Here is a 96,066-nt window from a genome sequence, read left to right as displayed (position 1 = left end):
ATTTTAAATTGCAGGCTATGCCGCCGGTATGGTCCTCTAACTGACATGGTGTCGCTCCTCTTGTGAAGGCTCGACAAGCGTATCACTTCATCTTGCTACCTTGGTCCAGCCCGAGGGGTTCAGTCCAAAAGTGGGTCAGTTTTCAGTGCAAATCAACAACCGTACCGATCAGGACGCCCTACTGATCACAAAAATCTGCTTATCGACCGCCGCCAGGTGGGATGAGGCAGAGTCGCTGCAGATCACGCAATTACACAGTGGTATGGTGCATTACACCAAGACGAAGACGGATAGGAACCGCTCTGTTCCAATCGACGAAAAACTTGCCGATGAAATTCGAACATTCTACGAATCAAAGGAAAGCAACCTCGCCGGCCGAATTTTCAAAGGCTCAGTAGGCGCATTCAGGATGGCAGTAAAAGAATCCGGAATTGAACTCATGCCCGGCCAGCTCACACACGTTTTGCGGCACACCTTTGCCAGCCACTTTGTAATGAGTGGTGGGAACATCCTGACGTTACAGAAAGTGTTGGGGCATCGTGATTTGAAGACCACAATGATCTATGCCCACCTCAGTCCAGAGCATTTGCAAGAAACAAAAGTGTTGAACCCTCTTTCGCGGTTGACACTTGGTTGACAGTTTCGGAAATAAAAAAGGGCTCACATTTCTGTGAGCCCTTAGTCCTACTGGTGCCGGCTGCCGGAATCGAACTGGCCACCTGATGATTACAAGTCAACTGCTCTACCAAATGAGCTAAGCCGGCGAAACTTTTGAAATCGTTTGATTTCTCAATCAATCTCGAAGAACAACATTATAGGCTACTTTATTATTTTTAGCGAGGGTTTCGCAGATTTTTTTTGTGGTTCCGGCGCATCAGTTTCTGCCTGTCTTGCTTCGCCGCTGCTGTCGTTCTGTACAGCCGCCAGGCCCAGCACCGGCTTGACCGGCTGGACTACCTGAATTTCTTCATCGTTCTCGGCGCCCTCTTCCACCGGGTTGACATCGAAGGCCATGCCCTGACCGTTTTCACTGGCATAGACTGCCTGCACGTTTTCTATCGGCACATAGATGTCACGCGAGACGCCGCCGAACCTGGCCTTGAAGACCACGGCTTCATTATCCATTTTCAGGCCGCTGGTGGCGCCGAAGCTGATGTTCAGCACGATCTCGCCGTTGCGGACGAATTCCGTGGGCACGCGCACTGCGCCGCCATGGACTTTCACTGCCAGATAAGGCGTGTAGCCGTTGTCGGTGCACCATTCGTAAATGGCGCGCATGAAATAAGGTTTGGTAGAGATCTCTGACATATGCGGTACTTGGCGTGGTGCAACAGCAGTTGCTGCGCCAGCGTCCCTAAAATGGATTGTAGAAGAATAGACCCTGCTCTAAAAAACAACAAGGCTGACGTCAAACTTCTTTGTCAGCCTTGTGCTTTATCAGCCTATTGAGCGCATGCAGCAATTAACGGCGCATGACTTTCTCAGACGGGGTCAGCGCTTCGATGTAGGCCGGGCGCGAGAAGATGCGTTCGGCGTATTTCATCAATGGCGCAGCTGTCTTGGACAGTTCAATGCCGTAGTGATCCAGGCGCCATAGCAAAGGAGCAACGGCAACGTCCAGCATAGAGAATTCATCACCCAGCATGTACTTGTTCTTGACGAACAAAGGCGCCAGCGTGGTCAGGCGGTCGCGAATTTCTGCGCGGGCCTTGTCCTGCACCTTGGCGGATGCCGTGGATTTGTCGTTTTCCAGCGTATGCACGTGAACAAACAGTTCTTTTTCGAAATTGAACAGCATCAGGCGGGCACGTGCACGCATCAGCGGGTCTGCCGGCATCAGTTGCGGATGCGGGAAGCGTTCATCGATGTATTCGTTGATGATGTTGGATTCGTACAGGATCAGATCACGCTCAACCAGGATAGGCACTTGCCCATACGGGTTCATCGTGGAAATATCTTCCGGTTTATTGAACAGATCTACATCGCGAATTTCAAAATCCATGCCTTTCTCGAACAGAACGAGGCGGCAACGTTGTGAAAAGGGGCAGGTAGTGCCCGAGTAGAGAACCATCATTTTTATAGTTCCTTAGAAACAATTAGGGCGAGGCGCCCATTCTTATGCGCCTCACCCTGGGATAAAACATCCGCCTACGACGATAAGAAGCGGATGACTTGAGAATGGCGTTGACTGACTGAATATTAGGTTTTTTTCGTCAAAATCAATGCCGTTCGGCTTACGCCGATTACTTTACTTCTTTCCAGTACGATGCGTTCAGGCGCCATGCCAGTACGCTCAGGCAGGACAGGAACAGCAACACGAAGACGCCCAGGCGCTTGCGGTTGTTCTGTGCAGGCTCGCCCATCCATTGCAAATACGCTACCAGATCGGTTACTTCGCTATCGTATTCCGCTTCTGTCAGCTTGCCTTTGGTGACTGTTTCAAAACCGGCAAATTTACGCTCGGTCTTGCCGTGCTCATGCGGATCTTCCTCTTCGACGAACTTGGCGCTGCGTACACCTTGCAGCTCCCACAGCACGTGCGGCATGCCGACGTTAGGGAATACCAGGTTGTTCCAGCCGGTTGGGCGGCTGTCGTCCTTGTAGTAGGTGCGCAGGTAGGTGTAGATCCAGTCAGGGCCCGAACCGGCTTCGGATGCCTTGGAGCGGGCGATCACGGACAGGTCCGGAGGAACCGCGCCGAACCATGCTTTCGCATCTTTGGCCGCCATCGTGTTTTTCATCAGATCGCCGACTTTTTCGCCGGTGAACAGCAGGTTGGCCTTGATCTGGTCATCCGTCAGGCCGATGTCGCGCATGCGGTTGTAGCGCATGGCAGACGCCGAGTGGCAGTTCAGGCAATAGTTGACGAACAGCTTGGCGCCATTCTGCAGCGCTGCCAGATCGGTAGTGCGGTTTTCTGCGTGATCCAGCGGGTAGCCGCCTTCGCTGGCCAGTGCAAACACTGGAACAAAGGCAAGCACCGCGATCATTTTTTTAATTAATTTCATGCTTATCATTCCTTTTGGCGCTTAGTGTGCAGAAAATGTCACGCGTTTCGGCACAGGCTTGAACGTGCCCATTGTGCTCCACCATGGCATCAACAGGAAGAAACCAAAGTAGAAAACCGTGCACACCTGGGAAATGCGTTCAAACAGTGGGGACGGCGGTTGAATGCCGAGGTAGCCCAGAGAAACGAAGGCAATGCCAAACAGGATGTACATGTACTTGTGCCAGTCAGGACGATAGCGGATGGACTTGGCAGGAGACTGATCCAGCCAAGGCAAGGCGCCCAGGATGACAACGGAAGAACCGAACAGCACCACGCCCCAGAATTTTGCTTCCAGGCCGAAAGGCAGCATGCCGATGATCATCAACAGGCCCAGGGCCGCAATACCGGCCTTGACGATGCCGGGCAGCTTGGATTTCAGGTACACCAGACTGACGTAGCCAACGATACCGGCCATGACCACATACAGGAACTCGGAAGTGGTGGCACGCAGGATCGAGTAGAAAGGCGTGAAGTACCAGGTAGGAGCGATGTGCGGAGGCGTTTTCAGTGAATCGGCTGGGATGAAGTTGTTGTACTCCAGGAAGTAGCCGCCCATTTCAGGCGCGAAGAATACAACTGCGCTGAAAATCACCAGGAACACGGTCACACCGAACACGTCATGCACGGAGTAGTAAGGATGCGATGGAATCGAATCCACAGGATGGCCGTCCGGGCCGATGTTGTCTTTGACTTCGATGCCGTCAGGATTATTGGAGCCGACTTCATGCAGCGCGATCAGGTGGGCAGCCACCAGGCCGAGCAGGATCAGCGGGATCGCAATCACGTGGAAAGAGAAGAAACGGTTCAGCGTTGCATCGGAAACCACATAGTCGCCGCGTATCCACAGCGACAGGTCAGGCCCGATCAGCGGAATGGCGCCGAACAGATTGACGATTACCTGCGCGCCCCAGTAGGACATCTGGCCCCATGGCAGCAGGTAGCCCATGAAGGCTTCGCCCATCAGACACAGGAAGATCGCAAAACCGAACAGCCAGATCAGTTCGCGCGGCTTGCGGTAAGAACCGTACAGCAGCGCACGGGTCATGTGCAGGTAGACGATGATGAAGAAGGCCGAAGCGCCGGTGGAGTGCATGTAGCGCACCAGCCAGCCCCATGGCACATCGCGCATGATGTATTCAACGGAAGCAAACGCCAGCGTGGCATCCGGCTTGTAGTGCATGACCAAGAAAATACCGGTCACGATCTGGATTACCAGCACCAGCATCGCCAGCGAGCCGAAGATGTACCAGAAGTTGAAGTTTTTGGGCGCGTAGTAAGCACCCCACTGGTCATTCCACAGCTTGGTCAGCGGGAAGCGGGAATCGACCCAGTTCAGGGCCTTGGCGGCGACGGGCGCGTCTGCCGGCAATTTCTTTTCAACAAAAGCCATGATTAAGCCTCGCCTTTCTCATCTTTACCGATGATGACTTTGGTATCCGACAGGAACATATAGCGCGGAACGTCCAGGTTTTGAGGAGCTGGCTTGTTTTTGTATACGCGGCCGGCCAGGTCAAACGTGGAACCGTGGCATGGGCACAGGAAGCCGCCTGCCCAGTCGTCCGGCAGGGAAGGCTGCGGGCCTTCCTGGAATTTGGAGCTTGGCGAGCAGCCGAGGTGGGAGCAGATACCGACAGTCACCAGCAGGTCGCTATGTTCCTTGCGGGAGCGTGCCTGGTTTTTGCAGTACTCTGGCATTTCCATCGTGAACGGCTTTTCCGATTTCGGATCGGCGACCTTGTCTTCGGTCTTGTTCAGGCTGGCCATCATTTCAGGCGTACGCTTCAGGATCCAGACGGGCTTGCCGCGCCATTCGAAAACCTTCATCTCACCCGGTTTCAAATCGGATATATCTGCTTCCACAGGCGCACCGGCGGCTTTTGCTCGCTCAGATGGCTGGAAAGTGCTGACCAGCGCCCCTGCGGTTGCCAAACCAGCCACACCACCCGCCGCACACGTGGCGACGAGCAAGCCGCGACGGCCGGAATCGACCTGCTTTTCGATACTCATACCAACCCCAATCTGTCAAAATTCAAAACTTATACGAAGCTTAAACGGAACTTCTAGCAACCCTAAATTATAAAGGAGCGCAGTATGGTTTTAAAGAAAAACATTTCTCAAATTGGCAACTGAAGCAATTTTTCTACAAATCTGCGCTTATTTACAGGCCCATTAATAATGATTCCCATTTAGCATCTGGTTTTATTGCCAGGAAACTAAATTTAACATGCGGGTGCGTTCTTTTTCGCAAATGGCCGTTAGAATATTGTTACTTTGCTATACGAAGCCGGTTGGCAGGCCGTTGGCATCGCGCCCACATTGCCGTCATCCAGCTTCGGGCGGCTTTCATTTTCCGGAGGATACACAATGAGTATGATGCAAGAGTTCAAGGCATTCGCCAGCAAGGGTAACGTCGTCGATCTGGCGGTGGGTGTCATCATTGGCGCCGCCTTCGGCAAGATTGTCGATTCCCTGGTGGCGGACATTGTGATGCCGGTCGTCGGCCGCATCTTCGGCGGCCTGGATTTTTCCAATTATTACCTTCCGCTGAACGGCCAGGCCACCACGCTGACGCTGGTGGAAGCAAAAAAAGCCGGCGCGGTGCTGGCTTACGGCAATTTCATCACGATCGCGTTAAATTTCCTGATCCTGGCCTTCATCATCTTCCAGATGGTGCGCCTGTTTAACAAAATGAAACGGGAAGAACCCGCTGCCCCGGCGCCAGCTGCCGTGACACCGGAAGATGTACTGCTGCTGCGCGAAATCCGCGACGCACTAAGGAAATAAGCTCGCCGGCTTCCCATGGCACCATGGGAAGCCGCCTGCCTCACCTACACCGCTATCTCGCTATACCGGATTATCGATATCGATAAAATGATGGGCGATCCCGAAATGGCGGGCAATATGGCTGCCCAACGCCTGCACCCCGTAGCGCTCGGTCGCATGGTGGCCGCAGGCCAAGTACGCCACGCCGGATTCCCTTGCCAGGTGCACGGTAGGTTCCGAAATTTCCCCACTTAAATAGACCTTCGCTCCGGCGTCAATAGCGGTGCCCAGCATGTTTTGCGCAGCGCCCGTGCACCAGCCTATCTTTGCAGACTTGTCCAGCGCCTGCCCTGGATCGCCTATCAGCAAGGGTTTGCGGCCCAGCCGCAGTTCCACGCGAGCCGCCAGATCGCCGACGGTATGCAAACCCGCATCGCCGGCGGCGCCCAGCCAGCCCAGGTCATCTTCGCCGAACCTGCCGTCGGGCACCAGCCCCAGCACGTTCGCCAGTTGCGCGTTATTGCCCAGCTGCGGGTGCATGTCCAGCGGCAGATGGTAGGCGAAGAGCGAAATGTCGTTTTGCAGCAGCAGCTTCAGCCTGCGCTGTTTCTGGCCGATGACGCGCATATCTTCGCCGCGCCAGAAGTAGCCGTGGTGCACCAGCACCGCATCCGCCCGCATGTCCACGGCAGCCTGCAGCAGCGCCAGGCTGGCTGTCACGCCGCTGACCAGTACTTTAATGTCGCTGCGCCCTTCCACCTGCACACCATTTGGGCAATAATCACGGAACCGCGATATTTGTAGCTCGGTGGCTAGAAATTCCGACAACTGATCCCTATCTACTGTCTGGTTAGCCTGTTCAATGCGCTGCCCATGCTGCTTGTGCTGTGCGTTTGCTCCGCTTGCGAAGTCCTTACTCATTTTTCACCTGGTATCTGATCTTATGCGACGTCTATGGCTGTTGTTCGCACAAACCGTCACTGTCGGTTTGGCCCTATGGTTCATTGTAACCACCTTGAAACCCGATTGGGCGAATTCCGCCCTCGGCAGCCGGGGCATCCATGTCGCATCCACCGTTTCCATGCAGGAAGCGCCGCTGAGCAAGGTGCCGGCGCAGGGCTCCTACCGCGATGCCGCCAAAAAGGCGATGCCGGCTGTCGTCAACATCTATACCGCCAAGGAAATCAGGCAGCCGAATAACCCGTTGCTCAACGACCCGCTGTTCCGCCGCTTTTTCGGCGACCAGCTGGGCCGCCAGCAACCGGAGCGCCAGTCCAGCCTGGGCTCGGGCGTCATCGTCAGCCCGCAAGGCTACATCCTGACCAACAACCATGTGGTGGAAGCAGCGGACGAGATCGACGTAGTGCTGCCGGACGGCCGCAAGGCCGCTGCCAAGGTCGTGGGTACCGATCCGGAAACAGATCTGGCTGTCATCAAGATCGACCTGGATAAACTGCCCGCAGTGACGCTGGGGCACTCTGACCAGGCCAGCGTCGGCGACGTGGTGCTGGCGATAGGCAATCCTTTCGGTGTGGGCCAGACCGTGACGATGGGCATCATCTCGGCGCTGGGCCGCAACCACCTGGACATCAATACCTTTGAAAACTTCATCCAGACCGATGCGGCCATCAACCCGGGCAACTCCGGCGGCGCACTGATCGACGTCAACGGCAACCTGCTGGGCATCAATACCGCGATCTACTCGCGCAGCGGCGGTTCGCTGGGCATAGGATTTGCGATCCCGGTCACCACCATCAAGACAGTGATGGATTCCATCATCACTACCGGCCAGGTCACGCGCGGCTGGATAGGTGTGGAACCGCAGGACATAACACCGGAACTGGCCGACAGCTTCGGCATTCCGCAAAAATCCGGCGCCATCATTGCCGGCGTCATCCGCGGCGGGCCAGCAGACAAGGCTGGCATCAAGCCCGGCGATATCCTGGTGTCGATAGAAGGCCAGGAAGTGGCCGATACGACCGCCATGCTGAACCTGATCGCGCAATTGCAACCTAACCAGAAAGCCAGGATTACGGTCATGCGCAACGGCCAGGAAACCCAGCTAAGCGTACTGATAGGCAAACGCCAGCGTTCGCGCCGCGAGGAATGAATTCCCCTTGCTGAGCCACCGCTACCAAGACAACCCAAGAAAACACCATGCACATCCGCGACCTGAACCGTTTTTTATTTGAACTGTCCGAAAACAATAACCGCGCCTGGTTCGTGATGAACAAGCCGCGCTACGACATCCTGCGCGCCGAGTTCTTGCAGCTGGTGACCGGCCTGATCGCCGAGATCAGCAAGTTCGACCCGGCCATCCTGGGTTGCGAACCGAAAAAAGCGCTGTTCCGCATCAACCGCGATATGCGTTTTTCCGCTGACAAGTCTCCGTACAAAACCTATTTCTCGGCGTCCATCCTGCCCAGCGGGCGCAAGAAGCCGAGCGATGGCGGCGGCCCTGCCTATTATTTCCAGATCAACCAGGAAGGCGACCTGCTGTTTGCGATAGGCGAATACATGCCGCCTTCAGACCGCCTGAAAAACATCCGCAACCAGATCGTGGCCGACCCGGAAGGCTTCAGCAAGATGATCAAAAACAAGACGATGAAAAGCGTCTTTGGCGGCTTGCAGGAAGAAGGGAAACTGACGCGGCCGCCGAAAGGCTTCAGCGAGGATTTGCCGCATATCGAATACATCAAGCACAAGGGTTTCATGGTCTGGACTGAAATGCCGACCAAAGATATGGATCCCGATACGCTGCAAAGCACGCTGGTGAAGGGATTCAAGGCGGGCTACCCGCTGGCGACCTGGCTGAGGACTGCTTCGTTCTCCTGATACCGCCACCTGGCGGCATCAGACGGCAGCCAGCGAAGCAAAAATCACGCTATAGGTAGCCCGGATGGAGCAAAGCGCAATCCGGGAGCAATCCACGAATCTTACGGAATTCAATCTCCGAATGGCGCAATTTGAATGCCAGCGTTGCGGACATCCCCGGATTGCGCTGCGCTCCATCCAGGCTACCAATCGGATTTTTTAAAATCGGATTTTTTAAAGCAGGAAAATCAGGAAGCCTGGTCTTCTTCAGGCGGCGCCTGCGTAGCTCGGACGAAGGCCGGCGCCACCAGCAAACCCAGCTCAAACAGCAGCCACATCGGAATCGCCAGCGAGAACTGGCTGACCACGTCCGGCGGCGTCACCACGGCGGCCACCACGAAGGCGCCGACGATCACATAAGGCCGTATCGCCTTCAGCTGCTGCAACGTGACCAGACCCATGCGGATCAGCACGACAACGACGATAGGCACCTCGAAAGTGACGCCGAAGGCCAGGCACATCGTCATGATGAAATCGAGATAATTTTCTATATCCGGCGCCACCGTGATCGATGTCGGCGCAAAATCGTTGATGAACCTGAATACACGGCCGAACACAAAGAAATAGCAGAACGCCACGCCGGCCAGGAATAGCAGCGATGAAGAAATCACCAGCGGCGCCACCAGTTTCTTTTCATGCGTATACAGGCCGGGTGCAATGAATGCCCATGCCTGGTACAGCACCCACGGCAAGGCCACCATGAAAGCCAGCAGCAGCGTCACCTTCATCGGCACCAGAAAAGGGGAAATGACGCCAGTGGCGATCATCTTCGCGCCCACCGGCAGCGACGCGATCATGGGCTGTGCAAGGAAATCGTAAATTGCGGAAGGGCCGGGCCACGCAAACAGCGCCGCACAAACGATGGCAATGCCTATCGAGGCCTTTACCAGCCGGTCACGCAGTTCAACAAGGTGGGAAATAAACGTGTCTTGCATACCCGGCGTTTCTTGATCGCTCATGCAAGGTCCATTACAAGGTGAAAATACGGAAACATTGAAGCCTGCTTAAAAGAAGCTGGTGGGAGTGGCGCGCTTGGCCCTGTGCCTGGCCATCCGGGCAGCGCCGGACATCACATGCGCGCGGCGGCCGGTCTGGTTTTTATACCAGCCCGGTACGGCGGAAGTGCGCGCCAGCTTTTTACGGCGGAAGTTCTTGGCTTTCAGCGCCAGGTCCTCGGCGGTGGGCGGCTCGGTCAGCCCGCCGGCGCCGCGCTCGTCGTTCCAGGCGGAATGGATATCGTTTTCCACCTCCGACATGCCTTGTGAAATGGATTGCCCGACTTCCTGCGCGGTATCTTGCACTTCCTTCTGCATCTTGCGCAATTCTTCGAGCTCGATCTCGCGGCTGACCTCGGATTTCACTTCGTTGATATAGCGCTGCGCGCGGCCGAACAGCGAACCCGCCATGCGGGCTACGCGCGGCAGCTTTTCAGGGCCGATCACGACCAGCGCGACAACGCCTATCAATGCCAGTTTGGTTAAACCAAGATCGATCATAGCGTGTGCCCGGAGAGCAGTTCAGCCGACAAGTTAAGCGTCATCAATGCTTCGCTTTTTCCTTGGCTTCCACGTCTATTGTGCTTTTGTCGGCAACCTGACTTGGCGCTGCCTGCGGCTTGTCTTCGTCTTCCGCACCCTTGACACCGTCCTTGAAGCCTTTGACGGCCTTGCCCAGGTCGGAACCGATGTTGCCCAGTTTCTTGGTGCCGAATATCAGCATCACGATTACCAATACCACCAGCCAATGCCAAATACTGAATGAACCCATGTTTGTTTCTCCTAATGAGAGCAATGCTCTCCTGTGAATGAGGTAAAAAGCAGGTAAAGCAGGCAGCAAGCGGATAACAAACCGCTACAGCCCTGCCGGCGCGATCAGCGCTGTCCGCGCCAGGGTTTAGGCCCGCCTATGACATGTACATGCAGATGATACACCTCTTGCCCGCCGTCCGGCCCGGTATTGATCAGCGTCTTGTAGCCGCCGCTGACCTGGCCATCGCTGCCTGTCTGTACGTCGCATCGCTGCTCTTTGGCGATTTTTGGCGCCAAGGCCAGCATTTTACCTAGCAAAACGCCGTCTTGCGCATCGGCATCGCTCAAGGTCGCAATATGTTTCTTTGGAATAATCAGCACATGCACCGGCGCAGCCGGATTGATGTCCTTGAATGCCAGCAGCTCCTCATCTTCATAGACTATGGAAGAAGGGATTTGTTTCGCTGCAATTTTGCAAAAAATACAGTTATCCACGTTCAGGCCTGTCGGTAATATTGTTTTTATCGTATTAGTCGGGTGGCATTGGCGGTCTGTTCTTGCTTCGCAAGCTCAGTTGCCGCTTTTGTTTGATTCCTGCTGATCGCGCAATTCATCCTTGCGGGCAGCTTTTTCTTCTATGCCGGAAATGCCTTCGCGCCGGGCCAGCTCATCCAGCACGTCCTGCGGAGTCAGATTATAGTGCGCCAACATGACCATGCTGTGAAACCACAGATCCGCGCATTCATACAACAGCTTGGAACTGTCGCCCGAGATGCGCGCATCCTTGGCCGCCATCACGGTTTCGGTCGCTTCTTCGCCTATCTTTTTCAGGATGGCATCGTCGCCCTTCGCAAACAGGCGCGATACATAGGACTTTTCCGGGTCGCCGCCATTAGCCAGCTTACGCGACTCAATCACACCGGCCAGGCGTTGAAGGGTAATACTCATTTATATACGCTTTCTGGATCTTTCAATACCGGATCCACCGTCTGCCACTCGCCTTCTGCGGCATCGCCTTCAAATTTCTGGAAAAAGCAGGAATGCCGCCCTGTGTGACAGGCTATGCCATCCACCTGTTCCACTTTCAGCAAGACCACGTCTTCATCGCAGTCCAGCCGGATTTCGACGACCTTTTGCGTATGGCCGGATTCCTCGCCCTTATGCCACAGTTTCTTGCGCGAGCGGCTCCAGTAGACAGCCTCGCCCAGCTCCACCGTGCGGGCCAGCGCATCGCGGTTCATCCATGCAAACATCAGCACATCGTTGCTTTTTGCTTCCTGTGCGATCACCGGCACCAGGCCGTGCTCGTCCCATTTAACCTTATTGAGCCATTTTGCGTGTATGCCCGACATCATGCCAACCTCATGGGGATATGTTGTGCAGCCATGAACTGCTTGGCCTCTTGCACCGTATGTTGTCCATAATGAAAAATGCTGGCAGCCAGCACGGCGTCTGCGCCGCCTATCTTGATGCCGTCCGCCAGATCCTGCAGCCCGCCGACGCCACCGGACGCAATCACAGGGATGCTGACCGCATCCGATACTGCACGCGTCAGGCCCAGGTCAAAACCGACCTTGGTGCCGTCCCTGTCCATGCTGGTCAGCAGTATTTCGCCGGCGCCCAGCCTGGCCATGTTCCTGGCCCATTCCACTGCATCCAGCCCGGTGGCGTTGCGGCCCCCATGCGTGAACACTTCCCATTTGCCGGGAGAAACCTGTTTCGCGTCGATAGCGACGACGATGCATTGCGAACCGTATTTTTGCGCGGCATCCGCCACCAGTTGCGGGTTCGTAATGGCCGACGTGTTGATGCTGACCTTGTCCGCGCCGGCATTCAGCAGGCGCCGCACATCGGCGACCACGCGCACGCCGCCGCCTACCGTCAGCGGGATGAATACCTGAGAGGCCACTGCCTCGATAATCGGCAATATCAGGTCGCGCCCATCGGATGATGCCGTGATGTCCAGGAAAGTGATCTCATCGGCGCCCTGCTGGTCGTAGCGGCGGGCGATTTCCACCGGGTCGCCGGCATCGCGCAGCTCCTGGAAATTGATGCCTTTCACTACCCTGCCCGCGGTTACGTCCAGGCAGGGGATGATGCGTTTGGCCAGCGTCATGGTGCTTTACTCTTCATCTGTATCGCCGCTCAGTTCATCGGCCCTGTCCTGCGCCGAAGACAGGTCCAGCGTGCCTTCGTAAATGGAGCGGCCGCAAATGACCGCTTCTATGCCTTCGCCCTGCACCGCGCACAATGCTTCCACATCCTTGATATCGTGCACGCCGCCGGAAGCAATGACCGGGATCTTCACCGATTGCGCCAGCTTGACGGTCGCCTCAATGTTGACGCCGCCCATCATGCCGTCGCGGCCGATGTCGGTATAGACTATGGATTCGACGCCATAGCCTTCAAACTTGACGGCGAGGTCGATCACCTCATGGCCGGACAGCTTGCTCCAGCCGTCGGTGGCGACCTTGCCGTCCTTGGCGTCCAGGCCGACGATAATCTGTCCCGGGAAGGCGCTGCATGCGTCCGCCAGGAAGCCAGGGTTCTTGACTGCCGCCGTGCCGATGATGATGTAGCTCAGGCCGTCATCCAGGTAGCGCTCTATCGTGTCCAGATCGCGGATGCCGCCACCCAGCTGCACCGGGATTTCCTCGGTATCGGTTTCTTCAGCGTAATCACGCACCGCCTGGATGATGGCCTTGACTGCTGCTTCATTGCGCGGCTTGCCGGCAAACGCGCCGTTCAGGTCCACCAGATGCAGGCGACGGGCGCCCTGCCTTAACCAGTGTCGCGCCATTTCGGCAGGATCTTCGGAAAATACAGTGGCTTGGTCCATATCGCCTTGTTTCAGGCGAACACAGTGACCGTCTTTCAGGTCGATGGCAGGAATGAGCAGCATGGCTGGATGAAATACGTAGGTAGTTAATGAGTTTGACTATGACAAAACTTGAATCGTTACATCTATTGCCAGGGTACCCTAGGGATTCCAGTGTACAAAGTTTTTATAAAGTTGCAATCCTGCGGCGGCGCTCTTTTCCGGATGGAACTGCGTCGCAAAAATATTATTCCTGGCTACCGCGCATGCAAATGGCGAGCCGTAATCGGTAATCCCCACAGTATCGCCGGATTCCGCCGGGCTCGCATAATAGCTGTGCACAAAATAGAAGTAACTTTCATCGGCGATATCTTTCCACAGCGGATGAATTTTGCCTTCATGCACCGACTGCCGCACGCGGTTCCAGCCCATCTGCGGCACCTTGAAACGCGAGCCGTCTTCCTGCAGCTGTCCATCCAGCTGGAAACGCATTACCTTGCCGGGCAACAAGCCCAGGCCCGGCGTATTGCCCTCTTCGCTCAGATCGAACAGCATCTGCTCGCCGACGCAGACGCCGAACAGCGGTTTGCTGGCCGCAGCTTCCAGCACCGCGTCCTGTACACCAGATTCGCGCAGGCTGCGCATGCAGTCATGCATGGCGCCCTGCCCCGGCAACACGATGCGGTCGGCATCCCGTATATCCGCGGCTTCGCCGGAAACACGCACGTCGGCCTCCGGGGCCACGGCGCGCAGGGCTTGCGCCACTGAGCGCAAGTTGCCCACACCGTAATCGACTACAACAATTTTTTTCATTTTAGATAGTAAGCACTGGCTAAGCGTAAGTACCGCTATGCGTTGATCGCAATTTTATATCGCAACTACAGACTGCCTTTAGTGGAAGGTATCGTTCCCGCTGAACGCGGATCGAGTTCAGCCGCCATGCGCAGGGCGCGGCCAAAGGCCTTGAATACGGTTTCGCATTGATGATGCGCATTTTCACCGCGCAGGTTGTCGATATGCAGCGACACCAGCGCATGGTTGACGAAGCCCTGGAAGAATTCATGCGTCAGGTCAACATCGAAGGAACCTATCATCGAGCGCTTGAAAGGAACGTGGAATTCCAGGCCTGGACGACCGGAAAAATCGATGACAACCCGGGACAGCGCCTCATCCAGCGGCACATAAGAATGGCCGTAGCGGCGTATGCCTTTTTTGTCGCCGATGGCAATTGCAAATGCCTGGCCCAGCGTAATGCCGACGTCTTCCACGGTGTGGTGGGCATCGATATGCAAGTCGCCGTCGGCTTCAATTTCCAGATCGATCAGGCCGTGCCTGGCAATCTGGTCCAGCATGTGGTCCAGGAAAGGCACGCCCGTATTGAGCTTTTGTTTTCCGGTGCCATCCAGATTGATTGCCACACGAATCTTGGTTTCGTTGGTGTTACGGCTTACTTCAGCGGTGCGTTGGGCTTGCATGATAGGTAGAAGACTAGGTTTTTAAAACGAGTTTAACACCAATGTCACGCCGCGCCATCGTCTTGACGATGGCTGGACGCTCATCAGAGGGATGCGGCCAGCGCATCCAGCAGGGCGGCATTTTCTTCCGGAGTGCTGACCGTCACGCGCAGGCAGTTCTCCAGCAGACTATGCATTTTACCCACATTTTTGACTAAAATTTTATGTTCCAACAATTTAGCGAATACTTGTTCGGCATTTTCGACACGAATCAGCAGAAAATTTGCTGCGGATGGAAATACCTTCACCTTTGGCAAGGCTGCCAGCGCTGTCGCCAGCTTGCCTCTTTGCTCACGTAATTGCGCGGCCTGCGCATCCAGCACGTCTACATGCTGCAATACAAATTCTGCCGCTGCCTGCGTCAGGACATTGATATTGTACGGCGGGCGGACTTTTTCAAACTCTGCCATCAGTGCCGCGCTGCCGGACATATATCCCAGCCGTATGCCAGCCAGGCCCAGTTTTGATACCGTGCGCATGACCAGCAGGTTATCAAACTGCGGCAACAAGGGCATGAAACTATCCTGTGCAAACGGCTGATAAGCCTCGTCCACCACGACCATGCCGGTATCGCCGACGGCGGCAATTATTTCCAGCATCGCCCCCTTGTCGAACAGGTTGCCGGTAGGATTGTTCGGATAAGCCAGGTAGACGATAGCCGGCCTGTGCTCTGCAATTGCGGCCAGCATTGCCTCCTTGTCCAGGCTGAGATCGGCGGCCAGCGGCACGCCGACAAATTCCAGTCCGGCAAACCGGGCCGACATCGCATACATGACGAAACCCGGCAGTGGCGCCAATACCTTGGCGCCAGGCTTGGCGCAGGCGACCGAAATCATCGCGATCAACTCATCCGAACCATTGCCAAGCACCACTTCATAGCCGGCAGGCACACCCAGCTTGCCGCAGATTGCCTGTTTCAGCGCTGTATAAGAGGGCACGGGATAGCGGTTCATTGCCACTTCGGACAGGCGCTGCGCCAGCTGCTGCTTCAGATCCTCGGACAGCGTATACGGATTTTCCATCGCATCCAGTTTCACGAAGCCGGCCGAATCGGGAACGTGGTAGGCAGACAGGCTGCGGATTTCAGGACGGATGATGTTTTCTATCAGGGACACAAATATGCTCCATACGGCAAATGCTTGCCGGCATTAAATAATGGGGAAGCGGCCACTGCCGTTTCCGAAAAAATGGTGAGGAGCCTGATATGCCCCTGTCTTACGTGGCCGGGTTCCGGTAAGATCCCTTCGCATTGCGATCCGCAGCATAACGCCGCGGACGCTGGATACCTGGTTTTGCCGCTCAAGCCGCCCCTAGTGCGCCTTCCTGTTCGGCGCCGCCGTCATCCAGCAGGCGCTGCTCTATCATCGCGCAATATTCGGGATTCAGTTCAAACCCCACATAGTCGCGGCCGCAATGCCGGGCCGCTACTGCCGTCGTACCGCTGCCCATGAAAGGGTCCAGCACTACGCCGCCCGGGGGGCAGGACGCCTTGATGATGCGCTCGATGATTTCCAGTGGTTTTTGCGTCGGATGCTCCTCGCGTTCTGGGTGCTCCCTGTGCAGGCGCGACACGCTCCACACGTCCTTGGGATTGAAACCCATCTCCAGCCACTTGGCGCCTTCGAATATCTTGCGCGACCTTGCCTTCTTGGTTTCCGCATCGTAGGGGATGCGGATAGCATCCAGGTCAAAGTGATAATCCTTGGCCTTGGCGAAAAAACCTATCGTGTCATGCACCGACGAAAATTTGCGCGTGCTGCCGCCCATCGAAGGTACGCGCCGATCCCAGATGATTTCATTGACCATGATCATGCGCTGTTTCAGCAGCACGAACACTTCCGGCGAATAGCGCCAGGTCAGGAAGGTATACAGGCTGCCGTTGGCCTTCAGCTTGGGCAGCGCCAGGTCTATCCACTGCTGCATCCACGCCAGGTATTCCGCCGACTCCATCTTGTCGGAATCATTGCCGTAATCTTTGCCCAAACCATACGGAGGGTCGGCCACCAGCAGATCGACGCTGCCGTCGGGAATCCGCGCCATACCCTGCAGCGCGTCTTCGCAAAAAATACGGTTGCGCCAGCCGGCGTCCATTTTTGTCATTTCAGCCTGTACTCGGCGCTGCGGGCATGCGCCTGCAAACCCTCGCCATAGGCCAGCTCAGCCGCCACGCGACCCAGCGTCTGCGCGCCCTGCTCGCTGACGTGGATGATGCTGGAGCGCTTCTGGAAATCGTAGACGCCCAGCGGCGAAGAAAAACGCGCGGTGCGGGAAGTCGGCAATACGTGGTTGGGGCCGGCGCAATAGTCGCCCAGCGCCTCGGAAGAAAAACGGCCGAGGAACATCGCGCCTGCATGGCGCACCAGGTCGGCCCACTGTTGCGGATTTTCTGCCGAAATTTCCAGATGCTCCGCGGCGATGCTGTTGGCGATTTCGCAGGCTTCCTGCATATCCTTTACCTTGATCAGCGCGCCGCGGTTGGCGAGCGAAGTGCGGATTACGTCCTTGCGCGGCATGCCGTCCAGCAGTTTGACGATGCTGGCCTGCACGGCCTCGATATAGGCTGCGTCCGGACACAGCAGGATGGATTGCGCCAGTTCGTCATGCTCGGCCTGCGAAAACAGGTCCATCGCCACCCAGTCCGGGTCGGTCGTGCCGTCGCAGATTACCAGTATTTCGGAAGGCCCGGCGATCATGTCGATGCCGACAGTGCCGAATACGCGGCGCTTGGCGGCTGCTACATAAGCATTGCCGGGGCCGACGATCTTGTCCACCTGCGGTATGGTCGCGGTGCCGTAAGCCAGCGCGCCGACTGCCTGCGCACCGCCTATCGTGAATACGCGGTCCACACCGGCAATCGCAGCAGCCGCCAGCACCAGCGGATTCTTGACGCCATCCGGCGTCGGCACGACCATGATGATTTCTCGCACGCCGGCCACCTTGGCCGGGATTGCATTCATCAGCACGGAAGACGGATAGGCGGCCTTGCCGCCGGGGACATAGATACCGACGCGGTCCAGCGGCGTTACCTTCTGGCCCAGCACGGTGCCGTCCGCCTCGGTATAGCTAAATCCAGCGGAACCGCATTCATCCTTCTGCCGCTCATGGTAGGCACGCACACGGGCGGCGGCAGTTTCCAGCGCGACGCGACGCTCCGGCGCCAGCGATGCCAGCGCCTGTTGCATTTCCTGCTGCGACAATTCCAAAGCCTGCACGGCGCTTGCACCCAGCCTGTCGAAACGGTTGGTCGCGTCCAGCACCGCGGCATCACCGCGTGCTTTGACGTCCGCCAGTATCTGCGCTGCTGCGTGGTCTATCGCTTCATCTTCGCCGGCTTCGAAAGCCAGCAAGGCGGAGAGCCTGGCGGCGAAATCCGCCTGCGTGGAATCCAGTCTGGATATGGGTAAAGACATAATATTCTCGGTCGGATGCGGGTGTGTCGCGGCAGCTTGCGCTGCCCATTTTCTGCCGTGCTGCCTAGGTATCACTACATTACTGTGTTGCCTGCTTTTCGTTGCTGTTCTTCGTTGCTGCTTTTCGTCGCTGCTTGCTTACTTGTTCCTGGACGCATTTTCGAACGCTTCCAATATCGGCTGCAGGCGTTCGCGCTTCAATTTCAGCGCTGCCTGGTTGACGACCAGCCGCGAAGAAATTTCCATGATGTGCTCGACTTCCACCAGGTTGTTTGCGCGCAGTGTGCTGCCGGTGCTGACCAGATCGACAATCGCATCGGACAGGCCGACCAGCGGCGCCAGCTCCATCGAGCCGTACAGCTTGATCAGGTCCACATGCACGCCCTTGCTGGCGAAATGTTCGCGCGCGGTTTCCAGGTATTTGGTGGCGACGCGCAAACGCGCGCCCTGGCGTACTGCGGTCTGGTAATCAAAGCCAGCGGACACCGCCACCGACATGCGGCACTTGGCGATCTGCAGGTCGATAGGCTGGTACAGTCCCTCGCCCCCATGTTCATGCAGCACGTCCTTGCCGGCCACACCGAAATCCGCGGCGCCGTATTGCACATAAGTGGGCACGTCGGATGCGCGTACGATGATGACCCGAACCTGCGGATCATTAGTCTGCAGGATCAGCTTGCGCGAGGTTTCCGGATCTTCCGTCACCTTGATGCCTGCCGCTTCCAGCAGCGGCAGGGTTTCTTCAAAAATACGCCCTTTGGACAAGGCCAGGGTAAGTTGCTGGGACATGAGGACTCTTTCTGTTCGCTTCTCGTTTGCTTCTTGTGTGCCTATATGCGCGTATGCATGCGTATAGCCGCTATTACTTGATGCGCCGGATATCGGCGCCTATGCCGGACAGCTTCACTTCCATCCTGTCATAGCCGCGGTCCAGGTGGTAAATGCGGTCCACCAGGGTTTCCCCTTCTGCCGCCAGGCCCGCGATCACCAGCGACGCCGATGCGCGCAAATCGGTCGCCATGACGGGCGCGCCTACCAGTTTTTCCACGCCGGTTACCGTTGCCGTATGGCCGTCGATCTCTATCTTCGCACCCAGGCGATTCATTTCCTGCACATGCATGAAACGGTTTTCGAAAATGGTTTCAGTCACGCGGCTGTTACCGGATGCGATGCAGTTTACCGCCATGAACTGCGCCTGCATATCGGTAGGGAATCCGGGATATTCCGTCGTGCGGAAGCTGACTGCTTTCGGCCGCCCGCCCATCTGCGCGCGTATCCAGTCCGAACCGCTGGTGAGGACCACGCCGGCTTCGCGCAGCTTGTCCAGTGCAACGTCCAGAATGTCGCTGCGCACATTGCGCAAGGTGACGTCGCCGCCTGCCGCGGCCACCGCGCACAGGAAGGTCGCGGTTTCTATGCGGTCCGCTATCACGGTATGAGTAGCGCCATGCAGGCTGGCTACGCCTTGTATGACCAGCCTGTCGCTGCCTATGCCTTCGATCTTCGCGCCCATCGCCACCAGCAGGTTGGCAAGGTCGGTGACTTCCGGTTCGCGCGCCGCATTCTCCAGCACCGTTTCGCCTTCGGCCAGCGTGGCGGCCATCAACAGGTTTTCGGTGCCGGTCACGGTAATCATGTCGGTAACGACACGGGTGCCTTTCAGTTTCTTGGCCCGGGCGTGGATGTAGCCCGCTTCGATGGTGATTTCCGCTCCCATCGCCTGCAAGCCCTTGATATGCTGGTCCACGGGACGCGAGCCTATCGCGCAACCGCCCGGCAGCGATACCCTAGCTTCGCCGAAGCGCGCCACCAGCGGGCCCAGCACGAGAATGGATGCACGCATGGTCTTGACCAGGTCGTAAGGTGCCTCCAGCTGCGTGATGGCGCTGCCGTTGAGCGTGACGACGCCATCCTGCTGCGTCACCTGCAGGCCCATCTGGCGCAGCAGTTTCAGCATTGTCGACACGTCCTGCAAGGACGGCACATTGTGCAGCACGATATCGTCGGCCGTCAGCAGGCCTGCACACAGGATAGGCAGCGCGGCGTTCTTGGCGCCGGAGATGCTGACATCGCCCGCCAGGCGCTTGCCGCCGGTGATCAGTAATTTATCCATTATTTCGCAAATTCGTCCGGCGTCAGGGTCTTCATCGACAGTGCGTGGATTTCTTCGCGCATGCGGTCGCCCAGCACTGCATACACTAGCTGGTGGCGCTGGATCAGGCGTTTGCCGGCAAAGGCGTCGGACACGATGACTGCGGTGAAATGCTGGCCGTCGCCCTCCACTTCCAGGTGTGAGCATTCCAGGCCGGTGGCGATATAGGTTTTGATTTGTTCAGGTGTAGGAAACACGATTCATTCTTTCAATTAGTCAGCACAGCGCATGGGCACTCTGTCCCATGCGGGTTCGGCCCGCTCAATGCCTGAGCTTGTAGCCACGCTTCAGCATCTGCACCGCCAGCGTTGCCAGCAATGCAAAAAATATCGATACTACCGACAGACTCAGCAGCGGATTCACATCCGACTGGCCGAAGAAACCGTAGCGGAACCCGTCTATGATGTAGAAGAAGGGGTTGAAATGCGATACGGTCTGCCATACGCCCGGCAACGACTGCATGGAATAAAATACGCCCGACAGGAAGGTGGCCGGCATGATCAGGAAATTCTGGAAAGCCGCCAGCTGGTCGAATTTCTCGGCCCAGATACCGGCAATCAGCCCCATGGTACCCAGCATCGCCGCACCTAGCAATGCAAAAATGACTATCCACAGAGGTGCAACGAAAGATAAATTTGCCAGCCACGCCGTGACGATGAATACACCCGCACCGACGGCCAGGCCGCGCACGATGGCCGCCAGCACGTAGGCGGCGAAGAGCTCCCAGTGAGACAGCGGCGGCAGCAGCACGAACACCAGGTTGCCGGTGATCTTGGACTGGATCAGCGACGAAGAGGAATTGGCAAAGGAATTCTGCAATACACTCATCATCACCAGGCCAGGAATAAGGAAGGCGGTGTACTTGACGCCGGGATACACCGGCACGTGCTCATCCAGCGCATGGCCGAAAATCAGCAGGTACAGCAGCGCCGTCATGATGGGGGCGGTAATGGTCTGCGTTGCCACTTTCCAGAAACGCAGGATTTCCTTGTAAAACAGGGTTTGAAAACCGATCATTTGTGTCCACCATCCATAATTTGCAGGAACACATCTTCCAGGTCCGCCTGCTTTAACTGCATATCCTCGACCACGCAGCCGGCGGTGCGCAATGCGCCCAGTACCGGCTCTACTTCCGCATAGTCGTTGACGCGCAATACGTATTCATCCTTGCTGTCGTGATGCATCAGCAGCCCTTTGAGGCTGTCCGGCAGCGTGCCTTGCGACAGGCGCACAATCAGCTGCGAGCCGGAGATGCGCTTGATCAGCGCCGACGTCGAGTCCAGCGCCACCACCTTGCCGGATTTCAGCATTGCGATGCGGTTGCACAGCGCCTGCGCCTCTTCCAGGTAATGCGTGGTCAACACCACGGTATGGCCTTCCTTGTTCAGGCTGGCGACGAATTTCCACAGCGTCTGGCGCAGCTCCACGTCGACGCCGGCGGTCGGCTCATCAAGCACGATGACCGGCGGCTTGTGCACCAGCGCCTGTGCCACCAGCACACGCCGCTTCATGCCGCCGGACAGCGCGCGCATGTTGGTATCGGCCTTGTTGGTCAGGTCGAGGTGCTCCATGACCTCGTCTATCCACTTGTCGTTGTTCTTCAAGCCATAGTAGCCGGACTGCATGCGCAAGGTCTCGCGCACGGTGAAGAAGGGATCGAACACCAGCTCCTGCGGCACGACGCCGAGGTTCCTGCGCGCGGCACGATAGTCGGTGATGACATCGTGGCCCTGGATGGTGACTTGCCCGGCATCGGGCTTGTTGAGGCCTGCGATAATGGAAATCAGTGTGGTCTTGCCGGCGCCATTGGGGCCGAGCAAACCGAAAAATTCGCCTTCCTCTATCGAAAGCGATACGCCGCCCAGCGCCTGCAGCGACTGGTAGCGTTTTTCTACATTGGTGATCTGGATGGCGGCCATGGTGGCTGGAGCACTTTACTAAAGTATGACTGAATTTAACGCGACATTTTCGCCCTTTGATGGACGAAAACCTTTGATTATAGGGGATTTCCGGGATTAAGACTGGAACCTGTTCAGGCCGCTTGACGGCCTGCAGGGTCCTTGGCCCGGGCCAGACTGGCCCGGAAAGGCAGGATCAATGTCGTTCTTTGCCGTCCAGCGCGAGCAGGTCGGCCACGCCGTAAAGCGTGATCAGGCTGCGCAGATTGTCCTGCACGCCATGGAATACAGCAGTTTTACCCAGCGCCGCGGCAGCACGCTGCCAGGCGATCATAACAGTAACGGCAACCGAATCAACCACCGTATAACCCGACATGTCGAATTCCGTGGAACCCGCCGCAACGGCCGCCAGCCCCGACTGCAGGATGGCGGTGGCGCTGCTTGCATTCAGCGCATTGCTTGCATGAAGGTCGTTGGCCGCTGCTTGCATGGAATCTGTCTTATTTAGGTGCTTTGGCAGGCGCGGAGGCCAGCTTCTTGTTCTTTTCAGACAAGGTCTTGATCAGGCCGTCGATGCCGGATTTGCTGATTTCGGAGGCAAAACTGCCTTTATAGGTTTCGACCAGCCACGCGCCAAGCACGTTGATGTCGAAAATCTTCCAGCCGCCAGGCGCTTTTTCCAGGCGATAGTTCAACTGGATAGGTTCGCCGCGCTTCTGGATTACTTGCGTGCGCACTTCCACTTCCGTATCTTCCGGCGCTGCACGGAAAGGCTTGTACTCTACCTGTTGGTCCCTGATCTGCGCAATTGCGCCGGAATAGGTGTACACCAGCAAAGTGCGAAATTCCGCTGTCAGCTGTTTTTGCTGTTCAGGCGTGGCTTCGCGCCAGCTTTTGCCCACTGCCAGCGACGTCATGCGCTGGAAGTTCACATACGGAAGGATCTTGGTTTCCACCAGGTCATTGATGCGCTTCTGGTTGCCGGACTGGATGTCCTTGTCGTTTTTTGCCGTGTCGATGACTTCGGTGCTGATGCGTTTTACCAATTGGTCCGCAGCTTCGTCTGCAGCCACGCTCGGGCCGGCGAATGCCAGCGAAACGAATGCCAATACCAGGAATTTATTAATCAGTTTCTTCATTTTTTAACTTTCTATGTGCGCTCGTGCGCATTTCTCGCTGCAAGTATTTAACTGGCACCACCCCACAGGGGTTGACCGACGTCATACTTGCTTACAAATTTGTCTACCAATTAAGCATGTCGGCGCTGACGCTGGATACGGTAAAAAAACACGAACCCGTATTCGGCATGCTCAACATCAATCATCGTTACTGTTGATCTGGCTGGCACGTCTTTGCAAATAGGCATCTCGGAAAAATACATATTTATCCAGTGAAGCCTCTTCGATCAGGTTGCCTGCATCCAGTACCGACGCACGCTTGTCGACCAGACGCACTGCCGTGCCGGTGTTGCGCACGTTAACCGGATACACATAACCCCATGGATCACCATAAACGTCGACCGGCGTCGCCAGTGCATCACGCAACGTGGACGGGCCGAACACCGGCAGCACCACGTAAGGGCCGGATTTTACACCCCAGGTTCCCAGTGTCTGGCCAAAATCTTCCTGATGCTTTGGCATGCCCGCTTCGGTAGCAATATCCAGTACCCCGCCGAGGCCGAACACGGTATTCACACCCACGCGGAAGATATCGCTCATGCCGTCGGTACCCTTGCCTTGCAGCAGGTTATTGACAGCATTCCAGACGTCGCCGATATTGCCGAAGAAGTTGCCTATGCCGGTCTGCACAAACGAAGGCAGCACAGTCTGGTACGCCTTCGCGGCCGGTTTCAGCGCCACGCGGTCCAGCGTGTCGTTGAAGCTGAACATTGCGCGGTTGAAGCCTTCAAACGGATCGCGTGCATTGCGGGTGGAGGTCGCGCCCCGTTCCGCCGTGCTGTTAGCCGTTGTTGTGCCTGTGCCTGCTGCGTCGGTTCCCGAGCCTGCTACCGGACCTGTGCTGGCACAGGCGCTCAATAACAGGGAAGCAGCGATTATCAGCGCTGCATTTGTTTTTTGTAATTTCATTTTTGGTCGTCCTTACCCTCGGCTGCCTTGCTGAACAAGAACTGACTGATCAGATTCTCCAGCACGACAGCGGATTGTGTCATTGTGATCTTGTCGCCGGCTTTCAGGTTATTGATATCCCCGCCCGCTTCCAGCCCTATGTATTGCTCGCCCAGCAGTCCCGATGTCAGGATTTTTGCCGAACTGTCCTTCGGAAACTTGTAACGGTCTTCCAGCTGCAAGGTGACGGACGCCTGAAATTTCTTGTCGTCAAACTTGATATCGGCCACACGGCCTACTACAACACCTGCGCTCTTGACGGGCGCGCGCGGTTTCAGGCCGCCGATATTGTCGAAGCTGGTTGTTACGTCATAAGTTTTCTGGGTTGAAAGCGAACTCATGTTCCCGGCTTTCAGCGCCAGGAACAGTAGCGCAGCCGCGCCTATCAGCACAAACAGGCCAACCCAGAAATCCAGCGATTTTTTTTGCATATCCACCTCCTGATGCATCTCTAAAGGCCTTCCCGTACGTTCGGGAAATGCCTGCATATTGTTATTACAGCCGGCTTACTGGAACATCCAGGCTGTCAGCAGGAAATCCAGCCACAGCACCAGCAGCGACGAAATCACCACGGTGCGCGTAGTCGCCCGCGACACGCCTTCCGGCGTAGGGCTGGCTTCGTAGCCCTGGAACAGCGCGATGAAGGTCACCGCAAACCCGAACACGATGCTCTTGATGACGCCATTGCCTATGTCCAGCCACACATCCACGCCGCCCTGCATCTGCGACCAGAACGCCCCCTCATCCACGCCGATCAGTTGCACGCCGACCAGATAACCGCCGATGACGCCCATCGCGTTGAATATGGCGGTCAGTATCGGCATTGCAATAATGCCGGCCAAAAATCTCGGCGCGATGACACGCTGCAGCGGATTGACCGCCATCATCTCCATCGCCGCCAGCTGCTCGCCAGCCTTCATCAGGCCGATTTCCGCCGTCAGCGACGTGCCGGCGCGTCCGGCAAACAACAAGGCCGTGACTACCGGCCCTAACTCACGCACCAGCGACAAGGCCACCAGCAAGCCCAGCGCCTGCTCCGAGCCGTATTTGTTCAGCGTGTAATAACCCTGATATCCCAGTACGAAGCCGACAAACAGGCCCGAGATCGCAATGATCACCAGCGAATAGTTGCCGATGAAGTGGATCTGGTCCGTCACCAGGCGCGGACGGCGCCACAAACCGGTACAGCTCAGTAAAATCGAAAAAAAACTACGCGCGGCATAACCCAGATTCGTTCCCAGCTCGCGCACCCACTGCCCCAGGCGGCTGATCATCGTTGCGCCCCCTTGCCCATGCCGGCACCCACACCGAGGTCATCTGCCAGGGATTTGCCCGGATAATGGAAAGGCACAGGGCCATCCGCTTCTGCATGCACGAACTGCTTGACATAAGGGTCTTCCGATGCCCGCATCTGGTCCGGCGTCCCCTGCGCGACGACTTTGCCCTGCGACAGGAAATACACATAGTCGGCAATCGTAAACGACTCATTGACGTCATGCGACACCAGGATGGAAGTCGAACCCAGTGCGTCGTTGAGGTTGCGTATCAGGTTTGCGGTGACACCCATCGATATAGGATCCAGTCCGGCAAAGGGTTCGTCATACATAATCAGTTGCGGATCCAGCGCTACCGCCCTGGCCAGCGCCACGCGCCTGGCCATGCCGCCCGAAATTTCGGACGGTTTCAGCGCGGCCGCGTTGCGCAGGCCGACCGCATTCAGCTTCAGCAGCACCAGATCCCGTATCATGCTCTCCGGCAGGTCCGTATGCTCACGCAAAGGAAAAGCCACATTCTCAAAGACGCTCAAATCGGTAAACAACGCGCCGTGCTGGAACAGCATGCCCATCTTGCGGCGCAATTCGTACAGGTCGCCGGTTGACAGCTCGTGCACCACCTTGCCGTCGACGGCAACCTGGCCCTGCTGCGGTTGCAGCTGGCCGCCGATCAGGCGCAGGATAGTTGTCTTGCCGGAGCCGGAACCGCCCATCACAGCGACGACTTTCCCACGCGGGAAGTCCATCTGGAGACCAGATAAAATCGTGCGGTCGCCATAGCCAAACTGTAGATTACGAATTTCGACGAGATTTGGCACGTTGAGATCAAAAGGGAGAAAAGTGAGATTGTAATGCAGAACCAGTTTATAAGTTGGTATTGAGCGTGATGTTACATAAAAAACAATCCCGTCATTCTTTGGGAAAAGATTGACGGGACTGAATATTCAACTGCAAAAATGCTTATATTGCCTGATATTATTTAAAATTTAGTCGGTTCGCAAACTATTAATTAATGAACTTGGAGTCAGCAAGCTTTTTATGAGGCTAAATTACATCATGCAAAATTATGTAAAGCCACAGTCTTGTTAACTTGCGGCAACACAATAAGCAGCTAACGCGGTAAAACCGAATCGCCCATCAGCGCGGTATCTACTTCGCGCGCGCATTGGCGCCCCTCTCGTATCGCCCACACCACCAGTGACTGGCCGCGCCGCATATCGCCGGCCGCATAGACTTTATCCACATTGGTTTTGTAGCAGCCGGCGCCGTCGGTTGTCGCCTTGGCGTTGCCGCGCGCATCCTTGTCCACGCCGAACGCGTCCAGCACCTGCTGTACCGGCGATACAAAGCCCATGGCCAGCAAGACCAGGTCGGCCTTCATTTCGAATTCCGAATTTTCCACTTCCTGCATCTTGCCGTCTTTCCACTCGATGCGCACGGCGATCAGCTTGTCCACCTTGCCGTTCTTGCCTTCCAGCCGCTTGGTCGCAACCGACCAGTCACGTTCGCAACCCTCTTCATGCGAAGAGGAGGTGCGCAGCTTGGTTGGCCAGTAAGGCCAGACCAGCGGCTTGTTTTCTTGTTCCGGCGGTTGCGGCAGCAGTTCGAACTGCGTGACCGATTTGGCGCCGTGGCGGTTGGAAGTGCCGACGCAATCGGAACCGGTATCGCCGCCGCCGATGACGACCACATGCTTGCCGCTGGCCATCAGTTGATCCTTGACCTTGTCGCCTGCATTCACCTTGTTTTGCAGCGGCAGGAAATCCATCGCGAAATGCACGCCCTTCAGTTCTCGGCCCGGCACCGGCAGATCGCGCGGCTGTTCCGCGCCGCCGGCAATGATCACCGCATCAAAGTCTTTTTGCAGCTGTTCAGGAGAAATCGTTTCTTTCGACCAGTTGGTGACATTCTCAGGGAAATCCTTACCGACCAGTACACCGGTGCGGAAGATCACGCCTTCAGCCTTCATCTGGTCAATGCGGCGGTCGATATGCGACTTTTCCATCTTGAAGTCAGGAATGCCGTAGCGCAGCAAGCCACCCGCGCGGTCGTTCTTTTCGAACACCGTTACCTCATGGCCGACACGCGCCAGCTGCTGCGCTGCGGCCATGCCTGCAGGACCGGAACCCACGACCGCCACTTTCTTTCCGGTCTTGATCAGCGCGGGCTGCGGCACGACCCAGCCGTTTTCCCAGCCTTTGTCGATGATGAAATGCTCGATCGACTTGATGCCGACCGGATCGTCATTGATGCCCAGCGTGCAAGCTGTCTCACAAGGCGCGGGGCAGATACGGCCCGTGAACTCCGGAAAATTGTTGGTCGAATGCAGGGTTTCCAGCGCCTGCTGGTAGTTGCCGGTGTAGACCAGGTCATTCCAGTCGGGAATGATGTTGTTGACCGGGCAGCCATTATTGCAAAACGGGATGCCGCAATCCATGCAGCGCGCGCCCTGTATCTTGGCCTGGCTGTCATCCAGGTGGACCAGGAATTCCTTGTAATGTTTTTTACGCAGCTGCGGCGCTTCCGCCGCTTCCTGCAAACGCTGAAATTCCATGAAGCCGGTTACTTTACCCATGTTTCCCTCTGTCTAATCTATGTCACCGGGCCGGGCCCGGTGCTGCAATGTCGTTTGATCCTGATGCGCTCACCCTATCGCGCACTCACACATGCGGGCGCCGGCCCTGCCGGCGCCCGCAATGCTCCGATTCTGTTATGCGGCGACCTTTTCCTTGGCAACCAGCGCCTGTTTGGCGGCATACATTTCCGCCAGCGCGCGTTTGTATTCAGTCGGGAAGACCTTGACAAACTTGGCCCTGCCGCGTGCCCAGTCGTCCAGCAGATTACGGGCGCGGGTGCTGCCTGTGTGCTTGAAGTGGCGCTCGATCAGGCTGCGCAGGATCGCTTCGTCGGTTTCGCCATCGCCACCGCGCAGGCGGCTATGCCACAGCGATTTGTCCATCGTCGCGGTCTGCACGTCGCCGGCCAGCACCTGTTCCAGGCTGACCATCGACAGATTACATTTCTCTTCAAACTCGCCGTCCGGGTCGTAGACATAGGCAATCCCGCCCGACATGCCGGCGGCAAAGTTACGGCCGGTTTCACCCAGCACGACTACGGTGCCGCCGGTCATGTATTCGCAGCCATGGTCGCCGGTGCCTTCCACGACCGTCACGGCGCCGGAATTGCGCACCGCAAAACGCTCGCCGGCCACGCCGTTGATGAAAGCCTCTCCGGAGATCGCACCATACAGCACGGTATTGCCGCAGATGATGTTGTCCACCGCCCAGCCGCGGAACTCGGTATTGGGGCGAATGATGATGCGGCCGCCAGACAAACCCTTGCCGACATAGTCATTGCCCTCGCCCACCAGGTCCAGCGTCACGCCATGCGCGAGGAAAGCGCCTGCCGACTGGCCGGCAGTACCTTGCAGCTGGATATGGATGGTATCGTCCGGCAAGCCGGCATGGCCGTATTTCTTGGCGACCTCACCGGACAGCATCGTGCCTACAGTGCGGTTCAGGTTCTTGATTGGGGAAATGAAAGAGACTTTTTCGCCTGTCGTCAGCGCGATTTTCGCCTGTGCGATCAGCTTGTTGTCCAGCGCTTTTTCCAGGCCATGCTCTTGCGACTCGACATGCCTGATAGGCGCGTCGGCAGCCACTTCCGGCTGATGGAAAATGCGGCTGAAATCCAGGCCCTTGGCTTTCCAGTGCGTGATCGCCTTGGACTTGTCCAGCAGGTCCACGCGGCCTATCAGCTCATCGTACGTGCGTATGCCCAGCTGGGCCATGATCTGGCGCAGCTCTTCTGCAACGAAGAAAAAGTAGTTGACGACGTATTCAGGCTTGCCGGAAAACTTGGCGCGCAAAACTGGATCTTGTGTGGCGACGCCGACCGGGCAAGTATTCAGGTGGCATTTGCGCATCATGATGCAGCCTTCCACCACCAGCGGCGCGGTAGCGAAGCCGATTTCGTCTGCGCCCAGGATGGCGGCAATCGCAACGTCGCGGCCGGTTTTCATCTGGCCGTCTGCCTGTACCCGCACGCGGCCACGCAGGCCGTTCAGCACCAGCGTCTGCTGGGTTTCAGAAAGGCCAAGCTCCCAAGGCGTGCCCGCATGCTTGACGGAAGACAAGGGCGAAGCACCGGTGCCGCCGTCGTGGCCGGCGATAACGATATGGTCGGACTTGGCCTTGGAAACGCCGGCGGCAATCGTGCCTACGCCGACCTCGGAGACCAGCTTGACCGAAATCGAGGCTTGCGGATTGGCGTTCTTCAAATCATGGATCAATTGCGCCAGGTCCTCAATCGAATAGATGTCATGGTGCGGTGGCGGTGAAATCAGCCCGACGCCGGGCACCGAGAAACGCAGCTTGGCAATGTACTCGGACACTTTATGTCCCGGCAACTGGCCACCCTCGCCCGGTTTGGCGCCCTGTGCCATCTTGATCTGGATCTGGTCGGCGGAGGTCAGGTATTCGGTCGTGACGCCAAAACGGCCGGACGCCACCTGCTTGATGCGGGACCGCAGCGAATCGCCGTCCAGCAAAGGCATGTCGACTTCAATGTTTTCCTTGCCGATGACCGATGCCAGCGTCTGGCCCTGCTTGATGGGAATGCCTTTCAGCTCTTGCTGGTAACGCGCCGGATCTTCGCCGCCTTCGCCGGTGTTCGATTTGCCGCCGATGCGGTTCATCGCAATCGCCAGCGTTGCATGGGCTTCGGTGCTGATGGAGCCCAGCGACATCGCACCCGTGGCAAAGCGCTTGACGATGTCTTTCGCCGGCTCCACCTGGTCCAGCGGTATGGCCTTGGCAGGATCGATCTTGAATTCGAACAGGCCGCGCAAGGTCATGTGGCGGCGCGACTGGTCGTTGATGATCTGCGCGTATTCCTTGTACGAATTGAAGTTGTTGGCCTTGGTCGAATGCTGCAGCTTGGCGATCGCATCCGGTGTCCACATGTGGTCTTCGCCACGGATACGGAAGGCGTATTCGCCGCCGGCATCCAGCGCGTTTGCCAGCACGGGGTCAGCACCGAACGCCAGCTTGTGCAGTCGCAGCGCTTCTTCCGCGACTTCAAACACACCGATGCCTTCGACATTGGACGCAGTACCCTTGAAGTATTTGTCGACCAGCGATTTGTTCAGGCCGACGGCTTCGAAAATCTGTGCGCCGCAGTAGGACATATAGGTGGAAATGCCCATCTTGGACATGACCTTCATCAAGCCCTTGCCGATGGCCTTGGTATAGTTGTACATCGCCTTTTCTGCCGACAGGTCGCCGGGCAGGTCCTTGGCGATATCCTGCAGCGTCTGCATCGCCAGGTAAGGATGCACGGCTTCGGCGCCATAGCCGCCCAGCAGTGCAAAATGATGGGTCTCGCGAGCCGAGCCGGTTTCCACCACCAGGCCGGCAGAAGTACGCATGCCTTTGGTAACCAGATGCTGGTGCACGGTTGACGTCGCCAGCAGCGCAGGGATGGCGACATTATTGGCGTCCAGCTTACGGTCGGAAATGATGATGATGTTGTGGCCGGACTTGACTGCATCCACGACTTCGGCACAGATCGACGCCAGGCGCGCCTCAATGCCGTCCTTGCCCCATACTACCGGATAACAGATATCCAGTTCGTAGGATTTGAACTTGCCGCCGGTGTTGGCGCTGATGTTGCGCAGCTTGGCGATATCGTCAAATCCCAGCACCGGCTGCGACACTTCCAGGCGCATCGGCGGGTTGATGTTATTGGTATCCAGCAGGTTGGGCTTGGGGCCGATGAAGGACACCAGCGACATGACCAGCGCTTCGCGGATCGGGTCGATAGGCGGGTTTGTTACCTGCGCAAACAGCTGCTTGAAGTAGTTATACAGCGGCTTTAGCTTGTTGGACATCACGGCCAATGTGGAATCATTGCCCATCGAACCTATAGCCTCTTCGCCACCGCTTGCCATCGGCGCCATCAGGAATTTCAGGTCTTCCTGCGTATAGCCGAAAGCCTGCTGGCGGTCCAGCAGCGATACGTCGCTGCCGGCAACTTCCTGGCCGGCCTTCAGCTCATTGAGCTTGATGCGCACCGACTTGATCCACTGCTTGTAGGGTTTGGCATTGGCGTAAGTGTCCTTGATTTCCTTGTCGTCGATGATGCGGCCGGCATCCAGGTCGATCAGGAACATCTTGCCCGGCTGCAGGCGCCATTTCTTGATGATCTTCGATTCGGGAATCGGCAATACGCCGGATTCGGACGCCATCACCACCAGGTCGTCGTCGGTGATGATGTAGCGCGCCGGACGCAGGCCATTGCGGTCCAGCGTGCCGCCGATCTGGCGGCCGTCGGTGAAGGCCATCGCCGCCGGGCCATCCCACGGCTCCATCATCGCCGCGTGGTATTCATAGAAGGCGCGACGGTTCTCGTCCATCATCGTGTGATTTTCCCAGGCTTCCGGAATCATCATCATCATCGCCTGCGCAATCGGGTAGCCAGCCATCACCAGCAGTTCCAGCGCATTGTCGAAGCTGGCCGTATCGGACTGGCCCTCAAAAATCAGCGGGTACAGCTTTTGCAAGTCTTCACCGAGCACGGCGGATTTCATCACGCCTTCGCGCGCGCGCATCCAGTTGAAGTTACCCTTGACGGTATTGATCTCGCCGTTATGCGCAATCATGCGGTACGGGTGGGCCAGCGGCCATTCCGGGAAGGTATTGGTGGAGAACCGCTGATGCACCAGCGCCAGCGCCGAGATGCAGCGCGGATCCTGCAGGTCCTTGTAATACACGCCCACCTGGTCGGCCAGCAGCAAGCCCTTGTACACAATGGTGCGCGCCGACATCGACGGCACGAAGTATTCTTTGCCGTGGATCAGTTTCAGGGCCTCAATCGCATGCACGGCGGATTTGCGGATCACATACAGTTTGCGCTCCAGCGCATCCGTGACCATGATGTCGGCGCCACGGCCAATGAAAATCTGGCGGATGACAGGTTCCTTGCCGCGCACGGTAGGCGACATCGGCATGTCGCAATCCACCGGCACATCGCGCCAGCCCAGCACAACCTGGCCTTCTGCGCGGACGGCACGTTCGATTTCCTGTTCACAGGCAAGGCGGGAAGCGTGCTCTTTCGGCAAGAAGATCATGCCGACGCCGTATTCGCCCGGAGGCGGCAGCTCGACGCCCTGTTTGCTCATTTCTTCGCGGTAGTACTGGTCAGGAATCTGGATCAGCACGCCGGCGCCATCGCCCATCAGCTTATCGGCGCCGACAGCGCCCCGGTGATCCAGGTTTTTCAGGATCAGCAAGCCTTGTTCGATGATGGCGTGGGATTTTTTACCTTTGATGTGTGCCACAAAGCCGACACCGCAGGCGTCGTGTTCATTGGCTGGGTCGTACAAGCCTTGCGCATGCATACAAATTCTCCACTCAGAAATAAGGTTATTCCGAAGAATAGTGCAGCGCAAAATTTTATTCAACAGGAATAATAAGGGTCGGAGTAAAATTAAATAAACAGGATTATCAATTAATTTTAAATGGGGACATAGTAACTAATCCTAATTAATTTCCAACAAGCACTGATTACTCAAAATAAAAGTTTGCGTAGTCGCTGAGTCAGCAACTTATGTGCCAAAGCCTGTTTTTATAACAAGGAGGCGTCACAGTACGCGAGCCATGGGTATCGGAAGACACCTGTGACTTCAGCCATAGAAAGGATCAGCAACAAACATGCGCTATTACGCCGGCTCCTGCGGCTGCGGTTTTTTGACGAGATGTGGCCGCCCCCGCTTGCCGGGACTCACGCGGCGTTCGGTCTGCTTTTCCATTTCCGCCTTAAAGGCGGCAGAACCCAGCAGCCAGCCTTTTTCCGTCGCGCTGAGCAAGGCGTCGCCATCTTTTTGGGAAACGCCTTGTTCCACCAGTTCCTTATAGGCAGCTTCGCGCTGGAAAGGCGTATTCCCCATGCCCCAATACAGGGAATGCTCGGTAATCAATGCATCGTGCCGGGCGCCAGTGTGATGCAGGTAGCTGCTCCACGGATAATCTGCCGGTTCCCTGCCTAGCCCGCTCCGCACCGGGCTCAGTTCTATATAAGCGCTGCATTTCAAAAAATATTGACCCGGCTCCATCACCGTCGCTTTATAGCGCCCCTGCCACAGCGTGCCGGTGCGTTTATACTTGCGATTGAAATAAGGGACATAGTGGCGACCCAGCCACTGCATCATACGGCTCAGGCCTTCGGCGTCACTGGGCGTAGCCAGCAGATGCAGATGGTCCGGCAATAGCGCATATGCATGGACAGCAACCTTGAATTGCCGTGCCGCCTCCGCCATCCATGACAAGAAATAAGTGTAATCATCGGCATCCCTGAAGATATTCTGGCGATTATTACCCCATTGCATGATGTGATGCTGCTGGTGTGCGATAACCAACCGTGACAGGCGCGCCATAAAGAGAACCGAAAGAAGGTGGAGGAAAATGCCGATGCCGTATTTTAAATCACAGGCACTTGCTCTGGCCCTATTTTATTTGCGGGTGGTAAAAGAAATTCTCCGTCATGCTCGCTGCACCGGACACTGTGGCTATTCAGCTGCTGCCAGGGACGATTCACTGAAATCTTTCAGCCGGCAATATAAAAGGCCATATACTTTCCCTTAGATCAATAAATATAACATCACGCTGCCTGATGCACATCGTCAGAGCAGCGGACGACGGGAGATGAAGAGTGAATTTACGGGCCAAAATTGCGGTGTGCATGAGTATCGTCTGCGTGTTTTTCACGATAGCGATACTGGGGGCGCTGGCGGGCATGCAAAGCGCCAGGAACCAGTTTGAAAACTTCCTGGACCAGGACCAGGCGCTATTGCAAGCGACGACAGATATGTATGCGCAGGGGCTCCAGATGGGCCAGGCGCTGCGCAACGTGGTATTGAATCCCGCCAATCTGCAAGGCAAGAAAAACATGGACGCGGGCGCCGGCGACTTCGACGCAGCTCACAAGAAAGCCATGCAGCTGGCGCAATCGCAGCCCGATGTCCTGCGCAAATTGCAGGACATCGCAAAAATGCGCGAAAAGCAGGATGCCGCTCAAGCGTCCATTATCAGCCTGGCAAAAACCGATCAGGCTGCCGCCATCGAGATGCTGAATCTGGATGAAACACCGGTCTGGAGAGACATGCGCACCATCCTGCTCGATATGTCCAAGGCAAAAAATGCCGAAGTCGCGACGATCAAGACCGACCTCATTGCTTTTACCAAAAAGATGCTGATCGTCAGCATCCTGCTCGGAGGCGTATCGGTTGCCGCAGCAGCCGCAATTGCCTTCTGGCTGTCCCGCAACGTGATGGGACAGCTCGGCGGCGAGCCTGGCTACGCAGCGGAGATTGCACAAAGCATTTCTTCCGGCGATTTCACCAATGACATCCGGCTGCAAGCCGGGGACGGCAGCAGCCTGCTGGCCAATATGCACATGATGCAAAACAAGCTGTCCGCGATCGTCGGCCAGGTGCGCCATGGCACAGAAACCATCAGCGTAGCCTCGCAGGAAATCGCCTCCGGCAATGCCGATCTGTCTTCCCGTACCGAATCGCAGGCCAGTTCGCTGGAAGAGACTGCTTCCTCCATGGAAGAGCTGACCAGCACGGTCAGGCAGAATGCCGACAATGCGCGCCAGGCCAACCAGCTGGTGGTATCGGCCAGCAGCGTGGCCGTCAAGGGCGGCGCCGTGGTGGGACAGGTCGTTACTACCATGGGCTCGATCAAGGACAGCTCGCGCAAGATCGTGGACATCATCGGCGTCATCGACGGCATCGCCTTCCAGACCAATATCCTGGCGCTGAATGCGGCGGTGGAAGCAGCGCGTGCCGGCGAGCAGGGTCGCGGCTTTGCAGTGGTCGCGTCCGAAGTGCGCAACCTGGCGCAGCGCAGCGCCGGTGCGGCGAAAGAAATCAAGACGCTGATCAGCGATTCCGTTGACAAGGTGGACCAGGGCAGCAAGCTCGTGGATGAGGCCGGTAAGACCATGCATGAAATCGTCACCAGCGTACAGCATGTGGCCGACATCATGAGCGAGATCACGGCCGCCAGCCAGGAGCAGAGTTCCGGCATTGAACAGGTCAACCTGGCGATCACGCAGATGGATGAAATGACGCAGCAGAATGCCGCGCTGGTAGAGCAAGCGGCGGCAGCGGCAGAAAGCATGCGTGACCAGTCCGGACAACTGTCCGATGTCGTCAGCCAGTTCAAAATCAATACCGCTGAAGTGATACTTCCTGAGCGGGTACCGACCCATGCCGCTGCAAGGCCGGCAAGGACAGCCATGCAGCGCAGGCTGGCCTAGTTGTGCTCAATTATCAGTTATCGGCAAGGCTGACGGCGGGCGGGGCTTCACTATCCGCTGCCTCAAGCTGTCTAGCGGCGACGGCACGCACTGGCAGTGCGACGGTGAAGCAGCTGCCCTTGCCTTCTTCACTGGCAAGTTCTATGCTGCCTCCATGCTTTTGCACGATGCCGTAGCTGATGGCCAATCCCAAGCCGGTACCCTGGCCTACCGGCTTGGTCGTAAAAAAAGGATCGAAAATACGGCCTGCGCTATCCGGAGAAATACCGCTGCCGTTGTCGCTGATGGCGATCGTCACCACATCACCCTGAGACCGGGTAAGGATGCTGATCACGCCGCGCGTTTCCATTGCCTGCGCGGCATTCACCAGCAGGTTCATGAAAACCTGGCTGATTTCTCCGATCACGCATTCGACCAGCGGCAGTTCGCCATACTCCTTCACCACGTCGGCCTTGTAGCGGATTTCGTTGCTGGCCATGCTCAGCGTGCTGTCGAGCGCCTGGTGCAGGTCGGCGGGCACACACTGCGCCTGCTGCTCCATGCGTGAAAAATCCTTCAGCGACTGCACGATCTTGCTGACCCGGCCTATGCCCTCCCTGGCGTCGGCCATTACCTCGATCAGGTCGGCACGTACGTAATTGACGTCGATTCCCGCCTTGACTGCCTGCAGTCGCTTACTGGCTGTCAGATTAGGATCAAGCTGCATTTCTACGCCGCGATATGCGTCCAGCAGCTGCAATAGCTTGTTGGAGTGGCGTGACAGCACGGTAAGATTGGAATTGACGTAGCCGAGCGGATTGTTGATTTCATGCGCAATGCCGGCCGCGAGTTGTCCTATCGACGCCAGTTTTTCGGCTTGGGCCAGGCGGCTTCGCGCGGCCTGCAATTCTGCTTCTGCCTGCATTTTTCCTGCAATGTCCTTGGCGATTGCAAACACACCGACGATCTCTCCATCAACCACGATGGGCAGATTGGTAACGTTCACATGGAACAGGCTGCCGTCCGGCTTATGGCCTGCCATGTCGTAGTTTTGCGGCTTTCCCTGCATCGCCATCCTGATCATTACGCTGACCCGCTCACGGTCCTTGCCAGTGACAATCGGCAGCAGATACTCGCCGGAGGCGGTCTGGACGGAGTAGCCGGTAATACGTTCCACCGCTGCATTGCCGGACAAGAAGCGACCGTCCAGATCATAGGAATACACGGCATCGGGATGGAAATCGAACAGCGAGCGGTAACGCTGCTCGCTCTCCTGCAACTGCTGCTGCGCGAGCTTCAACTCGGTGATGTCGCGGCCTACTCCTATCATCAGCCCATCCGCAGCGGACCAGTGCGCGGACCAGCTGATGCCTACCGGCTGGCCGTTTTTGTGCATATAGCGGTTTTCAAAACCGTGCAGCTCAGCGCCCTCCATGATGGATTGCGCGGCGCGTATCGTTTCTTCCTTGTCGTCATCGCACAGGAAATCCAGAAAGCGGCGACCCAGCAATTCGTCGCGACTATAGCCCAACACCCTTTGCCACGCATCATTGACCTCCACCAGCACTCCTTCGGCGTCAATGGCACAGATCAGATCGCGCGCATTGGATGTCAGCAGCAAGGTCGATTCCAACTTTTCTTTGGCAGCTGCCAGCGCAAACTCTTTCCGGTCAAGCTGGCTACGCAGGCTGAACACAATCCAGGCAACCAGCACCAGCGTCACGCAGATGACCAGGAACCTGGCTTCCATTTCCGCCGTGTAGGTGAGCAAATGGCCGGGAACCGAAAAGTAGACCGCCATGTAGACCAGAGAAACCAGAGTGCTGACCAGGCTGCCCCAGCGGCCGCCGACAAACGACGAATAAATCACTGCCAGGATCATGACCGGTGAAGGATTCGGTATGCGGAACGGCGTGTCCTGCAGCCATTGCATGGCCGCTATCGACGCCACCGTCAGCAAGGGGCCGCTGGCGACCATCAATAGCTGCACATATCTTCTGGTATTCATGTTTCACCCCTCCGACATGGCAGCGTCGTCCCCATGCCCAGGCGCAGGCGGCGGTTTTCCACCAGCAGCTCGTGATGACGGAAAGCTTCCCTGACGGACGCGATCAGCATCTCGTCGTCCCAGGGTTTGACCATGAATTTATAGATGGCGCCGCGATTGATCGCTTCCGCAATGGAATCAAAATCGGCGTGGCCGCTCAGCACCATGCGCACGCTTTCTGGGTGAATGTCTTTTGCAAGCCGCAGGAATTCAGTGCCGCTCATTTCAGGCATGCGCTGGTCTGTCAATATGACCGCTACCTCGTTTTCTGCCAGGATTTCCAGCGCCCTGGACGCCGTGCGGGCCAGCAGTATGCAGTAGCCGTCCGGCTTCAGCAGCCTGGCCAGGATACGCAGGATGTTCTCTTCATCATCCACCAGCAGCAAGGTTCTGGAACTTTCTTCAGGGGCAGCAGGCATATTCAGCAGGCGCGGGCGCAATGTCAGGCGTTCCGTAATTTGCTCCGCAGGTTCCGGGCGGCACAGCAGATAGCCCTGCAGCTCGTCGCACTGGTGGCGCCGCAGGTAGTTCGCCTGCGCTTCAGTCTCGACACCTTCCGCCACGACATGCAGTTTCAGATTGTGCGCCATATTGATGATGGTACGGCAGATTGCAGCATCGTCAGGATCAACGGTGATATCCCGCACGAAGGACCGGTCTATCTTTAATGCATCAATGGGGAAACGCTTGATGTAGCTGAGACTGGAGTAGCCGGTGCCGAAGTCGTCGATGGAAATCCGCACGCCGATGTCCTTGATGCGTTTTAGCGCAGTAATGAACATTTCCGGGCTTTCCGTAGCCAGCGATTCGGTGATTTCCAGTTCCAGCATCGCTGCCGGCAAGCCGCTTTCCAGCAGCGCGCTTTCCACCATTTCACAAAATCCCTGATGCCGGAACTGCACCATCGACGCATTGACCGAAATAGGGAAATTCGACAGGCCCTGGCTATGCCAGGCCTGGTTCTGCCTGCAGGCTTCGCGTGTTACCCACTCGCCTATGGGGATGATCAGGTTGGACTCTTCCGCCACATGGATAAACTCCAGCGGCGGCACCATGCCGCGCTCTGGATGCTGCCAGCGCACCAAGGCCTCCATGCCGCAGATATCGCCAGTGCGGGTGCTGACTTTGGGCTGGTAGTGCAGCCGGAATTCATTGCGTTCCAGCGCTTGGCGCAGTTCGGTTTCCGTATCGCGCCGTTGCGATACCTTGACACCCATTTCGGAGACATAGAACTGGTAGTTGCCGCGGCCGCTGGCCTTGGCCTTGTACATGGCCATATCCGCCGATTTCAGCAGGTCGTTCACCGTCTCGCCATCATGGGGATAGATGGCAACGCCGATGCTGGCGTCGACGCTGATCTCCTGCCCATCGATCAGCAAGGGCGCGCGCAGGTTGCAGAACATCCTGCTGATCACCTCCTGCATCTCGCCAACAACGTGGATATCCGGGCAGATGACGACAAATTCATCACCGCCGAAACGCGATACCGTATCGCCGGCGCGCAGGCTGCAGACGAAGCGTTCGGCGACTGCCTTCAGCAAGCGGTCGCCGATGTTATGGCCCATCGTATCGTTGATGCTCTTGAAATGATCGACATCGACAAAGGCCAGCCCGATCAGGCGCTTATCTCTTTTGGCGAAGCTGATCGCCTGCGCCATCCGGTCTTCCAGCAGATTGCGGTTAGGCAGGCCGGTCAGGCTGTCGTGGCTGGCCTGGAAGGCCAGTTCATGTTCATAGTTGACGCGCTCGGAGATATCGGTCAGCGTGCCGACGAAATGGGTCACCGCGCCGTCGGTATCGCGCACCGGCGATATCTTCAGGCTGTTCCAGAACGGTGTTCCGTCCTTGCGGTAATTGCGCAATATCGCCCGCCCTTCCGCCTTGCCGCGCAGCGCGGCGCGCAGCTCTACCAAGCCTATCTGTTCGGTATCCCGGCCCTGCAGGAAGCGGCAGTTTCTGCCGACCACTTCATGCGACATGTAGCCTGTGACTTTTTCAAAAGCCTGGTTGACCGAGATGATGGGCATATCGGGAGCCACCGCGTCGCAGATCAGCACGCCGTCGCTGGTGGACTCCAGCGCGCGTTTGTTGAGGATCAGCGCCTGTTCCGCAGTCTTGCGCCCGGTAATATCCTGCAGCACGCCGGTGTACCTGAGCGGCGCCCCCTCCGCGTCCCTGTGCATGATGCTGCGCTCCTCGACATAGCGCAGGCTGCCGTCCTTGCGCAGCAGCTTATAGTCGATGATGCTTTCCACCTGGTCGTCGTCAAACAATACGCGGCGCGCAGCCGCAACCCGGCCCTTGTCCGCTGGATGCACCAGCTTCATGAACTCATCCACACCCAGGCTGACAACAGGCGGGTCTATACCCAGCATTTCGCATACGGCAGCCGAGGTTTTCATCAGGCGGCTGGTGCAGTCTATGCTCCAGTCGCCCAGCCCGGCCAGTTTCTGCGCTTCCAGCAACTGGTTCTGTATCTCCACCATTTTGCGGTAGTTGCGGTCGCGCTCTATCGCCACCGCCGCCACGCCGTTCAGGTTGGCGGTGGTGCTGACCTCAGCTTCGGTAGGGGGCCTGCTGTCCTTGTAGTAGTTAGCAATGGTACCGACCAGTGCGCCATCCGATACAAAAATCGGCATGGACCAGCAGGCCTTGAAACCGTAGCCCAGCGCCAGCTTCTTGTAGTCACGCCATAAAACGTCGGATGCGATATCGGTCACAACCACCGTCTCGCGCCGGAATGCCGCAGTACCGCAGGAACCGGCCGCAGGCCCTATCTTCTGCCCGTTCACTGCGTGGCGGAATCCTTCCGGCATGCCCGCGCCGGCAGCGTAATACAGACGCTGCCCGTCTTCGGCCAGCAGCATGACGGTCGCAGCCATATTCTCCGATTGCCGCTCCATCAGATAGGTCAGCTGCTGCAATACCTCTTCCAGCGGTTCGCCTCGGGTGGCGCTTTCCAGTATGCGCGCCTGGCCCAGAATCAGCTCCTCGCTCTTTCTTTGCAACGTGACGTCGCGCACCACGCACATCTCCGCGGTAGCGCCCTGATAGTCGAAAGGAGACGAAGACACTTCCATGTCGAAGTAACGGCCATTCATGCGCCGCCCGCGGACTACCACTGCCGGATTACGCAAACCCTGTTCTGCCCTGGCAGTGCGCCTTTGCATCAGCGGCCAGTCTTCCGGATGGAATAGCTGCTGGTAAGGGTAGCTTTGCATGGTGTCCGTATCGGCGGTGCCGAACAGCCTGCGGCCTGCCCTGTTGATGAAGCGTAAAAAACCGCTCTGGTAGATATAGATGCTGTCGGGAGACAGGTCAACCAGCGTGCGGTAGCGCGATTCAGTCTCGCGGATTGCCGTCTCTGCCGCCAGCTTGGCCTGCTCCTGCACCTCCTTGTCGACAAAGAAGGAGATCGCGCTTGCCATCTCAGCCAGCAGTTCTGTATTTTCTGTATCGAAATAGCCGGCGTGCGCATCTCCGATAGCAAATACCCCGGCAACCTGTCCTTGGCAGTACAAAGGGAAAGCACCGGCGGATTTGATGTTGGCCAGGCGCATCGAGGCTATCCAGCCGGCGTCGCTGGCATAATCGGCATAGGCATTGGTTAAACAGGGAGCACCGTCCAGCACGGCCCTGATCGCGACGCTGTGCTGTTGCAGGATGGGATCGTCCAGGTCATACCTGATTGAACGGACCCGTTGCAGCGACATGCCTGCACTTGCCACAGGCATCACTTCCCGCTGTTTCAGCATGCCTATCCAGGCGACGTCGCACATTTTCAAGGTCACTGCCGTGTCGCAGATACTCTGGAACAATTCAGCGGTATCACGGGAGTGGATGATCGCGTAGTTAATCTTCGCAAACACTTCATAGAAATGCTGGATACGCAGCAAGCGCGCTTCGCCTTCATTTTTTAAGCGGAGCCCGCTCAGGACGGAACGCCACAGCGAATCGTCTTTGTGCAAACCAGCCTGCAGCCAAACTTCCACCGGATACGTGCGGCCGTCGCTGCGTATGTGTGCCGTACCGAGTACATGGTAGCCGCCTACGCCGGCACCACCGATAAAGCCCGGACGCTGAAAGAGCTGGCTGTTGTAATCTGCACTGACATCAAGGGTGTCCATCCCCTGCAAGCCGCCGCTTCCGTAGCCCAGCGCAGTGCAGGCGCCATCATTGGCATATACGATGCGGCACGTATCGGCATTGACCAGGAAAATTTCGCTGAAGCTGCTGTCGATGATTGCCGCCATCTGGGCTGCGCCGTCATCCGCGCAATAGGCGCGCAGCATGGCTACCAGCAGATCGCACAGGCGGCGTAATGCTGTCTTTTGCGCATCGCTCAGCTTCCCTGGCCGGATATCGGCCAGGCACAGGAAACCGGACCGCCCTGATCCTGCATAAAACGGCAGACAAGCATAGAAACGCAGCCGGGGTTCTATGACAGCCCAGGGGTCGGAGTCGAACAAGGGATCACGCGCCAGATCGGACACCTCCATCGCGCCTCGCGGTAAAGCGTGTTCGCAAAAGGCAAGGCAACGTTGCCTATCCAGCCCATCGTCCCATCCGGACGCGGACGCCAATGCCTGCCAGCCGCTCTCCGCCGGCAGGAACAGCATTGCAGGCATGTCGCAGTAGCAGGCCGCCAATTCGGCAATTTCAGCGTAGACGGTGTGTTGCCGGAGATCAGATTGCGGCAAAACGCCGGCTGGCGCACCGTTCTGTTGCGTATCTGAAAGCGTGCCGGTTCCAGCCATCTGCTTCTCCTGTCACACTTGCTGTTTGAAAGGATACGAGAGGATACAGGGCCAGCAAAGATTGAATTTTTGCCGCACAAAAATACTATGGCAAATACAGTGCTGATCCACTTTCTGTAGTTTATAAAAAAAATAACATTTAGAACAGGAAATTATGCGCTCCCCATCCCAGCTGCCAGTTTAGGATTTCACTGCGGCAATATATGCATACATGCAAACGCCATCTGGCCGCCGGCTACAAGCTCGGGCACGGTATGATAGAGACTGTTGATAGACTATTTAATAAAGTTTGGTCGGCCAACCGGACCCTTTCCAGCAAATCGAGGAGTATCTCCATGCGAGTAGAAAGAAGTGAATTTTTCGGTGCGGACGGACAAAAGCTGTCTGCCCGGCTGGACGCGCCGGATGGCGACATCCGTGCCTATGCACTGTTTGCGCATTGCTTCACCTGTGGCAAGGACGTTTTCGCCGCCAGCAGAATCGCTCAGGCACTGACCGCCCACGACATTGCCGTGCTGCGCTTTGACTTTACCGGCCTGGGCGCCAGCGAAGGCGAATTTGCAAATACCAATTTTTCGTCGAACCTGGCCGACCTGGTTGCTGCAGCCAATTACCTGCGCGACCAACACCAGGCGCCACGGCTGCTGATCGGCCACAGCCTTGGAGGCGCGGCGGTACTGGCGGCGGCATCGGAAATGCCGGAAGTGCAGGCGGTGGTGACGGTTGCGGCGCCCAGCGACCCCAGCCATGTAACCGGCCTGTTCAGGGATCACATCGACCAGATCAATGCCGATGGGGAGGCCGAGGTGCAACTGGCGGGCCGGCCGTTCCGGATCAAGCGCCAGTTCCTGGTGGATGCTGCCGAGCACAGTCTGAGCGCAAAAATCGCCCGGCTAAAACGGGCCCTGCTGGTCATGCATGCGCCGCGCGATGCCACGGTGGATATTTCCAACGCAATGCAAATTTTTACGGCCGCCCGGCATCCGAAAAGTTTTATATCACTGGATGATGCCGACCACCTGCTGAGCCGCAAGGAAGACGCAATTTATGTGGCGAACATGATTGCATCCTGGAGCGAACGCTATCTCAATGTGAAACCTGCGAGCTGACGTCAACTCGCAGGCAAGCAGGCGGGCGAAAGAGATGGGGACTGAAGCAGGCTTTAGGAGGCTGCATTGAAGCGGCCCATGTGAAAAAAGCCTCTCCGCTTTGAAGCGGAGAGGCCATACAAATTGCTGCAATGCAGCGTACTACCGGTATCGGATTGGCGATCAGGCGGCTTCGGCCAGTTCCAGTGGACGGGTTTTCAGCTGGAATACTTTCAATGCCTTGTTTGCATCCGGCACTGCCATTACTTCCGGCACGCCGTTGATCAGTTCAGCGATGCGGTTTTCCAGTGCCTTGGCTTGCGTGGCCAGCACGAAATGGGCAGCCCTTTGAGTTTGCATGATGCTCCAGCGAACCACCAGCGCCAGGCCGGTACGGCTCAGCAGCGACCTCTCCTGCAACCATTGTTCGAAGGATCGGGTAGGCAGATCGCTTTCTATCCATATCAGCTGGTCTGATGTGTTCTTGTTCTGAGACTGGTTACGGATTTGAATTTCGTAGATCATTTTCAAGACTCCAAAAAGGGGAATCACCACTCGCGCGTCACAATCGGCTTGCAAGGATTCGTTAGTTACGTCAGAGAACGTACGAATTCTCGGTTCAGTTGACAAAGGATTGAATTTTATTTGGTACAAAACTTTACAAAATGTGAGATTTCATGACTAAAAATACTATTTAGACAATTTAAATCGCAATTTCCTGACATTTACGTCCGGCCAGCTGCGGCTTTTTCAAGTAAAACGCCTGCCGATAAATAGTAAAAAAGTATGACAGCGGCCTCCGTACAGCAGCCGTAAGTCCCTCAAAAAGCCGCTCTTACGGAGCCGTGATACAGTATCTTCCTTGCAAGCATGCACAGCTTTTTTGAGCATACTTGCGGCAGGATATTTGCCTTCCTGCCAATGTTTATCCTTATTCCGCTGGAGACACTATGTACATGACCTATTTCAATGAACGCTGGAGCGAGGGCAATACGCCGCTTTTCGGCGCAATGGACCACAGCGTATGGCTGGGTTCCTCCATATTCGACGGCGCGCGCTCCGTGCGCGGCCATGTCCCCGACCTGCGCCTGCATTTGCAGCGCGCAATCCACTCCGCCGAAAGGGTGGGGTTGCGCTGCCCGTACACCGTGGATGAAATGGAAGCGCTGTGCAAGGAAGGCATCAAACAATTCCCGGCGGATGCCGAGCTGTATATCCGCCCGCTGGTATTTGCTACCGACGGCCTGCTGATCCCCGAAGTGGATAAGTCAGGCTTCGCGCTAACGCTGTTCGACGCACCGATGCCGCCGTTCTCCGGCTTCTCTGCATGCCTGTCCGCACTGCGCCGCCCCGATCCGCTGATGGCGCCGACCGACGCCAAGGCATCCTGCCTGTACGCCAACACGACCAGGGCCTTACGCGATGCCAAGCAGCGCGGCTTCGACAATGCGGTGGTCTGCGATATTCACGGCAATGTCGCGGAATTCGCCAGCGCCAATATTTTCCTGGTCACGGCCAATGGAGAAGCCGTCACCCCCGTGCCTAACGGCAGCTTCCTGTCCGGCATCACGCGCGCACGCGTCATCGCGCTGCTGGCCAAGGCCGGCATTGCCGTTGCCGAACGCACGGTCACACCGGAAGAATTGACCACTGCGAGGGAAATTTTCAACACCGGAAATTTCGGCAAGGTCATGCCGTGCACGCGCTATGAATCCCGCGAACTGCCTATAGGTCCCGTCGCCAGTAAAGCGCGCGAGCTGTATATGGCGTTTATGGAAGAGAATTAAGACTCAGGAAAATGGCGGGATGGAGCCTGTTATGTGCATGCTCCATCTTCCTCAAAAAATTCCGCCTGCACGCGATTCTGCCTGTGCGGCGCCCTTGAATGCCGCTACGGATACGTGCACCGCTAACGCGCCGACCACAGCATCGCCACTCCCGACACCAGCATCAAGCCATCCATCAGCAAACGGAAGAAATCCGGCTCCAGCTTCAATACAAAACGCTTGGAAAAATAAGAACCTGTCATCAGTGAAGAACCGATGATGAGACCCTTGAGAATGGCCCCGCCCGGCAATGCGCCAAAATAGCGGAAGGTCAGCGCCTTGCTCAGGTATACACCGAGCGAACCCGCTGCCTCGGTCGCCAGGAAAGCACCTTTGACGAGGCCGTAGGCCAGGAAGATAGGCGCATTGATTGGCCCGGTAGACACCACGATGCCGGTCAGGAAACCAATGAAGGCACCCACTACCGCCAGGTGCCACAGCTTCAGGTTCAGCTGGCGCGATGCCAGCCAGCGGCGCGCCGGTATCATCAGGATGAAGAAAGCTCCAAGCGTGGCTTCTATGATATGCGGCGGCACCACCAGCAGCGTGCGTGCGCCTAAAGCGGCTGCGGGGATGCCGGTGATTGAATACACGCCGCATGCACGCCAGTCTATGTCGCGCCACCACACCATGATGCGCGACAAGTTCGCCATCAGCGCAGCAACCGCCATGATGGGGACCGCCTCGCGCGGCCCATATTCGATCACCAAAACCGGCATCAGCATGATGGAAGAACCGAAGCCGACAATACCGCTGATGGTGCCCGCGACCAGCCCGACCGCGAGGATGAAAAACCAGTCCATGCCCTCTTCCCTGTCTTATTCTCTACGAGTTTTTATATGCCCGACAAGCAAAGGGACGCCGATCAAGCGATCACGCGTCCCTCCGCTTTTTTCATCACGCCTTGCCGGCGCTCATCAAGGTTGGATCTACTTGCCTATCTGCCTAGGGAAAGCCGGCGCCGTCTTGTGCTGGATTTCCTTGTAGCTCTGCAGCTTTTGCAGCACGTTGGCAATTGCCGCATCCAGCTGCGTATCATTACCCTTGTTGACTTCGGCCGGATCGAGATCGACGTCGATATCCGGCGCCACGCCTTCGTTTTCCACATGCCATTCGCCGTCCGGCGTGAAGAAGCGGAACAACGGGACGACCAGGCTGCCGCCGTCTATCAGGTCAGGATTGGCGGAAATACCGATCAGCCCGCCCCAGGTACGTTTGCCGATCAGCGCACCCAGCTTCAAGCGCTTGAAGGCGTACGGCAGGAAGTCCCCACCTGAACCGGCATCCTGGTCGATCAGCATGGCCTTGGGCCCGTAGATCGCACCGCCCGGCGTATCGTAGATCAGGCCATCCCTGTCCTTCCAGCTGGACAGGTAAGGACGGCTCAGTACGTCGGTGATGTAGTTGGCTGCCTGGCCGCCGCTGTTGCGGCGTTCGTCGATGATCACCGCCTGTTTGTCCACCTGCGCGAAGAACATGCGGTTGAAATACTGGAAGCCGTCATCCGCCGTATTGGGCAAATAGACATAAGCTACCTTGCCATTGCTCTTCTTCTGCACATACTCGCGGTTCTTCTCCACCCACTGCCACTGGCGCAAGCCGCTTTCATTGGCGATAGGCTGCACGACCACGTTGCGGCCCTTGCCGGCCGCATCGCTGCTGACCGTCAGCGTCACCTGCTTGCCGACTGTATTTTCCAGCAGCGCGTAGATATTCTTGCTGGCATCCAGCGGTTTGCCGTTGACGGCCATGATGTAGTCGCCTTCCTTGATGCCCAGGCCCGGAGCTGCCAGCGGCGCAGTCAGGAAAGGATTCCAGCGGTCGCCGGTGTACAGCGTCTTGATGCGGTAACGGTCTTTATCCAGACTGAAATCAGCACCCAGCAGGCCGACGCTGGCAGGACGTTCGCTATACACATCACCGCCGCCGACGCGGTTATGGCCAACCTGTAGTTCGCCTATCATTTCCACCAGCAGGTCGTTCAGGTCTTCGCGCCGCTGCACGCTCTTCACCAGCGGATGGTAGCGCGCATAGATGGCATCCCAGTTCAGGCCGTGCAGATTGGGGTCATAGAAAAATTCCTTTTCCATCCACCAGGTTTCATTAAATATCTGCTCCCATTCTTCGCGTGGATTGACCAGCATGCGCACCTGCGACAAGTCCACCGGCTTGGCATCCAGCTTTTCCTTGGCATCCGATACTTCCAACGACCCCTTGCCATATTGCAGCATCAGTTTTTTACCGTCCGCGCTGATGTCATAGCCGGAGATGCCTTTTTTCAGCGATGTGGCCTTGCGGTCTTCAAAACTGAAACGGTACAGCTCCGCGTCATTCTTGGCGTCCACATCCGGCGGTTCTATACTGCTGCCGGGCTGCCTGCGCTCCAGGTAAAACAGCGCGCCGTCGGAAGCTACGGCCAAACTGTCGTAACTACGCTCCGCGACGGGCAAGGCAACAATACGCTGCTGCAAACCCTGCAAGTCGATGCGAACAGGCTTGACCGGTTTGTCCTTCTTGTCGGCATCCTTGCCGTCCTTCGCTTCGTCCTTGCCGTCGGCTTTTTTGGCCGCGTCTTTCTTGTCGCCGTCGGCATTGGCGCTGTCCTTGCCGTCCTTGCCATCCTTCTTGTCGTCGTCCTTTTTACCTTCGTCGGCTTCTTTCGGCAACAAAGGCGATTTGCCGTCTGCCGCCAGCACGGCAACAAACAGGCCACTGCGCACAGGGCGCTCTTGCGTGGACATGTCCAGGCCGACCTGCGACGGGCCGGAGTTGACGGATGCCGTGAAGTACAGGTAATCCTTGGCCGCAAAGACAGGGTTGTCCGCATGGCTCAGGCCGTCTGTCAGCATGGCGTTCTTGCCGGTCGTAAAATCATGCAGACGGATCTGGCTGAAGTGATTTTCGCCGGCCACCGTGTAAGCCAGCCAGCGGCTGTCCGCCGAGAAGGAAATGCTGAAACTCTGGCGCCGCAGGCTGCTGTCAATTGCCGTTACCGTGCCCTTGTCCAGCGCGATCGCATACAGGTTCAGGTGGTAATCCTGGTAGACGATGGTCTTGCTGTCAGGCGACCAGCCCAACAGCTTGTAATAAGCTTTTTTGCCCAGGCTGTGGCTCTGCGGTTTTTCCAGCGCAGCCTGGTCCCTGACTACCAGTGAATGCTGCAAGCCGCCGGTATTCGCACCAGCATCGGATATATAGGCAATATGCTTGCCGTCCGGGCTCCACAGCGCATCTTTTTCACGCACGCCGGAAGTCTCGGTGAGGTTGCGGGTGGAACCGTCTTTCACAGGCACGGTAAAGACGTCGCCGCGCGCGGTCAGCACTATCCGTTTTCCCGTGGGTGACAATTGTGCCGACGTGATGGTCCGGCTGGCATCCTTCCATTGCGGACGGGCCTGCTGCGCCTGCGCCGTGATGCTGACCTGGATGTCCCTGATCTTGCCGCTCGCAGTATCAAGCTCTTTCAGTGCGCCGCCGGCTTCATACACAATCGTCTGGCCGTAGGCACTGGCATTGCGCACGTCCCATAGCTTTTCGCTGGTGACCTGGCGTACTGTCTTGGTTTTGCGGTTGTAGGCAAACAGGTTGGCAGTATCGTCATTGCGGTCGGAAATGAAATAGACGTCGTCCTGCACCCAGATAGGATTGGTGTCGGTGGCATTTTCATGCGGCACCTTTTCTACCGCGTTGCTGGCTGGATCGATGATCAGAATCGCCGGCGTGGCGCCGCCGCGGTACTGGCGCCACCCTGCATTGGCGACATAAGCCTGGCGGTACGGGCGGTAGGCGAGGTGCTTGCCGTCACCGGACCAGCTGCCTTCATAAGCGACCGCTTCCATGACTTTTTTCTCAAAGCCGCCATCGACCGATATCTCATACAGCTGGTTACTACGGTTGTTGGCCACCTCGCGCGAAGATGAAAACAGAATGCGCTTGCCGTCCGCGCTCCAGCCGCGCACGATGTCCTGGCCCGGGTGCCATGTCAGGCGGCGTGGCTGGCCGCCATCCACCGACACCACATATACGTCGGTGTTATTGTCGTAGCTGGCGGAAAAAGCCAGCCATTTGCCGTCCGGCGAAAATTGCGGGGAAAACTCGGATGCCGGATGCGTCGTCAGCTGCACCGGATGCTGGCCGGCGCGATCCGTCAGCCAGATGTCGCCTGCGTACACAAAAGCCAGGTGGTCGCGCGATACCGCGGGCTGCCGCAGCAGCAGGTTCTGTGCAGCTTCCGCTGCGTAGATCGATGGCGCAGACAAACCTGCGCTTATCAGTGCCGCGGCAAGCGCCGGGCCGCTCAACAACTTCAATAACATAGCTTTCCCCATCATCTGAATCGGTTATATATTTTTTTGCGGAACTGGTGTGTTTGCAGCGGCAGCCGCTTCTGCCTTGCTGATGGACCGGCAGGTAAAGCCAAAGTTCCTCGCCTGACTTTACAAAAAAGGGATGCCCGGCAACGGACATCCCTTTTTTAGTATCGCCGTCTACAGTGCCGGCCTTATTCTACGTTCAGTTCTTTAAGCAGATTGTCGGCATGGTCGACGTGCTTCATTTCCCACAGCATGTAACGCAAGTCCAGCTGGATGGAGCGGGTATTCTCATCATTGAAATCCCAGTCGGAAATGATGGAGTCCAGCGTGCCGTCAAAAGCCAGGCCCACCAGCTCGCCGTTGGCATTCAATGCGGCGGAACCTGAATTGCCGCCGGTAATATCCAGCGTTGCCAGGAAATTGACCGGTACCGATTTCAGGCTGGGCTCATAGTACTTGCCGAAATCCTTGGCCTTGATCGCATCCAGCTGGGCTTTCGGCGCATTGAATTCGCCGGTGCCGGTCGCCTTGGCAACAATGCCGTTCAGCGTGGTGAATGCTTTCCAGCTGGTGCCGTCGGCACCGGCGGCGCGTCCTGCCACCTTGCCGAAAGTGACGCGCAGCGTGCTGTTCGCGTCCGGATACACTGCCTCGCCTTTGCTGTTCATGTAGGCGATATGCGCTTTCATGTAATTGGCATAGGCTTGCTGGGTTTTCCCGCCCAGTTCTTCATCACGTGCTTCGCGTTTCAGGCTTTCGTCATACATGGCCACGGCGGCCTTGATGAAACTGTCGCCACTGGCCTTGAAGTCTGCCGGCTTGCGTTCCAGCCAGGCTGCGCGCTCATCCTTGTCGCCCAGTTTGCTGCCTGCATACAGTTTTTCCAGCAGAGGCTTGATGTCGGCCTCTTTCATGCCGGCCTTCAGGCCCAGTGCCGCATCGAAATTGGCATTGTGTTCAGCGGCAGGCTGTGCCGCATATTCGCTCAGGAAGTTCAGCGTCAGCGCCTTGTCCACGCCTTCGTCGTAGCTGCGCTCTACTGCAGCCACGCTGGATTTGAAGCGCGGCAAGTCGCGTACCTGGTAGCCTGATTTGCGCTCCGCATCCGGTTTGGTGGACTCATTCGCCAGGCGATACAGGGTGCGTGCGGTATTCAGCAAGCGCGGCGACGAATAAGCCAGCAGGAAATCGCGGCGGTTCTGCGCATCGCGTTCGGCGATCAGTTTCTCCACCTGGTCGATGTCGGAGGCATAGGCTTTCTTGCGCGCGGCATCCGCATTCACCCAGGCTTTCAGGTCGGCGTGCTCTTTTTGCTTGCGCGCCAGGAAATCGCTGCCGGCATAGCTGTCCAGCATGCCCTGGCGGTTCTTGTAGTAATTGTTGATGCCGGCAACCTGGTTCGCATATTTCAGCTTCTTGTCTTCGCTGTCCTTGGTTTCACGCGCGATGATGGCCAGCTGCTCGCCGGAAGCCTTCACATACGCAGGATAGTTCCAGTCGAAGGTATACGATACTTCAGACGGCAGGCGGTGACGGTTGGTGCGGCCGGGATAGCCGGTCACCATGACGAAGTCGCCTTCCTTGACGCCCTCTTTGGCCAGGCGCAGGTAGTGCTTGGGCACGTAAGGGACATTATCCTTGCTGAAGTCGGCGGACTTGCCGTCCTTGCTGACATAGGCGCGGAAATAGCTGTAGTCGCCGGTCTGGCGCGGCCACATCCAGTTGTCGGTATCGCCGCCGAACTTGCCGACGCCCAGCGGCGGTGCATGCACCAGACGTACGTCCTTGATCTCCAGCTGCTTGATCAGGTAGAACTCCAAACTGCCGTAATAAGCGGCGACATTGCAGCGGTAGCCGGCGTCTTTTTCGCATTCGGCAACCAGTGCTTTCTCATTCTTTTCCATCGCGTCGGCGCGTTTTTTGCCGTTCAGCCTGGAGACATCCGCAGTGATGACCTTGGCGCTGACGTTGTCGACGTCGGTCGTTACAAACACGCGGCTGCCCGGCGTGGCGGGCAATTCTTCGGCCAGGGTCTTGGCGAGGAAACCGTTTTCCAGCAGGTTGCGCTCCGGCGTGGAATTGTGCGCGATACTGTTGTAGGCGCAATGATGGTTAGTCACCACCAGGCCTTGCGGCGACACGAAGGAAGCCGAGCAGCCGCCCAGGCTGACAATCGCTCCCATCGGGAATCCAGTCAGCTTGCTCAGTGCCGCGGGATCCAGCTTGAGGCCGGCGGCTTTCAGTTGCGCGGCGATGTCGGGCAATTGCTGCGGCATCCACATGCCTTCATTGGCGAAGGCCAGGTTGCTGAGCGCAGACAGGAGTATTAGCGATTTCTTCATTGGTTTTTTATCGATGGTTGAAAAAATATCGGAAGAGGAGACTTTCCAAGGATTGTTTAATATTTTTTCAGGGAGCGGGCACAGGGGATAAATCAAGGACCTGTGGCCAGCCCTGACCATGTTTGCAAACTATTAAACGGATGCTTAGAGGAAAGGAGTATCTTGGCTTGCAGGACGCTTGTCAACCTCATTTCCACAGCGGCATCCAGCTGGAAAAGAGCCGGCCCGCCGGTCTGCGGGCGCGAGGCAGGCAGCAGGCAAGCGTGGGCCGATCATTCTTTTGACTTGCGCAGGAATGTCCGAATTTTTTACAAAGCAGTGAACTATTTTGCGTGGAAGGAATCTGAGGCGGCCCATGCGAGGCAACACCGCCACAAATCAGGTAAAAGATTTCACAAAAAAGCGGCGGTGACGCGAAATTGCCACACGAAAGTCAGCTTTGTCCTTGGGCCTTACCGACGGCCCCGGTTCCTGCCCTTATCAAACTGCTCCAGCGCACGCTGGAGTTCATTTTGCATAGCGGGCGGCAAATGAGTAAACCGGCAACCGACCTGCACCTGCTCTCCCAGCAGGAAAGAGCGGAACGGCCGGCACAGGCGGATTTCAAGATCCGCCGTCAGTGCTATGCCGTCCGACAATTCCAGCCTGACCTTGCTTAGCCTGCGGCCGACCCGCAGCGCGGAGGCATCGGCCGGCGAGGCCCGTAAGCCGACTCCCCCCAATGAGAAGTCGTATAGCGGGATTTCATATACCAGGCCGTCCAGCACAAATACCGCGGTGTAGAACTGACCCAGCGGCGCCTCGAAGCGCACCGCGCCGCGCCGCTCCAGTATTGTGCATTGCTTGGGGAAGCCCATGTGGAACAGCGAGGGGCTGTCCGCCACGGGAGACCATGCCGTGTCCAGCGAAAATTGCAGCTTGTTGCCTTGCAGCGTCGTCACCAGCAACGCAGGCCCGGCTGGCGCCGAAGCACCGCCCATCAGCTTCAGCGCCAGGCTTTGCTTCTTCAGGTCTATGCTGTCTACCCGCGCCGTCAGGAAGCCGCCGCCGGAGGGATACACCGTAATGGCATTGCTGTCCTCCGCCAGTGTTTTCAATGCAGACGCAATGTCGGCGGGATGGCTGAGGTGGTAAGGCGCGATATCAGTCTGCTCGGGAATAGGCTCGACAGGCTGGAATAAGGGAAAACCGCCCGGCGATTGCGGACTCTGGTCAGGTGTGTTCACGAAAGATGCCCCATGCTGAAATAAGTGCGGTGCTGTGGAGGATGCTGGTATTTTTATTTTCCACAAGGCAATTATTTTGCCATAAGAACGGGATTTTTTGGCGAAATTCCGGCTTATTCTTTTATTAGCTGCCGCCGCTATTTTTGGGGGCGACGGATGGCGGCGGCACCGGGCGGATGCGGGTCTTCAGCACCTTGCCGGATGGCGAAAAAAGCACGATGAATTCGGCATTACCGTCGGCCTGCGGAGGCTGGCGGATGCCGGCACCGGGATCGCTGTAGTAATAGACCCAGACCTCAACCCCGCTATCGAAGCGCAATGTTTTGGTTTTGCCCAGCGTCGCGATGACGTCCGCCTTGTTTTGCCCGACAGTCACCAGGCTTTGCGTCGCGGCCGGCGCAATATGGGTGATGTCTGCCCTGGGCGGCGGGCTCGTCGCACACCCAGCCATGCAGGCAAGGCATGCCGTCGCCAGAATGCCGCGCCACGAGGGCGCCTGCCGGGGTTTCATTGCGCCTCCTGTTGCGGCGTTAGCACGGGAGGCTTTGCGTCATCCGGGTCTTCCGTATCTTCCATATATTCCAGTTCCACCAGCGTATCGTCCGGCCAGCTTTTATCCCCCAGCGGCAGGAAGTAAGTGCGGTCCACCAGTACCTGGCAATCGCAATATTTCAGCTCGGACGCCGACATGGGATGACGGCTGATGCCTGCGTACAGTTGGTCCACCGACAGGATGGCCGTGCGTGCGCCAGAGCGCAGCGTTACGCTGAAGAGCGGGCGCTCGGAAAAGAACAGATACTCGGGATCGGCCGCATTGCAGTAGTCAATAGCGCCCTGTATCAGCTTGACCAGTGCGCCCATGAGCGGAGAATCGTTCGACACCAAGCCAGCCTCCATGCCCACCTGACACTCCAGCCGCAGATCGCCCAGCCTGCGCGTAGCCGGCGGCAAACCCGGCGTGCGGATTTCGGTGCGCCACGTCATGCTGTCGGCCCTGCGGTTCGGCATGACCGCCGCATCTTCGGTGATGGCCTTGGCATTGCGCTCCAGTGTAAAGGTATTGTCCTGCGCAACCGGGACAGGAATGGACATCGTGTCGCCGACGATTTTCAAGGTAATGCCCTGCATATCGGTCTCCGGCAGCCGCGGCAGCAATTTGTAGCGCAGCACGGCATCGGGCGCCATGGCGTGCATTTTTTCAAACAGATCCATGCCTTTCAGCATTTTGCGGTAAGACTTGTCCACTGGATTGCGCAGGCTGCTGACCGTCACCGATGGTGTCTTGCCGGCAGCATCGGCCTGCCGCGCGCAGGCAGCACCGCAGGTAGCGGCAAGTGCGAGCGCGAATGCCGCCTTTAGTATGTCGCTTGCGAAAATGCCTGGTTTCATGTGCGCTGCCAAGAAATGCAATGTGTATAAATTTACACTGACATGCATACCGGCGCAGCAATCGAAAAGTAAGCAAATGTTTGTTGCCGCGGACGCCATGCGTCAGCCTGACCTGTAATTGCCGTAGCCCGCCTGCAATTTGACCCTGGCTTGCAACTGGAGTAAATTGAGGCGAACTCAAAAATCCATGTGGCAAGAATAAAATGGCAACTTCCCGAAGAGACAAGCTGGGCGCCCGCTCTGAGAAGCGCGTACAAGACATACTGAGCGCAGCGCGGCAGCTGTTTGCCAGCGAAGGGTATGAAAAAACCACGACGCTGGACATTGCTCACCGCCTGGGCGTGTCCGAAGCGACGGTATTCACCTACTTCGGCAGCAAGCGCGACCTGTGCATCGAGGTCATCCGCATTTGGTACGAGGATATTTCTACCGCGCTGGAAGGCGAATTGGCCCTGGTGGCAGGCACACGCGCCAAGCTGCAATTTGCGGTGAGGAAGCACCTGAAGACGCTACTACAGGAAGAGCGCGGTCTATGCGCCATGATATTGAGCGAAGGCCGCAGCACCGACCCTGAATTTGCCGGCATCATCGCCGATCTGAAACGCCGGTATATCGCGCCCGTCATGCAGTTGCTGTCGGCAGCTGTCGAGGCCGGCGAACTGCGGGCGGACATGCCGCTGAAGCTGATGCGGGACATGGTCTACGGCCCGATGGAGCATATCCTGTGGGACCGCATCCTCAACGACAAGCTGCCGGATATCGATGCGACGGCAACCCAGCTGACCGACATGCTGTGGAATGCTTTTGCACCGCCTCCGCAATCGCTGCAACGGCTGGCGCAATTCCGAGGTGAAGTAGCGGATGCGCTGACACGGCTGGAGCGGGCATCAGAACAACGCTAGCCCGGCAGATTCATAGTTACTTCAACAATTCCAGCTTGCCGACGATCTTGGAGATGGGCTTCTTTTGCCCTACCAGCGCCACGCCGACATATTTCATGTCCGCCGGATCGATGACGGCAACGGCGCTCTGGAACTCTTCATAATTCTTGGTCAGCTGGCCTTCCAGCGGAAAATCCACAACGTCGCAGCCCGCTGCCAATGCATCCGAGCGCAGCTTATGCAAGTCAGCCTGGGCCGCGCCCAGCATGGCGATGCCAACCGGGATCAAGCCCGGGTGTGCAAACCCGGATGCGTCCACCAGCGCGCCGCCGACCAGCTCCGGGTGGCGCTGGCCTATCGTCAGTGCAATGACGGCGGCGGCATTCGCCAGCCGCCCTACCGGCAGGTCCTTGTCCAGGACAATGACGCAGCGTGCCATGGGCGTCGCAGCTTCCACAGCGCTGGCATCGGATGCATTGACTGCGACTGGAGTTTCTTGGGATATCTGATTCAGCATGGCCGGCCCTTACAGTAGTTAAATTCTCGTGTTAAATTCATATTTGAGTATTACTCAATATAATTCAAGAAGACAAATGATGTCAATCATCGTCTATATCGGTATTCCGATTGAGCCAAACTCAAACCGTGCCGCAATTAGACCGAGTTACAGCCGGCCAGGCAGGATCAGGCAAATCTTTTGCACGATCCTGCTAACGCCAGTGCGCATCCCGGAGTAAAATTTCCTGATACAGGCCAGCGCCTTGCCCGCCCTCTTACGTACCCGCCATGATCCAGACCGATATCCCCTTCCTGTCGCTGATCAGTTCCCGGCAACCGACCGAACTGAGCCGGGGCATGCTGCAGCCTTCGTTTTGCATGGTGATGCAGGGCCATAAAAAGATACAGCTGGGCGAAGAGACCATCCACTACGGTCCTGGTGAATACCTCATTTCCACGATAGACATGCCGGCCGCCGGACAGATCATCGGCGCCACCGAAGCCGCGCCCTATCTCGGCGCGCGTATAGAACTCGATACCAGGGAAATCGCGGCGATCCTCATCGAAGCGAAAATCAGCGTGCCCGCCAACCTGAAATCCGGCCTTGGCGCCTTTGTCGGCAAGGCCGATGATGAATTGCAGGAAGCCGTGCGCAAGCTGCTGCGCTTGCTGGACAAGCCGCGGGACGCCGCCTTCCTCGCGGACTCGTTGAAGCGCGAGATTCTGTACCGCCTGCTGACCGGCGAAAACGGCCACCTGATTTACCGCAATCTCGTCATAGACCGCCAGCAATTGGGCATAGGCAAGGCAATAGAATGGCTGAAGCAAAATTTCGCGCGGCATTTCCAGATCGAGGAACTGGCCAAGGCAGCCAATATGAGCGTCTCCAGCCTGCACCACAAGTTCAAGGCAGTGACGGCCATGGGGCCGCTGCAATACCAGAAACAGCTGCGGCTCAACGAAGCACGCAAGCTGTTGCTGTCGGGATCGATGGACGCCTCCACTGCCGCCTACCAGGTCGGTTACGAAAGCCAGTCGCAGTTCAGCCGCGAATACCGCCGGCTTTTCGGCGCGCCGCCGATGCAGGACGTCAAGAGCCTGCGCACCAGGATGGAACCGGACGCCTTGCAGATTTAGGCAAACATCTTGCAGGAACCGGCCTGTCGGCAAATAGCGCCTGTCCCTAGAATGAACCCGTCATCACTCAGCGAGGTTCACATGAAAAATATCACCCAGATTTACATCAACGGCCAGTTCGTGACACCGCAGGGCAGCGAGACGATGGAATTGATCAACCCCAGCACCAATGCAGTCATCGGCCATGTCACTTTAGGCAACGAGCGGGATACGCAAGATGCGGTGGCAGCCGCCAGGGCCGCGTTCAAGACCTTCTCCAAAACCAGCAAGGAAGAACGCATCGCCTATCTGCAAAAGCTGCATGACGCAGTCAACGTCCGCCTGGACGATATGATTGCGGCAATGGTGCAGGAATACGGCGCGTCGCTGCAGTTTGCGACAATGTCCTGCCAGTATGCCGCCAAGAGTTTCCTGCAAGCTGCTGATGTGCTGCGCGGCTTTGAATTCCAGAAGGATATAGGCAGGTCCCGCGTTTCGCTGGAGCCCCTCGGCGTCGCTGCGCTGATCACGCCGTGGAACGCCAGTTCCAGCTTTATCTGCAACAAGCTGGCAACCGCACTTGCAGCAGGCTGCACGGTCGTCATCAAGCCCAGCGAGATGAGCGCGATGCAGACTCAGGTGATCAGTGAATGCCTGCATGAAGCCGGGCTGCCGCCGGGCGTGTTCAACATCGTCAACGGCCGCGGCGACGTGGTGGGCGCGGAACTGACACGTCATCCGGATGTAGCAAAAATATCATTCACGGGCTCCACACTGGTGGGCAAAAGCATCGCCCGCGGCGCAGCCGACACGCTGAAGCGCGTCACGCTGGAGCTTGGCGGCAAGTCGCCAAACGTGATCCTGGACGATGCCGACCTGCAAAAGGCCATCCCCCTGGCTGTCATGGCCTGCTACATGAACAATGGCCAGGCCTGTATCGCCGGTTCGCGCCTGATCGTGCCGGAAGAACAGCTGGACGAGGTCAAGCGCCTGGTAAAAATAGCGGTAGGCCAAACCCGGGTAGGTGACCCAGCAGACGCATCCACCACGATAGGCCCGATGGTCAGCAAAAAACAATATGAACGCGTGCAGCACTACATCCGCGTTGGCATAGAGCAGGGTGCCGAGTTGCTCGTCGGAGGCGAAGGCCACCCACAGGGGCTGGAAGCGGGCAATTTCGTCAAGCCCACGGTATTTGTCAATGTGACCAGGGATATGCGCATCGCCAGGGAAGAAATCTTCGGCCCCGTGCTGTCAATTATGACCTACAAAACCGAAGCGGAGGCGATAGAGATTGCCAACGACACCGACTATGGCTTGCAAGCCTATGTCAGTTCCGCGGATTACGACCGCGCCAGCCGCGTAGCGTCGCAGATCGTTGCCGGCAGGGTGCTCATTAATTGCCTGGACCATGATCCTTTGGCGCCTTTCGGCGGCTTCAAGCAGTCCGGCATAGGCAGGGAGTACGGCGTCTACGGCCTGGAAGAATATGTCGAGCCCAAGGCTTTCATCGGCAGCAGGGGCGCATAGCAACAACGCCCGCGAAGGCAAACGGGCAGTATCAATAAGTTAAAAGCGGAGCCTGAGGGCTCCGCTTTGTTTTGATGGCGCGCAGCAGGGAAATGAAAAAGATCGTTAATCCTTGATGCAGCAAGGAAATATTTTCTGTCGAAGCGTTTATAATGCCATTATCCAAGGCCGTGCTTTCCTGCATGCCTGAACAACATTATTTTGCATCTACCGGCAAAAACCCGGACAGCGCCAATCCCTATCGGCTACCATGCCCTAAACTAGGGCGAGCGTCCGAAACCTATACATACCCACCGCAAGGCAGGCACTCGAACCGGTTATTAAACTCACACTATGTTAGCTGCGCATTACGATTCCCTGCTGGTATTGATCTCGATTGCGGTCGCGGTCCTTGCCTCCTATACCGCACTCGATATGGCGGGCAGGATCGATTCCGCGCAAAAAAAGGGGGCATCCTGGTGGTTGGCAGGCGGCGCCATCGCCATGGGCATAGGCATCTGGTCCATGCATTTCATCGGCATGCTGGCTTTCAGGCTGCCGATTGCACTGGGCTACGATCTTGGCCTTACTTTCCTGTCCCTGGTGATCGCCATCATCGCTTCCGGTTTTGCACTATGGCGCATCAGCCAGCCCACATTGCCGCTGCGGCAGCTCGGCATCAGCGCCGTGCTGATGGGGGTTGCCATCGCCGCCATGCACTATACCGGCATGGCCGCAATGCGCATGACGCCTGGCATCCAGTACGACCCCCTGCTGTTCGGCATTTCGGTCGCCATTGCGATTGCAGCCTCCGGCGCCGCATTGTGGATTGCCTTCATGCTGCGAAAAAATACGCCGCGCGTCCGGCTTGCCAGAGCAGGCGCGGCGCTGGTCATGGGCGCCGCCATCGTCGGCATGCACTACACCGGCATGGCTGCGGCAAACTTCCCTCCCGGCAGTGTCTGCCTGTCGGCGGGCCAGGGCATAGCACCGGGCTGGCTGGCGGTAGTCGTCGGCGTGGTGACGCTGGCGATACTGACCATTGCGCTGCTGACTTCGGTGCTTGATTCCCGGCTGGAATCGCAAACCGCCAAGCTGGCCAAATCGCTGGCCGCCGCCAATCAGGAATTATCCCGGCAGGCGCTGCAGGACAACCTGACCAAGCTGCCCAACCGCACGCTGCTGGAAGACCGGCTGGAGCAGGTGATCTACAAGGCCGCGCGCGCGCATAGCCGGTTTGCGCTGATGTTCCTGGACCTGGACGGTTTCAAGGCCATCAACGATTCCCTCGGCCACCATATCGGCGACCTGTTGCTGATCGACGTCGCGCACCGTCTGCGCAATGCGCTGCGGGCGCAGGATACCGTCGCCCGGCTGGGCGGCGACGAATTTGTCGTGCTGCTGGAAGTCACCGATCCGGAAGACGCCGCCCCCATCGCGGACAAGATCGTCAGGATCATCGGCCTGCCCTACCATATCGACAAATACTCGCTGTCCGTCTCGACCAGCATAGGCATTGCGATCTATCCGGAAGACGGCAGCTCGCGGCATGACCTGCTGATCAACGCGGATGCGGCGATGTACCATACCAAGGCCGCAGGGCGCAACGGCTACCACTTCTTCGAAACCTCGATGAATACCAATGCGCACAACCAGCTGGAGCTGATGCAGGATCTGCGGCTGGCGCTGGAGCGCAAGGAATTCCAGCTGCATTACCAGCCCAAGTTTACCGCGGCCGGCGGCACGATGACCGGCGCCGAGGCGCTGATACGCTGGCACCATCCGCGCCGCGGCCTGGTGGCGCCGGACAATTTTATTCCGCTGGCAGAAAAAACCGGCCTGATCATCCCTATCGGCGAATGGGTGCTGAACGAAGCCTGCCGCCAGATGCGCGCGTGGCACGATATGGGGCACGACAAATGGAAAATCGCCGTCAACTTATCCGCCGTGCAATTCTCCAATGAAAACCTGCTGGACCTGGTGCAGTCGACGCTGGCGCGGCACCGGCTTCCGGCCCAATGCCTGATACTGGAAGTCACAGAATCCACGGCGATGCAGGATGTCGACGCCAGCCTGCTGACGCTGACCAAGCTGTCCGATGCAGGCGTGGATATCTCCATCGACGATTTCGGCACCGGCTATTCCAGCCTGCTGCACCTGAAGCGCATGCCAGCTTGTGAACTCAAAATAGACCGCGGCTTCATCAATGAACTGGAACGCGGCTCAGATGACGCCGCCATCGTCTCCGCCATCGTCGCGCTGGGCCGCTCGCTGAACCTGCGCATCGTTGCGGAAGGCGTCGAAACCGAGAAGCAAAAAGATTTCCTTACCGCGCTGGGCTGCAACGACCTGCAAGGCTATCTGCTGGGCCGGCCGATGACGCCGGACAACTTTATCGCTGCGGTGGAAGCGGCGCGCATCGCGGCATAGCGCATACTCAACGCAACACAACGCAACAAATTGCTTCTCGGTAGTTCCCCCTCGTCAATGCGATGAAACAAAGACCGATGCCGGCGCAGCAGGCGGGATCTCGCTGGCGGCACTACTAGCGGTCGCCATCATTGTGGGCATGTCGGGCGTTCACCTGATTCCTCAATCAGCGTTCAGGCTTGCTCGCGTATCTGCTATCGCACAATCAATTGTTCAAAACGACTCGCGCATTCCCACTGCAACTCCTTTAAGCGTCGCTCCGGGAGACACACCCAGGCTGTTGATCGCCAGGTCGTAGATGCCGTTCTTTTCATTCCTGAGCTGCGTGTAATAGGCAAATACGCTGGTGCGCTTGGACAAATTATAGTCGTAGCCCAGCGTCGCATGGACGGCGCCGGTGTCCGGGCCTTTTTTGAGGAAGCCGATTTTTTGCGTCGACTCCCCGCTCACGTCACCGGCAAAGGCGACGCCGAAGCGGATGACATGCCTGTCTATCTGATGGGTGGCAGAAAGATAATAGGACTTCCGCTGCAACTGGCCAGTGAGCGTGCCGTATTTCAGTTTTTCAGCAATGGCAGAAAGACGGGTGTCGCCAAACTTGTAGGCCGCGGCAATTTTTGTGCCGGTATCTTTTAAACCGGGCCCCTGATATTCGTGATGAATTTCTTCCGCCAGCGCCAGGTAATATGGCCCCTCGTCATAGATCAGGGCCGCCGAGGTCAGCGACGGCTTTGCACCGCCCACAATAACGCCCTCGTTAAAGCCGTGCGCAATCCGCGCCGAGATTCCCTGCCATTCCGGGGTCCAGTAATGCAGGCTGTTCTGCTGCCGCCGGTCGAATGAAGAAGTGTCGCTGACATTATCCGCCGTCGATGCCGAGCCGTTACCCATGATGCTCATATAGCCTGCCGTCGTCGGATAAAAAGGGTCTAGCGACGATGTCGCCGAGTTATACGGAGTGACCCAGTTGCCGCCAAACAGCGTGCCCAGCTGCCCTTGCAGGCCGACGCGCGTGTCGCGTGCAGCGACGCCGCCGGCGCCGGTATCGGGCGACACCGTTCCCTCGATCTGGAACACCGCCTTCAGGCCGTCGCCCAAATCCTCGTCGCCCTTGAAGCCGAGCACGGAGCGGTTATTCGACAGCCGGCTGACGGATGAACTTTTATTCCTGCCGTCATCGGAGTTGTGGAAATCTTCCACCGCGACATTGAGTCGGCCATAGATTTGCACAGAAGTGCTCTGCGCATGGCAAGCCGCACTCGCAAACAACAGGCTCGCCCACGCTGCTATAGATAATTTCATTCCGGCTCTCCCGCCACTATCGTTATTTCCTTAGTTCGCTCGGCCCCTTGCCGGTCCAGCGCTTCAGCGCCCGCCTGAAATTTGCGCCGTCACTGAATCCTAGCAGCATTGCAATGTCGTCTGTGCTCATTTGTGTGGTGCGTAGGTATTCCACGGCCAGCGAACAGCGCACATCATCCGTTATGGCGATGAACGAAGTGCCTTCCGCCTCCAGGCGCCGGCGCAGCGTGCGGCTGGTCATGACCAAGGCATCCGCAACCGCTTCCATGCTGGGAAAGATGCCGGGCTTGCTCATCAGCACCTGATATACCTCGCCTGCAACACCGACCGACACCTTCGCCTGCCCTATCAGGCGGTCGCACATGTCCTGCAGTAATTTGGCCGTCAGCTTGTGCGCCAGCTGCGGTTGCCGGTCGAGGATGGCGCTATCGTAGATCAGCTCGCATGCCTCCTGATCGAAATAACAGGGGCAACCGATATAGTCGCTATACATAGCGGCATGCGCGGGAGCCGGATACGAGAAACATGCCTTCAATGGAGGGCAGCGATGGCCGGCGACGTCCTGCAGGTGCGTGACGTGCTGCGTGAATTGCTGCTCGACGATAAATTCCTGCAACTCCCTGGATGGACTGGAAATAAATGCGTCGGGAAACGACCAGACAGCCCGGTCAGGATATTCATGCCACTCGATTTTCAGGGTCGGCGTCGCCAGCCTGTGGTATTTCACTCCCAGCTTGAAATAGTCCCGTAGCGACAGGCAAGACATCAGTGCATAACCATACATGCCGTAGGCAGACAGATGCAGGCGTCCGCCAACTTTAAAAGGGGTAGCGGGATCGGTCGATAAGGCGATGGCGTTCTTGCACACGGTTGCGTACTGACGCACGGAGGTGAGTACCGAGGCGTCATAAATTTCGTCCGGGCGGACACCGCTTCCTTCCAGGCACTGCTCCGCGGAAATGCCCTGCTCCGCGAGGACTTCCACGAGGGCGGCGATTTTGTAGGGCGCATAAAGACGCTCGTTCAGCACGGGGATGGACGACAAAATCACTCCTTAAAATGTCCTTTTAGGACTATCGTATGTCCGGGAAAGACCTTACCCCTATCAGAGTAACCGATTATCATCGATCTCACAATGCGCGCGGCCACTTGCCGCGCCTCATTGAATTATGAGAAGAGCAAATGAGTAAAACCACCAGAAAAGTCATCATTTCATGCGCCGTCACCGGCGCGACCCATGTCCCGACCATGTCGGAATATCTGCCTATTACGCCGGCACAGATCAAGGAACAGGCGATTGAGGCAGCGGAGGCAGGCGCCGCAATCATCCATTTGCATGCGCGCAATCCACAGGATGGCCGGCCCACGCCCGACCCGCTCATTTTCAAGCAGTTCGTCCCGGACATCGTCAAGGCGACGGATGCCGTCATCAATATCACTACCGGGGGAAGCACCCGGATGACGCTGGAAGAACGCCTGGCCTACCCAAGGATGGCAAAACCCGAGATGTGTTCGCTGAACATGGGGTCAATGAATTTTTCCATTCATCCTGTTGCAAGGAAAATTGCATCCTGGCGCCACGAATGGGAAAAAGACTATGTTGAAGGCATGGAAGACATGGTCTTCAAAAATACCTTCGACGACATCAAGAAAATTCTTCTTGAGTTAAGCGCGCACGGAACGCGGTTTGAATTCGAATGCTACGACGTCGGCCACTTATACAACCTGGCGTACTTTGTTGAGCAGGGGTTGGTGAAGGGACCGCTCTTCATCCAGGCTGCTTTTGGCATCCTGGGCGGCATCGGCGCCGATCCCGAAAACATGACCGTCATGCGCACTACGGCAGACCGGCTGTTCGGCCGCGAGAATTATCACTTTTCTGTGCTGGGCGCAGGCCGGCATCAGATGTCGCTGGTGACCATGGCAGCTATCCTGGGTGGAAATGTGCGGGTCGGCCTGGAAGACAGCGTGTACATCTCCAAGGGAGTGAAAGCGGAAAGCAACGCACAGCAGGTACGCAAGATCCGGCGAATTCTTGAGGAACTTTCCTTCGAAATCGCAACGCCCGCGGAAGCCAGGGAAATGCTGGGCCTCAAAGGCGGCGATCAGATTTCTCCTTGATCCGTGCCGGAACGCCGCCCTGGCAACCGGCGAAGCATCGCAACATTGGAACAACCACAACAAAAATAACTATTTTCAAGAGACATCATGAAAACTAACGCAGTTACAGGCGACGCCGGCTTGCACAGGCTGGCGACGCACAAGGCTTTTCTCAAACTTATTCCCCTGATGTGCGCGATCTACTTTATGTCCTTTCTCGACAGGACCAATGTAGCGCTTGCAAAGATCCACCTCGCGGCTGATGTCGGCATCAGCGCGGCAGCTTACGGCCTGGGCTCGGGAATTTTTTTCATCGGATACGCTCTGCTTGAAGTGCCCAGCAATCTCGCGGCCCATCGTTTCGGCCCACGCCGCTGGATCTCCCGCATCGCCGTATCGTGGGGCATATTGTCCACCGCCATGGTCTTTGTATCGGGGGAGTGGTCTTTTTACATCCTGCGTGTATTGCTGGGCATCGCTGAAGCGGGGCTTTTTCCTGCGCTGATGTATATGGTCACGCTGTGGTTTGCAGCCAAAGACAGGCCGGTGGCGGTGGGCTGGACTTATACCGCGCCGGCACTGGCGCTGATGCTGGGAAATCCCATCGGCGGAGCGCTGATGCAGCTTGATGGCGCCGCGGGTATGCACGGATGGCAGTGGATGTTTGTGATCGAAGGGCTTCCCAGCATTTTCCTGGGAGTGCTGTTGTACTTCAAGCTACCGGACCGCCCCAGCAATGCAACATGGCTCACGCCGGCTGAAGCGCAATCGCTGGAAGAGCATGCTGCAATCGATTCGCCGCAGCACACATCGCATTCGTCCAAGGACTGGGTAGCAGTGCTGAAACGCCCCACCACGATTCTCATCGGCCTCATCTACTTCCTCAACCAGGTCGCGTTTGTAGGCTTGTACTTCTTCACGCCCGCGATGATCAGCCAGATGCACATCAGCTCGCCCTTCATCGTCGGCCTGCTCTCCGCCAGTGTAGGAATGGGATTCCTGATAGGCGTGCTGGTATTGCCCAGGATACACCGGCGCGTCGAAAGCGACTCCCTGTATCTCGGCGTGCTGACGATCGGACTCGTAATATGCGCGATGGCCTTTATCGCCACCGCCAGCCTCGGTGGAAAGATCACCCTCTTTGCTGTTACCGCATTTTTTGCTGGCGGAGTATTGCCGTCTTACTGGTCTATTGCGATGAACAGGATGCAGGGTGTCCAGGCTGCGGCTGGACTGGCCTTTATCAACACCATCGGCTTGCTGGGCGGCTTTGTCGGCCCGTATCTGTTCGGCATGGCGGAAACCGCCACCGGCCGTAGCGACTCCGGCTTCACAGTCATCCTCGTGGCCGCAGTACTCGGGCTGTTGCTGGTGCCGCTGCTCGCTAGGGCGATCAGGAATGAACCCCTTTTTAACCGGGCCAATGACAGAACGTCGGCGCAACCAGAACTGAATCCAGAAAGAATGCAATGAGATTACGTGGAAATGTAGCAATTGTGACCGGCGGTGCGCAGGGTATCGGCAAGGCAACCGCTTTGAAATTTGCGCGTGAAGGCGCCAAGGTGGTCGTATGTGACCTGAATGCCGATGCCGTCGCATCGACAGTAGAGGAGTGCCGTGCCGCAGGCGGTGAAGCGCTGGGGTTTCGCGTGGATGTGACATCCCGCGCAAGTCTTGATGAAATGGTGGAGGCGGTACGTGGAAAATATGGCCGTATCGATACCCTGGTCAACAACGCAGGCATTACGCGGGATGCACGGCTGCAAAAGATGACCGATAGCCAGTTTGAAGAAGTAATCGACGTCAATTTGCGCGCGGTGTTTTATGCGGCACAGGCAGTAGTGGATACGATGATCGAAGGAGGAGGCGGCGTGATTCTGAACGCCAGTTCCGTCGTCGGCATTTATGGAAATTACGGCCAAACAAACTATGCGGCAACCAAGTTCGGCGTAATCGGCTTCACCAAAACCTGGAGCCGCGAACTGGGGCCCAAAGGTATACGTGTCAATGCCGTCGCTCCTGGTTTCATCGACACGCCCATTTTGTCCACCGTTCCTCAGGATGTCTTGCAGCAAATGCGAGATAAGGTACCATTGCGGCGTCTGGGCAAGCCGGAAGAAATTGCCGACATCTACGCTTTCCTGGCGAGCAACGAGGCAAGCTATATCAATGGGGCAGTGATTGAAGTGTCAGGCGGATTGACGCTTTGAAGCAAGCTTTTATCTGCATTTTTACGTCACCTTCAGTTCTTTTTTAATCTTTACGCCCCGCCTCAAGCGTAGGGCTCTTGTGCCGGAATATTATGAAAACAGTTGATCTTTTAAAGCCGGACGCGAAACTCCGCGTATTTATTTCCGGCGCCGCCACCGGCATAGGCGCAGCCATCGCAGAGGCATTTCTTGAAACCGGCGCGGTGGTATATATATGCGACATTAATCCTGACGCTGTCGAAGAAATGAAAAAGAAGAATCCGCTCATCCATGCCGGCGTCGCCGATGTCGGCAAGGCGGAGGAAGTGGATGCCGTCATGCTGGACGCCCAGAATAAACTCGGCGGACTGGATGTGTTGATCAACAATGCAGGCATCGCAGGACCGACGGGCTCGGTAGAAGACATCCCGCCGGAGGCCTGGGAGCATACGATCAACACCAATCTGAATAGCCAGTTTTACTTTCTCAGGCGCGCCGTGCCCTGGCTGAAACAAACATCCGACAGCCCCAGCATTATCACGGTCTCTTCCGTCGCGGGCCGCCTGGGATACCAGTTCCGGACACCGTATGCGGCGACAAAATGGGCCATCATCGGCCTGATGAAATCGCTGGCGATCGAACTCGGCCCGAGCAATATCCGTGTCAACGCCATCTTGCCCGGCGTTGTAGAGGGCGAACGCATGGACAAGGTCATCGCGGCCCGCGCGCAAGCGCTTGGGCTGACGTTTGATGCGATGCGCGAAGACTATGTGAAAAAGATTTCACTGCGGCGCCTGGTGACAACGCAGGACGTGGCCGCCATGGCGCTTTTCCTTTCCTCACCGGCAGCAAGAAACATATCGGGCCAGGCGATCAGCGTCGATGGGAATCTGGAGTATTTATAGTTGAATTAAAATCAGTGCGCAGAAGATGCCCTATTACGAGCAGCGTCAAATGATGCACATATAAAAAGCCTGCAGTTTTTCGACTGCAGGCTTTTCGCTTATACCGCTGGGAAAGAACTTCTTGGAACGAAACATCAACATCCATTTACTCCCTCCCCACAATGGGACAAGTAGATAGTGAGTGAAGTGAATAAATCAGACAGCATTTCCATGGTGGTGGACAGCAACCGGGTGACCGATGATGCGGAACTGGTGCGGCGCTGGGCCATCTCCGGATCAGAATAGCCTATAAGTCGGAGCTCGATGTAGCCCGGGATTTGCAAACGGCGAGATTAATTCGCGTGCTTCCTGAGATGCTTGGAGAACCGGCACCACCTTCCATGTATGTAGTGCATCGCTCATTGCTGACACAGGCTGCCCAATCCCTCGTTCTATTTTTTGAAAGAACAATGCCAAATTCATTTACTCGGTCAAACTGCAAAGCCATCGAAAAATAAAAAAACCCGGTAACTTCACAAAGTCAGCGAAATAAAGCTGAATTTTGAAGCGTTGCCAATTTTTGAAGCACTGCCATTTAACATGAAAAGCACAATCACTCTTCTTTCGGTAAATGGGAGCGTAGTGCAACCGCCAACGGGAAAATTGCCAATGCGGACAGTGCAGTATTAAAGGCAGCACCCTGAATCCCGATGCTGTCGCCGATAAAGCCATAAATGACAGGCGCAATTGCTCCCGAACCGATTGTTCCAGTATAAAACACCGCGAAGGCGCGCTCGGTTCCCCCTGGAGGTGCCAGTTCGGGCACTGTCCCATATAACACTGAAGAAGTACCGTTAAGCATCACGCCCAGCAACGGCAGCAACACAATGGTTGGCGTCAAAGAGAAAAACATCGCAGCAATGATGCAAATAACGGTGCCTCCCTCAGTCACCAGCACCGTGCCGAATACGCCGATACGCGCCCCTAGCCAGCCGCACGTGAATTTTCCTGCGGCGCCGCCGATAAAGACCAGTGCCAGCGCCGTGCCCACCATCGGTGGAGACGCCCCTTTTGTCTTCAGCAGGAACGGCAGAAATGTCAACAGGCCCATACGTACAGCAGTGTCGAGCACGCCTATGATGAACAGCACAGTATAAAGCCCGAGCCCGTCGAGCTGCAACTGTGGCCAGATACCTTGCCAACTGAATTCGTTATGAGTTCTTGATGGCAATCATTACAAACCTCTTCCGGGGTGATGCCACCGGACGCCGGGGCGGCATATGAGCGCGGCTTGCCGCGTCCGTACGCCTCTCATCCTGTTTGGTGGATGTTTCAGTGGACGATAACGTCGCCGGCGGCGTCGATGACGTGGTCAGCGACGCCTCTAGGGCAAAAACACCCTCTATTAAATTTCCGAATTCGCCACCTTTGATCGAACCAAACATCGCTTTGCAGCGAAAAACATCAATAGCCGAAAGGCAGAGTCAAGAATTTGGCAAGATCAGGTCTTCTTGCACTAACGTAGTGAGCGTGCACAGTTTTCAACGTGCTGATGTCGCCATTAGGACGATCTGTGGTGAGCCACCATCCCGACATATGATCCGGCGACGGATATCGCACCCCTTCCACTTCGTCACCTTCCTAAACTCCGTCTGAAATGACAACCATCTGATCTAGCCGCCCCGACCTTTTGACAAATCTGATGCTGGTCACGCCATTACGAAACAGAGGTACTGACGCCAAAGACAAAATCCATCCCTAGGCGAGCTACGGTCATCTAACTCCGCTTTGATAAACCAATATCCGTACTTGACGGTTTCGCCGAACTCGATTGCATTGCCAGCCGCCGCATAGTCCCCTATGAACTGGACAAACTCACTGCATTCATCCAGCAGCAAGAGACTATCAACTGTAGCGCTTATTTCGTAGCCAAGTTGATTCAACAGCCCCGCCGTTTGGCAGGTCAATCCCTCACTGATCACGGATATTTCGATACTCAATTTGCATCTCCACCTGGTAGACTCTGTGTACCCCTACTTAGCCACCTTCACCCGGCGACATGTCAAGCAGTGCGGATACAGCTCGCGCGCTCCACCCGAAGGGTTCAACGCACTCGGCGGCTGGTGATTGCGAATGTGATTGCTGCTAATCGTACCGGGATCTTTACTGCTGCGTGCGTGGGAACCAGTGTTGTTTGCCTGATCTCGTTAATCTTGTCGCGCTCGTCGTTGCTAAAGCCCCGACCGGGTCCACGCGCATGAGTCGACTCGCCAGCATGTGGGCCAGGTTGCAAGGTATGCTTCTTTCCATCCTCCGCGCCTTCGCTGTTTGTATCGAGAAACCCAGCAACCATATCGGTTCCTGGCCGATTTTGCGCACTCGCGCAAGCACCTCTGTATGTTCCACTAAGAAGCCTGATGGGCTGGCTTTGATGGCGTCGGCGCTGCCGCCGGCGCGAACACAACAAAAAACTTACAGAAACTCCACATCAACTCAACACGGTACAACGGTTTCTCAACAATTAACTTACACAGCAGATGCAAAACGGACTCGTCGAACCATCATCATGTCCCCATTTTGTACCCGGCATGTACTCTTTTTGTTATCCCGATATTCCCGTTTTGTACCCGCCGTGTTCACCGGATGTCGCTGTCTTGTAATCGTTTTGTTTACTTGACCAGCGGCCGGTCGTGGGTCACGGAGCTGAGCCTGCCGATCGAAGCATTAAACATGAAAAACGGATGCGTTTAACACGCATAGCCAAGCGCAGCGCGCCTATGCTTCGCGACCGGAGGTTGCGTGATGTATGGGAGACTAGCGGGGGAACGGGGACTCCCCGCACCTGTCCGGGCCTGGCGGCAACGCCATCAGGAGGCATTTCAGCCGGATACGGACAGCATACGGCCATAACGCTATGTGGTACGAGTAAGATACGAATAAGATACTGACAAGTTTTCGGCCCGTCGGCATGGCGACCGAGTGGCCTTTCCGCCCTCCCGATCACCGCCAGCGCCACAAAAAAATCTAATCAGGGTACATAAACTAGGTGGACTTCGAAAATATAATCCCCCGCTTCCTCATAAACCCTTAGTTGTAAAACCAAGTCGCTGGCGCCCTCATCTACTGTATAGAGATCAACCATAACGTCCCAATGCTGCCCATACCAATGACATACTGACGTGTTCCATGTATCCTCTGGAAGACTGACTAGCTCAGCCCCATAGTCCTCAACGTTTTCCTCAATCCCGGCAGCATCATCTTTAGAAATAGGACGAACTTTATTTATCCTTCGAGAGAGCGTGAAATCCCCATCCTTAAATGCGTCCACAATTTCTGATATGGTTTTTCTCCATACACTCGGAACAGGTTGTTGTTTCTTATCTTTTAAAACAGCTACCGTTTGGCTCATGGTTATTTCCTATGAAGATTTCCATGGCAATCAACGCAAACCTCTGCATGGTTTTCAGGAACAGTACGTCCACCATCTGCATGCCTATTTACGTGATGGCCGGCTGAATTTGATCCATCAATAGTTGCCCCGCAACCGTTAGCACATTTATTACCTTGATCTGCGCGCTTCTGCTCGCGCGCATCTTGGTCGAAGAAGCGCTGAGGATCTCGTTCATCCTTAGGTACACTACCTGGCCCTGTTGGCGGCTTCGGCAAAACACCTTTTTCCGATCCTTTATCTTCTCCACTCTTTGTATCACCACCTTTGGGCGCCTCAGCAGTATCACTCTTTTTAGGTTCTGATCGGCTTTGTAAAAGACGCTGCGTCTGATTGACTGCCTTAGCTCCGTAGTACGCTGTCGCGATTGTAAGGCCGGCGCCGACCGCGCAGCCCACCGGACCTCCGCCACAAAATGCCATTGCCGCTTGTCGCCCATCAGGATCACTGTATTTATACGGGCTGTTATCCGCATAGGCGTAACGATTAAAGCCGCTCCCGCTGTTCGCATCGGTAATCACGGGATCCATGCTCATCATACGCCCAGCTATTGGATCATAATAGCGCTGCTGCATATAAGTCAATCCAGTATCGATGTCACTCACATGACCGGTGAAACCAATGTCTGGAGTCGCAGTACCGCTTACTGTCATCCCATATGGTTCATAGCGAGTTTTGCTAATCAAGCCACCGGTTGAATTTGTTCTAGCTATTGGGCTGCCCAGTCCGTCAGTATGAAAATATGTTACGGTTTCTGTTGGTGCAGCTGCGACCGTAGTCAGCGTTTCCGTATAGGTACGCGTACCGCCTGTTCCAGTGGCAGTCCAAATGCAGGTAGATGGATAGCTGACCCACCCTGAACTAGCGACACCTCCAGAAGATCCACTTACTGCAACCGACGCGCTGCCTGCATAACCAGTTCCACTTGCCGAGCAACTATAGGACATAGCAGTAGAATCAGTCGAACTCCAGGTCGTCGTGTAGCTCTGTCCTGCAATTAGCGGATTCGGCGTACGCTGCACATTCAACGTTGGTGCCGGCGTCGCAGCCGACGTCGTCCAAGTTTCTGTGAACGTCGTGCTTCCTCCCGGACCAGTCGCTGTCCAAACGCACGTAGACGGAAATCCTACCCATGCGGAACTTGGGACAATTGTTGCAGTACCATTTACGGTTAATTGGGTGGCGCTGCCTGAAAATCCAGTCCCACCTGCGCTACAGCTATACGAAACAGAATTGGCATTTGTGGAGGCCCAAGTATAAGTTTGGGTTACGCCAACCGTGAATTGCGCGGGCGATCGTTGGATACTGATCGTCGGTGCCGGCGTCGCAGCTACCGTGGTCCAGGTTTCTGTAAAAGTACTGCTTCCGCCAGGTCCAGTCGCAGTCCATACACAGGTAGAGGGAAATCCTACCCACGCAGAGCTAGGGACTATGGTCGAAGTGCCGTTTACCGTTGATTGAGTAGCGCTACCAGAGAATCCGGTCCCGGCCGCCGCACAATTATAGGAAACCGAATTTGCGTTGGTGGACGACCAAACATAGGTTTGCGTTATCCCGACCGTAAATTGTGCTGGAGATCGTTGGATACTGATCGTGGGTGCAGGTGTCGCAGCTACCGTGGTCCACGTCTCGGTAAAAGTCCTACTTCCGCCAGGCCCGGTCGCCGTCCATACACAGGTAGAGGGAAATCCTACCCATGCTGAACTTGGGACAATTGTCGACGTGCCATTTACCGTTGATTGTGCGCCACTACCAGAAAAACCAGTACCGCTCGCCGTGCAATTATAAGTAACCGAATTTGCGTTGGTGGACGACCAGACATAGGTTTGCGTTACCCCGACCGTAAATTGTGCTGGAGATCGTTGGATACTGATCGTGGGTGCAGGTGTCGCAGCTACCGTGGTCCACGTCTCGGTAAAAGTCCTACTTCCGCCAGGCCCGGTCGCCGTCCAGACACACGTAGAAGGAAATCCTACCCATGCTGAGCTAGGAACAATTGTCCCCGTACCGTTAACAGTGGATTGCGTGCCGGTACCAGAAAATCCACTCCCACTCGCGGTACAGTTATAGGAAACGGAAGTGGCATTTGTGGAAGACCAAGTATAAGTTTGGGTGACTCCAACGGTAAATTGAGCGGGCGATCGTTGAATACTGATCGTTGGCGCCGGCGTCGCCGCTGATGTCGTCCAGGTTTCAGTAAAAGTAGCACTTCCACCTGCTCCAGTCGCAGTCCAAACGCACGTAGAGGGAAATCCTACCCACGCCGAACTCGGGACGATCGTTCCAGTGCCGTTTACGGTCCCCTGAGTACCAGTACCAGAAAACCCTGTTCCGCTTGCCGTACAGTTATAAGTGACCGAATTGGCATTGGTAGACGACCATGTATATGTCTGAGATACTCCAACAGTGAATTGGGAAGGAGACCGTTGGATACTAATAGTAGGTGCGGGCGTCGATCCTGCGACAGTAACCATCGTCTCGGTGATAGTTTTGCTACCAATATCATTATAGGCAGTCCACTGACATGTGGAATTGTGACCGACCCAAGCAGCGTCAGCTATACCGCTGACAGTGCCAGTATTGGTCACAAATGCATCAAAATCTCCACTTCCAACATAGCCACCTCCGCTGGAGGTACATTCAAAATGGACGCTATCTGCATTACTTGTTGCCCATCTGCCGTTATAGCTTTGGCCAGCCACCATTGGATTTGGATTGCGAACGAAGGTAATCGAAGGAAGGCCTGGGACACTGTTCGGGCTATTGGGTGCAGTGGAGCTTCCCCCTCCGACAGGGATATTGGTACCATCACTACTTTTGGTTTGCGCCTGCACACCCGGTGTCAAACATATCAACAAGCACCATATTAGAATTGCTTTAATGAGGCGATTCATTTGCTTACCTCCGCGATCAGGTGGCGATTGATGTAGATATAACGCACGGTATTGGCTGGGTTACTGCCCCCTGATTGGCTGCTATAAAGTAATTGACCAGCAGGTGTATAGATTTCAATCTTCATGGTTCCATCTGCACTACTGGTTTTTGTGCGGTGTCCCAATCCGTCATACGCGTAAGTCGCTTTTCCCGTTGCTGAGCTTAAGCGGTTACCTTGGTCGAAACTAAATAGCTGGCTACCGCGTTGTGAGATATTTCCCTGTCCATCGTAGCCATAGGTGAAGTTGAAATTACTGACGTTGCTGCTGAAGCTGCTAAGCCGGTTTTGTCCGTCATAACTATACAAATTGCTACGGCTACCAATCGTGCTACCGGTAAGATTGTCCAACACGTCATAAGCATACGTGGCATTGCTCCAAACGTTGGGCGCGCTAACGCTCGTCAGGCGATCCAAGTTGTCATACCCCATGGTGCGATTAGTGATGTTTTCCTGCTGATCTGTAATACTCGCCACATTGGCGTTCGCGTCATAGCTATACAGGTCTTGCAACACTGTTGTGTCTTTCGACATTTGAGGCAGACCGCGTGTGTTTTGGGTCAGCGTATGCGTAATACCGTTTCCATACGTGAAACCAGCAATGGCGCCATTGGGGTGATAGGTCACGCCGGTAGCATACGCTCCGACCTGCGTGGCCTCACCCAGTGCATTGGGTGCGTAATTAATTGCCTTACGATCGGCATCGGGATAGACAAGTTGCGAAAGATGGCCGTTGGCATCGTAGTTGTAATTAATGAAATAATTTTGGCCGCTATAGCTCAACGTTTCTTGCTTTGGCAAACGACGATTATAGTAGTCTGTTGTCCACGTCGACCCATTGGAACTGACAGTACTTGGCAATCCGTCTGGCTTGTAAGTCCTTCCTATACTTGGACTACCGTCGCCATACGTCGTGCTGGAAAGACGATTCCGTGTGTCATACGCATAGTTGATTTTGCTGGCGGCCGGGACGCTGCTGCGGTCACAAGTCAGACTCGTCAAAGACGATACTATGGCCCGCCAAGACACGTTGTTTGCACTATCGTAGTCCTGAAGCGTGGCCCCCGTCTCGGGCTCAATAGTTTTGCACAGGCGTTGGTTCGCGTCATACACGTAGCTTCGTATTGCAGATTTTCCGCCGCCACTTCGGGTAATACTGTTCGTTTTTCCGAAAAGGTCTCGAGCGATATTTACGGTGAGGCCTTCTGGAGCATTGATTGAGATTGGTGCTGAATCAATAGGTTCATCAAATGCCTGAAACCCGTTGGTCGTAGCATTTCCGCGAGGGTTAATTACTTGAGTTTGATAGCCAGTCAAATAGTAGGTGCTTGTGGTAAGCGGTCCAAGTTCACTCGACGCAACGCTCGACGTTGGTCTACCCAAAGCGTCATAAACAGATGAGGTTCCATCAGGAGAGGCAACGACTGAATTGATTGAGCGTTGTGGAAACGATTCAAAAACAACCTTGCCATTGTGATCGAATTTACGTAGAACCATTTTTGACGTCGTGGAGGGAATTGACGCGTCATAAGTATTGGATAAAACTGGCCGCCAGAGCGCGTCAACATAGGTAATAGTGTTTGCATTCCCCGCGGCGGTGGTTTGGCGCCAATGTCCAGGCGCCAAACCCATCTCGGTGCTACCTACAGGCTCAAATAGAATGGTCGTATCGTTCCATGCGACAGAGTCTCCGCCTGCACGCACAATCCGACTCAGGCGCCCCATTGCATCATAGCTATATCCTGTCGTGAATCCAGCCGCATCAGTTAGCGAGTTTATAAGTCCGATGTTGCTAACTATTGCGCTCTCGATAGCTCCATCCTGGTATTGGATGTTTTGGGCAAGTCCACGTTTATAGTTGCTAAACGTGGTTGTGTTATTGGCCCCGTCCTTCGTCGTGAGCAGTGTACCGTCTGGATTGTAGGTATAGCTCTTATCAAGAATCCCAAATTTCGTTGTCGACAGTAGCGCCGCTGTTGATGGATCGTATGCATTTCTCTCCATCTCAATGCCGCTGCTTTCGGTCACTGTCAAAATTTGACCAAGTATCCAGGGTATAGTCTTATCGTCGTAGGTTGTATTTTCCGTCCGGCTAAAGCCAAGGCTGCTCGACTTAGTAACGCTCGTCGGCCGCGCGAGGGTATCAAATAAATTAACTTGCCAATTAAAATTACTACCTTGCTGGGTTATTGCGCGTATTTTTTCGGGCATCAAGTGCGTATTCAGAACTCCATCACCTCTATCTTGGTCACTGTAGCCAAGTGGTTGAGTGAATGTACTATCGTACTGCGTCGTGGTCGTTTTCAATGCTGTACTACCATTCCAACCAATATCCACTTTTTGCAGAAGACCTTCATTGACGCGGAACGTGCTCCCAAAGGTATATCGCGTGATGTCACCTTTTGGGTCTGTTACGCTAACGATATTTGGCTCAATACATGCTGGGCACGTGTCCCATCCAGGATGGAATGTGTCATAGCTCGTTGTCCAGCTCATGTTAGGCAATCCGGGCCCCGATATCGTTTTATTGGTAAGAGAGAAGGCGTTTATGAATGCAGGGAAGTAGGCAGCGCTCCAGTCTGTACCGTCTCCATAGCAAACCAGCGGAACTCCGTTGCGGCCATGAGAGATAGGCGTCATCGTAAAAGATCCGATTGCGCCGGATGGATGAACCATCGTACCGGTCACAGCCGGGTTGCCTATTGCGCCAGGCATCTGATCGCAAAATGGTGCGGTGTCGCTATCAAGCGCTAACTCCACGCTGATCAAACCATGTGATGCCGTGTTATCACCTGAAATTGGCACACCATCAAGACCAGCAAGCTGCCAAGACGAGCTATCAGGAAGAGTTACGGCCGTGAGCATACTCCCTCCTGATGCGGCCGCTGCGTAACCGTATGTCCACGTGCGGGTACCGTCACTCACCGTTTGGATTTGGTGTGTTCCAGGTACGTACGTTAAGGTTATTGCTCTTCCGTCGCTACTCTGAATGCTAAGCAATTTCCATTTATCGACTGTGTCGTACGTGTAGGTAACGGTGTTTCCGAAACGATCCGTCACGAGCGTTGGCAATATCCAGACCTCGGTTCGCGGAACTGTGAAATTAGCCCTGCCTATACCGTTTGGCTCAGCAACGCCTCCACCTTTGTTAGGGATAGCGTTCGACCCCGCACTCGAACTTGGCTTCGGGTTAATTCCCGAAGTGTCTGGCGGACCTTCAGGAGGCAAACTTATCGGTGGTGTTGTTGGTCCATAGGTAGCAGGTTTACTGAGAGCCGAAGCGCCCCGTGAGACCAGCCAATCAAAGCGATATTTTGTTCCGTCTGGCGAGATCGCCAAGAACCCTTCGCCTTGTTCTTGTACTGGAGTGGATGCTGTAGTGCTCGCGAGACTACTTAAACATCGCACTGCCCACAATTTCTTGGTGACTAAATTTGTTGCAACCCCATCTGTCGGAACGATCGGGTTACCGGGAAGATTGCGTTTAAGAATTTCTTGATCACCTTCACCCGGAACATAAAGTAAATTTCCGTTCCAAATTTCCGCAGATCGAAATTTTAGGCTACTGGCTGAACTTACTTGAATAACGTCTGGAGGTGCACCGAAATTTGTGCATCGAAGAGATGATAGTTGCCCGTTCCCGTCCAATTTCTGCCATCCATTGACCGTCGAGAACATGCCATGAATGTGAGGTATTTCTAAGTCCCATTCGAGAAAGTGGCCCGCCCCGTAGTTTCCTTTTCCACCTGCCTGTAGCCGGCGCCCAACTGCGACCGGCAAGTTGTTATTGCCCGGTAGGCTGACGTCGCTTTGAATAAACTCCAGACCACCGTGATAGAGATTGACTTGATCACCGAACAAGTCAGTGCCCAGCGTCGTAACCGCCTCTGGAGCTCGAATTAGTTTTCCTTGCTCGGTAAATATTGTGGGGGTAGGTGCCGCATGGACGTATGACATTGCGAGTGCTGCGGTTATACCCGCAACGATCTTCAACATGGGGAGGGTTATCTTCCCTGTGTGGTCGCGCTCACACCTCATTAGTCCAAGAATCGGTAGATAAATACGGGAGGAGCGATAGAAATTGCTCAAAGGCGCGCAGAGCTCGGCTTTGTCGCTGAGTGCCAGATCGGAAAAACGCATTATTTTTCTCTTTCGGGGTGTGTCGGCGCCGCGGCTAACTACTTGCCCATATGCACCGAAGTAACAATAAATTTCTCTATGTATCCATATGTTTCTTTTTTAAAATATTGAAAAAACAATCAGTTGTCAATTGGAAATTGAATAAAAATAAATCTATTTAGACATTATTTTGTTTTGCTAATAAAAGTATTGAAAAAACAACGTTTTCTGCTCGATTTTTATGATGTGTTATATATTAGATATTATTATCGACTTAAAGTTAGTATTTTTGTATTGATAATTGTTGTAATGAAAAAATAGCAGTGCTAATCTTCATTGCACTCAAGTCAATTGTTGCATTGGGAAAAATTTACATCCGTAAAGGTTGTTATGATTAGTTACAAAACTAATACACTAGGCAATGTCATTTGCATATCAACTTCGATCTTTTGGCGCAAAAATTACCGGCGGCACGCTGCCAAATTTGTTGTCAAACACCAAGGTTTTACTCTCCTAGAATTGCTCGTCGTAATCGTAATCATCGGTTTGCTCGCGGCGTATGTCGGTCCCAAATATTTTGCCCAACTGGGAAAATCAGAGGTCACCGTCGCCAGGGCACAAATAGAGGCTTTCGAAAAGGCACTTGATACTTACCGATTGGACATGGGCAGATATCCCACTACAGAAGAAGGAATGGGCGCATTGCTCGTAAAACCAACAGAGACACCTGGTTGGAATGGCCCCTACCTGAAAAAAAATGTTCCGCAGGATCCTTGGGGTCACCCCTACCTATACCGTTCGCCAGGCACCAAGACAGATTTTGAAATCCTTTCCTATGGAAAAGATGGAGAGCCTGGTGGCGAAGGCGAAAACGCGGACATTAGTAATCAATAGCCCAGGAGCTCTAATATGCAGTTCCACGTCCGTGCGATATCGTCTGAAAACCGAATATGCAATGTGATCGTCCATGCGCCTGAAGAAACCGACGCACTTCGCCAGGTACAAGCCCGTGGCCTTTTTGCGATCAGTGCGACGGCAAGACCTGACTCCATATTGGGAACGCTTCTTCCAGGCCGGTCAACACGTGGTCAATTTTCCGTGGTGCTATTTAGCCAGGAGCTGTTAGCGCTGCTGAATGCAGGCCTATCTCTTGTAGAAGGACTTGAGGCATTACAAGAAAAAGAAACTGATCAATCCGCTGGATCCGTCCTTACACATTTGATTTCCGGCTTGCGCGAAGGAAAACGGCTCTCAGCGGCCCTTTCCCTGCAACCCCAACACTTTCCAATTCTATTCGTCGGGATCATCAAGGCAGCAGAAGGAACCAGCGATTTGCCGCAAGCGCTGTCCCGCTACATCGACTATCGCCAAAAATTGGATGTAGTCCGCAATAAGATCGTTAGTGCATCGATCTATCCGCTTATCCTGCTATTCGTGGGAGGAACTGTATCCCTATTTTTAATGATTTATGTCGTCCCCAAGTTTGCTTCGGTATATCAGGGAACAGGGCGAGAACTTCCGTGGATGTCGAAATTGTTATTGGAATGGGGAGGCTTCTCTGCGGCAAACACCAAACCTCTTCTGCTTGCAACCGCGTGCATATCTGGAGGTCTCTTGTTGTTAATTAGGCGCCTGTTAAAAAAAGGATCCATCGGTGATTTGATCTCGGCGCTTCCCGGCATTAGGAGCCGCGCTCGGATCTTTCAGTTGTCGCGTCTATACCTGACTTTGGGCATGCTACTAGAAGGTGGAGTACCGATTGTCATCGCAATGAAAACCGTGGAAGACACGATGTCATCAGCCGCCAGAGGCAATGTGCAAGCCGCGCGAATGATGATCGAGTCGGGAGTCGCTATATCTGAGGCATTCCAAAGCCACCAACTCACAACACCTATTTCCACCAGGATGCTCCGTGTAGGTGAACGTTCCGGAGAATTGGGTTCCATGCTGATACAGTCTGCCGCCTTTTATGACGGGGAAACCAGTCGTTGGATAGACCGCTTCACACGTAGCTTTGAACCCTTACTGATGGCTGCCATCGGTATCATCATAGGGACCATTGTTGTCCTACTGTATATGCCTATTTTCGATCTTGCGGGTAGTCTTTCATGAATAATCCAATCGACGTATTACGATCAATAGACCCCACCGCATTACAGCAAGCACGCGCACGCGCGGTAGTCTCGCAGCAAAGCATTGTCGCCGAATTGCAAACATCAATCGACGAAGACCCAAGGCAATTGATTCATTTATTGGCCGAACCTTTCGGCCTTCCTGTCTTGGAAATGTCAGAAATGATGGGAATGACACCAGCATTTAATTTAATGCCGTTGTCAAAATGTATGCAAAAAAACTGCGTATTATTGCGAGGGAAAACCGAGGCACAAAATCACCAAAAATCAGGACAACGCTTAATCGGCGTTTTTACAGATCCATTTGACGTCGATATTCAAACATGGGGTGAATCACAAGCCAAAAACTCCGTACATTGGTGTCTTGCGCTTCAATCGGATTTACATGCTTATCTCTCTAGACAGGAGGCATCTGCCCGTGCCGTAGATAATCTGGAGCCTGGTGCAAAAGATTCAAAGCGCGACGGAAAAATAAACGAAGTTCTTTCATTCGCGTCTGTTAGTGAAGCAGCGAGTCCGGCAATTCGGCTGGTAAATTCGACCTTATATGATGCGTTGAAGGCCGGGGCTTCTGATATTCATCTTGAGAGTACATCACAAGGCCTTGCTATCAAATATCGCATTGATGGCGTACTAGATCATGCCGCATCGGTCGATGGCGTCGAAGCGGCGGAACAAGTGATATCACGGTTAAAAGTGCTGGCAGAGTTGGATATAGCGGAGAGACGCATCCCACAGGATGGCAGCTTCAGGGTTGAAGCGGAAAAAAATGATATCGATTTACGCGTCTCTATTATGCCAAGTATCCATGGCGAAGATGCGGTAATACGCATCTTGGATAAACGCGCCATGATAGCGGCCTATGGCGCTCTGACTCTGGACGCACTGGGATTCGATACTGACTCGGTAAATCAACTGCGCAGCCTCGCCGAAGAACCATATGGAATGCTGTTAGTGACCGGCCCGACGGGGTCAGGAAAAACCACGACACTCTATGCGGCATTGACCGAAATTCACGATGGCCGCAATAAGATTATTACCATAGAAGATCCGGTGGAATACCAATTGCCAGGCATCCTTCAAATTCCAGTCAACGAGAAAAAGGGACTAACTTTTGCAAAAGGCTTGCGCTCAATCCTACGGCATGATCCCGACAAAATAATGATAGGCGAAATTCGCGACCGTGAAACTGCAGAGATAGCCACACAATCTGCGTTGACTGGTCACCTTGTACTCACAACAGTACATGCCAATAACGTCTTTGATGTATTTGGACGGTTCTCTCATATGGGCCTCGACCCCTATGCATTTGTATCTGCTTTAAATGGAATTTGGGCACAACGCCTAGTCAGATTAAACTGCCCTCACTGCACGACATCCTACGAACCGTCCGCGTTAGAAATTACACGTGCTGGCTTGCAGGACTCTGATTTCACAGATTACAGTTTCCAACAAGGCAATGGTTGCGGAGATTGCAGAGGAACAGGCTACAAGGGCCGACGCGCTATCGCCGAAATTTTAAAACTTGATGACGAAATACGCGAGCTGATTATAGAGAAGCGCCCTATGCGGCAAATCAAAGATGCGGCTTACTTGGGAGGCACTCGAAGCCTGCGTGAAGTCGCGCTGAATATGGTCAGAGCTGGCAACACAACACTGGAAGAGGTCAAGCGGGTGACATTGCATGCTTAAGCGGTTATCCGGCGTTGCGGGCTTATTTCCTACTTCAATCCTGGTCGGCATTAGCAATGAAAGCATTGCCATTTTCCGGGCGCAACGATTCTTTAGAAAGTTCGCCGAGCCTATTTTCGTAGGCGACTACTCTTTGGATATAACCGAGACCCATGACTCCGAACAATTTTTTTCTAAATTGCGCAACGTGTTACTGGCGAGCGGCTGTGCTGGAAAACCTATACAAATAGTGCTGGGGAATGAGCAAGTACGGCTATTTTTTGTGACGCCGCCTGACAGGCCTGCAAGTTTGAAAGATTGCCGGGCGGCAGCGGCGATGCGATTTCAAGCACTGTATGGTGAGCCGGTCGACAACTGGCGACTGGATGCGGATTGGGACGCCTGTGCTCCATTTCTGGCGTGCGCAATTCCGGAAATGCAATTGGCCCGCTTCAATGATGTTATTAGCAAACTAGATTCTAACCTGATTAGTATCCAACCATACTTCATCTCAGCATGGAACCGTTGGAGAAAGAATGTCAGTAACAACGACTGGTTTGGTGTTTCACAGAATAATCACTTCGCGTTAGCAACCCTCAACCATCGACGACTGATGTCAATTCGGACTATCCATATCGAGAACCTCTCTTCCGACCAATATTGGCTGGACGTCTTTGTGCGACGTGAAGCGTTGCGTTTAAACGTGAGCCAGCCGACAAAATTATTGATATGTGGCTCACCAATAGATTCTGAATTTACTTACACACAAGAGGGAACGGTGCATGTGAATCATGTCCGCCTTCCGCGAGAGTCAAAACAAAGGCTCTCCGACGCCAGACAGTTCATTATCAACACCAGCGGCCGAAAATGAGTCAATCAAATATCGATTTTTCTGTTGGCAATTGGCACCGTGCGTGGCACCGCTTGAAACTGGCAACGACCTTAAGCTTGATTTTGGCGATCGGTCTTTCAATTTGGTTTGCCAGGTCTGCTTTCAAACTATCTCAGCAACTTGAGCAGGAAAAAGAAAAGCTCGTTCAGCTGAAACGGACCGCTATTGCACCGGTTTCAGCCAAGCCAACTCCCTTATCAAAAATACCTGCTACACAGACGGCCTCCGTCAATATGGCGATCTCCCAACTCAACTTACCTTGGCGCGATGTATTTTCAGCGATAGAAACCGCAACGCCAAGCAACATAGCCTTAATTTCGCTAGAGCCGGACACTAAAAGCGCGCGACTGAAAGGAACGGCCGAGACTAAAAATGTGGATGACATGATTGCATATATGGAGAAATTAAAGAAAGAAGAATTTTTCTCTCATGTGCAAATATTAAGACACGAAACAATAGAATTGGATCCCAATCGTCCTGTCCGCTTCCATTTTGAAGTTGAATGGGTAAAGGATGTTCCATGAAAAACTTAAATCTCGCAAAACTGCTTTTGCAATCCTATTTGCTTGGAAAGCGATTTGGATTGGACACGGTATTGCTTATTCTCTTTATGCCTATTGCATTGGTTGAATGGTCATATGTGCTGCCCACTCTCCAGGCGCAAGTAGCGGCACAGAAAACCGCGATAATTAAATGGCAAAGTGAGAAAAAAAAAGAAACTGCACCAGTTATTCAGCAGTCCTCTGCAGCGCGTCACTTATATGATTTTTATCGCGTATTGGGGCAAGACGGCTACCAGGAACAGCAGTTAAAAACTATATTTTCAATTGCTAAAAAAAACGGCATTGCTCTGAGCCAGTCAGAATATAAGTCGTCCTATGACAAGAGCGGTAATTTTCATACCTTGCGTATTATCTTACCTGTAAAGGCCTCTTACGCGGTGGTGCGTAAATTTTGCGAGGAGCTCTTGGAAGCGATTCCTTTTGCGGCATTAAATGAAATAAATTTTAAGCGCGATACGATTGCGAACCCAACGCTGGAAACCAGACTGAGCTTTACCTTATATCTTTCTGACGGACACAAAAGTGTTGACGCAAGCGCAAAGAATAATGAGCTATGACAATGCGCCAATTCCTAATTGGATTTGCCTTAGTTGCCGCTCTGGGGTGGGTTTTGTTTGCCGGAAATACTTCGAATAGCGCCGCGCAAGATGCCATGGCATCTGTTACGAAGTCTCCAGTAATTTCACAGGACTCCTCGCTCTCTCAAGCAACGAACAAAAGTATTGCAGATGCGAATAAAGAAATTTTTACGCCTTCTGAAGATCGTATTCTTCAATTGAAGGAACGCGCGGACCTCATGGGCAAAGTACAAGCTGATGGTTCAATTTTTCTATCACAAAATTGGACACCGCCGCCTCCACCGCCACCTCCTTTGCCACTGCCACCGCCGCCGGCCGCGCCGTCGCTACCCTTTACCTTTATTGGCAAAAAATTTGAAGACGGCAAATGGGAAATCTACCTTGCGCAGGGCGATCAAACCTACATCACCACAGAAAACTCAACCATAGCGGGAATATACCGCATCGACAAAATTCAACCACCTACGATGACATTCACATATATACCGATGAATCAGATCCAGACGCTCCAAATCGGAGGAGGCGATTGATGCCAATCCGACCTATGAATAAGCTTCGATCACTCGCTCGGCATCGACGTGCCCTAGGTAACATCTTTTTTCTCGCGGTATTGCCTCCTTTGCTTGTAGGCTGTGCAGGCGAGCTGGCCTATCGCGACGGTAAAAATTTGGTATCGGAAGGGAGAATCGAAGCTGGCCTTTCAAAATTGCAAGAAGCCGTAGCCGCAAGTCCCAAAGACGCACAATATCGCATTGCTCTTTTACAGACGCGCGAACGCGCGGTGAACAGTTTTCTGTCGCAAGCAGACATGCTTCTTTCGAATGGAAAATTGCCCGAAGCAGAACAACTGTATCGGCGAGTAACTACTTTGGAACCAGGTAATGAGCGTGCTGTTGCGGGACTACAAAAAATAGCCGCAAGTACTCGCCACAGCGCGCTTAAATCAGAAGCTGATACTGCGTTGGCAAAAAATGATTTAGCTTTGGCAAATTTGAAGCTGATGGATATTCTAAACGAAGATCCCCAAAATGAAGGTGCGTTGTCTCTACTGAAAAATCTTAAAGAGAAAACTTCGACAGTAAATGCTGAGATCGCTCTTTCGTCCGCATATAGAAAGCCGATATCCATAGAATTCCGAGATGCGACGCTGCGACAAATATTCGAGGTTATTTCTCGCACGTCGGGTATCAATTTTTTGTTTGATAAAGATGTCAGGACCGAGCAAAGAACTGCGATTTCTCTGAAAGACACAAATATTGAGTCCGCCATCCATTTTACTTTGCAGACGAATCAGTTGGAGCGGCAAGTTCTCGATCCCAATACTATCTTAATCTACCCGAACATACCTGCAAAATTGAAGGACTATCAGGAAATGAGGGTTCGCACTTTTTATCTGACAAATGCAGAAGCAAAGAAAGTGGCAGAGACGCTGAAAACAATCGTAAAAACGCGTGATATCGTCGTTGACGAAAAGCTCAATTTGATTATCATGCGCGATAGCCCAGATGCAATCAGGATGGCAGAAAAATTGATCGCGTTGCAGGATCTTGCAGAGCCAGAAGTCATGCTCGAGGTCGAGGTGTTGGAAGTGAAACGAACGAGACTTCAACAACTCGGGATCCAATGGCCAGCGACGCTAAGTGTTACACCTTTACCGCTGGCTGGCTCTGCCGGAGCCAATGGGCTGTCAGGGCCACTTACCTTGTACGATTTACTGCATCAAAATAGTCGAACGTTGGGTGCTAACGTTGGATCCTTCGTTGCCAATGCAAATCTGCAGGACGGCGACGCGAACCTTCTCGCAAATCCAAGGATTCGCGCGCGGAATCACGAGAGGGCCAGTATTTTAATAGGAGAGCGAGTGCCAAACATTTCCTCGACGGCGACTTCTACCGGAATTTTGTCTGAATCAGTTCAATATGTTGAAGTGGGATTAAAGCTGAATGTAGAGCCCACGGTGTATCTGGATAACGATGTGGCGATCAAAGTATCAATGGAAGTAAGCAGTATTATTGATCAAATCAGGACGCCAGCAGGAAGCACCGCCTATCGTATTGGGACTCGAACGGCAAATACTGTGCTCAGGCTTAAAAACGGTGAGACCCAAGTACTTGCAGGTTTGATCAATGACGAAGAAAGGCGATCTGGAAATCGGATCCCAGGTGCAGGGGAAGTTCCCGTCTTAGGTCGTTTATTTGGTAACGGAACCGACGACTCACAAAAAACGGAAATAGTTTTATCGATTACGCCGCATCTCATCCGTAATATTCAACGCACGCCTTCAAACGATACCGAATTTCAAGCAGGTACAGAAAATAGCCTACGAAATAAACCCGATATGCGGTCAAACCTACAAGCAGAACAAAAATCCAATCCCGGCAATGATGCGAACTCGTCTAGATCGCTCCCAACGAACGCGACGGTTCATCAACCAGTACCCCAAGCTCTTGAGCCCAATGCCGCGCTAAAGATTTTTTGGCTCGGGCCACCCGAAGTCAAGGCGGGTGAGAGTTTTTCAATCGCCTTAAGTTTGCAGTCGACAGAAGGAATCTCTGAATTACCACTGGTCATAGGGTACGATCCAAAGCAGCTTCAGTTCGTTAATGCTGACGAAGGAGATTTTTTCAAACGAGGAAATGCCGCTACGAATTTCAGTGCTCAACCCGGACAGAATCAGATACTTGTATCGAGCAATCGCGCTGATGGTTCTGCAGTCGTTAGCGCTGGAAATCTTGCAATTTTCACGTTTCGCGCTTTAACTCCAACAGATTCATCCCAATTAAAGATACTAAGCGCCTCCGCTACGGGCTCCGGCAAACGCAAGATAGTATCCGTCTCATCGACTCAATACAACTTGAAAATTACTCCCTAACGCAAACATGCCATTCCCTGTTCGCCATGCATCGGGTATTTGTCTGCCTTCTAAATTTGCCGGCGGCTTTACCCTTATAGAACTTTTGGTTGCGTTGGCGATACTTGCAATACTTGCCGGCATCACTATACCGATTGCCCAGGTTACTATCCAGAGAAGCAATGAAAAAGAGCTCCGGCTCGCATTAAGAGAAATTCGGCGCGGAATCGACGACTATCACCGAGCATATATTGATGGTCGCATATTCAAAGATATCAGTGGCAACGGCTATCCTGGAAATTTGGAAATACTGGTCTCCGGTCTTCCTGATATCAGAGATCCTAAACAAGGGAAAATATTTTTCTTACGACGTATCCCGCGCGATCCGATGAATTCTGATTTGGCCGTCACAGAATCCGAATCCTGGGGCAAACGTAGCTATGCCAGCGAGGCCGACGACCCTAAGGAGGGTGAGGACATATACGACGTTTACTCTGCGTCATCAAAGGTGGGTCTAAACGGCGTGGGATACAGTAAATGGTGACTATATGAGGCAGCGGTCACAACGAGGTTTTACATTGATCGAGTTATTGGTCGTACTTGCTATCGTCGCTCTACTTTTAAGTCTTGCACTTCCGCGGTATTTTTCTAGCGTGGACAAAGCAAAAGAAGTAATCCTAGTAGAGAATTTACAGACGACACGGATGGTCATTGACAAATTCTACTCTGACACGGGACGGTATCCAGAAGCCTTGACGGAGCTGGTTCAAAAAAAATACTTACGAAACTTGCCTCTCGACCCTGTCACTAACAGTTCTACGACCTGGTTAATTGAGCGACCAGAAGAAAGCTCGAAGGGAAACGTATACAACATAAAGAGTGGGGCTCGCGGAAATAATCACAATGGCACACCATATTCTGAGATGTAATTGATGACATCAGATAATATGTCTCTGCGCCGGGCCAAACGCTATCCTCAAAGTAAAAAATTAACCTATGGATTCACGTATCTTGCTTTGCTGATTTTTCTTGCCATCATCGCCCTTTCTTCGACAGCCATCCTACAATTGGGCATAATTATTCAGCGCCGCGACGCCGAGGACGAATTGCTGGCAATTGGCATCGAGTTCCGCAATGCTTTGATTAGTTATGCCGCTGTCTCACCAGCTGGCTATGCAACTGCCCCACCTGACCTACAGGATTTAGTAAAAGACATGCGTTTCGCCATTCCGAAGCGGCATCTTCGAAAAGTGTATATCGATACAATTACAGGAAAGCAAGGCTGGGGGATCGTAATGACAACCGATAAAAAAGGGATTCTCGGAATACACAGTTTGTCCGAAAGGCACCCGATAAAAATAGCGAATTTCCCGCAAGAGCTCCGAGGATTTGAAAATAAAACATCCTATAGCAATTGGGTCTTCTCTGCGTATGGTCTACCTATAGTTTCCCCACATGTTGATTTGCCCTGAAAACTAATAATCATATAGCCGTCCTCCTGAGCTTTCCCTGAAATTTCGTCTTCCACAGATGACGTAAAATTGACGTTACTTTGGAAGGGTAAGAGATGAAGATTTCACGAAGCGCATATACGGCAGAATTCAAGGAACTGGCCGCTAAACGGGTCAAGGCTGGGGAATCAATCGAGGCGACGGCATGGAACTGGGCATGAGCGACCAGACGTTGCGCAATTGGATCAAGACAGCAAGCGTCGGCAAATTAAACGGTGCCGGCAGCAAGGTCATCACGCTCGAAGAGATGGAGCTGTCGCGCTTGCGCGCCGAGAATGCCAAGCTCAAGCGGGAGAACGAAATTATAAAAAAAGCAGCGACATACGTCGCGAAGGATGTTCTGTGAAGTACGCCTGATCGACGTGGAGACAAAGCAATACGCGTTGGCCGAACTGTGTGGGGCATTAGAGTAAGCATCAGCGGCTACCGCGCGTGGAAGCGCGGCGGCACGCCGCAGCGCAAACGCCTGACGGCGAATCAGACGTTGACCATGATCCGTGCATCCACGCTGAATTCAAAGGCGCTTATAGGAGTCCCCGCATCGTTCGCGAACTGCGTCAGCGTGGCTATACGGCCAGCAAAGAGCGTGTTGAGCGCCTGATGCGCGAGCACGGCATCCACGCCCGTCACAAGCACCGCTACCGGGTCACGACGGACTCGAAGCACCGCTTGCCGGTGGCGCGGAATCTGCTGGACCGAAAATTCGAGCCCGCGGCCCCGAACCAGGTGTGGACGGCCGACATCACGTATTTGTGGACGGACAAGGGCTGGCTGTACTTGGCGATCGTGTTGGACCTGTTTAACCGGGAACTGATCGGCTGGCCTCTCAAGCCACACATGACGACAGATCTGGTGACCGACGCTTTGACGATGGCGTGGTTCCGTAAGCGCCCTGCGCCTGGCGTGTTGCATCACTCCGATAGGGGTAGCCAGTACGCCAGCATGGCTTACCAAAGAAAACCGGCCGAATTTGGCATGACGTGTTCGATGAGCCGCAAGGAAAATTGCTGAGACAATTCGCCCACCGAGAGCTGGTTCGACAGCTTCAAGAACGAGCCATACCACAGTACGTACTATGCGACGCACACCGAAATGAAGGCGGCCAGCTTCGAATACATTGATGTGTTTTACAATCGCAAGCGGCAGCATTCAACCCTCGGCTATAAATCGCCTGTCCAGTTCCTCAAGCGCTGGATTAGCGAGCAAAATCAGGAAAGACGGGCAGCATAAGTGTCGTCTGTTGGAAGACGAAAAACAAAGGAAACCTCAGTAGAATTGTGACTTTAAAAATAATTTGCATTTTAACAATATTTTGTAACAATTTCATCCTAGTGAAAATTATTTAAAACATAAAAATGTGGGATTGATTCAAAATAAATTTGAATTTTTCAACCAGATCAAAAATAAAAATAGTTTCTTTCCACTTACAACATTATTATTCACCCGACCATAAATTACTCATATAACGTCTTAGTGTCTATTTACCTCTAAAACTTCCTTTCAAGCAAAGGGCCATGCGTGAATAGAATTTTCACTCATACCTCAAACAATCCACAGGCAATAACTTGGAAGCCCGCCGCGCTGGATAAAATCCGAAGAACACCCCCACCAAGCTGGAAAAACCGCAAGCAATAATGATGGCGCCGGAAGTAATTACCACTTCAAAGCTGCCGGTAGCGGTAATCGCCGCGGCAGCTGCGCTCGCCAGCAGGATGCCAACGAGGCCACCCACCAGGCAGATCACTACCGCTTCCGTCAAAAACTGCAGCAGCACGTCACGCGGCTTGGCGCCGATGGCCATGCGGATGCCTATTTCGCGCGTGCGCTCGGTGACGGAGACGAGCATGATGTTCATGATGCCGATGCCGCCGACGATCAGTGAGATGGCGCCTATCAGGCCCAGCAGCGCGGCGAGGCCGGTGCTGATTTTTTTGGCAGTCTCGGCGAAGGAAGCCAGGTTGTCCACGCGGAAGTCATCCGGTTCTTCAAACTTGATGTGATGGCGGTCGCGCAGGGTTTCATTGATGTCGTTGATGCTGTCGCTGAGCTTGCCGCCGGATTTGCCTTGCGCCACCACGTAGTGCACGTTGTTGGGAAACGGCATGCGGATCAGGTTGGCGCTGGCGGCGCTGATGGGCACCACGACGTAGTCGCTGAGGTCTCCGCCGTCCACCTGCTTGCCTTCGCCGTACAGCACGCCGACGACCTGGAAAGCGACGTTTTCGATACGGATGTATTTGCCCAGCGGGTCTGTCTTGTAGAAGAACTGGTCTGCGATCTTGTGGCCGATGACGACCATGCGCGCGGCAGCGCGCACGTCTGCCTCGCTGAAGGCACTGCCCTGGTCTATCTTCCAGTTGCGGATCTTGAACATGGATGGCGTGACGCCGAACACGGTCTTGGATGCAGTCTCATTTCCTACGGTGAGGTTGAAGCCGCTTTGCAGCACCGGTGCGGCGCCGGACAGCGACTCCAGCTCATTCAATGCGGCGGCATCCTGTATCGTCAAAGCGGGGGATGCGCCGGCGCGCAGGCGCTGCTGCTGCGCGCGGTCGCCGCCGGGGGAGATGAAGAGCATATTGGTGCCCAGCTGTTCCAGCTGCTCGGCGATGAAGCGCTTCATACTGTCGCCCACGGCCAGCAGCAGCACGACGGAGGTGATGCCGATGATGATGCCCAGCATGGTCAGCACGGTGCGCAGCCGGTTGGCGCTCATGGAGCGGAAGGCTTCAACCACTACCTGTAGGAAGTTCATAGCGAGAAATTCATGGTCTTGGGTTTCGGTAGGTTCAGGTGCCGGCCGCCGCTTGCGGCTCGTGGCTCAGCATCAGCTGGCGCAGGCCTTCGGCGGAAGGACCGTCATACAGCACGCGGCCGTCTTTGAGCCGCATCAGGCGTTTGCTGTAGGCAGCAATGTCCGGCTCATGCGTGACGAGCAGAATGGTAATGCCCCGCTCTTCGTTCAGTTGCTGGAAGGAGCGCATGATCTCTATACTGGTTTGCGTATCCAGGTTGCCGGTGGGTTCGTCCGCCAGTATCAGCGGCGGGTCGCCGACCAGCGCGCGCGCAATGGCCACACGTTGCTGCTGGCCGCCGCTTAGCTGGCTGGGGGTGCGCTTGGCATAATCCTGCAGGCCGACGCGCTCCAGCTCCACCAGCGCCTTAATGTGAGCCTTACTGCGTGATACACCGGCATAGATCAGCGGCAACGCCACATTCTCAGCCACGCTCATGCGCTTGATGAGGTTAAAGCTCTGGAACACGAAACCTATCGTGCGGTTGCGTATCACCGCCAGCTCGGCGCGCGACAGCGTCAGCGTATCGACGCCGTTGAGGAAGTAGTTGCCGCTGGTGGCCTGGTCCAGGCAGCCGAAGATGTTCATCAGCGTGGATTTGCCGGAGCCGGACTGGCCCATGACGGCCAGGAAATCGCCACGCGGTACGGCCAGGTCTATGCCGAACAGCACCTGGGTTTCCACGCTGCCGGAGAAATAGCTTTTTGTGACCTGGCGGATGTCGATCAGCAATTGCGCGCTGGCCTGAGCGGCCGGCGAAGCAGCTTGCGCTGCCTGCCGCATCATAGGCCGTCTTCCGGCTTGGTGCTTAGCGCGCGGGTGATGACCTTGTCGCCTTTCTTCAGCGCGCCGCCCAGCACTTCGGTGTAGCGGAAGTTGGACAAGCCTATCTTGATGTCCACCGGCACTGCCTGGTTCTTGCTGTCCAGCGTGTAGATCTTGAACGAACGCGCGAGGTCGCTCTTGCTGCGGAAGGCCAGGTCATCTTCCGGTGCGGGCTCTTTCACTGCAGGCTGCGAAGCGGATGCTTCGCCCTTGGCGGCCAGCGCTTTTTGCTTTTTGGCTTCTTTCTCCAGCTCTTCATCGCTGAGGCGGAAGCGCAGCGCGGCCGTGGGTATGCGCAGCACATTCTGGCGGTTGCCGACCACCAGGCGCACCTGCGCGGTCATGCCGGGTTTGAGCAACTCATCCTTGTTATCCACATCCAGCACCACGTTATAGGTGACCACGTTCTGCACCACGGTGGCAGCCAGACGGAACTGGCGCATGCGGGCATCGAACTCCTTGTCCGGGTAGGCATCCACAACAAAGCGCGCAGCCTGGCCTTCTTTGAGCGCGCCGACATCGGCTTCGGATACGTTGGTGTCGATCTGCATCTTGGTCAGGTCGCGGGCGATCTGAAACAGGTTGGGCGTGGTGAAGGACGCCGCCACGGTCTGGCCCAGGTCGATGGTGCGCTTGATGATGATGCCGTCTATGGGCGCGCGGATCACGCTATTGTCCAAATCTGCCTGCGCCCGCGCCAGCTGTGCCTGCGCCAGCTTGATGTTGGCCTGCGCCACATCCACTTCGCGCTTGGACTGGTCCAGCGCCAGCGGCGACACATAGTTCTGCGCCACCAGGCTGACATTGCGCGCATGGGTGGCCTGCGCCAGCCGCAAGGACGCCTGAGCAGACGCCAGGCTGGCCTCGCACTGATGTATCTGGGCGTTGAAAATGGTCGGGTCCAGCTTCAGCAGCACCTGGCCTTTTTTCACACGGTCGTTGAAATCCGCATTCAGTTCGCTGACGGTGCCGGATACCTGCGAACCTACGTTGATCAGCGCCACCGGGTTGATGGTGCCGTTAGCGGTAACGGTTTGCGTGATATTGCCGACATCGGCAGCCACTTCGCGGTATTTTGACGGAGCAATGACAGGCGCCTTGGTGTACTGGCGATAGCCCAGGCCAGCGCCTGCCACTACCAGCAAGCCAACGGCCAGCATGATCTTTTTCCTGGTGAAGAATTTCATCGTTTGAGTCAGTTCCTTAGGGGATCCGCCCTAGCGCGGATCGGCGAGCCAGTATTATATTAATTTGCCTGAATTGCAATATGCCAAGAAAATTAAATACCGGAATCCGCCCCAGACTGTGTCTAGCCGTTACGATGAAATGTATGATCAGCGTTAATCAGCAGGCTGCTCCAGATTTTCCCTGAAAAATTTCGCGGTGCGTTGGTTGGCCCGCCTGGCGGATGCTTCATCGTAGTGCACGCCTTCATGGCGCGCGAAAGCATGCGAGCAGCCGGGGTAGGTATGGATTTCTACCTGCGGATGCTCTTTCAGCACTGCGGCGATATGTTGCCAGGTCGCCTTGGGAACGAATTCATCTGCCTCGGCAATATGCATCAGCAGCGCATGCCGGATGTTTTTTGCTTCGTCCAGATACTTGTCTATACCCACGCCGTAGTAAGCGGACACGGCATTGATGTCGGTGCGCGCCGCGGTAAGGTAGGCCAGCAGGCCGCCCAGACAATAGCCAACCGCGCCAACCTGGCCGGACGCGCCGGGTTCTCTGCGTATCGCCGCCAGCGTGTCGGCAATATCGCGTATGCCGGCTTCTACGTCGAAGGCTTTATACAGCGCCAGCGCCTTCTGCCATTCGGCATCGCTCTTGTCGGTGAGTGATACATTGGGTTCCTGCCTCCAGTACAGGTCGGGGCAGATGGCAAAATAGCCCCGGTCGGCGAGGTCGTCGCAGGTCTTGCGCATGTCGGCGTTGATGCCGAATATTTCCTGGATGACGATGATGGCCGGCGCGGGGATGAGGGCGGGCCGCGCCAGGTAGGCGGAGAAGTCGCCGTCTTTGGAAGAGATTGTGATAGTCTGGCTCATGATGGTGTGGTGCTTTATGAAGTGAGGATAAAGGAAATTTAATACCGGACAGTGCGCCGCCGTTATGGACCAAAAGCCTGAAGTTACGGGCCGGACAGGCTGCGCAGCCCTGTATAATCCGGATTCTCTCACCGGCAGCACGGCGCCGGAACGGGCAAAGCCGCAAACCGGTTTTGCAGTTTTGCATCACAACGGAAAAGCTGATGAGCTTCGACTGGAACGACATCCCCATCCTGCTGGAACTGGCGCAGACAGGCAGCATGAGCGCCGCCGGCCGAGTGCTGAATATTGATGCCTCCACGATCAGCCGCCGCCTGGCTGCAGCCGAAAAGGAACTGGGCGTGCGCCTGTTCATCCGCGACAATTCCGGCTACCACCCTACCGAGACGGGCCTGGTGTTCCTCGGCCATGCAGAGAAGGTCTCCGGCGAAGTGCGCAGCATGCTGGTGGATACGCGTAACGAGGCAGAAGGCGTATCCGGCCCGGTGCGGCTGACGGCCATCGATTCGCTGTTCAGCCAGTGGCTGGTGGGCCACATGCCGGCACTGCTGCAAGCCTACCCGCAGCTGCAACTGCAGTTGCAGCCGTCTAACCAGTCGCTGTCCTTCACCCGCCGCGAGGCGGACTTTGCGTTGCGGCTGGCGCGGCCGCAGGAAGACGCCGCTCTGGTGGCACGCAAGGTTGGCGACCTGGCCTACGGCGTCTATGGTGCGACGGCGTTTGCCCATGTCCTCCACGAACAATGGCCGCAACAGCCATGGCTGGCGTATGGCGATGAGCTGTCGGAACTGCCGGAAATGGTATGGCTGCGCGAGCTGGCGCCGCACGGCAGGCAGGTGATACAGGTCAGCAGCGTCAGCACGCTGGTGCAGGCTTGCAAGGCGGGCATAGGTCTGGCCGTGCTGCCTTGCCTGATGGCGGAAAAAGGCGGCTTGCAACGCCTTAGCCCCGACCCGGTATTACTGCGCCCTATCTGGCTGCTGACCCATCGTGCCATTGGGAAAATCTCGCGCTACCGCGCTGTTGCCGAATGGCTGGCGCAGATCTTTGAAGCGGATGCAGGGCTGCTGCTCGGCGAAGCTGCCAAGCCATACACTGCGGCCTGATTCCCTTCCCTTACTCTTTCTCTTGGTTTCCAGGCGGAGCAATCGCCTGACGCCCTTCCCGGCCCTTGCCATCAGTGCATGAGCCATCCGTTTGACATAAACGAGATACACCCGCGTTTTAATCTCCCCACATCGATGCAATCCTGCTCGACTTGTCTGAGAGAACATCATGCTGAAATTACACCGTAGCTCTGTCCCCCTTCTATCCCTTGTGCTCGCGGCCGGCTTGCTGAGCGCCGGCGCCCATGCGCAGAGCGCCAGGGAGATTCGCGGCGCGGCGCCGGTAGTTGCCATCGATAACGAAGCACCGGCAAGGCTGATCGTGGACCCGCCGCTGCCGGCTTCGCTGGCACTGGGCCGCGTCTTCATCCAGTACCGCACAGAGAACCTGCACATCGTGCCGGTGTTCGGCAAGGGCGCACTGGATGTATCGCCGCGCATCGGCCATATCCATGTATCCGTTGACGACGCACCATGGCACTGGGCCGATGCCAGCGGCGAACCGCTGATCCTCGTCGGACTTCCGCCCGGACCGCACAAGGTGATGATAGATCTGGCGGACCCTACGCATAAGGTCATCGCCAGCGAGACCGTAAAATTTGTCGTGCCGGATACGCAAACCCCTGGCCACGGTCACTGAGTGAAAAAAGGCCACATCGATTTGTACGCTTATGTATCCGGGCCTGCTTCAGATACGCCCACGGACAAAATGGCAGGACAACGACACATTATAGATACACGCAGCTCGTAAAGTACTCCCATACCAAACG

Annotated in this window: 82 protein-coding genes, 1 tRNA gene and 2 pseudogenes; 29 read left to right on the top strand and 56 right to left on the bottom strand. The window is 55.5% G+C overall.

Annotation, left to right across the window (positions count from 1 at the left end; genetic code table 11):
* The first annotated feature begins 145 nt into the window (after positions 1–145).
* Positions 146–637 (top strand): tyrosine-type recombinase/integrase, encoded by a 492-nt coding sequence (locus tag ACO0LO_RS10215; protein WP_422964103.1) that lies wholly within the window; start codon positions 146–148, stop codon positions 635–637.
* Positions 638–688: 51 nt separating this feature from the next.
* On the opposite strand, the gene ACO0LO_RS10210 is transcribed toward ACO0LO_RS10215, so the two are convergent.
* From ACO0LO_RS10210 to petA, 6 genes are all read right to left on the bottom strand, one after another.
* Positions 689–764: transfer RNA gene (locus ACO0LO_RS10210), tRNA-Thr, on the bottom strand.
* A gap of 55 nt (positions 765–819) precedes the next feature.
* The gene (locus ACO0LO_RS10205) at positions 820–1,308 is read right to left on the bottom strand and encodes a ClpXP protease specificity-enhancing factor (RefSeq protein WP_422964102.1); all 489 of its coding nucleotides are present in this window, start codon (positions 1,306–1,308) and stop codon (positions 820–822) included.
* Between the two features lie 154 nt (positions 1,309–1,462).
* Positions 1,463–2,074, bottom strand: coding sequence for a glutathione S-transferase N-terminal domain-containing protein (locus tag ACO0LO_RS10200; protein WP_325392290.1), 612 nt, complete (start codon positions 2,072–2,074; stop codon positions 1,463–1,465).
* Positions 2,075–2,243: 169 nt separating this feature from the next.
* Entirely contained in the window at positions 2,244–3,008 is a 765-nt protein-coding gene (locus ACO0LO_RS10195) for a cytochrome c1 (protein WP_422964101.1), read from the bottom strand.
* A gap of 21 nt (positions 3,009–3,029) precedes the next feature.
* Complete coding sequence (locus tag ACO0LO_RS10190; protein ID WP_422964122.1) at positions 3,030–4,442, bottom strand: cytochrome b; 1,413 nt, start codon at positions 4,440–4,442, stop codon at positions 3,030–3,032.
* Positions 4,442–5,056, bottom strand: coding sequence for a ubiquinol-cytochrome c reductase iron-sulfur subunit (gene petA / locus ACO0LO_RS10185; protein WP_422964100.1), 615 nt, complete (start codon positions 5,054–5,056; stop codon positions 4,442–4,444). The genes ACO0LO_RS10190 and petA overlap by 1 nt, the downstream gene beginning before the upstream one ends.
* A 357-nt stretch (positions 5,057–5,413) precedes the next feature.
* On the opposite strand from petA, the gene mscL reads away from it, so the two are divergent.
* Complete coding sequence (mscL, locus tag ACO0LO_RS10180) at positions 5,414–5,833, top strand: large conductance mechanosensitive channel protein MscL (protein WP_422964099.1); 420 nt, start codon at positions 5,414–5,416, stop codon at positions 5,831–5,833.
* Between the two features lie 60 nt (positions 5,834–5,893).
* Here mscL and ACO0LO_RS10175 read toward each other — a convergent pair whose 3' ends face one another.
* The gene (locus tag ACO0LO_RS10175) at positions 5,894–6,733 is read right to left on the bottom strand and encodes a Nif3-like dinuclear metal center hexameric protein (RefSeq protein WP_422964098.1); all 840 of its coding nucleotides are present in this window, start codon (positions 6,731–6,733) and stop codon (positions 5,894–5,896) included.
* A gap of 22 nt (positions 6,734–6,755) precedes the next feature.
* Between ACO0LO_RS10175 and ACO0LO_RS10170 the strand changes: the two genes are divergently transcribed.
* Together ACO0LO_RS10170 and ACO0LO_RS10165 are read left to right on the top strand one after the other, a co-directional pair.
* On the top strand, positions 6,756–7,922 hold the full coding sequence (locus tag ACO0LO_RS10170; RefSeq protein ID WP_422964097.1) for a Do family serine endopeptidase: 1,167 nt from the start codon (positions 6,756–6,758) through the stop codon (positions 7,920–7,922).
* Positions 7,923–7,969: 47 nt separating this feature from the next.
* Positions 7,970–8,647, top strand: a complete 678-nt coding sequence (locus tag ACO0LO_RS10165) for a DUF2461 domain-containing protein (RefSeq protein WP_422964096.1) — start codon at positions 7,970–7,972, stop codon at positions 8,645–8,647.
* A gap of 227 nt (positions 8,648–8,874) precedes the next feature.
* Here the strand turns inward: ACO0LO_RS10165 and tatC are convergent, their stop codons facing one another.
* The 27 genes from tatC to ACO0LO_RS10030 form a co-directional block, all read right to left on the bottom strand.
* A complete protein-coding gene (tatC, locus tag ACO0LO_RS10160; RefSeq protein ID WP_422964095.1) occupies positions 8,875–9,645 on the bottom strand; it encodes a twin-arginine translocase subunit TatC in 771 nt (256 codons plus the stop codon).
* Between the two features lie 45 nt (positions 9,646–9,690).
* Positions 9,691–10,182, bottom strand: a complete 492-nt coding sequence (tatB, locus tag ACO0LO_RS10155) for a Sec-independent protein translocase protein TatB (protein WP_422964094.1) — start codon at positions 10,180–10,182, stop codon at positions 9,691–9,693.
* Positions 10,183–10,225: 43 nt separating this feature from the next.
* Positions 10,226–10,453, bottom strand: a complete 228-nt coding sequence (gene tatA / locus ACO0LO_RS10150) for a Sec-independent protein translocase subunit TatA (RefSeq protein ID WP_422964093.1) — start codon at positions 10,451–10,453, stop codon at positions 10,226–10,228.
* A gap of 104 nt (positions 10,454–10,557) precedes the next feature.
* A complete protein-coding gene (locus ACO0LO_RS10145; protein WP_422964092.1) occupies positions 10,558–10,929 on the bottom strand; it encodes a histidine triad nucleotide-binding protein in 372 nt (123 codons plus the stop codon).
* Positions 10,930–11,004: 75 nt separating this feature from the next.
* Positions 11,005–11,382, bottom strand: coding sequence for a phosphoribosyl-ATP diphosphatase (locus ACO0LO_RS10140; protein ID WP_422964091.1), 378 nt, complete (start codon positions 11,380–11,382; stop codon positions 11,005–11,007).
* Positions 11,379–11,786 carry a phosphoribosyl-AMP cyclohydrolase gene (gene hisI, locus ACO0LO_RS10135; RefSeq protein WP_422964121.1) on the bottom strand — a complete coding sequence of 136 codons (408 nt, stop codon included), beginning with the start codon at positions 11,784–11,786 and terminating at the stop codon, positions 11,379–11,381. The genes ACO0LO_RS10140 and hisI overlap by 4 nt, the downstream gene beginning before the upstream one ends.
* Positions 11,786–12,550 (bottom strand): imidazole glycerol phosphate synthase subunit HisF, encoded by a 765-nt coding sequence (gene hisF, locus ACO0LO_RS10130; protein ID WP_422964090.1) that lies wholly within the window; start codon positions 12,548–12,550, stop codon positions 11,786–11,788. Before hisF ends, hisI begins: the two co-directional genes overlap by 1 nt.
* 6 nt (positions 12,551–12,556) lie before the next feature.
* Positions 12,557–13,336 carry a 1-(5-phosphoribosyl)-5-[(5-phosphoribosylamino)methylideneamino]imidazole-4-carboxamide isomerase gene (gene hisA / locus ACO0LO_RS10125; RefSeq protein ID WP_422964089.1) on the bottom strand — a complete coding sequence of 260 codons (780 nt, stop codon included), beginning with the start codon at positions 13,334–13,336 and terminating at the stop codon, positions 12,557–12,559.
* Between the two features lie 78 nt (positions 13,337–13,414).
* Positions 13,415–14,065 carry an imidazole glycerol phosphate synthase subunit HisH gene (gene hisH / locus ACO0LO_RS10120; protein WP_422964088.1) on the bottom strand — a complete coding sequence of 217 codons (651 nt, stop codon included), beginning with the start codon at positions 14,063–14,065 and terminating at the stop codon, positions 13,415–13,417.
* A gap of 65 nt (positions 14,066–14,130) precedes the next feature.
* Positions 14,131–14,727 carry an imidazoleglycerol-phosphate dehydratase HisB gene (gene hisB, locus ACO0LO_RS10115; protein ID WP_394780926.1) on the bottom strand — a complete coding sequence of 199 codons (597 nt, stop codon included), beginning with the start codon at positions 14,725–14,727 and terminating at the stop codon, positions 14,131–14,133.
* A gap of 83 nt (positions 14,728–14,810) precedes the next feature.
* Positions 14,811–15,881, bottom strand: a complete 1,071-nt coding sequence (hisC, locus tag ACO0LO_RS10110) for a histidinol-phosphate transaminase (protein WP_422964087.1) — start codon at positions 15,879–15,881, stop codon at positions 14,811–14,813.
* A gap of 184 nt (positions 15,882–16,065) precedes the next feature.
* On the bottom strand, positions 16,066–16,866 hold the full coding sequence (locus ACO0LO_RS10105; protein WP_422964086.1) for a DNA-methyltransferase: 801 nt from the start codon (positions 16,864–16,866) through the stop codon (positions 16,066–16,068).
* Complete coding sequence (hisD, locus tag ACO0LO_RS10100) at positions 16,863–18,176, bottom strand: histidinol dehydrogenase (RefSeq protein WP_422964085.1); 1,314 nt, start codon at positions 18,174–18,176, stop codon at positions 16,863–16,865. Before hisD ends, ACO0LO_RS10105 begins: the two co-directional genes overlap by 4 nt.
* A gap of 138 nt (positions 18,177–18,314) precedes the next feature.
* The gene (gene hisG, locus ACO0LO_RS10095) at positions 18,315–18,965 is read right to left on the bottom strand and encodes an ATP phosphoribosyltransferase (RefSeq protein WP_422964084.1); all 651 of its coding nucleotides are present in this window, start codon (positions 18,963–18,965) and stop codon (positions 18,315–18,317) included.
* 73 nt (positions 18,966–19,038) lie between these two features.
* Positions 19,039–20,289 (bottom strand): UDP-N-acetylglucosamine 1-carboxyvinyltransferase, encoded by a 1,251-nt coding sequence (gene murA, locus ACO0LO_RS10090; RefSeq protein WP_422964083.1) that lies wholly within the window; start codon positions 20,287–20,289, stop codon positions 19,039–19,041.
* Positions 20,289–20,525, bottom strand: a complete 237-nt coding sequence (locus ACO0LO_RS10085) for a BolA family protein (protein WP_422964082.1) — start codon at positions 20,523–20,525, stop codon at positions 20,289–20,291. The genes murA and ACO0LO_RS10085 overlap by 1 nt, the downstream gene beginning before the upstream one ends.
* Positions 20,526–20,589: 64 nt before the next feature.
* Entirely contained in the window at positions 20,590–21,345 is a 756-nt protein-coding gene (locus tag ACO0LO_RS10080) for an ABC transporter permease (RefSeq protein ID WP_422964081.1), read from the bottom strand.
* Complete coding sequence (locus ACO0LO_RS10075; protein ID WP_422964080.1) at positions 21,342–22,247, bottom strand: ABC transporter ATP-binding protein; 906 nt, start codon at positions 22,245–22,247, stop codon at positions 21,342–21,344. The genes ACO0LO_RS10080 and ACO0LO_RS10075 overlap by 4 nt, the downstream gene beginning before the upstream one ends.
* A 175-nt stretch (positions 22,248–22,422) precedes the next feature.
* Positions 22,423–22,716, bottom strand: a complete 294-nt coding sequence (locus ACO0LO_RS10070; protein ID WP_422964079.1) for an STAS domain-containing protein — start codon at positions 22,714–22,716, stop codon at positions 22,423–22,425.
* Between the two features lie 10 nt (positions 22,717–22,726).
* On the bottom strand, positions 22,727–23,365 hold the full coding sequence (locus ACO0LO_RS10065) for an MlaC/ttg2D family ABC transporter substrate-binding protein (RefSeq protein WP_422964078.1): 639 nt from the start codon (positions 23,363–23,365) through the stop codon (positions 22,727–22,729).
* Positions 23,366–23,542: 177 nt separating this feature from the next.
* Positions 23,543–24,313, bottom strand: coding sequence for an MlaA family lipoprotein (locus tag ACO0LO_RS10060; RefSeq protein WP_422964077.1), 771 nt, complete (start codon positions 24,311–24,313; stop codon positions 23,543–23,545).
* Entirely contained in the window at positions 24,310–24,783 is a 474-nt protein-coding gene (gene mlaD, locus ACO0LO_RS10055) for an outer membrane lipid asymmetry maintenance protein MlaD (RefSeq protein ID WP_422964076.1), read from the bottom strand. The genes ACO0LO_RS10060 and mlaD overlap by 4 nt, the downstream gene beginning before the upstream one ends.
* Positions 24,784–24,858: 75 nt before the next feature.
* The gene (gene mlaE / locus ACO0LO_RS10050; protein ID WP_422964075.1) at positions 24,859–25,626 is read right to left on the bottom strand and encodes a lipid asymmetry maintenance ABC transporter permease subunit MlaE; all 768 of its coding nucleotides are present in this window, start codon (positions 25,624–25,626) and stop codon (positions 24,859–24,861) included.
* The gene (locus ACO0LO_RS10045) at positions 25,623–26,444 is read right to left on the bottom strand and encodes an ABC transporter ATP-binding protein (protein WP_422964074.1); all 822 of its coding nucleotides are present in this window, start codon (positions 26,442–26,444) and stop codon (positions 25,623–25,625) included. The genes mlaE and ACO0LO_RS10045 overlap by 4 nt, the downstream gene beginning before the upstream one ends.
* Before the next feature lie 293 nt (positions 26,445–26,737).
* On the bottom strand, positions 26,738–28,201 hold the full coding sequence (locus tag ACO0LO_RS10040; protein WP_422964073.1) for a glutamate synthase subunit beta: 1,464 nt from the start codon (positions 28,199–28,201) through the stop codon (positions 26,738–26,740).
* 135 nt (positions 28,202–28,336) lie between these two features.
* Positions 28,337–33,025, bottom strand: coding sequence for a glutamate synthase-related protein (locus ACO0LO_RS10035; RefSeq protein ID WP_422964072.1), 4,689 nt, complete (start codon positions 33,023–33,025; stop codon positions 28,337–28,339).
* A 321-nt stretch (positions 33,026–33,346) separates the two neighbouring features.
* Positions 33,347–34,060 carry a transposase gene (locus tag ACO0LO_RS10030; RefSeq protein ID WP_422964071.1) on the bottom strand — a complete coding sequence of 238 codons (714 nt, stop codon included), beginning with the start codon at positions 34,058–34,060 and terminating at the stop codon, positions 33,347–33,349.
* A gap of 305 nt (positions 34,061–34,365) precedes the next feature.
* Here ACO0LO_RS10030 and ACO0LO_RS10025 point away from each other — a divergent pair, with 305 nt between their 5' ends.
* Positions 34,366–35,949: a methyl-accepting chemotaxis protein gene (locus ACO0LO_RS10025; RefSeq protein ID WP_422964070.1), complete on the top strand. Its 1,584-nt coding sequence runs from the start codon at positions 34,366–34,368 to the stop codon at positions 35,947–35,949.
* A 13-nt stretch (positions 35,950–35,962) separates the two neighbouring features.
* Here ACO0LO_RS10025 and ACO0LO_RS10020 read toward each other — a convergent pair whose 3' ends face one another.
* The gene (locus ACO0LO_RS10020) at positions 35,963–37,936 is read right to left on the bottom strand and encodes a PAS domain S-box protein (RefSeq protein WP_422964069.1); all 1,974 of its coding nucleotides are present in this window, start codon (positions 37,934–37,936) and stop codon (positions 35,963–35,965) included.
* Positions 37,933–42,732, bottom strand: coding sequence for an EAL domain-containing protein (locus ACO0LO_RS10015; RefSeq protein WP_422964068.1), 4,800 nt, complete (start codon positions 42,730–42,732; stop codon positions 37,933–37,935). The genes ACO0LO_RS10020 and ACO0LO_RS10015 overlap by 4 nt, the downstream gene beginning before the upstream one ends.
* A 335-nt stretch (positions 42,733–43,067) precedes the next feature.
* On the opposite strand from ACO0LO_RS10015, the gene ACO0LO_RS10010 reads away from it, so the two are divergent.
* On the top strand, positions 43,068–43,841 hold the full coding sequence (locus tag ACO0LO_RS10010; RefSeq protein ID WP_422964067.1) for an alpha/beta hydrolase family protein: 774 nt from the start codon (positions 43,068–43,070) through the stop codon (positions 43,839–43,841).
* A 162-nt stretch (positions 43,842–44,003) separates the two neighbouring features.
* Here the strand turns inward: ACO0LO_RS10010 and ACO0LO_RS10005 are convergent, their stop codons facing one another.
* Complete coding sequence (locus ACO0LO_RS10005; RefSeq protein ID WP_422964066.1) at positions 44,004–44,345, bottom strand: hypothetical protein; 342 nt, start codon at positions 44,343–44,345, stop codon at positions 44,004–44,006.
* A gap of 425 nt (positions 44,346–44,770) precedes the next feature.
* On the opposite strand from ACO0LO_RS10005, the gene ACO0LO_RS10000 reads away from it, so the two are divergent.
* Positions 44,771–45,607 carry a branched-chain amino acid aminotransferase gene (locus tag ACO0LO_RS10000; protein ID WP_422964065.1) on the top strand — a complete coding sequence of 279 codons (837 nt, stop codon included), beginning with the start codon at positions 44,771–44,773 and terminating at the stop codon, positions 45,605–45,607.
* Between the two features lie 122 nt (positions 45,608–45,729).
* Here the strand turns inward: ACO0LO_RS10000 and ACO0LO_RS09995 are convergent, their stop codons facing one another.
* The 6 genes from ACO0LO_RS09995 to ACO0LO_RS09970 form a co-directional block, all read right to left on the bottom strand.
* A complete protein-coding gene (locus ACO0LO_RS09995; protein WP_422964064.1) occupies positions 45,730–46,449 on the bottom strand; it encodes a sulfite exporter TauE/SafE family protein in 720 nt (239 codons plus the stop codon).
* 126 nt (positions 46,450–46,575) lie between these two features.
* Positions 46,576–49,962: a S41 family peptidase gene (locus ACO0LO_RS09990; RefSeq protein ID WP_422964063.1), complete on the bottom strand. Its 3,387-nt coding sequence runs from the start codon at positions 49,960–49,962 to the stop codon at positions 46,576–46,578.
* Between the two features lie 185 nt (positions 49,963–50,147).
* On the bottom strand, positions 50,148–52,301 hold the full coding sequence (locus tag ACO0LO_RS09985; RefSeq protein WP_422964062.1) for a S46 family peptidase: 2,154 nt from the start codon (positions 52,299–52,301) through the stop codon (positions 50,148–50,150).
* Between the two features lie 452 nt (positions 52,302–52,753).
* On the bottom strand, positions 52,754–53,527 hold the full coding sequence (locus ACO0LO_RS09980; protein ID WP_422964061.1) for a flagellar brake protein: 774 nt from the start codon (positions 53,525–53,527) through the stop codon (positions 52,754–52,756).
* A gap of 124 nt (positions 53,528–53,651) precedes the next feature.
* Positions 53,652–54,038, bottom strand: coding sequence for a hypothetical protein (locus ACO0LO_RS09975; RefSeq protein WP_422964060.1), 387 nt, complete (start codon positions 54,036–54,038; stop codon positions 53,652–53,654).
* Positions 54,035–54,916 carry a hypothetical protein gene (locus ACO0LO_RS09970; RefSeq protein WP_422964059.1) on the bottom strand — a complete coding sequence of 294 codons (882 nt, stop codon included), beginning with the start codon at positions 54,914–54,916 and terminating at the stop codon, positions 54,035–54,037. Before ACO0LO_RS09970 ends, ACO0LO_RS09975 begins: the two co-directional genes overlap by 4 nt.
* Positions 54,917–55,119: 203 nt before the next feature.
* On the opposite strand from ACO0LO_RS09970, the gene ACO0LO_RS09965 reads away from it, so the two are divergent.
* The gene (locus ACO0LO_RS09965; protein ID WP_422964058.1) at positions 55,120–55,818 is read left to right on the top strand and encodes a TetR/AcrR family transcriptional regulator; all 699 of its coding nucleotides are present in this window, start codon (positions 55,120–55,122) and stop codon (positions 55,816–55,818) included.
* A gap of 16 nt (positions 55,819–55,834) precedes the next feature.
* On the opposite strand, the gene ACO0LO_RS09960 is transcribed toward ACO0LO_RS09965, so the two are convergent.
* Entirely contained in the window at positions 55,835–56,314 is a 480-nt protein-coding gene (locus ACO0LO_RS09960) for a DUF2000 domain-containing protein (protein WP_422964057.1), read from the bottom strand.
* Between the two features lie 269 nt (positions 56,315–56,583).
* Between ACO0LO_RS09960 and ACO0LO_RS09955 the strand changes: the two genes are divergently transcribed.
* The 3 genes from ACO0LO_RS09955 to ACO0LO_RS09945 all read left to right on the top strand — a co-directional run bounded on the left by ACO0LO_RS09955 (position 56,584) and on the right by ACO0LO_RS09945 (position 61,350).
* A complete protein-coding gene (locus tag ACO0LO_RS09955) occupies positions 56,584–57,432 on the top strand; it encodes an AraC family transcriptional regulator (protein ID WP_422964056.1) in 849 nt (282 codons plus the stop codon).
* An 81-nt stretch (positions 57,433–57,513) separates the two neighbouring features.
* Positions 57,514–58,941, top strand: coding sequence for an aldehyde dehydrogenase family protein (locus tag ACO0LO_RS09950; RefSeq protein WP_422964055.1), 1,428 nt, complete (start codon positions 57,514–57,516; stop codon positions 58,939–58,941).
* A 333-nt stretch (positions 58,942–59,274) separates the two neighbouring features.
* A complete protein-coding gene (locus ACO0LO_RS09945) occupies positions 59,275–61,350 on the top strand; it encodes a putative bifunctional diguanylate cyclase/phosphodiesterase (RefSeq protein ID WP_422964054.1) in 2,076 nt (691 codons plus the stop codon).
* A 213-nt stretch (positions 61,351–61,563) separates the two neighbouring features.
* Here ACO0LO_RS09945 and ACO0LO_RS09940 read toward each other — a convergent pair whose 3' ends face one another.
* Positions 61,564–62,652: a porin gene (locus ACO0LO_RS09940; protein WP_422964053.1), complete on the bottom strand. Its 1,089-nt coding sequence runs from the start codon at positions 62,650–62,652 to the stop codon at positions 61,564–61,566.
* Positions 62,653–62,674: 22 nt separating this feature from the next.
* Complete coding sequence (locus ACO0LO_RS09935) at positions 62,675–63,697, bottom strand: AraC family transcriptional regulator (RefSeq protein WP_422964052.1); 1,023 nt, start codon at positions 63,695–63,697, stop codon at positions 62,675–62,677.
* 137 nt (positions 63,698–63,834) lie between these two features.
* Between ACO0LO_RS09935 and ACO0LO_RS09930 the strand changes: the two genes are divergently transcribed.
* The 4 genes from ACO0LO_RS09930 to ACO0LO_RS09915 all read left to right on the top strand — a co-directional run bounded on the left by ACO0LO_RS09930 (position 63,835) and on the right by ACO0LO_RS09915 (position 67,846).
* Entirely contained in the window at positions 63,835–64,773 is a 939-nt protein-coding gene (locus ACO0LO_RS09930; RefSeq protein WP_422964051.1) for a 3-keto-5-aminohexanoate cleavage protein, read from the top strand.
* 87 nt (positions 64,774–64,860) lie between these two features.
* Positions 64,861–66,225, top strand: a complete 1,365-nt coding sequence (locus ACO0LO_RS09925) for an MFS transporter (protein WP_422964050.1) — start codon at positions 64,861–64,863, stop codon at positions 66,223–66,225.
* Positions 66,222–66,962, top strand: a complete 741-nt coding sequence (gene fabG / locus ACO0LO_RS09920) for a 3-oxoacyl-ACP reductase FabG (protein ID WP_422964049.1) — start codon at positions 66,222–66,224, stop codon at positions 66,960–66,962. The genes ACO0LO_RS09925 and fabG overlap by 4 nt, the downstream gene beginning before the upstream one ends.
* 92 nt (positions 66,963–67,054) lie before the next feature.
* Entirely contained in the window at positions 67,055–67,846 is a 792-nt protein-coding gene (locus ACO0LO_RS09915; RefSeq protein ID WP_422964048.1) for an SDR family oxidoreductase, read from the top strand.
* Positions 67,847–68,438: 592 nt separating this feature from the next.
* Here ACO0LO_RS09915 and ACO0LO_RS09910 read toward each other — a convergent pair.
* The 6 genes and pseudogenes from ACO0LO_RS09910 to ACO0LO_RS09885 all read right to left on the bottom strand — a co-directional run.
* A pseudogene (locus ACO0LO_RS09910) lies at positions 68,439–68,981 on the bottom strand (MFS transporter); the annotation flags it as partial.
* Between the two features lie 308 nt (positions 68,982–69,289).
* Positions 69,290–69,454 carry an immunity protein Imm33 domain-containing protein gene (locus ACO0LO_RS09905; protein WP_422964047.1) on the bottom strand — a complete coding sequence of 55 codons (165 nt, stop codon included), beginning with the start codon at positions 69,452–69,454 and terminating at the stop codon, positions 69,290–69,292.
* Positions 69,455–69,534: 80 nt separating this feature from the next.
* The gene (locus ACO0LO_RS09900; RefSeq protein ID WP_422964046.1) at positions 69,535–69,825 is read right to left on the bottom strand and encodes a hypothetical protein; all 291 of its coding nucleotides are present in this window, start codon (positions 69,823–69,825) and stop codon (positions 69,535–69,537) included.
* A gap of 1,028 nt (positions 69,826–70,853) precedes the next feature.
* A complete protein-coding gene (locus ACO0LO_RS09895) occupies positions 70,854–71,234 on the bottom strand; it encodes a DUF7668 domain-containing protein (protein ID WP_422964045.1) in 381 nt (126 codons plus the stop codon).
* A 2-nt stretch (positions 71,235–71,236) separates the two neighbouring features.
* Entirely contained in the window at positions 71,237–72,220 is a 984-nt protein-coding gene (locus ACO0LO_RS09890; RefSeq protein WP_422964120.1) for an RHS repeat-associated core domain-containing protein, read from the bottom strand.
* Positions 72,221–74,163: 1,943 nt separating this feature from the next.
* The gene (locus ACO0LO_RS09885) at positions 74,164–78,345 is read right to left on the bottom strand and encodes an RHS repeat domain-containing protein (protein WP_422964044.1); all 4,182 of its coding nucleotides are present in this window, start codon (positions 78,343–78,345) and stop codon (positions 74,164–74,166) included.
* A 369-nt stretch (positions 78,346–78,714) separates the two neighbouring features.
* Here ACO0LO_RS09885 and gspG point away from each other — a divergent pair, with 369 nt between their 5' ends.
* The 12 genes and pseudogenes from gspG (at position 78,715) to ACO0LO_RS09825 (ending at position 89,752) form a co-directional block, all read left to right on the top strand.
* Positions 78,715–79,218: a type II secretion system major pseudopilin GspG gene (gspG, locus tag ACO0LO_RS09880; RefSeq protein WP_422964043.1), complete on the top strand. Its 504-nt coding sequence runs from the start codon at positions 78,715–78,717 to the stop codon at positions 79,216–79,218.
* A 15-nt stretch (positions 79,219–79,233) separates the two neighbouring features.
* Entirely contained in the window at positions 79,234–80,436 is a 1,203-nt protein-coding gene (locus ACO0LO_RS09875; protein ID WP_422964042.1) for a type II secretion system F family protein, read from the top strand.
* Positions 80,433–82,148, top strand: coding sequence for a GspE/PulE family protein (locus ACO0LO_RS09870; protein ID WP_422964041.1), 1,716 nt, complete (start codon positions 80,433–80,435; stop codon positions 82,146–82,148). The genes ACO0LO_RS09875 and ACO0LO_RS09870 overlap by 4 nt, the downstream gene beginning before the upstream one ends.
* Entirely contained in the window at positions 82,141–82,998 is an 858-nt protein-coding gene (locus ACO0LO_RS09865; protein WP_422964040.1) for a hypothetical protein, read from the top strand. Before ACO0LO_RS09870 ends, ACO0LO_RS09865 begins: the two co-directional genes overlap by 8 nt.
* Positions 82,995–83,543, top strand: a complete 549-nt coding sequence (locus ACO0LO_RS09860; RefSeq protein ID WP_422964039.1) for a PilN domain-containing protein — start codon at positions 82,995–82,997, stop codon at positions 83,541–83,543. The genes ACO0LO_RS09865 and ACO0LO_RS09860 overlap by 4 nt, the downstream gene beginning before the upstream one ends.
* Positions 83,540–84,139: a hypothetical protein gene (locus tag ACO0LO_RS09855; RefSeq protein WP_422964038.1), complete on the top strand. Its 600-nt coding sequence runs from the start codon at positions 83,540–83,542 to the stop codon at positions 84,137–84,139. The genes ACO0LO_RS09860 and ACO0LO_RS09855 overlap by 4 nt, the downstream gene beginning before the upstream one ends.
* A gap of 2 nt (positions 84,140–84,141) precedes the next feature.
* A complete protein-coding gene (locus ACO0LO_RS09850) occupies positions 84,142–84,690 on the top strand; it encodes a hypothetical protein (protein WP_422964037.1) in 549 nt (182 codons plus the stop codon).
* Positions 84,690–87,032 (top strand): secretin N-terminal domain-containing protein, encoded by a 2,343-nt coding sequence (locus ACO0LO_RS09845; RefSeq protein WP_422964036.1) that lies wholly within the window; start codon positions 84,690–84,692, stop codon positions 87,030–87,032. The genes ACO0LO_RS09850 and ACO0LO_RS09845 overlap by 1 nt, the downstream gene beginning before the upstream one ends.
* Positions 87,033–87,039: 7 nt before the next feature.
* Positions 87,040–87,555, top strand: a complete 516-nt coding sequence (locus ACO0LO_RS09840; RefSeq protein WP_422964035.1) for a type II secretion system protein — start codon at positions 87,040–87,042, stop codon at positions 87,553–87,555.
* Between the two features lie 4 nt (positions 87,556–87,559).
* A complete protein-coding gene (locus ACO0LO_RS09835) occupies positions 87,560–87,940 on the top strand; it encodes a type II secretion system protein (protein ID WP_422964034.1) in 381 nt (126 codons plus the stop codon).
* Positions 87,941–87,943: 3 nt separating this feature from the next.
* The gene (locus ACO0LO_RS09830; RefSeq protein ID WP_422964033.1) at positions 87,944–88,483 is read left to right on the top strand and encodes a type II secretion system protein; all 540 of its coding nucleotides are present in this window, start codon (positions 87,944–87,946) and stop codon (positions 88,481–88,483) included.
* A 95-nt stretch (positions 88,484–88,578) separates the two neighbouring features.
* Positions 88,579–89,752, top strand: a pseudogene (locus ACO0LO_RS09825) (IS3 family transposase).
* 301 nt (positions 89,753–90,053) lie between these two features.
* Here ACO0LO_RS09825 and ACO0LO_RS09820 read toward each other — a convergent pair.
* From ACO0LO_RS09820 to ACO0LO_RS09805, 4 genes are all read right to left on the bottom strand, one after another.
* Entirely contained in the window at positions 90,054–91,277 is a 1,224-nt protein-coding gene (locus ACO0LO_RS09820) for an ABC transporter permease (RefSeq protein ID WP_422964032.1), read from the bottom strand.
* A gap of 34 nt (positions 91,278–91,311) precedes the next feature.
* Entirely contained in the window at positions 91,312–92,103 is a 792-nt protein-coding gene (locus tag ACO0LO_RS09815; protein ID WP_422964031.1) for an ABC transporter ATP-binding protein, read from the bottom strand.
* A complete protein-coding gene (locus ACO0LO_RS09810) occupies positions 92,100–93,329 on the bottom strand; it encodes an efflux RND transporter periplasmic adaptor subunit (protein WP_422964030.1) in 1,230 nt (409 codons plus the stop codon). Before ACO0LO_RS09810 ends, ACO0LO_RS09815 begins: the two co-directional genes overlap by 4 nt.
* 153 nt (positions 93,330–93,482) lie before the next feature.
* Positions 93,483–94,190, bottom strand: coding sequence for a dienelactone hydrolase family protein (locus ACO0LO_RS09805; protein ID WP_422964029.1), 708 nt, complete (start codon positions 94,188–94,190; stop codon positions 93,483–93,485).
* A 203-nt stretch (positions 94,191–94,393) separates the two neighbouring features.
* Here ACO0LO_RS09805 and ACO0LO_RS09800 point away from each other — a divergent pair, with 203 nt between their 5' ends.
* Positions 94,394–95,296 (top strand): LysR family transcriptional regulator, encoded by a 903-nt coding sequence (locus tag ACO0LO_RS09800; protein WP_422964028.1) that lies wholly within the window; start codon positions 94,394–94,396, stop codon positions 95,294–95,296.
* 169 nt (positions 95,297–95,465) lie between these two features.
* A complete protein-coding gene (locus tag ACO0LO_RS09795; protein WP_422964027.1) occupies positions 95,466–95,936 on the top strand; it encodes a DUF6130 family protein in 471 nt (156 codons plus the stop codon).
* Positions 95,937–96,066 lie beyond the last annotated feature (130 nt).

Source organism: Undibacterium sp. TJN25, from assembly GCF_049339885.1.
GTDB lineage: Bacteria > Pseudomonadota > Gammaproteobacteria > Burkholderiales > Burkholderiaceae_D > Undibacterium.
This window is presented reverse-complemented; position numbering and strand designations above follow the sequence as displayed.

Excerpts from the sequence above, each read along its gene's own strand:
- ACO0LO_RS09865 (WP_422964040.1), top strand. The coding sequence starts at position 82,141 with ATGCTTAAGCGGTTATCCGGCGTTGCGGGCTTATTTCCTACTTCAATC.
- ACO0LO_RS10015 (WP_422964068.1), bottom strand. The coding sequence starts at position 42,732 with ATGGCTGGAACCGGCACGCTTTCAGATACGCAACAGAACGGTGCGCCA.
- ACO0LO_RS10060 (WP_422964077.1), bottom strand. The coding sequence starts at position 24,313 with ATGAAATTACAAAAAACAAATGCAGCGCTGATAATCGCTGCTTCCCTG.
- ACO0LO_RS09940 (WP_422964053.1), bottom strand. The coding sequence starts at position 62,652 with ATGAAATTATCTATAGCAGCGTGGGCGAGCCTGTTGTTTGCGAGTGCG.
- ACO0LO_RS09875 (WP_422964042.1), top strand. The coding sequence starts at position 79,234 with ATGCAGTTCCACGTCCGTGCGATATCGTCTGAAAACCGAATATGCAAT.
- petA (WP_422964100.1), bottom strand. The coding sequence starts at position 5,056 with ATGAGTATCGAAAAGCAGGTCGATTCCGGCCGTCGCGGCTTGCTCGTC.
- ACO0LO_RS09890 (WP_422964120.1), bottom strand. The coding sequence starts at position 72,220 with ATGTCCTATAGTTGCTCGGCAAGTGGAACTGGTTATGCAGGCAGCGCG.
- ACO0LO_RS09885 (WP_422964044.1), bottom strand. The coding sequence starts at position 78,345 with ATGCGTTTTTCCGATCTGGCACTCAGCGACAAAGCCGAGCTCTGCGCG.
- ACO0LO_RS09930 (WP_422964051.1), top strand. The coding sequence starts at position 63,835 with ATGAGTAAAACCACCAGAAAAGTCATCATTTCATGCGCCGTCACCGGC.
- fabG (WP_422964049.1), top strand. The coding sequence starts at position 66,222 with ATGAGATTACGTGGAAATGTAGCAATTGTGACCGGCGGTGCGCAGGGT.
- ACO0LO_RS10025 (WP_422964070.1), top strand. The coding sequence starts at position 34,366 with ATGAGTATCGTCTGCGTGTTTTTCACGATAGCGATACTGGGGGCGCTG.
- ACO0LO_RS10105 (WP_422964086.1), bottom strand. The coding sequence starts at position 16,866 with ATGACAAAAATGGACGCCGGCTGGCGCAACCGTATTTTTTGCGAAGAC.
- ACO0LO_RS09850 (WP_422964037.1), top strand. The coding sequence starts at position 84,142 with ATGCGCCAATTCCTAATTGGATTTGCCTTAGTTGCCGCTCTGGGGTGG.
- hisB (WP_394780926.1), bottom strand. The coding sequence starts at position 14,727 with ATGCAAGCCCAACGCACCGCTGAAGTAAGCCGTAACACCAACGAAACC.
- ACO0LO_RS10205 (WP_422964102.1), bottom strand. The coding sequence starts at position 1,308 with ATGTCAGAGATCTCTACCAAACCTTATTTCATGCGCGCCATTTACGAA.
- ACO0LO_RS09915 (WP_422964048.1), top strand. The coding sequence starts at position 67,055 with ATGAAAACAGTTGATCTTTTAAAGCCGGACGCGAAACTCCGCGTATTT.
- mlaE (WP_422964075.1), bottom strand. The coding sequence starts at position 25,626 with ATGATCAGCCGCCTGGGGCAGTGGGTGCGCGAGCTGGGAACGAATCTG.
- ACO0LO_RS09840 (WP_422964035.1), top strand. The coding sequence starts at position 87,040 with ATGCCATTCCCTGTTCGCCATGCATCGGGTATTTGTCTGCCTTCTAAA.
- ACO0LO_RS10035 (WP_422964072.1), bottom strand. The coding sequence starts at position 33,025 with ATGCATGCGCAAGGCTTGTACGACCCAGCCAATGAACACGACGCCTGC.
- ACO0LO_RS09970 (WP_422964059.1), bottom strand. The coding sequence starts at position 54,916 with ATGAAACCAGGCATTTTCGCAAGCGACATACTAAAGGCGGCATTCGCG.
- ACO0LO_RS09855 (WP_422964038.1), top strand. The coding sequence starts at position 83,540 with ATGAAAAACTTAAATCTCGCAAAACTGCTTTTGCAATCCTATTTGCTT.
- ACO0LO_RS09955 (WP_422964056.1), top strand. The coding sequence starts at position 56,584 with ATGATCCAGACCGATATCCCCTTCCTGTCGCTGATCAGTTCCCGGCAA.
- hisA (WP_422964089.1), bottom strand. The coding sequence starts at position 13,336 with ATGCTGCTCATTCCTGCCATCGACCTGAAAGACGGTCACTGTGTTCGC.
- tatC (WP_422964095.1), bottom strand. The coding sequence starts at position 9,645 with ATGAGCGATCAAGAAACGCCGGGTATGCAAGACACGTTTATTTCCCAC.
- ACO0LO_RS10165 (WP_422964096.1), top strand. The coding sequence starts at position 7,970 with ATGCACATCCGCGACCTGAACCGTTTTTTATTTGAACTGTCCGAAAAC.
- hisD (WP_422964085.1), bottom strand. The coding sequence starts at position 18,176 with ATGTCTTTACCCATATCCAGACTGGATTCCACGCAGGCGGATTTCGCC.
- ACO0LO_RS09925 (WP_422964050.1), top strand. The coding sequence starts at position 64,861 with ATGAAAACTAACGCAGTTACAGGCGACGCCGGCTTGCACAGGCTGGCG.
- ACO0LO_RS09830 (WP_422964033.1), top strand. The coding sequence starts at position 87,944 with ATGACATCAGATAATATGTCTCTGCGCCGGGCCAAACGCTATCCTCAA.
- ACO0LO_RS09835 (WP_422964034.1), top strand. The coding sequence starts at position 87,560 with ATGAGGCAGCGGTCACAACGAGGTTTTACATTGATCGAGTTATTGGTC.
- ACO0LO_RS09810 (WP_422964030.1), bottom strand. The coding sequence starts at position 93,329 with ATGAAATTCTTCACCAGGAAAAAGATCATGCTGGCCGTTGGCTTGCTG.
- hisG (WP_422964084.1), bottom strand. The coding sequence starts at position 18,965 with ATGTCCCAGCAACTTACCCTGGCCTTGTCCAAAGGGCGTATTTTTGAA.
- ACO0LO_RS10020 (WP_422964069.1), bottom strand. The coding sequence starts at position 37,936 with ATGAATACCAGAAGATATGTGCAGCTATTGATGGTCGCCAGCGGCCCC.
- ACO0LO_RS09995 (WP_422964064.1), bottom strand. The coding sequence starts at position 46,449 with ATGGACTGGTTTTTCATCCTCGCGGTCGGGCTGGTCGCGGGCACCATC.
- murA (WP_422964083.1), bottom strand. The coding sequence starts at position 20,289 with ATGGATAAATTACTGATCACCGGCGGCAAGCGCCTGGCGGGCGATGTC.
- ACO0LO_RS09975 (WP_422964060.1), bottom strand. The coding sequence starts at position 54,038 with ATGAAACCCCGGCAGGCGCCCTCGTGGCGCGGCATTCTGGCGACGGCA.
- ACO0LO_RS10175 (WP_422964098.1), bottom strand. The coding sequence starts at position 6,733 with ATGAGTAAGGACTTCGCAAGCGGAGCAAACGCACAGCACAAGCAGCAT.
- ACO0LO_RS09895 (WP_422964045.1), bottom strand. The coding sequence starts at position 71,234 with ATGAGCCAAACGGTAGCTGTTTTAAAAGATAAGAAACAACAACCTGTT.
- ACO0LO_RS10010 (WP_422964067.1), top strand. The coding sequence starts at position 43,068 with ATGCGAGTAGAAAGAAGTGAATTTTTCGGTGCGGACGGACAAAAGCTG.
- ACO0LO_RS09800 (WP_422964028.1), top strand. The coding sequence starts at position 94,394 with ATGAGCTTCGACTGGAACGACATCCCCATCCTGCTGGAACTGGCGCAG.
- ACO0LO_RS10005 (WP_422964066.1), bottom strand. The coding sequence starts at position 44,345 with ATGATCTACGAAATTCAAATCCGTAACCAGTCTCAGAACAAGAACACA.
- ACO0LO_RS10075 (WP_422964080.1), bottom strand. The coding sequence starts at position 22,247 with ATGGCCGCCATCCAGATCACCAATGTAGAAAAACGCTACCAGTCGCTG.
- ACO0LO_RS10080 (WP_422964081.1), bottom strand. The coding sequence starts at position 21,345 with ATGATCGGTTTTCAAACCCTGTTTTACAAGGAAATCCTGCGTTTCTGG.
- ACO0LO_RS09985 (WP_422964062.1), bottom strand. The coding sequence starts at position 52,301 with ATGAAGAAATCGCTAATACTCCTGTCTGCGCTCAGCAACCTGGCCTTC.
- ACO0LO_RS09795 (WP_422964027.1), top strand. The coding sequence starts at position 95,466 with ATGCTGAAATTACACCGTAGCTCTGTCCCCCTTCTATCCCTTGTGCTC.
- ACO0LO_RS09945 (WP_422964054.1), top strand. The coding sequence starts at position 59,275 with ATGTTAGCTGCGCATTACGATTCCCTGCTGGTATTGATCTCGATTGCG.
- hisH (WP_422964088.1), bottom strand. The coding sequence starts at position 14,065 with ATGAAAAAAATTGTTGTAGTCGATTACGGTGTGGGCAACTTGCGCTCA.
- tatA (WP_422964093.1), bottom strand. The coding sequence starts at position 10,453 with ATGGGTTCATTCAGTATTTGGCATTGGCTGGTGGTATTGGTAATCGTG.
- ACO0LO_RS10140 (WP_422964091.1), bottom strand. The coding sequence starts at position 11,382 with ATGAGTATTACCCTTCAACGCCTGGCCGGTGTGATTGAGTCGCGTAAG.
- hisI (WP_422964121.1), bottom strand. The coding sequence starts at position 11,786 with ATGTCGGGCATACACGCAAAATGGCTCAATAAGGTTAAATGGGACGAG.
- ACO0LO_RS10040 (WP_422964073.1), bottom strand. The coding sequence starts at position 28,201 with ATGGGTAAAGTAACCGGCTTCATGGAATTTCAGCGTTTGCAGGAAGCG.
- ACO0LO_RS10070 (WP_422964079.1), bottom strand. The coding sequence starts at position 22,716 with ATGCAAGCAGCGGCCAACGACCTTCATGCAAGCAATGCGCTGAATGCA.
- ACO0LO_RS10030 (WP_422964071.1), bottom strand. The coding sequence starts at position 34,060 with ATGGCGCGCCTGTCACGGTTGGTTATCGCACACCAGCAGCATCACATC.
- ACO0LO_RS10000 (WP_422964065.1), top strand. The coding sequence starts at position 44,771 with ATGTACATGACCTATTTCAATGAACGCTGGAGCGAGGGCAATACGCCG.
- ACO0LO_RS09870 (WP_422964041.1), top strand. The coding sequence starts at position 80,433 with ATGAATAATCCAATCGACGTATTACGATCAATAGACCCCACCGCATTA.
- ACO0LO_RS10170 (WP_422964097.1), top strand. The coding sequence starts at position 6,756 with ATGCGACGTCTATGGCTGTTGTTCGCACAAACCGTCACTGTCGGTTTG.
- ACO0LO_RS09805 (WP_422964029.1), bottom strand. The coding sequence starts at position 94,190 with ATGAGCCAGACTATCACAATCTCTTCCAAAGACGGCGACTTCTCCGCC.
- ACO0LO_RS09950 (WP_422964055.1), top strand. The coding sequence starts at position 57,514 with ATGAAAAATATCACCCAGATTTACATCAACGGCCAGTTCGTGACACCG.
- gspG (WP_422964043.1), top strand. The coding sequence starts at position 78,715 with ATGATTAGTTACAAAACTAATACACTAGGCAATGTCATTTGCATATCA.
- ACO0LO_RS10065 (WP_422964078.1), bottom strand. The coding sequence starts at position 23,365 with ATGAAGAAACTGATTAATAAATTCCTGGTATTGGCATTCGTTTCGCTG.
- mlaD (WP_422964076.1), bottom strand. The coding sequence starts at position 24,783 with ATGCAAAAAAAATCGCTGGATTTCTGGGTTGGCCTGTTTGTGCTGATA.
- ACO0LO_RS10200 (WP_325392290.1), bottom strand. The coding sequence starts at position 2,074 with ATGATGGTTCTCTACTCGGGCACTACCTGCCCCTTTTCACAACGTTGC.
- ACO0LO_RS09860 (WP_422964039.1), top strand. The coding sequence starts at position 82,995 with ATGAGTCAATCAAATATCGATTTTTCTGTTGGCAATTGGCACCGTGCG.
- ACO0LO_RS09960 (WP_422964057.1), bottom strand. The coding sequence starts at position 56,314 with ATGCTGAATCAGATATCCCAAGAAACTCCAGTCGCAGTCAATGCATCC.
- ACO0LO_RS10195 (WP_422964101.1), bottom strand. The coding sequence starts at position 3,008 with ATGAAATTAATTAAAAAAATGATCGCGGTGCTTGCCTTTGTTCCAGTG.
- hisF (WP_422964090.1), bottom strand. The coding sequence starts at position 12,550 with ATGACGCTGGCCAAACGCATCATCCCCTGCCTGGACGTAACCGCGGGC.
- ACO0LO_RS09965 (WP_422964058.1), top strand. The coding sequence starts at position 55,120 with ATGGCAACTTCCCGAAGAGACAAGCTGGGCGCCCGCTCTGAGAAGCGC.
- ACO0LO_RS09990 (WP_422964063.1), bottom strand. The coding sequence starts at position 49,962 with ATGTTATTGAAGTTGTTGAGCGGCCCGGCGCTTGCCGCGGCACTGATA.
- tatB (WP_422964094.1), bottom strand. The coding sequence starts at position 10,182 with ATGATCGATCTTGGTTTAACCAAACTGGCATTGATAGGCGTTGTCGCG.
- ACO0LO_RS09845 (WP_422964036.1), top strand. The coding sequence starts at position 84,690 with ATGCCAATCCGACCTATGAATAAGCTTCGATCACTCGCTCGGCATCGA.
- ACO0LO_RS09820 (WP_422964032.1), bottom strand. The coding sequence starts at position 91,277 with ATGAACTTCCTACAGGTAGTGGTTGAAGCCTTCCGCTCCATGAGCGCC.
- ACO0LO_RS09815 (WP_422964031.1), bottom strand. The coding sequence starts at position 92,103 with ATGATGCGGCAGGCAGCGCAAGCTGCTTCGCCGGCCGCTCAGGCCAGC.
- mscL (WP_422964099.1), top strand. The coding sequence starts at position 5,414 with ATGAGTATGATGCAAGAGTTCAAGGCATTCGCCAGCAAGGGTAACGTC.